This window comes from Martelella alba, assembly GCF_006516955.1.
GTDB classification, from domain to species: Bacteria; Pseudomonadota; Alphaproteobacteria; order Rhizobiales; family Rhizobiaceae; genus Martelella; species Martelella alba.
The window spans coordinates 517148-629883 of sequence record NZ_VHLG01000002.1 but is presented as its reverse complement, the minus strand read 5'-3'; the positions used below and the strand labels follow the sequence as shown (position 1 = coordinate 629883).

Annotated in this window: 108 protein-coding genes, 1 pseudogene and 1 riboswitch (2 of these 110 running past the window's edge); of the genes and pseudogenes, 72 read left to right on the top strand and 37 right to left on the bottom strand. The window is 59.6% G+C overall.

Going from position 1 to position 112736, the window contains the following annotated elements:
- Positions 1-394, bottom strand: the 5' portion of a protein-coding gene (locus tag FJU08_RS06325; protein ID WP_141148110.1) for a DMT family transporter. The gene continues 95 nt to the left of window position 1, outside the view; the window shows 394 of its 489 coding nt (coding positions 1-394); its start codon is at positions 392-394; its stop codon lies off the left edge, out of view.
- A gap of 168 nt (positions 395-562) precedes the next feature.
- On the opposite strand from FJU08_RS06325, the gene hisB reads away from it, so the two are divergent.
- The 7 genes from hisB (at position 563) to coaA (ending at position 5394) form a co-directional block, all read left to right on the top strand.
- Positions 563-1171 carry an imidazoleglycerol-phosphate dehydratase HisB gene (gene hisB / locus FJU08_RS06320; protein WP_141148109.1) on the top strand — a complete coding sequence of 203 codons (609 nt, stop codon included), beginning with the start codon at positions 563-565 and terminating at the stop codon, positions 1169-1171.
- Positions 1172-1183: 12 nt separating this feature from the next.
- Positions 1184-1657, top strand: a complete 474-nt coding sequence (locus FJU08_RS06315) for a DUF2628 domain-containing protein (RefSeq protein ID WP_181409763.1) — start codon at positions 1184-1186, stop codon at positions 1655-1657.
- Positions 1654-2307: an imidazole glycerol phosphate synthase subunit HisH gene (gene hisH, locus FJU08_RS06310; protein ID WP_141148107.1), complete on the top strand. Its 654-nt coding sequence runs from the start codon at positions 1654-1656 to the stop codon at positions 2305-2307. The genes FJU08_RS06315 and hisH overlap by 4 nt, the downstream gene beginning before the upstream one ends.
- A gap of 24 nt (positions 2308-2331) precedes the next feature.
- Complete coding sequence (gene hisA, locus FJU08_RS06305; protein WP_141148106.1) at positions 2332-3066, top strand: 1-(5-phosphoribosyl)-5-[(5-phosphoribosylamino)methylideneamino]imidazole-4-carboxamide isomerase; 735 nt, start codon at positions 2332-2334, stop codon at positions 3064-3066.
- 193 nt (positions 3067-3259) lie between these two features.
- Positions 3260-4048, top strand: coding sequence for an imidazole glycerol phosphate synthase subunit HisF (hisF, locus tag FJU08_RS06300; protein WP_141148105.1), 789 nt, complete (start codon positions 3260-3262; stop codon positions 4046-4048).
- 12 nt (positions 4049-4060) lie between these two features.
- Positions 4061-4384, top strand: coding sequence for a phosphoribosyl-ATP diphosphatase (locus FJU08_RS06295; RefSeq protein ID WP_141148104.1), 324 nt, complete (start codon positions 4061-4063; stop codon positions 4382-4384).
- Positions 4381-5394 (top strand): type I pantothenate kinase, encoded by a 1014-nt coding sequence (coaA, locus tag FJU08_RS06290; RefSeq protein WP_141148103.1) that lies wholly within the window; start codon positions 4381-4383, stop codon positions 5392-5394. Before FJU08_RS06295 ends, coaA begins: the two co-directional genes overlap by 4 nt.
- Before the next feature lie 6 nt (positions 5395-5400).
- Here coaA and FJU08_RS06285 read toward each other — a convergent pair whose 3' ends face one another.
- The 3 genes from FJU08_RS06285 to FJU08_RS06275 all read right to left on the bottom strand — a co-directional run bounded on the left by FJU08_RS06285 (position 5401) and on the right by FJU08_RS06275 (position 8205).
- Positions 5401-6021, bottom strand: a complete 621-nt coding sequence (locus tag FJU08_RS06285) for an alpha-ketoglutarate-dependent dioxygenase AlkB family protein (protein ID WP_141148102.1) — start codon at positions 6019-6021, stop codon at positions 5401-5403.
- Positions 6022-6026: 5 nt separating this feature from the next.
- Positions 6027-6464, bottom strand: a complete 438-nt coding sequence (arfB, locus tag FJU08_RS06280; RefSeq protein ID WP_141148101.1) for an alternative ribosome rescue aminoacyl-tRNA hydrolase ArfB — start codon at positions 6462-6464, stop codon at positions 6027-6029.
- 133 nt (positions 6465-6597) lie between these two features.
- The gene (locus FJU08_RS06275) at positions 6598-8205 is read right to left on the bottom strand and encodes a phosphoenolpyruvate carboxykinase (RefSeq protein WP_141148100.1); all 1608 of its coding nucleotides are present in this window, start codon (positions 8203-8205) and stop codon (positions 6598-6600) included.
- A 333-nt stretch (positions 8206-8538) separates the two neighbouring features.
- Between FJU08_RS06275 and FJU08_RS06270 the strand changes: the two genes are divergently transcribed.
- The 5 genes from FJU08_RS06270 to FJU08_RS06250 all read left to right on the top strand — a co-directional run bounded on the left by FJU08_RS06270 (position 8539) and on the right by FJU08_RS06250 (position 12435).
- The gene (locus FJU08_RS06270; RefSeq protein WP_141148099.1) at positions 8539-9258 is read left to right on the top strand and encodes a response regulator transcription factor; all 720 of its coding nucleotides are present in this window, start codon (positions 8539-8541) and stop codon (positions 9256-9258) included.
- Positions 9259-9268: 10 nt separating this feature from the next.
- Positions 9269-11044, top strand: coding sequence for a sensor histidine kinase (locus FJU08_RS06265; RefSeq protein ID WP_328592403.1), 1776 nt, complete (start codon positions 9269-9271; stop codon positions 11042-11044).
- Positions 11041-11526, top strand: a complete 486-nt coding sequence (locus FJU08_RS06260; protein ID WP_141148098.1) for an HPr kinase/phosphorylase — start codon at positions 11041-11043, stop codon at positions 11524-11526. Before FJU08_RS06265 ends, FJU08_RS06260 begins: the two co-directional genes overlap by 4 nt.
- A 219-nt stretch (positions 11527-11745) precedes the next feature.
- Positions 11746-12147, top strand: coding sequence for a PTS sugar transporter subunit IIA (locus FJU08_RS06255; RefSeq protein ID WP_141148097.1), 402 nt, complete (start codon positions 11746-11748; stop codon positions 12145-12147).
- Positions 12148-12159: 12 nt separating this feature from the next.
- The gene (locus FJU08_RS06250) at positions 12160-12435 is read left to right on the top strand and encodes an HPr family phosphocarrier protein (protein ID WP_141148096.1); all 276 of its coding nucleotides are present in this window, start codon (positions 12160-12162) and stop codon (positions 12433-12435) included.
- Positions 12436-12441: 6 nt separating this feature from the next.
- Here the strand turns inward: FJU08_RS06250 and FJU08_RS06245 are convergent, their stop codons facing one another.
- Positions 12442-12834 (bottom strand): VOC family protein, encoded by a 393-nt coding sequence (locus FJU08_RS06245; RefSeq protein WP_210245187.1) that lies wholly within the window; start codon positions 12832-12834, stop codon positions 12442-12444.
- Positions 12835-13085: 251 nt separating this feature from the next.
- Between FJU08_RS06245 and ahcY the strand changes: the two genes are divergently transcribed.
- The 3 genes and pseudogenes from ahcY to tsaE all read left to right on the top strand — a co-directional run.
- On the top strand, positions 13086-14486 hold the full coding sequence (ahcY, locus tag FJU08_RS06240; protein WP_141148094.1) for an adenosylhomocysteinase: 1401 nt from the start codon (positions 13086-13088) through the stop codon (positions 14484-14486).
- 339 nt (positions 14487-14825) lie between these two features.
- Positions 14826-17309 (top strand): PAS domain-containing sensor histidine kinase, encoded by a 2484-nt coding sequence (locus tag FJU08_RS06235; RefSeq protein ID WP_141148093.1) that lies wholly within the window; start codon positions 14826-14828, stop codon positions 17307-17309.
- Positions 17306-17761, top strand: a pseudogene (tsaE, locus tag FJU08_RS06230) (tRNA (adenosine(37)-N6)-threonylcarbamoyltransferase complex ATPase subunit type 1 TsaE); the annotation flags it as partial. The gene FJU08_RS06235 and the pseudogene tsaE, both read left to right, overlap by 4 nt.
- A 38-nt stretch (positions 17762-17799) precedes the next feature.
- Here the strand turns inward: tsaE and FJU08_RS06225 are convergent.
- Positions 17800-21378 carry a hypothetical protein gene (locus tag FJU08_RS06225; protein ID WP_141148091.1) on the bottom strand — a complete coding sequence of 1193 codons (3579 nt, stop codon included), beginning with the start codon at positions 21376-21378 and terminating at the stop codon, positions 17800-17802.
- Between the two features lie 520 nt (positions 21379-21898).
- Here FJU08_RS06225 and FJU08_RS06220 point away from each other — a divergent pair.
- Positions 21899-23206, top strand: coding sequence for a flavin monoamine oxidase family protein (locus tag FJU08_RS06220; protein ID WP_141148090.1), 1308 nt, complete (start codon positions 21899-21901; stop codon positions 23204-23206).
- 318 nt (positions 23207-23524) lie between these two features.
- On the opposite strand, the gene gmd is transcribed toward FJU08_RS06220, so the two are convergent.
- Entirely contained in the window at positions 23525-24646 is a 1122-nt protein-coding gene (gene gmd, locus FJU08_RS06215) for a GDP-mannose 4,6-dehydratase (RefSeq protein ID WP_141148089.1), read from the bottom strand.
- A gap of 237 nt (positions 24647-24883) precedes the next feature.
- Here gmd and FJU08_RS06210 point away from each other — a divergent pair, with 237 nt between their 5' ends.
- Positions 24884-27052: a malate synthase G gene (locus FJU08_RS06210; protein WP_141148088.1), complete on the top strand. Its 2169-nt coding sequence runs from the start codon at positions 24884-24886 to the stop codon at positions 27050-27052.
- Positions 27053-27108: 56 nt separating this feature from the next.
- Here FJU08_RS06210 and FJU08_RS06205 read toward each other — a convergent pair whose 3' ends face one another.
- From FJU08_RS06205 to FJU08_RS06195, 3 genes are read right to left on the bottom strand one after another with little or no spacing between them, the layout of a single operon-like run.
- Positions 27109-27747: a glutathione S-transferase family protein gene (locus tag FJU08_RS06205; RefSeq protein WP_141148087.1), complete on the bottom strand. Its 639-nt coding sequence runs from the start codon at positions 27745-27747 to the stop codon at positions 27109-27111.
- Positions 27744-28412 carry a Rieske (2Fe-2S) protein gene (locus tag FJU08_RS06200; RefSeq protein ID WP_141148086.1) on the bottom strand — a complete coding sequence of 223 codons (669 nt, stop codon included), beginning with the start codon at positions 28410-28412 and terminating at the stop codon, positions 27744-27746. Before FJU08_RS06200 ends, FJU08_RS06205 begins: the two co-directional genes overlap by 4 nt.
- 37 nt (positions 28413-28449) lie before the next feature.
- Positions 28450-28695, bottom strand: a complete 246-nt coding sequence (locus tag FJU08_RS06195) for a hypothetical protein (protein ID WP_141148085.1) — start codon at positions 28693-28695, stop codon at positions 28450-28452.
- Between the two features lie 134 nt (positions 28696-28829).
- Here FJU08_RS06195 and FJU08_RS06190 point away from each other — a divergent pair, with 134 nt between their 5' ends.
- The 12 genes from FJU08_RS06190 to FJU08_RS06135 all read left to right on the top strand — a co-directional run bounded on the left by FJU08_RS06190 (position 28830) and on the right by FJU08_RS06135 (position 42299).
- Complete coding sequence (locus FJU08_RS06190; protein WP_141148084.1) at positions 28830-29672, top strand: aromatic ring-hydroxylating oxygenase subunit alpha; 843 nt, start codon at positions 28830-28832, stop codon at positions 29670-29672.
- Positions 29673-29767: 95 nt separating this feature from the next.
- Entirely contained in the window at positions 29768-30463 is a 696-nt protein-coding gene (locus FJU08_RS06185; RefSeq protein WP_141148083.1) for a sulfate transporter family protein, read from the top strand.
- A 200-nt stretch (positions 30464-30663) separates the two neighbouring features.
- Positions 30664-31521, top strand: a complete 858-nt coding sequence (locus tag FJU08_RS06180; protein ID WP_141148082.1) for a D-amino-acid transaminase — start codon at positions 30664-30666, stop codon at positions 31519-31521.
- Between the two features lie 494 nt (positions 31522-32015).
- The gene (locus tag FJU08_RS06175) at positions 32016-33002 is read left to right on the top strand and encodes a BMP family protein (protein WP_141148081.1); all 987 of its coding nucleotides are present in this window, start codon (positions 32016-32018) and stop codon (positions 33000-33002) included.
- 8 nt (positions 33003-33010) lie between these two features.
- Complete coding sequence (locus FJU08_RS06170; RefSeq protein WP_141148080.1) at positions 33011-34408, top strand: amidase; 1398 nt, start codon at positions 33011-33013, stop codon at positions 34406-34408.
- Positions 34405-35919, top strand: coding sequence for an ABC transporter ATP-binding protein (locus tag FJU08_RS06165; protein WP_141148079.1), 1515 nt, complete (start codon positions 34405-34407; stop codon positions 35917-35919). Before FJU08_RS06170 ends, FJU08_RS06165 begins: the two co-directional genes overlap by 4 nt.
- On the top strand, positions 35909-36958 hold the full coding sequence (locus FJU08_RS06160; RefSeq protein WP_141148078.1) for an ABC transporter permease: 1050 nt from the start codon (positions 35909-35911) through the stop codon (positions 36956-36958). The genes FJU08_RS06165 and FJU08_RS06160 overlap by 11 nt, the downstream gene beginning before the upstream one ends.
- Positions 36955-37899, top strand: coding sequence for an ABC transporter permease (locus FJU08_RS06155; RefSeq protein ID WP_141148077.1), 945 nt, complete (start codon positions 36955-36957; stop codon positions 37897-37899). The genes FJU08_RS06160 and FJU08_RS06155 overlap by 4 nt, the downstream gene beginning before the upstream one ends.
- 20 nt (positions 37900-37919) lie before the next feature.
- Positions 37920-39206 carry an amidohydrolase family protein gene (locus FJU08_RS06150; RefSeq protein WP_141148076.1) on the top strand — a complete coding sequence of 429 codons (1287 nt, stop codon included), beginning with the start codon at positions 37920-37922 and terminating at the stop codon, positions 39204-39206.
- 53 nt (positions 39207-39259) lie between these two features.
- Entirely contained in the window at positions 39260-40309 is a 1050-nt protein-coding gene (locus FJU08_RS06145; protein WP_141148075.1) for a lipoate-protein ligase LplAB, read from the top strand.
- Between the two features lie 143 nt (positions 40310-40452).
- Positions 40453-41643: a PQQ-dependent sugar dehydrogenase gene (locus FJU08_RS06140; protein WP_141148074.1), complete on the top strand. Its 1191-nt coding sequence runs from the start codon at positions 40453-40455 to the stop codon at positions 41641-41643.
- 86 nt (positions 41644-41729) lie between these two features.
- Positions 41730-42299, top strand: coding sequence for a UbiX family flavin prenyltransferase (locus FJU08_RS06135; protein ID WP_141148073.1), 570 nt, complete (start codon positions 41730-41732; stop codon positions 42297-42299).
- Here FJU08_RS06135 and FJU08_RS06130 read toward each other — a convergent pair.
- The 6 genes from FJU08_RS06130 to FJU08_RS06105 all read right to left on the bottom strand — a co-directional run bounded on the left by FJU08_RS06130 (position 42296) and on the right by FJU08_RS06105 (position 47933).
- A complete protein-coding gene (locus FJU08_RS06130; protein ID WP_141148072.1) occupies positions 42296-43060 on the bottom strand; it encodes a DeoR/GlpR family DNA-binding transcription regulator in 765 nt (254 codons plus the stop codon). The genes FJU08_RS06135 and FJU08_RS06130 overlap by 4 nt on opposite strands.
- A gap of 85 nt (positions 43061-43145) precedes the next feature.
- Positions 43146-43838 (bottom strand): cysteine hydrolase family protein, encoded by a 693-nt coding sequence (locus FJU08_RS06125; protein WP_141148071.1) that lies wholly within the window; start codon positions 43836-43838, stop codon positions 43146-43148.
- Complete coding sequence (locus FJU08_RS06120; protein ID WP_141148070.1) at positions 43838-44650, bottom strand: ABC transporter permease; 813 nt, start codon at positions 44648-44650, stop codon at positions 43838-43840. Before FJU08_RS06120 ends, FJU08_RS06125 begins: the two co-directional genes overlap by 1 nt.
- A 5-nt stretch (positions 44651-44655) precedes the next feature.
- Positions 44656-45558, bottom strand: coding sequence for an ABC transporter permease (locus tag FJU08_RS06115; protein ID WP_235890591.1), 903 nt, complete (start codon positions 45556-45558; stop codon positions 44656-44658).
- A gap of 1 nt (position 45559) precedes the next feature.
- Positions 45560-46660, bottom strand: a complete 1101-nt coding sequence (locus FJU08_RS06110; protein ID WP_181409768.1) for an ABC transporter ATP-binding protein — start codon at positions 46658-46660, stop codon at positions 45560-45562.
- Between the two features lie 133 nt (positions 46661-46793).
- Complete coding sequence (locus FJU08_RS06105) at positions 46794-47933, bottom strand: ABC transporter substrate-binding protein (RefSeq protein ID WP_141148068.1); 1140 nt, start codon at positions 47931-47933, stop codon at positions 46794-46796.
- 305 nt (positions 47934-48238) lie between these two features.
- Here FJU08_RS06105 and fabG point away from each other — a divergent pair, with 305 nt between their 5' ends.
- The 7 genes from fabG (at position 48239) to FJU08_RS06070 (ending at position 53493) form a co-directional block, all read left to right on the top strand.
- Positions 48239-49003, top strand: a complete 765-nt coding sequence (fabG, locus tag FJU08_RS06100) for a 3-oxoacyl-ACP reductase FabG (RefSeq protein ID WP_141148067.1) — start codon at positions 48239-48241, stop codon at positions 49001-49003.
- 476 nt (positions 49004-49479) lie between these two features.
- Complete coding sequence (gene nifB, locus FJU08_RS06095; protein ID WP_141148066.1) at positions 49480-50958, top strand: nitrogenase cofactor biosynthesis protein NifB; 1479 nt, start codon at positions 49480-49482, stop codon at positions 50956-50958.
- 88 nt (positions 50959-51046) lie between these two features.
- The gene (locus FJU08_RS06090) at positions 51047-51250 is read left to right on the top strand and encodes a 4Fe-4S dicluster domain-containing protein (protein ID WP_141148065.1); all 204 of its coding nucleotides are present in this window, start codon (positions 51047-51049) and stop codon (positions 51248-51250) included.
- 24 nt (positions 51251-51274) lie between these two features.
- Positions 51275-52048 carry a 4Fe4S-binding leucine-rich repeat protein gene (locus tag FJU08_RS06085; RefSeq protein WP_141148064.1) on the top strand — a complete coding sequence of 258 codons (774 nt, stop codon included), beginning with the start codon at positions 51275-51277 and terminating at the stop codon, positions 52046-52048.
- A gap of 5 nt (positions 52049-52053) precedes the next feature.
- Entirely contained in the window at positions 52054-52386 is a 333-nt protein-coding gene (locus FJU08_RS06080; RefSeq protein WP_141148063.1) for a nitrogen fixation protein NifZ, read from the top strand.
- Entirely contained in the window at positions 52383-52595 is a 213-nt protein-coding gene (gene nifT / locus FJU08_RS06075; RefSeq protein WP_141148062.1) for a putative nitrogen fixation protein NifT, read from the top strand. Before FJU08_RS06080 ends, nifT begins: the two co-directional genes overlap by 4 nt.
- A 16-nt stretch (positions 52596-52611) precedes the next feature.
- Complete coding sequence (locus FJU08_RS06070; RefSeq protein ID WP_141148061.1) at positions 52612-53493, top strand: SIR2 family NAD-dependent protein deacylase; 882 nt, start codon at positions 52612-52614, stop codon at positions 53491-53493.
- A 30-nt stretch (positions 53494-53523) separates the two neighbouring features.
- Here the strand turns inward: FJU08_RS06070 and FJU08_RS06065 are convergent, their stop codons facing one another.
- Positions 53524-54282, bottom strand: coding sequence for a siderophore-interacting protein (locus FJU08_RS06065; RefSeq protein WP_141148060.1), 759 nt, complete (start codon positions 54280-54282; stop codon positions 53524-53526).
- A 491-nt stretch (positions 54283-54773) separates the two neighbouring features.
- Between FJU08_RS06065 and FJU08_RS06060 the strand changes: the two genes are divergently transcribed.
- The gene (locus tag FJU08_RS06060; RefSeq protein ID WP_235890590.1) at positions 54774-57638 is read left to right on the top strand and encodes a transporter substrate-binding domain-containing protein; all 2865 of its coding nucleotides are present in this window, start codon (positions 54774-54776) and stop codon (positions 57636-57638) included.
- Positions 57639-57688: 50 nt separating this feature from the next.
- Here the strand turns inward: FJU08_RS06060 and FJU08_RS06055 are convergent, their stop codons facing one another.
- The 3 genes from FJU08_RS06055 to FJU08_RS06045 all read right to left on the bottom strand — a co-directional run bounded on the left by FJU08_RS06055 (position 57689) and on the right by FJU08_RS06045 (position 60015).
- Positions 57689-58414 carry an NAD-dependent deacylase gene (locus tag FJU08_RS06055; protein ID WP_141148059.1) on the bottom strand — a complete coding sequence of 242 codons (726 nt, stop codon included), beginning with the start codon at positions 58412-58414 and terminating at the stop codon, positions 57689-57691.
- 71 nt (positions 58415-58485) lie between these two features.
- The gene (locus FJU08_RS06050) at positions 58486-59097 is read right to left on the bottom strand and encodes a transglutaminase-like cysteine peptidase (protein ID WP_407943681.1); all 612 of its coding nucleotides are present in this window, start codon (positions 59095-59097) and stop codon (positions 58486-58488) included.
- Between the two features lie 114 nt (positions 59098-59211).
- The gene (locus tag FJU08_RS06045) at positions 59212-60015 is read right to left on the bottom strand and encodes an alpha/beta hydrolase (protein WP_141148058.1); all 804 of its coding nucleotides are present in this window, start codon (positions 60013-60015) and stop codon (positions 59212-59214) included.
- A 189-nt stretch (positions 60016-60204) separates the two neighbouring features.
- On the opposite strand from FJU08_RS06045, the gene infC reads away from it, so the two are divergent.
- The 7 genes from infC to ubiG all read left to right on the top strand — a co-directional run bounded on the left by infC (position 60205) and on the right by ubiG (position 67456).
- A complete protein-coding gene (infC, locus tag FJU08_RS06040) occupies positions 60205-60741 on the top strand; it encodes a translation initiation factor IF-3 (RefSeq protein ID WP_141148057.1) in 537 nt (178 codons plus the stop codon).
- 205 nt (positions 60742-60946) lie between these two features.
- Positions 60947-61147, top strand: a complete 201-nt coding sequence (gene rpmI, locus FJU08_RS06035; protein WP_141148056.1) for a 50S ribosomal protein L35 — start codon at positions 60947-60949, stop codon at positions 61145-61147.
- Positions 61148-61190: 43 nt separating this feature from the next.
- Positions 61191-61595: a 50S ribosomal protein L20 gene (rplT, locus tag FJU08_RS06030; RefSeq protein ID WP_141148055.1), complete on the top strand. Its 405-nt coding sequence runs from the start codon at positions 61191-61193 to the stop codon at positions 61593-61595.
- A 155-nt stretch (positions 61596-61750) separates the two neighbouring features.
- On the top strand, positions 61751-62833 hold the full coding sequence (pheS, locus tag FJU08_RS06025) for a phenylalanine--tRNA ligase subunit alpha (RefSeq protein ID WP_141148054.1): 1083 nt from the start codon (positions 61751-61753) through the stop codon (positions 62831-62833).
- 12 nt (positions 62834-62845) lie between these two features.
- On the top strand, positions 62846-65287 hold the full coding sequence (pheT, locus tag FJU08_RS06020; RefSeq protein WP_141148053.1) for a phenylalanine--tRNA ligase subunit beta: 2442 nt from the start codon (positions 62846-62848) through the stop codon (positions 65285-65287).
- A 966-nt stretch (positions 65288-66253) separates the two neighbouring features.
- Complete coding sequence (locus FJU08_RS06015; protein WP_141148052.1) at positions 66254-66631, top strand: rhodanese-like domain-containing protein; 378 nt, start codon at positions 66254-66256, stop codon at positions 66629-66631.
- A gap of 75 nt (positions 66632-66706) precedes the next feature.
- Positions 66707-67456, top strand: coding sequence for a bifunctional 2-polyprenyl-6-hydroxyphenol methylase/3-demethylubiquinol 3-O-methyltransferase UbiG (ubiG, locus tag FJU08_RS06010; RefSeq protein ID WP_141148051.1), 750 nt, complete (start codon positions 66707-66709; stop codon positions 67454-67456).
- Positions 67457-67473: 17 nt separating this feature from the next.
- Here ubiG and FJU08_RS06005 read toward each other — a convergent pair whose 3' ends face one another.
- A complete protein-coding gene (locus tag FJU08_RS06005; RefSeq protein ID WP_141148050.1) occupies positions 67474-68013 on the bottom strand; it encodes an SH3 domain-containing protein in 540 nt (179 codons plus the stop codon).
- A 170-nt stretch (positions 68014-68183) separates the two neighbouring features.
- Here FJU08_RS06005 and FJU08_RS06000 point away from each other — a divergent pair, with 170 nt between their 5' ends.
- The gene (locus FJU08_RS06000) at positions 68184-69191 is read left to right on the top strand and encodes a 2-hydroxyacid dehydrogenase (protein ID WP_141148155.1); all 1008 of its coding nucleotides are present in this window, start codon (positions 68184-68186) and stop codon (positions 69189-69191) included.
- A gap of 98 nt (positions 69192-69289) precedes the next feature.
- A complete protein-coding gene (locus FJU08_RS05995) occupies positions 69290-69556 on the top strand; it encodes a hypothetical protein (protein WP_235890604.1) in 267 nt (88 codons plus the stop codon).
- Positions 69557-69562: 6 nt separating this feature from the next.
- On the opposite strand, the gene FJU08_RS05990 is transcribed toward FJU08_RS05995, so the two are convergent.
- Both FJU08_RS05990 and FJU08_RS05985 read right to left on the bottom strand, forming a co-directional pair.
- Positions 69563-70396 carry a glycerophosphodiester phosphodiesterase gene (locus FJU08_RS05990; RefSeq protein WP_141148048.1) on the bottom strand — a complete coding sequence of 278 codons (834 nt, stop codon included), beginning with the start codon at positions 70394-70396 and terminating at the stop codon, positions 69563-69565.
- Between the two features lie 4 nt (positions 70397-70400).
- The gene (locus tag FJU08_RS05985; protein ID WP_141148047.1) at positions 70401-71318 is read right to left on the bottom strand and encodes a polyprenyl synthetase family protein; all 918 of its coding nucleotides are present in this window, start codon (positions 71316-71318) and stop codon (positions 70401-70403) included.
- 171 nt (positions 71319-71489) lie between these two features.
- Between FJU08_RS05985 and FJU08_RS05980 the strand changes: the two genes are divergently transcribed.
- The 3 genes from FJU08_RS05980 (at position 71490) to rpmF (ending at position 73276) form a co-directional block, all read left to right on the top strand.
- Positions 71490-72185 carry a biosynthetic peptidoglycan transglycosylase gene (locus FJU08_RS05980; RefSeq protein ID WP_235890589.1) on the top strand — a complete coding sequence of 232 codons (696 nt, stop codon included), beginning with the start codon at positions 71490-71492 and terminating at the stop codon, positions 72183-72185.
- Positions 72186-72281: 96 nt separating this feature from the next.
- Positions 72282-72929 carry a glutathione S-transferase family protein gene (locus FJU08_RS05975; RefSeq protein ID WP_141148045.1) on the top strand — a complete coding sequence of 216 codons (648 nt, stop codon included), beginning with the start codon at positions 72282-72284 and terminating at the stop codon, positions 72927-72929.
- 161 nt (positions 72930-73090) lie between these two features.
- Positions 73091-73276, top strand: a complete 186-nt coding sequence (gene rpmF, locus FJU08_RS05970; RefSeq protein WP_141148044.1) for a 50S ribosomal protein L32 — start codon at positions 73091-73093, stop codon at positions 73274-73276.
- A gap of 295 nt (positions 73277-73571) precedes the next feature.
- Here the strand turns inward: rpmF and phaR are convergent, their stop codons facing one another.
- The 3 genes from phaR to FJU08_RS05955 all read right to left on the bottom strand — a co-directional run bounded on the left by phaR (position 73572) and on the right by FJU08_RS05955 (position 74795).
- Positions 73572-74123: a polyhydroxyalkanoate synthesis repressor PhaR gene (phaR, locus tag FJU08_RS05965; protein ID WP_141148043.1), complete on the bottom strand. Its 552-nt coding sequence runs from the start codon at positions 74121-74123 to the stop codon at positions 73572-73574.
- Positions 74124-74390: 267 nt separating this feature from the next.
- Positions 74391-74579 carry a YMGG-like glycine zipper-containing protein gene (locus tag FJU08_RS22700; RefSeq protein WP_181409761.1) on the bottom strand — a complete coding sequence of 63 codons (189 nt, stop codon included), beginning with the start codon at positions 74577-74579 and terminating at the stop codon, positions 74391-74393.
- Between the two features lie 60 nt (positions 74580-74639).
- A complete protein-coding gene (locus FJU08_RS05955) occupies positions 74640-74795 on the bottom strand; it encodes a DUF3309 family protein (RefSeq protein WP_141148041.1) in 156 nt (51 codons plus the stop codon).
- A gap of 690 nt (positions 74796-75485) precedes the next feature.
- Between FJU08_RS05955 and FJU08_RS05950 the strand changes: the two genes are divergently transcribed.
- The 6 genes from FJU08_RS05950 (at position 75486) to FJU08_RS05925 (ending at position 82325) form a co-directional block, all read left to right on the top strand.
- The gene (locus tag FJU08_RS05950; RefSeq protein WP_181409767.1) at positions 75486-78497 is read left to right on the top strand and encodes a helicase-related protein; all 3012 of its coding nucleotides are present in this window, start codon (positions 75486-75488) and stop codon (positions 78495-78497) included.
- 5 nt (positions 78498-78502) lie between these two features.
- Positions 78503-78922: an RNA-binding S4 domain-containing protein gene (locus tag FJU08_RS05945; RefSeq protein ID WP_141148039.1), complete on the top strand. Its 420-nt coding sequence runs from the start codon at positions 78503-78505 to the stop codon at positions 78920-78922.
- Positions 78923-79155: 233 nt separating this feature from the next.
- Entirely contained in the window at positions 79156-79494 is a 339-nt protein-coding gene (fdxA, locus tag FJU08_RS05940) for a ferredoxin FdxA (RefSeq protein WP_141148038.1), read from the top strand.
- A gap of 416 nt (positions 79495-79910) precedes the next feature.
- Positions 79911-80480: a CarD family transcriptional regulator gene (locus tag FJU08_RS05935; protein ID WP_141148037.1), complete on the top strand. Its 570-nt coding sequence runs from the start codon at positions 79911-79913 to the stop codon at positions 80478-80480.
- A gap of 259 nt (positions 80481-80739) precedes the next feature.
- Complete coding sequence (locus FJU08_RS05930) at positions 80740-81612, top strand: RNA polymerase factor sigma-32 (protein ID WP_141148036.1); 873 nt, start codon at positions 80740-80742, stop codon at positions 81610-81612.
- 119 nt (positions 81613-81731) lie between these two features.
- A complete protein-coding gene (locus tag FJU08_RS05925) occupies positions 81732-82325 on the top strand; it encodes a GNAT family N-acetyltransferase (protein ID WP_141148035.1) in 594 nt (197 codons plus the stop codon).
- On the opposite strand, the gene FJU08_RS05920 is transcribed toward FJU08_RS05925, so the two are convergent.
- The 4 genes from FJU08_RS05920 to thiB all read right to left on the bottom strand — a co-directional run bounded on the left by FJU08_RS05920 (position 82306) and on the right by thiB (position 87248).
- Positions 82306-83793 (bottom strand): M48 family metalloprotease, encoded by a 1488-nt coding sequence (locus FJU08_RS05920; protein WP_235890588.1) that lies wholly within the window; start codon positions 83791-83793, stop codon positions 82306-82308. The genes FJU08_RS05925 and FJU08_RS05920 overlap by 20 nt on opposite strands.
- 96 nt (positions 83794-83889) lie before the next feature.
- Complete coding sequence (locus FJU08_RS05915) at positions 83890-84570, bottom strand: thiamine ABC transporter ATP-binding protein (protein ID WP_141148033.1); 681 nt, start codon at positions 84568-84570, stop codon at positions 83890-83892.
- A gap of 13 nt (positions 84571-84583) precedes the next feature.
- On the bottom strand, positions 84584-86173 hold the full coding sequence (gene thiP / locus FJU08_RS05910; protein ID WP_141148032.1) for a thiamine/thiamine pyrophosphate ABC transporter permease: 1590 nt from the start codon (positions 86171-86173) through the stop codon (positions 84584-84586).
- A gap of 55 nt (positions 86174-86228) precedes the next feature.
- Positions 86229-87248, bottom strand: a complete 1020-nt coding sequence (gene thiB / locus FJU08_RS05905; RefSeq protein WP_181409760.1) for a thiamine ABC transporter substrate binding subunit — start codon at positions 87246-87248, stop codon at positions 86229-86231.
- Positions 87249-87296: 48 nt separating this feature from the next.
- Positions 87297-87412, bottom strand: a riboswitch (TPP riboswitch).
- Between the two features lie 389 nt (positions 87413-87801).
- Here thiB and FJU08_RS05900 point away from each other — a divergent pair.
- On the top strand, positions 87802-88239 hold the full coding sequence (locus FJU08_RS05900; protein ID WP_141148031.1) for an FKBP-type peptidyl-prolyl cis-trans isomerase: 438 nt from the start codon (positions 87802-87804) through the stop codon (positions 88237-88239).
- Between the two features lie 66 nt (positions 88240-88305).
- On the opposite strand, the gene FJU08_RS05895 is transcribed toward FJU08_RS05900, so the two are convergent.
- Entirely contained in the window at positions 88306-89916 is a 1611-nt protein-coding gene (locus FJU08_RS05895; protein WP_141148030.1) for an OpgD/OpgG family glucan biosynthesis protein, read from the bottom strand.
- A gap of 730 nt (positions 89917-90646) precedes the next feature.
- On the opposite strand from FJU08_RS05895, the gene FJU08_RS05890 reads away from it, so the two are divergent.
- From FJU08_RS05890 to FJU08_RS05880, 3 genes are all read left to right on the top strand, one after another.
- On the top strand, positions 90647-92275 hold the full coding sequence (locus tag FJU08_RS05890; RefSeq protein ID WP_141148029.1) for an OpgD/OpgG family glucan biosynthesis protein: 1629 nt from the start codon (positions 90647-90649) through the stop codon (positions 92273-92275).
- Positions 92276-92463: 188 nt separating this feature from the next.
- Positions 92464-94281, top strand: coding sequence for a glucans biosynthesis glucosyltransferase MdoH (gene mdoH / locus FJU08_RS05885; protein WP_141148028.1), 1818 nt, complete (start codon positions 92464-92466; stop codon positions 94279-94281).
- A gap of 4 nt (positions 94282-94285) precedes the next feature.
- Positions 94286-95524, top strand: a complete 1239-nt coding sequence (locus FJU08_RS05880; RefSeq protein WP_181409759.1) for an OpgC family protein — start codon at positions 94286-94288, stop codon at positions 95522-95524.
- Positions 95525-95533: 9 nt separating this feature from the next.
- Here the strand turns inward: FJU08_RS05880 and FJU08_RS05875 are convergent, their stop codons facing one another.
- Complete coding sequence (locus FJU08_RS05875) at positions 95534-97063, bottom strand: MDR family MFS transporter (protein ID WP_141148026.1); 1530 nt, start codon at positions 97061-97063, stop codon at positions 95534-95536.
- A 233-nt stretch (positions 97064-97296) separates the two neighbouring features.
- Between FJU08_RS05875 and FJU08_RS05870 the strand changes: the two genes are divergently transcribed.
- From FJU08_RS05870 to FJU08_RS05850, 5 genes are all read left to right on the top strand, one after another.
- Positions 97297-97836 (top strand): MarR family winged helix-turn-helix transcriptional regulator, encoded by a 540-nt coding sequence (locus tag FJU08_RS05870; protein WP_141148025.1) that lies wholly within the window; start codon positions 97297-97299, stop codon positions 97834-97836.
- 135 nt (positions 97837-97971) lie between these two features.
- Positions 97972-98631 (top strand): thiamine diphosphokinase, encoded by a 660-nt coding sequence (locus tag FJU08_RS05865; RefSeq protein WP_141148024.1) that lies wholly within the window; start codon positions 97972-97974, stop codon positions 98629-98631.
- Positions 98632-98634: 3 nt separating this feature from the next.
- On the top strand, positions 98635-100458 hold the full coding sequence (locus FJU08_RS05860; RefSeq protein WP_141148023.1) for an ABC-F family ATP-binding cassette domain-containing protein: 1824 nt from the start codon (positions 98635-98637) through the stop codon (positions 100456-100458).
- A gap of 6 nt (positions 100459-100464) precedes the next feature.
- The gene (locus FJU08_RS05855; RefSeq protein ID WP_141148022.1) at positions 100465-101013 is read left to right on the top strand and encodes a gamma-glutamylcyclotransferase family protein; all 549 of its coding nucleotides are present in this window, start codon (positions 100465-100467) and stop codon (positions 101011-101013) included.
- Between the two features lie 155 nt (positions 101014-101168).
- Positions 101169-102392, top strand: coding sequence for an AI-2E family transporter (locus tag FJU08_RS05850; protein ID WP_141148021.1), 1224 nt, complete (start codon positions 101169-101171; stop codon positions 102390-102392).
- Positions 102393-102449: 57 nt separating this feature from the next.
- On the opposite strand, the gene FJU08_RS05845 is transcribed toward FJU08_RS05850, so the two are convergent.
- A complete protein-coding gene (locus FJU08_RS05845) occupies positions 102450-103022 on the bottom strand; it encodes a L,D-transpeptidase family protein (RefSeq protein ID WP_235890587.1) in 573 nt (190 codons plus the stop codon).
- Positions 103023-103130: 108 nt separating this feature from the next.
- Between FJU08_RS05845 and FJU08_RS05840 the strand changes: the two genes are divergently transcribed.
- Together FJU08_RS05840 and FJU08_RS05835 are read left to right on the top strand one after the other, a co-directional pair.
- Positions 103131-103814, top strand: a complete 684-nt coding sequence (locus tag FJU08_RS05840) for a response regulator transcription factor (protein ID WP_141148020.1) — start codon at positions 103131-103133, stop codon at positions 103812-103814.
- 59 nt (positions 103815-103873) lie between these two features.
- A complete protein-coding gene (locus tag FJU08_RS05835; RefSeq protein ID WP_141148019.1) occupies positions 103874-104320 on the top strand; it encodes a cyclic nucleotide-binding domain-containing protein in 447 nt (148 codons plus the stop codon).
- Positions 104321-104597: 277 nt separating this feature from the next.
- On the opposite strand, the gene trhO is transcribed toward FJU08_RS05835, so the two are convergent.
- The 3 genes from trhO to FJU08_RS05820 form a co-directional block, all read right to left on the bottom strand.
- Positions 104598-105515: an oxygen-dependent tRNA uridine(34) hydroxylase TrhO gene (trhO, locus tag FJU08_RS05830; protein ID WP_141148018.1), complete on the bottom strand. Its 918-nt coding sequence runs from the start codon at positions 105513-105515 to the stop codon at positions 104598-104600.
- A 116-nt stretch (positions 105516-105631) separates the two neighbouring features.
- Entirely contained in the window at positions 105632-106531 is a 900-nt protein-coding gene (locus tag FJU08_RS05825; protein WP_141148017.1) for a CHAD domain-containing protein, read from the bottom strand.
- 1 nt (position 106532) lies between these two features.
- On the bottom strand, positions 106533-107006 hold the full coding sequence (locus FJU08_RS05820) for a CYTH domain-containing protein (protein WP_141148016.1): 474 nt from the start codon (positions 107004-107006) through the stop codon (positions 106533-106535).
- A gap of 265 nt (positions 107007-107271) precedes the next feature.
- Here FJU08_RS05820 and FJU08_RS05815 point away from each other — a divergent pair, with 265 nt between their 5' ends.
- From FJU08_RS05815 to FJU08_RS05805, 3 genes are all read left to right on the top strand, one after another.
- On the top strand, positions 107272-107913 hold the full coding sequence (locus FJU08_RS05815; protein WP_141148015.1) for a 2-dehydro-3-deoxy-phosphogluconate aldolase: 642 nt from the start codon (positions 107272-107274) through the stop codon (positions 107911-107913).
- A gap of 69 nt (positions 107914-107982) precedes the next feature.
- Complete coding sequence (locus tag FJU08_RS05810; protein WP_141148014.1) at positions 107983-108672, top strand: GNAT family N-acetyltransferase; 690 nt, start codon at positions 107983-107985, stop codon at positions 108670-108672.
- Positions 108662-108868 carry a hypothetical protein gene (locus FJU08_RS05805; RefSeq protein WP_141148013.1) on the top strand — a complete coding sequence of 69 codons (207 nt, stop codon included), beginning with the start codon at positions 108662-108664 and terminating at the stop codon, positions 108866-108868. The genes FJU08_RS05810 and FJU08_RS05805 overlap by 11 nt, the downstream gene beginning before the upstream one ends.
- Before the next feature lie 8 nt (positions 108869-108876).
- Here FJU08_RS05805 and FJU08_RS05800 read toward each other — a convergent pair whose 3' ends face one another.
- Entirely contained in the window at positions 108877-110370 is a 1494-nt protein-coding gene (locus tag FJU08_RS05800) for a UbiD family decarboxylase (RefSeq protein WP_141148012.1), read from the bottom strand.
- Between the two features lie 109 nt (positions 110371-110479).
- On the opposite strand from FJU08_RS05800, the gene ubiT reads away from it, so the two are divergent.
- The 3 genes in view from ubiT to ubiV are tightly spaced (at most 3 nt apart) and all read left to right on the top strand, a layout consistent with a single transcriptional unit that may run on beyond the window.
- Positions 110480-110986 (top strand): ubiquinone anaerobic biosynthesis accessory factor UbiT, encoded by a 507-nt coding sequence (gene ubiT / locus FJU08_RS05795; RefSeq protein WP_141148011.1) that lies wholly within the window; start codon positions 110480-110482, stop codon positions 110984-110986.
- Positions 110977-111954: a ubiquinone anaerobic biosynthesis protein UbiU gene (ubiU, locus tag FJU08_RS05790; RefSeq protein WP_141148010.1), complete on the top strand. Its 978-nt coding sequence runs from the start codon at positions 110977-110979 to the stop codon at positions 111952-111954. Before ubiT ends, ubiU begins: the two co-directional genes overlap by 10 nt.
- A gap of 3 nt (positions 111955-111957) precedes the next feature.
- Positions 111958-112736: the 5' portion of a ubiquinone anaerobic biosynthesis protein UbiV gene (gene ubiV / locus FJU08_RS05785; RefSeq protein WP_141148009.1), read on the top strand. It continues 133 nt past the right edge of the window; the window shows 779 of its 912 coding nt (coding positions 1-779); the start codon lies at positions 111958-111960; its stop codon lies beyond the right edge, outside the window.

Sequence of the window (112736 nt, the reverse complement as noted above, 5' to 3'; positions counted from 1 at the left end):
GGCCGAACAGGCCCCAGCGATCGGCCGCAAGCGAGAAGATCACCTGACCGGCAAGACCGAGTGCAATCGTGCCGGACAGCGCCAGCGGCGAATTGACCGACAGCGAAGCGAGAATGACGGTGGCGGCGCCTGAAATGCCGCCAAGATAGGCCCACCAGGGCGCTTTCAGGCGGGGGGCCGTCCCCGCAGGCCGACGCTTACCCGAAAAGGCAAAGATCAGACCGAGAAAGATGATCGCCGCAATCGTGCCAGCGCCATGGGCGACGAAGGAGGCAAACAGCGGATTGCCATAATGGGCAACCAGACCGTTCATATGGGTCATGGCAGCCAGAAGGCCGCCGGAGGCAAAGGCAGCAATGAAATAGATGAAGGCAGGGCGGGATTGTGTTGTCATGAAAATTGTCCCCTTTATGCGTCCCCTGATAATTGAGCATCCGGATTTAGACGAGAAACGGGCAAAGTAAAACTGCAAGACGATCGCCGGGCTGCCTTTTCTTTTGCGAAACAGGGATGTGCCTGTTAAGAGACGGTCATCAATCCGCAGTGAAGAAGGTTGAGGGATATGGCCGTTCAGCAGGATATGCGCCGCGCGGAAATTCAGCGCGAGACCAAGGAAACCGCAATTTCGGTGACCGTGAATGTCGATGGCACCGGTGTTGCCGATATCGCCACCGGGATCGGTTTCTTCGACCATATGCTGGATCAGCTTGCCCGCCATTCGCTGATCGACATGACGATCCGCGCCAAGGGCGATACCCATATCGATGATCACCACACGGTAGAAGATACCGGGATCGCCATCGGTCAGGCACTGGCAAAGGCGCTTGGCAGCCGTGCCGGTGTTACCCGCTATGCCTCGATCGATCTTGCCATGGACGAGACCATGACCAAGGCGGCGATTGATCTTTCGGGCCGGCCCTATCTGGTGTGGAACGTCACCTTCCCGTCGGAAAAGATCGGCACTTTCGATACCGAGCTGGTGAAGGAGTTTTTCCACGCCCTTGCCCAGAATGCCGGCATCACGCTGCATATTCTCAATCACTACGGGGCCAACAGCCACCATATTGCCGAAACCTGTTTCAAGGCGGTGGCGCGCGCCCTGCGCGCGGCGGCCGAGATCGATCCGCGCCAGGAGGGCCGCGTGCCCTCGACCAAGGGCATGCTCGCCTGATGGAGGATGATCATGGCAAGTTTTCTGGTTCTGCTGCCGCCCGGCCAAGGTGCTGAAAAAGCGCCGGAAAAGACCGTTTTCCTGCGCGACGGCTTTTCTTTCTGGGCGCTTGTCTTCGGCCCGTTCTGGCTGTTGTTCCAGCGCGTCTGGCTGGCGGGCGTCATCACGCTGATTGTCTCGGTTCTGCTCGGCATAGCCGGAGATATGGGCGGGTTTGATATTGCGTCCGGGCTGTTTTCGGTCGCGCTGAACATCTTCATCGCGCTTGAGGCGCGCGGCTTTAAGGCTCATGCCATGGAAAAGCGTGGATTTCGCCTTGATGCCGTGATCGTCGCCGATGATCTCGATGAGGCTGAAGAGCTTTATTTTGCCGGATTTGCGGGGGCAGAGACGGCCCTGCCGGATTTTGCAACAAAGGGCCCGCAACGGGCTGAACCGGCGGCGTCGGGCATCGGCCTGATGGACGCCTATGGAATGTCATCATGAGCACAGTCGCCATCATTGATTACGGCTCGGGCAATCTGCGCTCGGCCACCAAGGCTTTTGAACGCGCCGCGCGCGAATGCGGGTCCGATGCCGAAATCATCCTGACCGACAAGGCCGAGATCGTTGCCGCTGCCGACCGCATCGTGCTGCCGGGCGTTGGTGCCTACGCTGATTGCCGGGCGGGGCTGGATGCCGTGCCGGGCATGGTCGAAGCGATTATCGAGGTTGCCGAGACAAAGGCGCGCCCCTTCCTAGGCATCTGCGTCGGCATGCAGCTGATGTCGGATCGCGGGCTGGAAAAGACGGTGACGAAGGGCTTCGGCTGGATTTCCGGCGATGTCACGCTGATCAAACCGGCCGATCCGGCGTTGAAAATTCCCCAGATCGGCTGGAATACGCTGACGCTCAGGAGCGAGCATCCGCTGTTTGACGGTATCGAGACCGGCGAAGACGGGCTTCACGCCTATTTCGTCCATTCCTATCATCTGGCGGCAAAAAAGCCGGAACAGGTGATCGCCGTGACCGATTACGGCGGTCCCGTCACCGCTTTCGTTGCCAATGGCAACAAGGCCGGCTCGCAGTTTCACCCGGAAAAGAGCCAAACGCTCGGCCTGAAACTGATCGCCAATTTCCTGGAGTGGGCGCCGTAACGCGCCAGACAAGAGACGAAAACCATGATCCTTTTTCCCGCCATTGATCTCAAAGACGGCCAGTGCGTGCGCCTCAAGCTTGGCGATATGGACCAGGCGACGGTCTATAATCCCGATCCCGGCGCGCAGGCGAAAGCCTTTGAGGACCAGGGCTTTTCCTGGCTGCATGTGGTGGATCTGAACGGCGCCTTTGCCGGGCGCACCGTCAATGGCGATGCGGTGGACGCCATCCTGAAGGCGACGAACAACCCGGTACAGCTTGGCGGCGGCATCCGTTCGCTCGATCATATCGAAAACTGGCTGTCGCGCGGGCTTGCCCGCGTCATTCTCGGCACGGTCGCGGTGCGCGATCCCGATCTGGTCAAAACGGCCTGCAAGGCCTTTCCGGGCAAGGTTGCCGTCGGCATTGACGCGCGCGGCGGCAAGGTCGCCGTTGAAGGCTGGGCAGAGGCCTCCGAGCTTGAAGTGGTCGAACTGGCAAAGCGCTTCGAAGGCGCGGGCGTTGCTGCAATCATCTATACCGATATTGATCGCGACGGCGTGCTGGCCGGGATCAACTGGGCCTCGACGCTGAATCTGGCGGCGTCAGTTTCGATCCCGGTGATTGCCTCGGGCGGCCTTGCCTCGATGGATGATATTGCCCGCATGACCGAGCCGGATGCACAGATCCTCGAAGGCGCGATTTCCGGCCGTGCGCTTTATGACGGGCGGATTGATCCGGCCGCGGCGCTGGCGCTGCTGAAATCCGCCGCCGTGTGAAACCTTGTCCTTTCGCGCGTCATGCGTCCATTTTGATGCGCGATGTATTCGTCCTTTTGTTCTGGCATTGATGCGCAGGGCTTCCCGCTATAAAAGAGCGGACGAAACATGACCCGTCAGGCTGGTGCAAACAGGGCTGCCAACCCGGCTGAAATCTTACCGATCCCTGTCCCGATCGCCCGGAGACTATCCAATGACCCTGAAAGCCCGTGTCATTCCCTGCCTCGATGTCAAGGACGGCCGTGTCGTCAAGGGCGTGAATTTCGTTGATCTGATTGATGCCGGCGATCCGGTGGAAGCGGCGCGCGCCTATGATGCGGCGGGGGCCGACGAGCTCTGCTTTCTCGATATCACCGCCACGTCGGACAATCGCGAAACGATTTTCGATGTCGTCACCCGCACTGCCGAGCAGTGCTTCATGCCGCTGACGGTTGGTGGCGGCGTGCGCGAGGTTGCCGATATCCGCAAGCTGCTGCTCTGTGGCGCCGACAAGGTGTCGATCAACTCGGCCGCAGTGAAAAACCCGGATTTCGTCGCTGAAGCAGCCGACAAGTTCGGCAATCAGTGCATTGTTGTCGCCATTGATGCCAAGCGCCGGGCAACGCAGGCACCGGGCCGGGAAAACCGCAGTGCCTGGGAAATCTACACCCATGGCGGCCGTCAGCCGACCGGCATTGACGCGGTGGAATTTGCCGAAAAGGTCGTGGCCCTTGGCGCAGGCGAGATCCTGCTCACATCCATGGATCGTGACGGCACCAAGGCCGGTTATGATCTGGAGCTGACGCGCGCCATTGCCGATGCGGTTTCTGTGCCGGTGATTGCCTCTGGCGGTGTCGGCACGCTTGAACATCTGGTGGATGGCATAGCCGAGGGCCATGCCACGGCGGTGCTGGCCGCCTCGATCTTCCACTTTGGTACCTATTCCATTGGTGAAGCCAAACAGTATATGGCTGATCGCGGTATCGCGATGCGGCTGGACTGAGGGAGGAAAGCCATGACCGATTTTTCGCTTGCCGATCTGGAAGCCATCGTCGCGAAGCGCGCAGGCGCGTCACCGGATGAGAGCTGGACGGCAAAACTGGTTTCCAAGGGGCAGCGCAAGGCGGCCAAGAAGCTTGGTGAGGAAGCCACCGAAGTGGTGATCGCCGCCATTGCCGAGGATCGCGAAAACCTGACCTATGAAGCCGCTGACCTGCTCTATCATCTGCTGGTCGTACTTAAAATTGCCGATATTCCGCTGAATGATGTCATGAACGAGCTTGCACGGCGGCAAAGCCAGTCGGGCATTGCCGAAAAGGCGGGGCGGACGGGTGAATGACGACGGCGGGAACGGCCTTGGCCGACGAGATCAACGCATCGGCGATCGCGCTTGACAGTTTTGCCGCGGGGCAGGTGTCGCCCTATCGCTTTTTCACTGCGGATGAGTGGTCTCATTTCCGTGCCGATACGCCGATGACGCTGAAGGCGGAGGAAGTCCGTCAGCTCCGCTCGCTCAATGACCCGATCGATCTGGAAGAGGTGCGGCGCATCTATCTGTCGCTGTCACGGCTGCTGTCGTCGCATGTCGAAAGCTCGCAGATGCTGTTTCGCCAGCGCAAGCGGTTTTTGAATTTCCGCGAAGACGATAACAAGACCCCCTTCATCATCGGCGTTGCCGGTCCGGTGGCGGTGGGTAAATCGACCACAGCGCGCCTTTTGAAGCAATTGCTGGCCCGCTGGCCGTCAAGCCCCAAGGTTGATCTCGTGACCTCGGATGGCTTTCTCTATCCAAATGACGTTTTACAGCGTGACGGGCTGATGCGCCGCAAGGGCTTTCCCGAAAGCTTTGATACCGGCGCGATCCTCAAATTTCTCTCCGCCATCAAGGCCGGGATGCCAAATGTCCGCGCACCGCTTTATTCGCATCTGTCCTATGATGTGCTGTCGGACGGCTTTGTCACCGTCGACCGGCCGGATATCCTGATTTTCGAGGGTATCAATGTGCTGCAGTCGCGCGATTTGCCGGCCGGCGGGCGCATGGTGCCGATCGTTTCGGACTTTTTCGACTTCTCGATCTATATCGACGCGGAAGTCGAGCAGATCCGGCAATGGTATGTCGACCGTTTCCTCAAGCTGCGCCGCACCGCCTTCCAGGACCCAGCCTCCTACTTCCACCGTTATTCCGCGCTGGATGAGGCCGAAGCGCTGTCGATCGCGGAAGATCTGTGGCGCAATATCAATCTGAAGAATCTCGAAAACAACATCCTGCCGACCCGCCCGCGCGCCGATCTCATTTTGCGCAAGGGACACGATCATCTGGTGGAGACGGTGGCGCTGCGGAAATTGTGACGGGCGTCATTGGGGATTGACCCGCCTCAGTGTCAGATTGATCCGGCCCCCTTTTTTCAAAAGGGTTGATGTGCCGGGATAGATCCGCGTTACGCCGTGAAAGGCAAGCCGGCTTTTGCCGCCGAGGATGACGATATCGCCGCTTTTCAGCTTCAGTGACTGTGCCTTGTCGCTGCGTGAAAGGCCGCCGATCCTGAACAGGCAGCTGTCGCCAAGCGATATCGACAGGACCGGGGCAGAAAATTCCGCCTCATCACGATCCTGATGCAGGCCCATTTTCGCGGTCTCGTCGTAGAAATTCACCAGACAGGCCTCAGGCGGCGCGTCAAAGCCGGAAAGATCGTTCCAGAGCGCCATCAGCGCGGGCGGGATATCCGGCCAGGGTTTGCCCGTTTGCGGGTGGAGCGGCTGGTAGCGATAGCCACGCTCCTTGTCGGTCACCCAGCCGAGCGGCCCGCAATTGGTCATGCGCACGGACATGGCTTTTCCCGTGCGCGGCATGGCCGGCACATAAAGCGGAGCTTTTGCGACAACGGCGCGGATCTCGTCGAGAAGTTGCTGCTGGTCCGCGCGGTCGAGATGGTCCGGCAAATAGTCAAAGCCGTCCGGCAGTTCGGTTCCGGCCATGGCGATCAGTCCTCCCGGCCTGGCTTGCCGCGCATTTTCTTGACTTCGGAACGGCCGGATTTTTCCTTCAGCCGGCGTTCAATGGAGCCACGGGTGGGCTTGGTCTTGCGCCGTGTGGGCGGCGGCGGCAAGGCAGCTTCCAGCACCATTTCCTTCAGCCTGTCGCGCGCATCCTCGCGGTTGCGCTCCTGGCTGCGGTGGCTTCTGGCCTCAATCATCAACACGCCGTCTTTGGAGACACGCCGGCCGCCGATGCGGATCAGATTGCGGCGGATACGTTCGGAAAGGGCCGGTGAGGTGGCAACGGAGAAGAACAGCTGAACGCCGGTGGCAAGCTTGTTGACATTCTGTCCGCCGGGGCCGCCGGTCAGGATGAACTGCTCGGTCAGTTCCCAGCCGGAAATGACGATCCGGTCGTTGATGTGAAGGTCGCTTGCAGCCATGGTCCACTCCTTGGCGCCATATCACACAGGCGGCGGGTCAAGGGCAAGCATATCAGGGGGAAAATGCCCGGCGGCAGGGAAAATCCGGCCGGGCATTTTCTCTGGTGCTCCTCCCACGGAGCTTTCGTCTAAATCAGGCGCTGGTGAGCGTCTTTGGTGCCGCGGCCCGCACGCCATCGTCGACATGGGTCTCGAACTTGGCGAAATTGGCGATGAACATGTCGACAAGCCTGGCGGCCTGGCGGTCATAGGCCATCGGATCCGACCAGGTGTCACGCGGCGTCAGGATCGTCTGGTCGACGCCGTCAATGGCGAGCGGAACGGCAAAGCCGAAATTGTCGTCAATGCGGAATTCCGCCGCTTTCAGATCGCCCGACAAGGCCTGTGCCAGCATGGCGCGGGTCTGGCGGATCGGCATGCGCTTGCCGGTGCCATAGGCGCCGCCGGTCCAGCCGGTATTAACGAGCCAGCAATCGACCTCGTGAAGCGCAATCAGATCCTTCAGAAGATTGCCGTATTCCGCCGGGTGGCGCGGCATGAAGGGGGCGCCGAAACAGGTCGAGAAGGTGGCTTCCGGCTCGGTCACGCCCTTTTCGGTGCCGGCAACCTTGGCGGTGTAGCCCGAAAGGAAGTGATACATGGCCTGTTCCGGGGTCAGCTTGGCTATCGGCGGCAGCACGCCGAAAGCATCGGCCGTCAGCATGATGATCGTCTTCGGATGGCCGGCCTGGCCGGTCTTTGACGCATTGGGAATGAAGTTGAGCGGATAGGCGCAGCGGGTGTTTTCCGTCAGCGAACCATCATCGAAATCGGGCTTGCGGTCAGCATCAAGCACGACATTTTCAAGCACGGTGCCGAAGCGTTTGGTGGTGGCGAAGATTTCGGGCTCGGCTTCCGCCGAAAGCCGGATCGTCTTGGCATAGCAGCCACCTTCGAAATTGAAGACACCCTTTTTGCCCCAGCCATGTTCGTCATCGCCGATCAGCGTGCGTGTCGGATCGGCCGACAGCGTGGTCTTGCCGGTGCCCGACAGGCCGAAGAAGACGGCGGCGTCGTCCTTGGCGCCGACATTGGCCGAGCAATGCATCGGCATGACGCCGCGGGCCGGCAGCAGATAATTCAGCATGGTGAAGACTGATTTCTTGATCTCACCGGCATAGGACGTGCCGCCGATCAGCACCAGACCGTTGACGAGGTCGCAGGCGATCACCGTCTCGGTGCGGCAGCCATAACGCTGCGGATCGGCCTTGAAACTCGGCAGGTCGATGATCGTCAACCTGGCGGTGAAATCTTCCAGCTGGTCGCGATCCGGACGGATCAGCAGATTGCGGATGAACATGGCATGCCAGGCATATTCGCTGACAACACGGGTTGGCAGAGCGTTTTCGCTGTCCGCACCGCCGATCAGATCCTGGATGAAGACGTCACGGCCTTCCGCATGCGCCAGCATATCCTGCTTCAGCAGGGCAAAATGCTCCGGCGACATCTTCTTGTTGTTGTCCCACCAGATTTCGGGCTCGGTGGTCTGGTCGCAGACAACAAATTTGTCCTTGGCGGAACGGCCTGTATGCTGACCGGTGAGTGCGCGAAGCGCACCATCGGCCGTCAGGACCGCTTCGCCACGGCGCAATGATTCCTCACACAGCTGCGCCGGCAACAGATTGTAATAAACGCTCCCCAGGTTCTTCAAACCCAGCGCTGCCGCCGGAAACCCGTGATTGTAGAGCCCGAATTCCTCCATGATCCAATCCTTCATTGGCTAAACAAATTGAATTTTTTAAATTTATATTTAATCAAGTCGGGATGCGCAACCGAAAATTACATAAAATATAGCAATATCAATTATTTAATCGTTTTAAACAAAAATGTGCGCGCATGTAAGATTTAAATCCGCATGGATTGCCATATATTTAGCCGGATATGGCGGAGAACGAGAAAAAGCCGGCTTAACCGTGTCAGAGCGTCGCAAAGGCGCCATTGCCACAATTTGTTCCAGTTTTTTTCCAAGAGATGCTAAAAAGACATCGGAAGCGGTCGCCCTTAAAAAACGGCCACTCGACAGTAGGAGCCTATGATGCAGACCATCGCCCTTGTGGACGACGACCGAAACATCCTGACGTCGGTTTCGATCGCGCTCGAATCCGAGGGATATCGTGTCGATACCTATACGGATGGCGCAACCGCGCTGACCGGGCTTTTGTCCAATCCGCCACAACTGGCGATCTTCGATATCAAGATGCCGCGTATGGATGGTATGGAGCTGCTCCGCCGGCTGCGCCAGAAATCGGATGTACCGGTGATCTTTCTCACCTCCAAGGATGAGGAGATCGATGAGCTTTTCGGGTTGAAGATGGGGGCGGATGATTTCATCACCAAACCCTTCTCCCAGCGCCTTTTGGTTGAGCGGGTCCGGGCGGTCCTGCGCCGTGTTGCCGGGCGCGATGCCGCGGCATCCGGCGGTGCCAAGGCGGGTGACAGCGAGGCGAACCGTCCGCTGGAACGCGGCCAGCTGGTCATGGATCAGGAACGTCACACCTGCACCTGGAAAGGCGATCCTGTGACGCTGACTGTAACGGAATTCCTGATCTTGCAGTCGCTCGCCCAGCGGCCCGGTGTCGTCAAGAGCCGTGATGCGCTGATGGATGCGGCCTATGATGATCAGGTCTATGTCGATGACCGCACGATCGACAGCCACATCAAGCGGCTGCGCAAGAAGTTCAAGCTGGTCGATCGCGAGTTTGACATGATCGAAACCCTATACGGCGTCGGCTACCGCTTCCGCGACGCCGCCTGACAGGCATGCCGTGACGGAAGGGACCGTACAGACCGCGACATCGCGGATCAAGAAGCGCTGGCGAGGGCCCTTTCTGGTTCTGCGCCGGTTTCTCGCTGCGACGGTTTTTTCCAGCCTCAACTGGCGCATCCTGTTTTTCAACCTTCTGGCGCTGTTTTTTCTGGTTGGCGGTATTCTTTATCTCAACCAGTTCCGTGAGGGCCTGATTGACGCCCGCATGGAAAGCCTGACCACGCAAGGCGAGATGATCGCGGGCGCAATAGCGTCATCGGTTTCGGTCGAGAGCGACACGATGACGCTTGATCCGCAAAAGCTGCTTGAGCTGCAGGCCGGTGAAAGCGCAAGACCGTCTCCCAATGACGAGGATCTCAAATTCCCGATTAACCCGGAAAAGGTGGCGCCGATCCTCAGGCGGCTGATTTCGCCGACACGCACCCGTGCGCAGATTTTTGATCCGGATGCCAATTTGATCCTCGATTCACGCTATCTGTTCTCACGCGGACAGATTCTGCGCTACGATCTGCCGCCGGTGGCCGAGACGACCACAGAATCGGTCATCGACAAGCTCGGCAATTTCCTCAGCTGGGTGCTGCAGCCACATGGTGAGGCGCGTTATGAGGAAGCACCGGGTGGCGATGGTTCGATTTATCCCGAAGTCATGACGGCGCTGAACGGGCAGACCGCGCGATCGGTCAGGATCAATGATCAGGGCAAGCAGATCGTTCTGGTTGCCGTGCCGGTCCAGCGTTTCCGCGCCGTGCTCGGCGTGTTGCTTCTGTCGACCCAGGCTGGCGATATCGACAAGATCGTCCATAATGAACGTCTCGCGATCATCCGCATGTTCGTTGTCACCTCACTTGTAACCATGGTCTTGTCCTTCATGTTGTCCTCGACCATCGCCAATCCGTTGCGCCGGCTCTCCGAGGCCGCCGTCCGGGTCAGGCGCGGGGGGCCGCGCGAGCGTCAGGAGATTCCCGATTATTCCGCTCGCCAGGATGAGATTGGCCATCTCTCCACCACCTTGCGGGAAATGACGACGGCGCTTTACGACCGGATTGATGCGATTGACAGTTTTGCCGCCGATGTTGCCCATGAGCTGAAAAATCCGCTGACCTCGCTTCGCAGTGCCGTCGAAACCCTGCCGCTTGCCAGGACCGAGGACGCCAAGGCGCGGTTGACGGAGATCATCCAGCATGATGTGCGCCGCCTCGACCGTCTGATCAGCGATATTTCCGATGCCTCGCGGCTTGATGCGGAACTTGCACGCGAGGATGCCTCTGTCTTCGATGCCGAGACGCTTCTGCGCGATCTCGTCGCATTGTCGCGTGACATCGGCTCGCGCAAGCCGGTCGATATTGATCTCAATGTCGAAACGCCCCATGGCGGAAAGAACAGTTTCGATATTTTCGGCCACGATCTCAGGATCGGTCAGATCATCACCAATCTCATCGAGAATGCGCGGTCCTTTGTCTCCGAAAAGACCGGCAGGATCGATGTCAGGCTGAGGCGTGGCCGCAACCACATCATCATCACGGTGGAAGATAACGGGCCGGGGATCCGCGCCGAGGATATTGAGCGCATCTTCGAGCGGTTTTATACCGATCGCCCCGATGGCGAGGCGTTCGGACAGAATTCCGGTCTCGGCCTGTCGATTTCGCGTCAGATTGCCGAAGCCCATGGCGGTACGCTGGTGGCGGAAAATATCGTGGACAAGGACAGTGGCGATATCACAGGCGCCCGCTTCATTCTCACCCTGCCGGCCGTTTCCGGCCATCGCAACGCATGAGCGGCGGTGTAAATCTTCACGCAACAGCCGTTGTCATCGGTGTTTCCGGCATTCTGCTGGTCGGGCCGTCGGGGTCCGGAAAGAGCAGGCTGGCCCTGTCACTGCTGGCGGAAGCCGATGCGCTTGGTCTTTTCGCCCGGCTCATCGCCGACGATCAGGTCTTCATCGCACATAGTGGCGGGCGGGTGATTGCCAGTGCTCCGCCGGCCATTGCCGGAAAGATCGAAATCTATGGCAGCGGCATTGCCGTAGTGGAGCATCTGGACGCAGCGGTGATGGATTTCTGTGTCCGGCCCGTTGATGTGAAAACGGCCGAGCGCCTGCCCGAGCCGGAGCTGTCCTTCACGCTGCCGGGCGGTGAGATGCTGCCTCTGGTGCCGCTGATGCTTCAGGGCGCAGGCTCGCTTGCGCGGCTGAACGCGCTTTGCCCGGGTCTGGCGGACGGGCGCCCGGCGCGGCCGTGCATCGACGGAAATGGCTAGCGATCCTTTGACGCCCCGTGCTAGAGCATCGGGCGATGCCGATTGGTCGCATGACGCTCTCACCCGGGATCAGGCGCTTGTGCCGCAGGCACTGGGCTGGTGACATTCAGCCTTTTGGGCTTGCACTTCGCCGCCACTTCGACAAGATGGGCGAAAAGGTTGTCCGTGGTATTTCGGGGTGATTGCCGGAACTGGACATGAAAAGGGAGCGAAACCAACATGATCGGACTGGTGCTTGTAACCCATGGTAGACTGGCCGAGGAGTTCCGCCTCGCGGTTGAGCATGTGGTGGGCGCACAGGACGCCATCGAGACCATCTCGATCGGTCCCGAAGATGACATGGACCAACGGCGGGATGATATCCTCAAGGCCGTCGGCCAGGCCGATAGCGGCAATGGTGTCATTATTCTCACCGACATGTTTGGTGGCACCCCTTCCAATCTCGCCATCTCCATCATGAGCCCCGGCCGGGTGGAGGTGATTGCCGGCGTCAACCTGCCCATGCTGATCAAGCTTGTGGCGGTGCGCGGCGACAATGACATGGCCAAGGCGCTTGCCGAGGCGGAAGATGCCGGACGGCGGTATATCAATGTCGCCAGCCGTGTGCTTAACGGAAAATAGGATCGCGGCCTGATGAGCGAAGCGAGCCGTGAACTCACCATCGTCAACCGGCGCGGATTGCATGCCCGTGCCTCGGCAAAATTCGTGCAGACCGTTGAACGCTTCGACGCTCAGGTCACCGTGTCTAAGGATGGCATGAGTGTCGGCGGCACATCGATCATGGGGCTGATGATGCTGGCCGCAGGGATCGAGAGTCAGATTGTCGTCAGCGCCAGCGGCCCGGATGCCGATGAAGCGCTGGATGCGATTGCCAGCCTGGTCGAATGCCGTTTCGGCGAGGAATGCTGAAGTTTTTCAGTCCCTTGGCGGCTGCCAGAGTTCAATCTTGGTGCCGTCGGGATCAAGGACCCAGATAAAGCGGCCATTGTCATCACCGTCGTCGCGGCCGAGAATGGGCACGCCTTTCGCCTCGAGCCGGGCGATCATAAGGTCCATGTTGTCAACGATGAAGTTGATCATGAAATCGCGTGATGAGGGGGCAAGATAGTCGCTCTTTTCGCAAAAGACGCCCCAGAGCGAGGCAGATCCGGTGGGCCTGTCCTCGTCGGCAAAGCGGGCGCCGCCCCAGGTCTCAACGGCAAGTCCAAGTGTATCACGATACCAGGTGGTGAGCCTGTCGGTGCCAGCGCTCAGAACGAAAATGCCGCCAAGCCCGGTAACCCGGCCAATTGCATTGTCATCTGCCATGGATATTCTCCCCCTATGGATGTATTTTCAATTTGGATCTCGGATCGGTTGCTGTCAAAGCCTGACCGGGTTTTGTGTTATCCATAGGTCGCTTGCCATGGCGCTCTCAAGACATAAAGATTTCTTTATGTCTTTCTTGCATGGTTCCGGCAAGGCTGTTAAACCCTTGGCCTGAAACTGACGGCCCTGATTGGGCCCCGGCGGGATCGAAGGATCCGCCTTTTGCTACAGCTAGATTTTCGGAGTTTAAGATGAGCGCCACGCAGGATTATCACGTTGCCGATATCGCGCTTGCCGATTTCGGTCGCAAGGAAATCGACATTGCCGAAACAGAAATGCCCGGCCTGATGGCAGCGCGTGCGGAATTCGGTGAAAGCCAACCTCTCAAGGGCGCGCGCATTTCCGGTTCACTCCACATGACGATCCAGACCGCCGTTCTGATCGAGACCCTGAAGGCGCTCGGCGCCGATGTCCGCTGGGCATCCTGCAACATTTTCTCGACCCAGGACCACGCTGCGGCGGCAATCGCTGCCAGCGGCACGCCGGTCTATGCGGTCAAGGGCGAGACGCTTAGCGAATACTGGACCTATACGGACCAGATCTTTCAGTGGCGCGATGGCGGCCTGTCCAACATGATCCTCGATGATGGCGGCGATGCCACCATGTATATCCTGACCGGTGCACGCGCCGAAGCGGGTGAAGACGTGCTGTCGAACCCGCATTCGGAAGAAGAGGAAGTGCTGTTCGCCCAGATCAAGAAGCGCATGGCGGCAACACCGGGCTTCTTCACCAAGCAGCGCGAAGCGCTTTATGGCGTGACGGAAGAAACCACGACCGGTGTGAACCGCCTCTACCAGCTCGCCCGCGCCGGCCAGCTGCCCTTCCCGGCCATCAACGTCAATGACTCGGTCACCAAGTCGAAATTCGACAACAAATATGGCTGCAAGGAATCGCTGGTTGACGGTATCCGTCGCGCCACCGACGTCATGCTTGCCGGCAAAGTCGCCGTTGTCTGCGGCTATGGCGATGTCGGCAAGGGCTCGGCCGCTTCGCTTTCTGGGGCCGGCGCACGCGTCAAGGTGACCGAAGCAGATCCGATCTGCGCGCTCCAGGCCGCCATGGATGGCTATGAAGTCGTTGTTCTGGAAGACGTATTGTCGTCGGCTGACCTCTTCATCACCACCACCGGCAATATGGATATCATTCGCCTCGAGCATATGCGCGAGATGAAGGACATGGCAATCGTCGGCAATATCGGCCACTTCGACAATGAGATCCAGGTGGCCTCGCTGCGCAATTTCAAGTGGACCAATATCAAGCCGCAGGTCGACATGATCTCCTTCCCGAATGGCAAGCGGCTGATCCTCCTGTCGGAGGGGCGTCTTCTCAACCTTGGCAATGCCACCGGGCATCCCTCTTTCGTCATGTCGGCATCTTTCACCAATCAGGTGCTGGCACAGATGGAAATCTTCCTGCATCGCGACCAGTATGAGAAGGGTGTTCACATCCTGCCCAAGCATCTCGATGAAAAGGTTGCCCGCCTGCACCTCGACAAGCTTGGCGTCAAGCTGACCGTGCTGTCGCCCGAGCAGGCTGCCTATATCGGGGTTACGCCGGAAGGCCCGTTCAAGCCCGATCATTACCGCTATTAAGCATTCGGTAAGCATAATCTCCTAATCTGGCCGCGCCTTCAAATGACAGGCGCGGCTTTGTTTATTTGCGGCGGACTCTTTTTTCGGATTCGCCAAGCGTTTATGTTTTTTAAGGTGCGATTCGCCTGATTTTTAGGCCCGGATTCCGCTTGAACGCCGTCATTTCGGGGTTTCGGACCGTGTTCGTTTCATAAGATTGATCGGGAGACGGCGGCGGATCCGTGTCTTTCGAAAGGGCGGAATGGTGCGATGCGGCAGACGCAGCTTACCGTCAAAGACAAAAAAGCGGCGGGTTTCCGGGCTACATGTCCTGTTCCCAGCAAACGAGGAGCTTCACGTATGGCAAGCCGGACTTTACGCAGCGCCTTCATGACCGCGCTGGTTTCCGGCACAGCTATGGCCGCTTCGTCGGCCTTTGCCAGTCAGGGTTTCGATCCGGCGCTGCCGAGTGGGTTTTCGACCGGCGAAGTCATGACGCTGTCGGCGGTGTTCGGCGTTCTGGCTTCCACGCTGATTTCGACCCTGTGGTTTGTCCGCCTGCGCGGAAGAGCGGAAGCTGAAAATCGCGTGATCCGTGCTGCACTGGAACAGACCCAGGAAAGATTGCTGAGCCTGAAGGCGCTCAATGCCGAGAAGAACCGGCGGATCATTTTGTGGGAAGATCCGATGGCCGCGCCGCAATTTCTGGGGACACTTCCGGACGAGGCAGGCGCGCCGGAGGAGGACAGTGATTTCCTCTCCTTTGACGATTGGCTGACGCCGGGCAGCGTGCGCCAGCTTGTTCCGGCAATGGCGGCTCTGCGTGAAAAGGCCAAGGCCTTTGATATGCTGGCCGAAACGAAAAAGGGTTATGTGCTTGAAGTGCTTGGCCGCACCACGGGCGGAAGGGCGCATGTTCGCTTCGGCGCGCTGGAATCTGTGCGTGCCGAACTTGCGGAGCTCCGGCTCGATCACAAGCGCCTGCAAGCAAGGCTGAAGCGTTTCGAGACGCTTTTGAATGCCACTGACATGCCGGCATGGCTGCGCGACGGCGAGGGCCGTCTTGCCTGGGTCAACGACGCCTATAGGCGCGCTGTCGATGCGAAAGCTGATGAAATGACGCCGGCGACCATCCGCATGCTGCTTGGAACCGCTGCCCAGGCCCGTCTTGACGATGAGATCCGGGCCGGCAAGCGCTTTGAAGCGCGTGAGCCGATCGTGATTGACGGAAACAGGTCGCATTTCGCGATTGTCGAAGTGCCGACCGCCGATGGCTCTGCGGGGCTGGCGCGCGATGTTTCCGATCGTGAACGGCTGGAAAGCGCGCTTGAGCTGACGCTGGAAAACCACGCCGACACGCTCAACCACCTCAATACCGCCGTGGCGATTTTCGACGCTGACCGGCGTCTGCGCTTTTATAATCAGGCCTTCGAGAAGCTCTGGCGGCTCGATATGGGCTTTATGGAATCGCGCCCCGACAATGGCGAATTTTTTGAGCGGCTGCGGGCCGATGGCAAGCTGCCCGAGCCGCATAACTGGAAGGACTGGAAAGAAAAGGCGCTTTCGGTCTACCGCTCAGTCGGTCCCTATAGTGATCTGTGGTATCTGCCCTCAGGTGAAACCCTTTCGGTCTTCGCCTCGGCGCATCCACGCGGCGGCACGACCTGGGTGTTTGAAAATCACACCGAGCAGATCGCGCTCAAAACCCGCTACAACACGCTGGTGAAGGTGCAGGGCGAGACCATTGATCATCTGTCGGAAGGGGTCGCGGTGTTCGGTCCTGACGGGCGCCTGTCGCTTTCCAATCCGGCCTTCCGGGCGCTATGGGGCATCAGCGAAAAGGATGCCGCGCCGGATACCCATATCCGTCAGCTGGTCTCGCTGTGTGAGGCAAGTTATGAAGGTCCTGGCGGCTGGCGGCTGTTTGCCCGGATGATCACCAGTTTCGATGATGAGCGCCTGTCGCAGCAGGGCCGGCTCGACCTGAAATCAGGTCTGGTGCTGGATTATGCCGTGACGCCGCTGCCGAATGCCCAGACCATGCTGACCTTCGTCAACAAGACCGATTCCATTCAGGTCGAACGGGCGCTGACGGAAAAGAACGACGCCCTGCGCAAGGCGGAAGAGCTGAAGAATACCTTCCTTGAGCATGTCAGTCATGAACTGCGCACGCCGCTGACTTCGATTATGGGCTTTGCCGAACTGCTGAAATCGCCGCAGATCGGGCCGCTGAACAGCCGTCAGGGCAATTATGTCGATCACATCGCCAACTCCTCGGCCGTGCTGATGACGATTGTCAACGACATGATCGACCTGAAATCGGCCGATGCCGGCATTCTGACGCTGGATCTCGATGAAATGTCGCTCGATGATCTGATCGATTCGGTTGCCGACGACATTTCCGTGCGCCTTCAGGAGGCGGAGGTGACGCTGGAAATCACCGCCCCGCCGGAGCTTGGTGCGATCACTGCCGATTTCCAGCGGCTGAAGCAGATCCTCCTGAAAATCCTCGGCAATGCTATCAAATATGCGCCTGAGGGGTCGATCATTGCGCTGTCGTGCTGGCGGGAAACAAGCGATTTCGTCTTCACCGTCACCGATAGCGGGCCGGGTATTGAAAAGGACGCGCTGAAGACGGTGTTCTCGCGCTTTTCTGCGGGCGAAAGCGAGGCCCCCATCGCCGCAGGTGCGGGGCTCGGCCTGGCCATCGTGCAAAGCTTTGTCGGCCTGCACAAGGGCAAGGTCTTTATCGACAGCGAGCCCGGCGCCGGCACAACTGTCACCTGCCGTATTCCGGATACCGGAGAAGATCATGGCGGCGCGCATGTCGTTGCTGCCGAATGAGCGGGCCAGCGGGACGCTGTTCGATCTTTCTGGCTGATGAGGCGGCCACGATCGCATTTGGTGCGCGGCTTGCCGATCTGCTTGAAGCCGGAGACTGCCTGTTGCTCAATGGTGATCTCGGCATGGGAAAATCGACGCTCGCCCGGGCGTTGATACGGGCGCGGGCCGGTGCGCCCGATCTTGATGTGCCAAGCCCGACCTTCACGCTCGTTCAGGCCTATGAGACGGTGCCGCCGATCTTCCATTTCGATCTCTACCGCCTTGGCGATCCTTCGGAGCTGGTCGAACTCGGCCTTGATGAGGCGCTTTCTGAGGGGATCAGCCTGATCGAGTGGCCGGAGCGCGGAGGCGATGAGCTTCCGGGCGACGCTATTGCGATCACTTTCGCCGAGGAGGGTGCGGGCCGCCGTCTGGTGCTGAGCGCACCGGACGCCGTGGTGACGCGGCTTTCTCCGGCATTTTCGGATCTGGCGACGTGAACTGGCGGGCCTCACAATTGGTTCAGAAGCGCCTGCATATCGTGCTCCAGCGATCTGTCCGCGCAGGATTTCATCAGTGCGATGGCCTCTTTCAGGTCAGCCCGGGCGATATCGCGCCATTCGGGTGAGAGCCCGCCCTCGCGCTTGCGGCACAGCCAGCCAAACCGGATTTTCAGGAACCGCGCCTTGCCGGCTGCCGGCTTGAGGTCGAGCGCACGGGCGGTTTCATAGAGCGTATCTATTTCGCGCACGACTTCGTCCTCGCAGATCGGCGGCGTGATCTGGACACCGGATGTATGCCGCGCATTCCAGCTTTCCAGCCAGCGTGACAGAAGGATCAGCAGATTGAGCACGGTCTGGACATGGCTGCAATGGCAAATGCGGCTGTCGAGATAAAGTGCGCGGGCAATCGAGGCATATTGCCAGGCCTCCTCGCTTTGCCCCTGCATCAGGGCAAAACGGGCGCGGTCAATCAAAAGCGCGGACTGTTCGGCGCCGCCAAAGCGTGAAAGTCTTGCCATATTGGCTTCGATCATGCCGCCGATCCGGCGGGTGATCATATGATCTGAACGGTTGTCATGACCGGACTGAAGCGAGGGCAAGAAGCCGCGGGACATCATGATATCCAGTGCGATCCGGGCGGGCCGCCCCTCCAGAACGGATGCGCGGCCCGAACCGGATGCGCGTGCCATCGCCATTTCCCAGTCATGGATCAGATCAAGCTCGGCCATGGCGCGGTCGAGATCGCCGGTCAAATAGGTCAAATGCGCGACGCGCAGCCTCAGTCGTTGCAGGGCGCTGATCCGCCCGGCGGCGGCCGTTTCGGCTTCTACATTTGCTGGCGGCCGACCGGTGAGCGGTATGACATCGCGAAAATGCTCATTCATGAAGTGCTCAAGCGCCCGCAATGTCCGTTCATGGCCCTTTCGACCGTGGGTGTCGGGGCCGGCAGCCGCAAGCGGATGCCCGAGTGCGATGGCCATGTCGATTGTGGCGCAGAAGATCCGGGTGATCCGGTGCAGCACGAATGCGTCGGTTATCGCCCGGCCACCGGTGGCGGATTTCAGCTCTTCGGCCCGCTCAAAAGCCCATCGCACGATTTCGGGTGCCTGAACCTGAAGTGCTGACAGGGCAATTGTCTCGAGCAGGCGGAAAATTTCGGCATCGGTGAAAACGCTGCGGATCCATATTGGCAGGCATGCTGGCAGGGCCTTGGGACTGCAATCATCGGGCAGGGCAAGATGGCGCTGGCCGGGCTGAAGAAAGATCAGCAGATAGAGGTGGAGCCGCATCAGATCCTGAGCATAATTCAGCGAAAGCCGGTCGTCGCGATCGATGATGTCGAACAGGATTGTCCTGACCGCAAAGCGCAGCGCAACGGCAGGGCTGTGTTCCGGACCGCGCAGGAAAACCACTTCACGGGCATGGTGGAGAAGCGGCATGGCGGCGATATCAGCACGGTTGCGCGCCTGATCTTCAAGTGCCTGCGGGTCCAGACTGGCCAGCAATGCCTCATAGGACTGGATATCGAGAAGCATGTCGCGCCAGCGTGGCATTGCCGCGTTGACGAGGTTGCGACAGCGCCATTCCTGGGCCCGGTCAAAGCATAAAAGGGCGATCTGGCGCATGGCGTCGCGCAGGATCGCGCAATAGGGAGCGGCCCATTCGGCCTCGTCGGGATCGCCGAGCACGCTCATCAACAGCTGGCGAAGCGCCTCGAAAATTTCGAGATAGCTTTCACCTTCGGGACGAGCCTCGCCGCAGGCAGCAACGGTAATGACGCGCCGCCTCAGCAGAAAGCTGTTGGAAAGCCCCTCCAGAGCGGTCAGCGCGGTGATGATGTCTTCAGGCTTGCGCACGACGTCTCGGTTCGAGCGTTGAAGAAGGCGGGAAAGCGTGTCTGGGCGAAGGCCGTCGTCACAGGCCATGATCAGTGCGACGGCGTGGACCAGCCCGAGATGATCGAGTCGCTCCAACAAAAGCCGGGCAAGAGGACCGGTGGCAATGCCGCCGGAGGGATGCTGGTCACGGGGTTTCAGCGCTGCGACCAAAGCGATTGCGCGCTTTTCCCAAGCGGAATCCCCGCGGCAAACCTCCAGCATGGCCGCCAGAAGAATGAGCTGGTCTCCGGGGACAGCATTATTGCCGAAGCGTTCACCGGCCTCAAACAGCGCTTCGCCATAGACCGCTGGATAGGCAAGGGCTGGCAGATAGCGCCGGACATCGCGCAAGCGCGGATCGTCCAGCCTGTAGGTGCGGAATCGAGGCAGCAGCCGGCTTGCCCGTAATGTTGGCGTTTCGGTTGTGGTCAACAATATCCGGCTTTCTCCATTGCTATCATGGAGAAGGCGGATGAGCGACGTCTTGGACAGGTCGCGCAGCTGGGCGCGCGGCGTGCTCCAGCTCAGGTCATCCCAGTTTGTCAGAATGAAAAGTGCGGGATTTCTGGCATGAAGCTTTGCGATCCGCTCACGCAGATCCTTCATTCCCGATCCATCGCTATCGAGACCAAACTCCTGCCGCAGAGACTTGAACCGGGCGAGATGGTCCAGGCCCGAATGTCTCCGCTTCCCTTCATCAAGCGATGACAGGAATGCCAGGACAAGCAGCATGAGGTCGCTGCCGGAATGATCCTGTACACTCACGGTAAAGACAGGTAGAACCCGGGTTGCGGCGATATCGTCAGGCTTCAGATGAAAGCCGATTGTCGTGTTGTCCGGGTATTGCAGCCGACGCAGCAAGGCGATGACGCAACCCGACTTGCCGGCATTTTTCTTGCCTGAAATCAGCGCGATACGCTCCCGGGCATGGGAAAACTGATCAAGCACACGTTCGACAAGTTCGCTCAGCTTCTCCGGTATGCGTACGCGGGCAAGGCGGCCCGCAGGGCCGAGATAGTCAGCCAGCTTTTCCGGGATGTAATGACGGGCCGGTCCGCTTCTTGCCGCTGCTGGCGCGCCAGGGGTGCCTGACGGCAGGCGCGGTGGCCGGTAGGGGAGGTTTTCGATCCATGCCACGCGGATGACCTGAAATATTTCACCGGCCGTCTTGCAATGGGCAGCGATGATCCTGTCATAGAGCGCCGAGGCCTCTTCAAGGATTGCTGCCGTGCCTGCTGATCTGTTTTGATTGCGCAGGATCGCCTTTCGTGCAGCACAGGCGAAATGACAGAATAGCAGCCGGTCCCAGGCCGGATTGTAATATGGTGTATTGCGATTGTTTTCCGATGCGAGTTCGGCGATGGCATAGCGAAGCCGCCGTCTGCTCTCGGAATCGGCAATCCCGGCGGCGCGCAGTGTCTCGTCGGGAAAAAAGCCAAGCTCCGCCGCCTTGGCAAGATCTGCGATCCGGATAATCCTGTCGCTGAGGAAGCGGTAAATCAGATGTGTCGCCAGGATCATGACGCGAACGCCGGCATGACCGTTTTCGCCATCGCCAACCCAGAGCGGGTTTGGCCGCCTGTCGGCCGTCTTGCGAACGTCGATACGCGATCGCGAAAGCCCCGGCCAAAGGGCCTCAAGCTCGAAAATCGCGTCATCCAGTGACATCCTGTTATAGAAACGTTCGCTGTCCTTTATGCGTCCAGCCAACTTATCCCCCTAAAATTCAGCGATGCGAATCGTTTCTGATGCAGAGATGACGAATAAAAATGGAATCGAGTGTAGAATGCATGATGTTTATTTTGTCTTCATTTCATGAATAGACAATTCAATAAAAAACATACAAACACGGCATTGATGTGAAAACAAAATCGACAATTAAACTGAAAAAACAGACCGTCAATTCTTTGTGGTTTGTGGCAGGGCAGCGTGAGCCCATTGTCCTCCTGTCGGTCGCATGTGGCGGCAAAACCGAGGAGGATGGCATGAAAAATGACGGATATGGCCAATATTGGCGTCTGCGGATCTCGCGAATTTTGTGCGCATGCTTCCTGTTGGCAGAGAGGGCCCGGGACATGGTTTCCGGCCGCCGGTTTTCATTGCAGGGCCGGTTTGGGCTGCCCCGTGCGTTTTGAACGGCGTGCAGCAGTGCGAGGCCTGAAGCCTGTCTGAATGCCAGTAATGCTCGTTTCCACCTGCGACTGACACGAAACACATCGGAGACGAATGAATGGTCACATCATATGCCATTATCGGGGCAGGCATTGCCGGCCTCGCCCTTGCGCGAAAGCTCAGCCAGTCCGGCGACGCCAGGGTTACAGTCATTGAAAAATCCGACCTTGTGGGCGGACGTATCCTGTCACGGGTGCTGGATAACGGGGCCGGCATTGCCGAGCTCGGGGCCGGGCGGTTTGATGCCGTCGCCCATGAAAGGGTCAGCAGGCTGGCTTATGCGCTCGGGCTTGAGACAATACCCTTTGCCTTTGTTCTCTCGCCGCTGCAGCGCGGCCTGCACGAACAGACATGGCATTTGCTGAAGGGGTTTTGCGGTGAGCTCAGCGACTATTTCAATATGCTCTCCCCGCGCGACAGGCAGCGCATGAATCTGGAGCAGGCCGCGTTGAATTCGCTTGGACGGCGTAAATTCGACTATCTTGTCGAAATGTGCGGCTATGATCTGCTACGCAACACGGATCTGAGCTTCGAAGAAGGGTTTCAGCTGTTACGGCATCATCCCGAGACCGGCGGCCTTTTTGCCGATGAGCGGCGCAAGTGGATGTGTTTCAGAGAGGGGTTCTCCGCTCTGGCGACAGCGCTGCAGGCGGAACTCGTCCAGCGGGTGGAGTTCTGTCTCGAACATGAACTGACCCGAATTGAGATCCGGCCGGGCGGCGGCTATGAGCTCGGTTTCGAAACCCGCTCCGGCAAGAAGAGCCGATCCTTCGACAAGGTGATTTTCGCCATACCCCTTGGAAATGTGCTGCGTCTGCGTGGCATTTCGCTTTCGCCAACCCTGCGTGACGGCATCAGTGCGGTGCCGCTGACAAAAGCCTATTTCAGCTATACGGACCGGTGGTGGGACGGTATGGGGCTGGAGGGGCGTTGCTTCACCAGCGCTTCGATCTTCCGCAAGGTCTATTTTCCGCGGGAGGGGAAATTCCTGCTTGTCTATAGCGACGGGCGCAGCGCCCATGCCCTGCATGATGCCTTTGTGCATGATCGCGGCATCCACATGGCCTTTGTCGAGGCCATCCGCGACGTTCTGCCTTTTGCGCTTGGCGACGATATCATTCCCCATCCGGTTTCCGCCGAACATCAGTTCTGGCCCGAGGGGATATCCTTCTGGCGCTCGGGCATCAATCTGGTTCCGGCCGGCTTTTGGCCGATCGGTGATGACGCCGTGGTGTGTTCGGACCTGTTCACCAATTACCCGGGCTGGGTTGAGGGCGCGCTGGCCAGCGCCGAACGCGTTCTTGAACATTTGTTGCCGATGCCGGAAGGGGGGACGGCCCGGATGACGGAAGGCGTCGTGATCTGATCTGCCATCCCATGGGCGAGGCGCGACCTGCCTGCCCCGACGTAATGCATGTCCGCTACAGCATCGGCCCGAAAATCGGGTTCGATCTTCGGAAAGCACGATGCTTAGATTCAATGGGTTAGAGTGTCCTTTGTGCATCCAAATGGATGCACAGCGCTCTCAGACGTGCGTTCGTGAGGGTGCGGGCTGGTTCAGGCGTGCGCCTGATTTTCGAGCGATCGCGCGAAAGCGGAAAAACCGGGCTTCCGCGTGAAACTGCGTCAAAACAAAGTGCTGGAACAGCGCCGGCCACCACGTTCTGGCCGGAATGCTCCAGGATCAGCTTTCGATGCTGACGGGCAGTTCAAGCCCGTGTTCTTTCAGCAGCGTGTAGCGCCGGGCTGTTTTCAGGTCAGCCTCGACCATTTCCCGGCACATGTCCCGCGCGGAGATTTCCGGGGTCCAGCCAAGCTTCTCCCTGGCCTTGGTGGCATCGCCGAGCAGGGTCGCAACTTCGGCCGGGCGGAAATAGCGCGGATCAATCTGCATGATGACGTCGCCAACTTTCACATTGGGGGCGTTGTCGCCTGTCACCGCCGAGACAATGGCCTTTTCCGCGATATCGCTGCCGGTGAATTCAAGGGTGATGCCAAGGTCGGCTGCCGCCCAGGTGATGAATTCGCGGACGCTGTATTGCTGGCCGGTGGCGATGACAAAGTCTTCCGGCTGGTCCTGCTGCAGCATCAGCCACTGCATGCGCACATAATCCTTGGCATGGCCCCAGTCGCGCAGGCTGTCGATATTGCCCATATAGAGGCAGGATTCGAGGCCCATGGCGACATTGGCGAGCCCCCTGGTAATCTTGCGGGTCACGAAGGTTTCGCCACGGCGCGGGCTTTCATGGTTGAACAGGATGCCGTTGCAGGCATAAAGCCCATAGGCCTCGCGATAGTTCACCGTAATCCAGTAGGCGTAAAGCTTCGCAACGGCATAGGGCGAGCGCGGATGAAATGGCGTGGTCTCCCGCTGCGGTGTTTCCTGAACAAGGCCGTAAAGCTCCGAGGTCGATGCCTGGTAAAAGCGCGTCTTCTTCTCAAGGCCCAGAAATCGCATTGCCTCTAGCAGTCTGATCGTTCCCATTGCATCAACATCTGCGGTATATTCGGGTGCTTCAAAGGAGACGGCCACATGCGACTGGGCACCGAGATTGTAGATCTCGTCCGGTTCGATCTCGCCGATCAGCCGGGTCAGGTTGGATGTGTCCGTCAGATCCCCGTAATGAAGTTTCATCGGCACGGTCACCGCATGTGGATCTTCGTAGAGATGATCAATGCGCTGGGTGTTGATCAGCGAGGCGCGGCGTTTGATGCCGTGAACCTCATAGCCTTTTTCCAGCAGCAGCTCTGTCAGATAGGAGCCATCCTGCCCCGTCACGCCGGTGATGAGTGCTTTTTTTGTCATGCGTGCTTTTTGCCATTTTGCGTCTGGCCCGAAGACATTCGGGCGAATGGACGGTTTGCTGTCTGTCCTCCATTAGCGACAGCGGTCGCTTGCTGCAAGGAAAGACTCACCACTCCAGGCTGTCAGACGGGTTTGTTTCCATATGGTTGAAAATATTTCAAATTAATGCCGAGTTGACCTTGAAGGGTTTCACCCCCACTTTGCGGACAACCAACACTCCATCAATGAGGCACACCCATGGCCCGCATCGAAAAATACGGCCTTGCCTTCGACAAGGCGCTTTACGATTTCCTGAATGATCGCGTTCTGCCGGGAACCAACGTTGATCCCGAAGCCTATTTCGCCGGATTTTCCGAGATCGTGCATGAACTTGCGCCGAAGAACCGCGCGCTTTTGAAGACGCGCGATGCGATGCAGGAAAAGCTTGACGCCTGGTACAAGGAACATGGTGCGCCGGCTGATATGGGCGCCTATGAGGCCTATCTGCGCGAGATCGGTTATATCCTGCCGGAAGGGCCGGATTTTGCCGTTTCCACCGCCAATGTTGATCCGGAGATCACCACCATTGCCGGTCCGCAGCTGGTCGTGCCGATCATGAATGCGCGCTATGCGCTGAACGCCGCCAATGCGCGCTGGGGTTCGCTTTATGACGCGCTTTACGGCACGGATGCTATTGCCGAAAATGGCGGTGCGGAGAAGGGCAAGGGCTACAACCCGGTACGCGGCGAGAAGGTCATAGCCTGGGCCCGCAATTTTCTTGACAAGTCAGCGCCGCTGGCAGGTGAAAGCTGGAGCGTGGTCAAAGGGTTGACGGTTGAGGGCGGTGCCCTGATGGTTCAGACCGACAAGGGGATCACCGGTCTTGCCGATCCCTCGCAATTTGCCGGCTATCTTGGCGAGGCGGCAGCGCCTGGCCATATTCTTCTCAGCCATAACCACCTTCATATCGAGATTGCGATTGATGCCGATGGCATGATCGGTCGCCAGGATCCGGCGCATATCAATGACGTCGCGCTCGAATCGGCAATCACCACGATCATGGACTGCGAGGATTCTGTCGCCGCCGTAGATGCCGAGGACAAGGTTCTGGCCTATTCCAACTGGCTTGGCCTGATGAAGGGCGATCTGTCGGAAGAGGTGTCCAAGGGCGGAAAGAGCTTCACCCGGCGCCTCCATCCTGACACCGAATACAAGGACGGTGATGGCAAGCCCTTCCTGCTGCGCCGCCGCTCCTTGATGCTGATCCGCAATGTCGGCCACCTGATGACCAATCCGGCGATCCTCGATCACGACGGGCGTGAAGTACCGGAAGGCATCATGGATGCGCTGGTGACGGCGCTGATCGCGCTTTACGATATTGGCCCTGACGGCAAACATCTGAACTCGCTCAACGGCTCGATGTATGTGGTCAAGCCGAAGATGCACGGGCCGGAAGAAGTGGCTTTTGCCACCGATCTGTTCACCCGTGCCGAAAAGCTTGTCGGCATGGCGGAAAACACCATGAAGATGGGCATCATGGATGAGGAACGCCGTACCACGGTCAACCTCAAGGAATGTATCCGGGCGGCGAAGGATCGCGTTGTCTTCATCAATACCGGCTTCCTTGATCGCACCGGTGACGAGATCCATACCTCGATGGAAGCGGGGCCGATGATCCGCAAGGGCGACATGAAGGCAGCAGCCTGGATTGCCGCCTACGAAAACTGGAATGTCGATATCGGGCTGGAATGCGGTCTGGCCGGTCACGCCCAGATCGGCAAGGGCATGTGGGCCATGCCGGATCTGATGGCCGCAATGCTGGAGACCAAGATCGGCCATCCCAGGGCCGGCGCCAATACTGCCTGGGTGCCCTCTCCGACGGCGGCAACGCTGCATGCGACCCATTATCACGAGGTCGATGTCGAGAAGGTGCAGAAGAGCCTGGTCAGCCGTCAGCGCGCCTCGCTGAAGGATATTCTCTCGGTTCCGGTTGCGGTGCGGCCCAACTGGTCGAAAGACGATATTCAGGCGGAACTCGACAATAATGCGCAGGGCATTCTCGGCTATGTCGTGCGCTGGATCGATCAGGGCGTCGGCTGCTCCAAGGTGCCGGATATCAACGATATCGGCCTGATGGAAGACCGCGCGACGCTGCGCATCTCCTCCCAGCATATGGCCAACTGGCTCTATCACGGCGTCGTCACGGAAGATGAGATCGTTCAGACGATGAAGAAGATGGCAGCCGTCGTCGACCGGCAGAATGACGGTGATCCGCTCTACCGCCCGATGGCCGGGCATTTTGACAGCTCGGTTGCGTTTCAGGCCGCGCTCGACTTGGTGCTGAAGGGCCGAGAACAGCCCAATGGCTATACCGAACCGGTGCTGCATGCCCGCCGGCTGGAGCGCAAGGCAAAGGACGCCGCCTGAGCGGTGTCTGCGGAATGACAGTGAAAAGCCCGGCCAATGCGCCGGGCTTTTTCGCCTCAGTGATAGTCGGGAATGCCGGACATGGTGATGAAGCCGGGCAGGGCGCGGAAGCGGCGATACCAGCGTCTCAAGGCCGGAAATTCATCGTGATCGACGCCGAAATCGCGCGACAGGCCGAAGCTCGGGAACAGTGCGACATCGGCAAGGCTTGGCGTCATGCCGACAAACCATTCAGAGCCTTCGATCTGACGGCGTGTCATGTGGTCATCCATGATACGCAGTGCTTCGCGTGCCGCCTGGCGCAGATCATCCGACGGGCCGCCGGTCGGTGAGAACAAGGCTTCGAAACGGGCATCCACTGCAGCCTTCAGCGTGGTGACGGAAAATTCCAGCCATCCGGCGATTTCAGGGGCTTCGGCTTCGGGCCGCCACGGGCTGCCATCCGGTGTCTTGGCGGCAAGTCTGGCAAGATGGATGAGAGGGCCGATCACGCCGGGATAGGCCTTGCCGTCATCACTCAGTACCGGCAGGATTGCGGCGGGCGACAGGGCGCGCATTTCTGCGGATTGATGGGCGTTGCCGGGCACGGAATCGATCGCCACTGTCTCGTAAGGGATTCCGGCGAGCGCCATGAAAAGGCGCAGGCGATAGCAGTTTTCATCCAGCGCATGGTCATAGAGAACAAGTTTGCTCATTGTTCAGCCTCCGCAACGGGGGCCGTTTCGGCGGCAAGGCGTAAGCTTTCGGCAAAGCGCGCGGCATCAAGGCGCAATTTCACATCGGCTGCGGCGGCGATGATTATATGCAGCGCCGTGATTTTATCGTCGAAAGGCTGAACCGCGATGAAAAGCGACGTTTTGCCGATGGTCGCGCGCCAGACTGTTGCATCTGGTGCGCCGCTTGCCGTTGCATCGGCGTTTTTCAGGCAGGCCAGGATCTTTTCAGGTGATGCATCAACATAGAGCGAGCGCACCGGACTTACCGGCCCGCAAACATCCGGCAGTGTCGCCACATCGCCATCTTCATGGCCGGTCGTCCAGATGATGCCGGCATGGTCTGCGACGCTATAACGCGGCACGCGGATGGTTTTCGGCACCTCAAGTTCGGGATGGGCGGGAATATAGCGGCACTGGCCGTCGCTGGCATATTCCCAGCCATGATAGAGGCAGGCAATGTGATTGCCGCGCACGAAGCCGAGCGACAGGCGCACACCGCGATGGGGACAGCGGTCCTCCCAGGCATGGGCCGTGCCTTCATTGTCACGCCAGATGGCGATTTCCCTGCCCCGGATGCGGGTGCCGGCGGAGCTGCCGTTTTCAAGCGTTTCTGCGAGCGCTACCGGATACCAGGTCGCTGCCATGATGAATTGATGCCTTTCGGGGTCAGTTTCGGCCGGATCAGGCCGGAGATGTGGCGATGTCGAGAATCATGCAATCATAGGGGCCGAGTGACAAGGCCATTTCGAAAGCGCCGATGAGCGCTTCCGGGCCATGTACCCGAATTTCGGCCGCCCTTTCATCAAGCGTCAGAATATCGATCTGAAGCGCCAGCCGGGCGGCGCGGTTTTCGGCAAGCGCGCGAAAGCTTTGCGGGCTGAGCCTGCCGGAGAAGCGGAAGGTTGTTTTCGTGGCATTGTCGGTCAAGTTCGCGGCCTCTTGTGATTGGCGCTATCGGAAGGCGCTGGCTGATGAATGTCAAGCCACTGGACTTGCGCGTAAAAACTTCCCAAGATTATCTGGCCAGGATTGGCCGGATAAACGAAAGACGGGGCGAACAGATGGTGGAAAAGGCAGCGCTGGATCAATGGTATGTGGTCTCGGCCGAGAGCGATCTTGCCGAAGGTGAGACGCGGACCGTTTTGCTGGGTGTGCCGCTCACCCTGACACGGCGCGGCGATGTCATCGGCGTCAGCCGGGCTGAAGGCGGTTCGGTTCTGCCGGTGATCCGCCGCTATGGCTTTGTCTGGACCACGCCGGGCGAACCGGCCCGTGATCTTTTCGATCTGCCGGAAATTGCCGAGCCTGACCGCCGGGTGATCACCTGCGGGGCGATCACCGTGCGCGCCTCGGGGCTCAGGATTGTCGAGAATTTTCTCGATCTGGCTCATTTTCCGTTTGTCCATACCGATATTCTCGGTGCCGAGCCGCATACCGAGGTCAAGAGCTACAAGGTCGAGATCCGCCGCGATGTCGATGAGGTCTGGGCAACGGACTGCACCTTCAAGCAGCCGCGTGCCGCGCTTTCGGCGGAAGGCGCTGTCGATGTCGACTATAGCTATCGTGTCATGGCGCCGTTCAACACGCTGCTCTACAAGACCTGTCCCGGCGCCGCCAATCGTTTCGATGTGATTGCGCTTTTCGTGCAGCCGCTGGCGCCGGATCTCTGCCGCGCCCATCCCGGCCTCTACATGATCGATGATCAGGCCAGCGACGCGGCGATGATCCAGTTTCAGCAGGAGATTTTCCTGCAGGATCGCATCATTCTGGAAAACCAGCGTCCGGTGCTGCTGCCGATGGAGCCGCGCGCGGAAATCCCGACACGCGCCGATGCGACGTCGATCGCCTATCGCCGCTGGCTGAAGGAAAAGGGTATCACCTACGGTACGACACTGGCGGCCTGAGGTTTCCTGCGGCCTTTCGTTTGCGCGGAGGGCTTGCGCGCCGCCCGTCAACTGCCCAAATCAGGTTCTGGCCCTGATCAAGGAGATTGCCAGACATGCTGATAGAAGCCGCGCGCCGGGCCGGTGCCGATCTGATTGACCCGAAACTGCGCGGCATTTTGTGGAAGGTGCTCGGCCTGTCGCTGATCTGCCTGATCGCGCTCTGGTTTGCCGTCCGCGCGCTGTTCATGTGGCTGGCCTTCCCGTTTCTGGCGCATCTCTTTCCAACCATGCCGGACTGGGCGGGATGGATCTCCTTCGTGCTGCTGTTTTTTGCCGGTGTCGGGCTGGCGCTGACGCTCGCCATGCTGATGTCGCCGGTCTCCGCCTTTGTCGCCGGTATCTTTCTCGATGATGCGGCCGAGCATATCGAGAAGATCAACTATCCCGACGACCCGCCGGGACACGCCATGCCGGTGTTTCAGGCGCTTGCCGCGTCGCTGAAATTTCTCGGCATCGTCATTCTCGGCAACCTTATCGCGCTCGTCCTGTTGCTGGTGCCGGGGGTCAATCTCGTCGCCTTCTTCGTCGTCAATGGTTACCTGCTTGGCCGGGAATTTTTCGAATTTGCCGCCATGCGCTTTCTGGGCGTGGAGGCAGCAAGGGCCTTCCGGCGCAAACATGCCTGGCGGGTTTTCTTCGCCGGGCTGGTGATTGCCTGCTTCGTTGCGATCCCGATCGTCAATCTGGCGACGCCACTTTTTGCCGCCGCTTTAATGATTCATGTGTTCAAACGGCTCAATTCCGCCTAAACTGGACCAATAATCGTCTATCTTGCGACAAAAAAAGATAATAGCGCAAGATTCCGCTAAGAATGTCGTCTTGAATCGAATTCTTTTTGGCTGTATGTGCGATTGAGGAACGGGACAGGCGCCACTGGCGGTTCGCAGAAACACGCGGAATGGTTTCCGTCCGCCGCGCATCCGTGTCATGAGAAAAACTGGAGAGAAGAATGAGCCGTATCGTCTATCTGAACGGTGAGTGGCTGCCGGAAGAAGAAGCCAAGGTTTCGATTTTCGATCGCGGCTATCTGTTTGCCGATGCCATTTACGAAGTCACCTGCGTGCTGGATGGCAAACTTCTGGACTATGCCGGCCATTCGGCGCGGCTGAAGCGCTCCACCGCTGCCATCGACATGAAGATGCCGGTTTCCGAAGAGGAGCTGCTGGCGCTGCATCGCGAAATCGTCACGCGCAACAATATCGAACAGGGCCTGATCTATCTTCAGGTCTCGCGCGGCAATGCCGGTGACCGCGATTTCATGTTCGACAACAAGACCACGCCGACCTTCCTGATGTTCACCCAGAAGAAGAATGTCATCGACACGCCGACCGGCAAGAAGGGGATCACGGTTGCCACGGTCGAGGATCTGCGCTGGGGTCGCTGCGACATCAAGACGACGCAGCTGCTTTATCCGAGCCTTGCCAAGATGGAAGCCCATGAGAAGGGCGCTGACGATGCCTGGCTGGTGCGCGACGGCTATATCACCGAACAGTCTTCCGCCACCGCCTATATCGTCACGGCGGATGATATCGTCGTCACCCGGCCGCTGAGCCATGCAATCCTGCCCGGCATCACCCGTGCCTCGGCGCTGGAAATTGCTGCCCGAAACGGTGTCAAGGTTGAGGAGCGCGCCTTCACGGTCGAAGAGGCCAAGGCCGCCAAGGAGGCCTTTTATACCTCCGCTTCCAATTTCGTCACACCGGTCATCGCCATTGACGGCCAGCCCGTCGGCGACGGCAAGCCCGGTGCCCTGTCGCTGAAGCTGCGCGAACTCTATATCGAAAATCGCCGCGCTGGCGCGATCTGAGGTTTTCCCCGGATCGGAAATGTGAAGGCCCGTGCAGCGATGTGCGGGTCAGACTGCTGACAAACCTCGCCACCTTTTTCTGACGTCATGCCTGTGCTTGTCACAGGCATCCAGCCAACACGTCCGCGCGACGGAAGAACCCGTCTGTTCAATGCCTTATGAAACTGGATCCCCGTGGACCAAGCACGGGGATGACGACGGAGGGAGGGGCTATTCACCTCAGACATGCAATATGAATGGCTTTGTCAGCAGACGGACCCGCGCAGAGATGCGCGGGTTTTTGTATTGTGCAGTCGCAGGTGCAGCAGTGTTCATCCATCCAGACTTGCCGATTGCCAAGTTTATGATAGCGCTTGACTTTTGCCGTTGAATGGCGATTTTTGCGGGCAGATTCTGTCATGTATATGCCCGGTTTATAAGCACTTTCGTGGCTTGACACTTCTTTGGGCAGTTCATAACAATATTAACCATTTGGTCAAAGAGGGGTCCCAACCATGTCGAAATCCATCCTGCTGACACGTCGCTCGCTGCTGATCTCGAGCGCCGTGATGGCAACTGTTGCCGCCGGTCCGAAGCTGATGGCGGCGGACAAGCTGAAAGTTGCCGCCATTCACGCTTCGCCGGTCGAAAATGCCTGGAACTCGGTTATCCATCAGGCGCTGCTGGATGCCGCCGCCGAAGGCGTGATCGACTATCAGTTTTCCGAAAGCGTTTCGGGGACCGATTATCCCCGCGCCATGCGCGAATATGCCGAACAGGGCATGGATCTGATCATCGGCGAGGCCTATGCGGTGGAATCGGAAGCCCGCGAAGTAGCAGCTGACTATCCCGATACCGCTTTCGTGCTTGGTTCGTCGGGCGGCCCGGAAGGCGATAATTTCGGCGTCTTCGGCACCTGGAACCATGACGGCGCCTATCTCGCCGGCATGCTGGCGGGCAAGATGACCAAGACCAACAAGGTCGGTTCGGTCGGCGCCATGCCGATCCCGGAGGTCAATATGCTGATCAACGCCTTTGCCGAAGGCGTGAAAGCGGTCAATCCGGATGCGACCCATTCCGTCACCTTTATCGGCACCTTCTTCGATCCGCCCAAGGCCCGCGAAGCCGGTCTCGCCCAGATCGATGCCGGTGCGGATATCCTGTTCGGCGAACGTATCGGCACGGCTGATGCCGCCAAGGAACGTGGCATCAAGGCTGTCGGTTCGCTGATCGACTATACGCCGCGCTATCCCGACACGGTCTTCGCCAACGCGCTGTGGGGCTTCCGCCCGATCCTGAATGCAGCGCTTGCCGATGTTTCCGCCGGCAATGCCGTCGGTCAGGATTACACCGCTTTCGGCATGCTCAAGGAAGGCGGCAGCGATATCGCTTTCGTCGAGGGTGTGGCGCCGAAGGAAGCCGAAGAAGCCATGCTGGCCAAGCGCCAGGAAATCATCGACGGCACGTTTGAAGTGCCGCGCAACATGGACGAACCGAAGTAAGGAACGTCATGACGGCCGATGCGACCGCGCTCGCCGCTGCCATCGGCAAAGGCGAAATGACGGCGCGGCAGGTGATGGAAACGTCACTTGCCGCGGCGAAATCTCATGAGACGCTTGGTGCGCTCTGCCTAGTTGATGCTGCTGCCGGGCTGGACGCGGCGGCGCAGTTCGACAGTTTTCCGGCGGATGAGAAGCGCCGCATGCCCTTTGGCGGCGTGCCGTTGGTGGCCAAGGATCTCGGCGGCCCTTTCAAGGGCTTTCCGCTCCGCGCCGGATCAAAGGCCATGGCCCCCAATCCCGATGCCGACAGTGATCTCGCCGCCCGGTTCCGCACGGCGGGCTTTTGCATGTTTGGCCTTGCCACCTCGCCGGAATTTGGCCTGTCGCTGGCCGCTGAGCCGCTGATCGGACCCTGCGCCCGCAATCCGCTCGATCCCCGGCTTTCGCCCGGCGGCTCCTCCGGTGGTTCGGCTGCAGCCGTTGCCGCGGGCATTGTCGCCATCGCCCATGCGACCGATGCGGGCGGATCGATCCGCGTTCCGGCCGCTGCCTGCGGTCTGGTCGGGCTGAAGCCCGGTCGCGGCGCCATGCCGGCCGGTCCGGCCTATGGCAATTATCTCGGCGGCATTGCCTCGGAGCTTGCCGTCTGCCGCTCGGTGCGCGATGCGGCTCTTGCCTTTGAGACGCTCAGCGGCAATGCGCGTGGTCCTTTCCCGGATGTGCGGCCCGGCAAAGCCGAAGGCACGTTTTCCATCGGTGTTCTGGCGGAGACCGGCGACAGGACGCCAACGACACCTGAACGCGCCGCAGCCGTGCTGGATGCGATGAAAAGTCTTGAACGCAAAGGCCATCGCCTTGTTGCGCTGGAATGGGGCAGGGTCTCGGCGCTGGCGGAAGAGTGCGCCGCGCTGTTCGGCGATATTGCCGCGATCAATCTTGCGACAAATGCCCGTCGCTTCGGCCTCGATTGCACGAAACTGGAGCCGTTGACACAGGCGGTTGTCGCCCGCGGGCTTGCCATGTCCGGCACGGATGTCTGGCAGATCACCAATCGGCTCGCCTTTGTCGCACGGGATTGCTGGGCGCTGTTTGACGGCATTGATGTTCTGGCGTCGCCGATGCTTTCCGGCCCGCCACGGCCCATCGGCGCCTTTCCGGCCGATCATGGCGATACGGCAGCCCATTTTGCCCGTATGGCGGCCTTCGCGCCGCTGGCGACCCTTGCCAATATGTCCGGCTTTGCCGCGCTGACGCTGCCCGTCGGTGCTGATCATGACGGCCTGCCGCTTCCCTTGCAATTGATGGCACCTTCGGGCGCGGAAATGCGGCTTCTCGGACTTGCGCAGACGCTTGAGAATGAGGACCGTTGGCACCACCCCTTCGCGATAGCAGGATTTGGACGATGACGCCGGTTCTTCAGATCAGCAATGTCAGCAAACGCTTCGGCGATAACCTCGCCAATGATGCGATCTCGCTTTCGCTTGCCAAGGGCGAGATCGTAGCGCTTCTGGGTGAGAACGGTGCCGGCAAGACGACGCTGATGAGCATTCTCTTCGGCCATTATGTCCAGGATGAAGGCACGGTAACGGTCAAGGGCCGCGAATTGCCGCCCGGCTCGCCGCGTGCTGCCATCGCCGCCGGTATCGGCATGGTGCATCAGCATTTCTCGCTCGCCCCCAATCTCACCGTGCTGGAAAATGTCATGACCGGCACGGAAAGCCTGTGGCGGCTGTCTTCCAATGTGAGGGCAGGGCGACAGAAGCTCGCCGAGATTTCCGCCCGTTTCGGTCTTGCCGTTGATCCCGATGCCAGGCTGGGTGATCTCTCGGTCGGCGAGCAGCAGCGTGTCGAGATCCTCAAGGCGCTTTACAACGATGCTGAAATTCTGGTGCTGGATGAACCGACAGCGGTGCTGACCCAGCCGGAAGCGGAGAAACTGTTTTCGACGCTGAAGGATATGGCGGCAAAGGGCCTGTCGCTGATCTTCATCTCCCACAAGCTCGATGAGGTCATGGCGACGGCCGACCGGATCGTGGTCCTGCGCGGCGGCCGGCATGTCGCAGAGCGTGCCGTCGGCGATACCTCGAAGGCCGAACTTGCCGAACTGATGGTCGGCCATGCGGTCAAGCGTCCGCTGCGTGAGGCGTCAACGCCCGGACCGGTGGTGCTGGAAGCGGCGGCGATCACACTGCGGGAGGCTGGTGTCGACCGGCTGAAACGGGTCAGCTTCCGTCTTCATGCCGGTGAAGTGCTCGGTATTATAGGTGTTTCCGGCAATGGTCAGGCGCATCTGGCGCGGCTTTTGAGTGGAACGGCGAAACGCACGGACGGCGATCTGATGCTGTTTGGTGAAGCCGTCGGTGATCTCACCGTCGGCGATGCCATCCGGCTCGGCATTGGCCGCGTTCCGGAAGATCGCAATGGCGAAGGCGCGATCGGCGAAATGGCGATCTGGGAGAATGCGGTTCTGGAGCGGATCGAGGATTATCAGAGCCACGGTTTTGTTGACCGCAAGGCCGGCATCGCTTTCGCCCGCCAGATCATTGACGGTTTTGATGTGCGTGGCGGCACACCGACGAGCCGCACCCGGCTATTGTCGGGCGGCAATATGCAAAAGCTTATTCTCGGCCGCAATCTGATCGAAAATCCGAAGATCCTGCTGGCCGCGCAGCCGGCGCGCGGGCTGGATGAAGGGGCTGTCGCCGCCGTTCACGAGCGCATTCTCGCCGCAAAGAAGGCGGGCACCGCCGTGCTGCTGATCTCGGAAGATCTGGATGAAGTGATGGGGCTTGCCGATCGCATTCAGGCGATTGTCGGTGGCCGGCTATCGTCGCCCGTCATGGCAGAAGACGCCGACAAGACCAGGCTCGGCCTGATGATGGCCGGTGCCTTTGAGGAGACGAACCATGCGGTTTGAACGGCGCGAACACCGTTCGCTCATGCTGACCATTGCGACGCCGCTGATCGCTGTTGTCGTGGCCCTTGCCATTTCCGGTGTTCTGATCGCCGCAGCCGGTGCGCCGGTCTTCGAAGCCTACTGGAAAATTCTGGTCGGCGCTTTCGGCTCAAGGCTGTCGATTTCCGAAACGCTGACGCGTGCCACACCGCTGATCCTGACCGGGCTTGCCGCAGCCGTCGCCTTTCGCGCGCGGCTGTGGAATATCGGTGCGGAGGGGCAGTTCTATCTTGGCGCCATCGCCGTTGCCGCCGTCGGCGCGCATCTGACGGCGGGATTGCCCGGCCTGGTACAGATTCCGATCCTGCTGATTTCGGGGGCCATTGCCGGCATGGTGCTGTTGTTGGTCCCGCTCTGGCTCAGACTGCGCTTTTCCGTCGATGAGGTGGTGACGACGCTGCTGTTGAATTTCGTCGCCATCCTGTTTGTTTCGATGCTGATTGACGGCGTGCTGAAAGACCCGCTGGCCTTTGGCTGGCCGCAATCGGAAGCGGTCGACAAGATCGCCCGCCTGCCCAAGCTTCTGGCACGCTCCAGATTGCATTTCGGTCTGGTGATTGCGGTGGTGCTGGCGATCATCGTGCATTTCGTCCAGTCGCGCACTGTGTTCGGCCTGCGCTCGCGGGCCGCGGGGCTGAATCCGAAAGGGGCGGTCTTTGCCGGTGTGCCGCTGGCGCGCACGCTGGTGGTCGTGGCGATGATTTCCGGCGGGCTTGCTGGGCTTGCCGGTGCCGTCGAGGTGCTGGGCGTCAAGGGCTATGTGACGACGGACCTGTCGCCGGGCTTCGGCTATTCCGGCATCGTCGTTGCCATGCTCGCCAACCTCAATCCGCTGGGGGTTGTGCTGGCCGCGCTGTTCACCGCCACCATGTTTGTTGGCGCGGATGGCATGAGCCGCGCGCTCGGCATTCCAACTTATATTGCCGACGTCACCGTGGCGCTGTCGCTTCTGTCGATGCTGGTCGCCGTCTTCTTTGCCCAATACAGGATCCGCCGATGAACGCGCTTGTCGATATTCTCGCTTCCGCCGGGCTCTGGGCGGCCGTTCTGCGCATCGCGACACCGCTGATCCTCGGCACGCTCGGGGCGTTGCTGTCGGAACGTTCGGGTGTGCTCAATCTTGGCATTGAGGGCATCATGACCTTTGGCGCCATGATCGGCTGGCTGGCGGTCTATAATGGGGCGGATCTTTGGACCGGGCTTTTGATCGCGGCGCTGGCGGGTGCTGTCTTCGGTCTTTTGCATGCCGCGCTTACCGTCACGCTTGGCCTGTCGCAGCATGTGTCCGGCCTTGGCGTCACGCTGTTTGCCTCGAGCTTTTCCTATTATCTGTTCCGCCTTCTGGTGCCGGTTTCCGGCACGCCGCCGACAATCGAGCCGTTTCAGCCGATCAATATTCCGGGGCTTTCCGATCTGCCCTTCATCGGTCCGGCCTTCTTCACCCAGACGGCACCCACCTATCTCGCGATTGTGCTGGCGCTGGTGCTGGCCTGGTTTCTGGCGCGCACGCCGGCAGGCCTTGCGATCCGCATGACAGGCGAAAATCCGCATGCGGCCGAAGCCCAGGGGCTGAACCCGATGCTGGTGCGCTATGCCGCCATTACCGCAGGCAGCGCATTGATGGCGGTCGGCGGCGCCTTTTTGACCACCTCGGCCTTCAATTCCTTTTTCCCGACCATGGTGCAGGGGCGTGGCTGGATCTGTATTGCGCTTGTCGTCTTTGCCTCGTGGAAGCCGGAACGGGCGCTGTTCGGGGCGCTGCTGTTTGCCTTTTTCGATGGTTTCCAGCTCAGGCTGCAAACCGTGCTCAGCGGCGTTGTGCCCTATCAGCTGTTCCTGATGATCCCCTATATCCTGTCAATCGCCGCCCTTGCCGTCATGGCGCGACGCGCCCGCGTGCCGCAGGCGCTGATGCAGCCCTACCGGCGCGGCGAACGCTGATTTTGCCAAGGAGTTCCGCCATGTTTGACCTCATCATCAAAAATGCCAACCTGCCGGATGGCCGGAAGGGCGTCGACATTGCCATTGCCGATGGTCTTATCGGCGCGATGGAGCCGGGGATTACGGCGGAAGCGCGTGATGTGATCGATGCGAGCGGCCGGATGGTGAGCCCGCCCTTCGTTGATCCGCATTTCCACATGGATGCGACGCTATCGCTCGGCCTGCCGCGCATGAATGTCTCCGGCACGCTTTTGGAAGGTATTGCGCTGTGGGGCGAGCTCCGGCCGATGCTGACAAAAGAAGCGCTGATCGAACGGGCACTGGCCTATTGCGATCTTGCCGTGTCGCAGGGGCTGTTGTTCATCCGCAGCCATGTCGACACGTCCGATCCGCGTCTTGTCACCGCCGAGGCGATGCTGGAGGTGAAGGAAAAGGTCAAACCCTATATCGACCTGCAATTGGTCGCCTTCCCGCAGGATGGCTATTACCGAGCCAAGGACGGGGTGAAATCGCTGGAACGGGCGCTTGATATGGGTGTTGACGTGGTCGGCGGCATTCCGCATTTCGAGCGGACCATGGCCGATGGCGCCCGCTCGGTCGAGGCGCTCTGCCGGATTGCGGCCGAACGCGGCCTGCCGGTCGACATGCATTGCGATGAAACGGATGATCCGATGTCGCGGCATATCGAAACGCTGGCGGCCGAGACGATCCGTTTCGGGTTGCAGGGCCGGGTTGCCGGATCGCATCTGACGTCGATGCATTCGATGGACAATTATTACGTCTCCAAGCTGATCCCGCTGATGGCGGAAGCCGGGATCAACGCCATTCCCAATCCGCTGATCAACATCATGCTGCAGGGCCGCCACGATACGTTTCCCAAGCGGCGCGGGCTGACACGGGTGCGCGAACTGATGGCGGCCGGTATCAATGTCGCCTTCGGCCATGACTGCGTGATGGACCCGTGGTATTCGATGGGGTCCGGCGACATGCTTGAGGTCGCCCATATGGCGGTACATGTGGCGCAGATGTCCGGCGTTGAGGACAAGCAGAAGATCTATGAGGCGGTCACGGTGAATTCGGCCAAGGCCCTGGGGCTTGAGACCTATGGTCTGAAGGTCGGCAACCCTGCCGATCTGGTGGTGCTGCAGGCTGAAGACGTGCTGGAGGCATTGCGGCTGAAACCGGCGCGGCTGTTCGTTGTGAAACGTGGCAAGGTGATTTCGTCGATCCCGCCGAAGATTGCGACACTGGCGCTTGATGGCCGGCCGGAAAGCCTTGATCCGGGCAAAAATCCGACGGCGCGATAAGATTTGGTTGAAGAAGCGGAAAACCGCCGAAACAGGAATGGATGAGGAAAGCCATGCACGGAGAATATAAGGTTCACGGCGGCAAGCTGGTGGTTTGCGATCTTGAGGTCCGCGACGGCAAGCTTGCCGATGTGCAGATCGCCGGTGATTTCTTTCTCGAACCGGCCGAGGCGCTCACCGATATCTGCAACAGCCTGAACGGTCTGCCCGCTACGGCCTCGGTGGAGACGATTGTGGCTGCGCTTAATGCCGGGATCCGGCCTGATGCGGCGCTGATCGGCTTTTCGGTCGAGGCGATTGCCATTGCGGTCAGGCGTGCGCTTGGCGTTGCCAAGACCTGGCGCGATTATGAATGGGAGATCCTTGACGGACAGCCCTTCGTGCCGACCATGCATATGGCGCTCGAAGAAGTGCTGGCGGCCGAGGTCGGCTCCGGGCGGCGTGCGCCGACATTGCGTTTCTGGGAATGGGAACGGCCTGCCATCATCATCGGCTCGTTCCAGTCGCTGAAGAACGAGGTCGATATGGCGGCCTGCAGCGAATATGGCGTCGAGGTCGTGCGCCGCGTGACCGGTGGCGGGGCGATGTTTGTCGAACCCGGCTCGATCATCACCTATTCGCTCTATGCGCCGGCCGAGCTGGTCGCGGATATGAGCTTTGCCGATTCCTACGCCTTTCTCGACCAGTGGGTGCTGAAGGCGCTGAATGAGGTGGGCATTGCGGCTTTCTACAAGCCGCTCAACGATATTGCCTCGCCCGAGGGCAAGATCGGCGGCGCGGCGCAGAAGCGCTTCTCCAACGGCACGGTGCTGCATCACGTCACCATGGCTTATGACATGGATGCCGGCAAAATGACCAAGGTGCTGCGCATCGGCCGCGAGAAACTGTCCGACAAGGGCACGGCCAGCGCTGCCAAGCGTGTTGATCCGCTGAAGTCGCAGACCGGCCTGCCGCGCGAGGCGATCCTGAAATCGATGACCGATACCTTCATCGGCCTGAATGGCGGAAAGAAAAGCGCGCTGACAGAAGCGGAAGTCGCGGCGGCGGAAAAACTCGCCGCCGGCAAGTTCTCCTCCGATGAGTGGCTCAACCATATTCCGTGAGCCAGCTGGCTTCAGCCAATCATGCTGCCAGCCGATAAGGCTTTTCAGCCGGCAGCACTGGAACTTCGCCCGCTGCTCCCCAGTTTGAGATCATGGCCCGCTTTTTCGGGCGTGATGCGCCTTTTGGCGCCAAAGGGAGAAAGATGCGGATGAAACCCGGGATCACCACCGTCTTGACCGTTCTGGCATTGGCCACGGGCTGTGCGTCGGCCAAGGATTTCAACGCTGCCCCGCCGAATGCGCCGGATCAGCATCCGGCCTTTGCAGGGCAGACCCGCGCCCCGGTTCTTGATCAGGGCGTTGAACTGAACCGCAAGGTCATTGCCGAAGGTCTCGACAGTCCCTGGGGCATGGATCAGCTGCCGGATGGGCGCTATCTGGTGACGGAACGGCCGGGCAATCTTGTCATTGTCAGCATGGACGGTGCCGTGTCTGCTCCGGTTTCCGGCATGCCTGCCGTTGCCTATGGCGGCCAGGGCGGTCTGCTTGATGTCGTGGTGCGCGATGATTTCGATGCGACACGCCGGGTCTGGTGGTCCTATGCCGAACCGCGTGAGGGCGGGACGAATGCCACCGCCGTTGCCACCGGAACGCTATCGGCCGATGACACGGCGATGGAAAATGTCGCGGTGATCTTCCGCCAGCAACCGGCCTGGAATTCATCGGCCCATTTCGGTTCACGTCTCGTTTTCGATCGTGACGGCATGCTGTTCGTGACAACGGGCGAGCGCTCCAAGCCCGCGCCGCGCCAGCTGGCGCAGGATGTTTCAACCGATCTCGGCAAGGTGATCCGCATTGACCCCGATGGCGGGCCGGCGGCTGGCAATCCTGCCATTGCCGGCGGCCGGCCGGAGATCTGGTCCTATGGCCATCGCAATCTCCAGTCGGCAGCGCTTGGGCCTAATGGCAGGCTCTGGACCGTCGAGCATGGGCCGCGCGGCGGCGATGAGCTCAACCATCCGGAAGCGGGCAGGAATTATGGCTGGCCGGTGATCACCTATGGCATCAACTATAATGGTCAGCCGATCGGCGAGGGTCTGACGCAGCAGAACGGCATGGAACAGCCGGTCTATTACTGGGACCCGGTGATCGCGCCGAGCGGCATGGCCTTTTATGACGGTGATGTGTTTCCAGACTGGCGGGGCTCCGTGCTGATTGGCGGGCTGGCAGGCCAGGCGCTGGTGCGCCTCACGCTGGACGGTGACCGGGTGACGGGTGAGGCGCGCTACCTTCAGGGCATGGCGCGGATCCGAGATGTTGACGTGGCCCGCGATGGTACGGTCATGGTGCTGACAGACGGTGCCGGTGGCGCATTGATGCAGCTGACGCCGTGAAAGGTCTGGTCTTGCGCCAGCGCAAGGCAGATGCCGGAGCCTGCCGCTAGTCTTGCTGAAGTTCAACCGGCAGCAGAGCGAGCGGGATGGAGACAAAACGCCTCATCATTGGCATTTCGGGTGCATCCGGTGCCATTTACGGTCTGACGATGCTGGATATGGCGCGCCAGGCCGGTGTCGAAACCCATCTGGTCGTTTCCAATGCGGCATGCCGGACGCTGAAACATGAAACGGGGCTTGGGCTTGAAGAGCTTGAGAGCCGCACGGACCGGATCTATCCCTCAGATGATGTCGGGGCGGCGATTGCCAGTGGCTCCTTCAAAACGCTGGGCATGGTGGTCGCCCCCTGTTCGATCCGCTCGGCATCGGAGATGGCGACCGGCGTGACCTCCAGCCTTCTGACCCGCGCCGGCGATGTCGTGCTGAAGGAAAAGCGCCGCCTGGTGCTGATGGTGCGCGAAACACCGCTGCATCTCGGCCATTTGCGCATGCTGACCCAGCTCGCCGAAATCGGCGCGGTGATCGCCCCGCCGGTACCGGCCTTTTACGCAGCGCCTGACAGTCTCGACGCCATGGTTCGCCAGACCTGCGGCCGCATGCTGGATCTGTTCGGCGTCGAGAGCGAGATCAGCCGCTGGAACGGGCTTGAGGATTAATCCGCGATCGTCACATCGATATTGTGCTGGGTCAGTGCGCGGGCGAGGCTCCCGGTCGGTGCCATGTCAGTGACCAGCTGATCGAGCTTTTTCCAGCTGGAATAGCGGGCCGGGAAAATCCGCCCATGCTTGGAATGATCAGCGGTGACGATGGTGCGCGAGGAACGCAGCACCATGGCGGAATAGACCGAGGCACATTCGATCAGCGCATCGGTCGGCCCGTCCTCGGCAAGGCCTGAGGCGCCGAGAATGGCGGCATCGGCAAAATAGTCGTTGAGGAAGGAGACGGTGTGAACGCCGACGGTCGCCCCTTCATCGGCGTGATAGTCGCCGGGCAGCATCAGCACCTTGATGGTCGGGTTCATCGACAGCACGGTTGCAACGCCGAAAGCATGGGTCAGAACGGTGATATCGCGCATCTCCACCGCAATGCGGCGGGCGACGTGAACGGTGGTGGAGCCGGAGCCGATCATCAGGATACGGGCATCGCGGATCAGTGGGATGGTGGCCTTGGCAATGCGCTCACGCTCTGAGATGAACAGGGTGTGGCGCTCCGAGACGGCGGGCTCACTTGAGAGCGAGCGGGTGGCACCGCCATAGGTGCGGTTCAAGAGGCCCTGTTCGGTCATCTCGTCGAGATCGCGGCGGATGGTTTCGGTGGAAACGTCCATGCGGCGGGCGAGTTCTGCCACACGCAGGCTCGCCGTCCCGTTGAGTTCGGTCAGGATCTGGGCCTGGCGTTCCGATTTGGACAGTTTCATGCGCTCCCCCGGCCTCCGTCGTCGCAATGTGTGAGTTCGAACCGCTCTTGTTGCAGGTTCAACGTCTTTGGGCAAGAACGGCTGCTCATTCCGGCAGATAGGCGATCAGCTCGTCTGATGACATGACGCTGGCATAGATCATGTTCATGATCTCGATCTCGCGCTCATGCAGTTCGGCACTGCCCGCCGCGCAGGCATCTTCGGCAATGATCACGTCGAAGCTTTCATCGGCGAGGCTGCGCACGGTGGAGGCGACGCATTGATCGGTGAAGATGCCGGCGCAGACCACATGGGTTATGCCGAGATTGCCGAGCACGAGGCGCAGATTGGTGCCGGTGAGCGCGCTATCGGTGGTCTTGGTAACAACGATCTCGTCTTTTTCCGGGGCAAGCGCGTTGATGATCTGGCTGTCCCATTCATCCTTCGGCAGAAGCAGATCGTTCCAGCCGGGCTTTTTCTGCGACAGCGAACGGTCGCGGCCATCGGTTCGAAGCGCTGCAATGCGGGCATAGAGTATGTCGAGCCCGCGGGCGCGGAAGGCTTGCAGCAGTTTCTGACTGTTGGGAATGACCGTGCCATGCATGCGGTCATGAAACGGTGTCCATGCATGGTAGCGCGCCAGTTCCGCGTCCGTGAGCGTTTCGGGGTCGGGGCGTTGGAGATAGGTGTTCTGCACGTCGATGATCAGCAGCGCCACCTTGCCCTTTTCCAGCACTGGATCGGCCGGTTCCGGCGCGCCCTGATAGTAGAAGGACCGCCATTTGCTTTTCCAGCTCATCAGATGCTCTCCCTGCCGCGTTCACGGGCCTTGGCTGCCAAAAGCGCAAAGAAGCCTGCAAGCAGCAGAACGGCAGCGGCGGCGAGCGTACTCATCGTGCCGAGGGCTGTCACCATCGGCGTGTAGCCGGCGACCATTTTGGCATAGAGCCATTTCGGGATCGTCGAGTCGACGCCGGTCGTATAGAGCGACAGCGGGAAATTGCCCCAGGACAGAAGAAAGGCAAACAGCGCACCGGACCAGATGCCGGGCCACAGGATCGGCAGCGTCACCTCTTTCAGGATGGTGATATTGTCGGCGCCGAGATCGCGGGCGGCCTCCTCCAGCGTCGGGTCGAAGCCATAGACCTGAATGGCAATCACCAGTGTCACGACCGGCACGATCCAGACCAGATGCGCGACCACGGCCGTCTGCCAGCTCGGGCTGATGCCAAGCGCATTGAACCAGAGCAGCAGCGCCAGACCCAGCACCGGCTGGGGAAAGAAGACCGGCAGGAGCAGGAGCTTCTGGTAGAGCCGGCGGCCCTTCCAGTCATAGCGGGCAAAGGCGAGCGCACCGAAAAAGCCGATGACGACGGAGATGATGGTGACGATGAAGGCGATCAGCAGCGAATTGTTGAGCAGCTGATGGATCTCGAAGGAATCAAATGTCTTCTGCCACCATTCGAAGGACCATTTCTTCACCGGGAAGATGAAGTAGCGGCTCTTCGACAGGCCCGACAGGGCGCCGCAGAAAATCGGCATATAGATGAACAGCACCACGAAGGCGGTCCAGGCCCGAATGAAAAAGCGTGAGGGGGATGGTTTTTCCATGGTTCTCAACGCCTCCCGAGAATGCGGTCGAGATCGAGTTTCGACAGGATGAGGAGCGACAGGCCGCTGACGATGACAACGAGGATCAGCGCCAGTGCGGAGCCGAGCGGCCAGTTCTGGGCATAGGTGAAGGCCACTTCGATATCCTGGGCGATGGTGATGATCGACTGGCCGCCGAGGATCTTTGATTCCGTCAGCGCACCGGCCGCCAGAACGAAGGTCAAGAGCACGCCGATGAGGATGCCCGGCATGGCGAGCGGCAGTTCGATCTCACGCCAGATCATCAGCCGTCCGGCGCCGAGATCACGTGCGGCATCCACCAGATCCTTCGGCACCATGGCAAGGCCGAGCACCATCGGGAACAGCATGAAGGGCAGATAGACATAGACCATGCCGAACAGGATGATCGGCGGCGAATAGAGCACTTCCGGCGCACCGCCGAGCCCCATCCATTTTAATGCGCCATCAAGAACGCCGTTCTTGATGAAGAACAGCACCCAGCCGTAAAGCCGCACATTTTCCGAGACGAACAGCGGAAAGACGAAGAGCACGCTGACAAAGCCGGCCCATTTGCCGAAAACATGGTTGAGGCCATAGGCGATCGGATAGGCGACCAACAGCAGCAGGCCCACGGTAATCACGGCAAAGAGCAGCGACCAGCCGAAGGAGAGCCAGACCGTATTGTCGGCGGAGAAGATCTCGGCGAAATTCGCCAAGGTGAAGCTGGTGAAAACGTCAAAGCTTTTCGGTGTCGCAAAGGCGTAAGCCGCCACCGTGATCAGTGGTGCCAGAAAACCCAGGATCAGCAGGATCACCACCGGGCTGGCCGAGGCGATGCCGGCGGAAAGGGTGAGCCCCTTTTCCTTCGGCGCCGCTGATGTTGATTTTTCCATCGGGAGCGCCGTCATCTCAGCCCTCCACCACGATGGCGTCGGCCGCATCCCAGCCGATCAGCACCTTGCCGTCAGCATCGGGCGTTGTGGCGGCGCCGCGCGGCAGCTCGACCAGAAAGGTGCGTTTTTGCGCCCGCAGCTGATACTGGATGCGCGAGCCGAGCGCATATTCATTGAAAATGGTGGCGGCAAAGGCGTTATCGGCGCCGGTCTCATCGGCGATGAAACGCATGTTTTCCGGCCGGACAATCACCGTGGCGGTGCCGCTTGCCGGCTCCTTGCCGGCGGTGATGGCAACCGGTTTGGCGAGACCGTCCGACATCCATTTGCCATAGCCGTCGCGGGTGATGGCGAAGCTGTTCACCTCGCCGAAAAACTCGGCAACGAAACGGTCGGCGGGGCGGGCATAGATCTCCTCGGGCGAGCCGATCTGGACGATCTTGCCGGCGCGCATGACGCCGATCCGGTCCGACATCACCATGGCTTCTTCCAGCGAATGGGTGATGTAGACGAAGGTCTTGCCGCTTTCGCGATGCAGGTCCTTCAGCTCCTTTTCGAGGATTTTTTTCAATTTGTAATCGAGCGCGGAAAGCGGTTCATCGAAGAACAGGACATCCGGATCATAGGCAAAGGCGCGGGCCAGCGCGACACGCTGGCGCTCACCGCCCGAGCAGCGCATGACATTCTTGCCGTAATAGCTTTCCGGCAGGCGCACCATGTTGAGAAGTTCGAGCGCCCGGGCCTTGCGCTCGCCGGCAGGCACCTTCTTCACCTTCAGCGGAAATTCAATATTGTCGCCCACCGTCTTGTGCGGGAACAGCGCCAGGGACTGGAAAACCAGGCAGGTCGGCCGCTTGTTGGAGGGCACATCATTCATCAGCTCGCCGCGCAGCGAGATATAGCCTTCCGACGGGCCTTCAAGCCCTGCCAGCATGCGCAGAAGCGTGGTCTTGCCCGAGCCGGACGGGCCGACAATGGTGACGAATTCGCCTTCGCGGATATCGACGCTGATTCCGTCGACGGCGGCGAAATCACCGAACGTCTTTCTCAAGTTGACGAGCTGAAGGATCGGCTTTGCCGTGGTCTTGGAGGGGTCGGCGGTCAACGCAGCATCCATGGTCATGCTCGCTTTCGAAGAAATTTTTGAATGTTATCGGAAATTGTCACGCAAGCCGCATGCCGGGTTGGCTGGCGGCGCATGGAAAGGGAGCCGGTTTTCCGGCTCCCGCATGGGTCAGGCGAAAGGGCGATCAGCCGCCCTGGCGCTTGGCCGAGGTCATGATATCGAGCGCCTTGTCGTAATCGGGCACGATGTCATATTCGGCGCAGCGGTCCATTTCCTCTTCCAGACTGTCATACTGGATGGCGTCGAGCTCATCCTTGGTGAACAGCTTGAAGCAGTCCGGATTGCCCATCTGGGCGACCGGGTTGAAGGTGCCTTCGGCAAAGGCAACCGTGTGGGCCACTTCCGGGTCCTGGACATATTTGAGGAAATCGGTCGCCAGCGGCGAGAGCTGGGGATTGTTGACCGTGGAGGTGATTTCGATCCAGGCAACGCCGCCCTTGCCGTCGATCGGCCCCTTGAGCGGGGTCACAGCGCGCAGATTGGCGAAGCCATCGGCGCGGGCGGGCGAGACCGAATAGGTGCCGCCGGTCAACTGCAGGTCGATTTCGCCGGAAATCAGCGCCTGGTTCATGGCGGCGATATCGCCGACCAGCTTCGCGCCCTTGAAGATGCGCAGCGCGGTTTCCTCGAACTTTTTCATGTCATCATCGGAATGCTCGATGAAGGGGTTGATGCCGGCGATCAGGAAGATATCGAAGACGTTCCAGTCATCGGATTCGAGAATGCCGTAGCGGCCCTCAAGCTTCGGATCATTGAACAGGTCCCAGCCCTGCTCTTCCGCCGTGGCGCGGGAGATGACATCGGTGTTGACGACGAAGGAATAGGGTCCGAAGCGCTGGGCCATGCCGAGAAGTTCGGCGCCATCCTCGCTCATCGCCCATTTGTAAGGCGGCTTGAACTGGGGCAGCATCTTGTCGAAGAAGGGCTCGAACTCATCCTTCGGCAGCGGCTTGATCAGGCCGGCCGGATACATGACCTTGCGTGCCCAGGGATTGTTGACGTTGATCAGGTCCCAGATATTGGTCTCGCCCGCGCGCAGGCGGTTGATCATGGTCGGGTCGTTGGTCAGGCTTTCGGCGTGAACATTGGCGCTGTGGTCCTTGCGGAACGGATCAAGCACCTGAGCGGAGTTGTAACCCTCCCAGCACAGGATGTTGAGCTCGTTCTCACGGGCGGCGAAAGCCTTTCCCGCCTTCATCAGCGGGCCGGCCATGGCGGCTGCCCCCATCAGTTGCAGGACATTGCGTCTGGAAAAATTCTGCATCGCGGTTCCCCAATCTGCCTTGTTGGCATGTTCAACTTTGATGTGGGAAGTGTGTCGCAATAATGTGTTGTTTACAACATTTTTTTTCAGTGTCATGTTGCATTGCATGCCAGAGGGTTACGTTGGAACCGGTTTTTCGGTTCTGTTGGCGCATTGCCGGTGTATGTCAGTTAAACAACGGGAATAATTGTGCATTTCTTTTGTGCAGGTCGCTGAAAAAGCAAGCGGGTGATGGCGTTGAGATGTGCAGCGTCGTTGCAGGTGCAACAGAAACAACACAACAGAAACACAGAGAGGAACGAGAAATGTTGAAGTCACTACAGGGCAAGACGGTGATTGTCACCGGCGCCAGCCGCGGTATCGGCAAGGGCATTGCTAAACGCTTTGGCGAGGCGGGGCTGAATGTGCTGGTGGTGTCGCGCAATCTGGCTGATGCTGAAAAGGTGGCAGCCGAGATCGGCGCCAATGCCTCGGGCTTTGCAGCAGATGTGTCGACGGGCGAGGGCTGCGACGCGATGACCGCTGCGGCCGTTGAGCGCTATGGTGCGATCGATGTGCTTTGCGCCAATGCCGGCATTTTCCCGGCCGCGCGGCTCGGTGAGATGACGGCGGCCGATTTCGATCATGTGATTTCAACCAATCTGAAAAGCACCTTTCTTTCGGTCACAGCGGTTCTGCCGGCCATGACCAAGGCGGGCGGCGGTCGCATCGTCATCACCTCGTCGATCACCGGGCCGATCACCGGCTTTCCCGGCTGGTCGCATTACGGTGCCAGCAAGGCCGGCCAGCTCGGCTTCATGCGCACCGCTGCGATCGAGCTGGCGGCCAAGGGCATTACCGTCAATGCCGTCATGCCCGGCAATATCGCCACGGAAGGTCTCGACGGCATGGGCGAAGACTATATCGCCACAATGGAGGCCTCGATCCCGCTGAAGCGGCTCGGCACGGTCACCGATATCGCCAATGCGGCGCTGTTCTTCGCATCTGAGGAAGCCGGCTATATCACCGGTCAGCAGATCGTCGTCGATGGCGGCCAGATCCTGCCGGAATCGCTTGAAGCGCTGAACTGACCGGAGGCTTCACGATCGTGATCCCAAAAGGCGCCGCCGATCGCGGCGCCTCAGACTGTTGCCAAAGTCTAGCCCCTTCTCTAACGTCATGCCTGTGCTTGGTCCACAGGCATCCAGCCGACGCGCGTCCGCGCGGCGAAAGACTCTTATAGTCCAATGCCCAGAAGAGCCTGGATCCCCGTGACAAGCACGGGGATGACGACGGAGGCGATGGCTATTCCACCCCAAACAGACAAGCTGAATGACTTTGTCCGCAATCTGAGCCGCCGCCGATCGCGGCGCCTTTTGTTTGTCCGTCGTCAATGGGTGCGACAAACGGGCGGACAGGGATGTCGCGGACCCGACAATTGGCTCGGGATTTTCCGACAAAGAGCGACGTGAAAAATATATCTTATTGAAATAAAAAGATAAATTAGACTGGCACGGGCGTTGCACAGTTCTCTTCGAAGTTTGATGAACCGGAGAGAGAAGACCCCATGTCCAGCCCGATGATTTCGCTTGAAAGCCTTGCGTCGTCCTCCGCCATGGCGGAAATGCTCGAAAAACCGGGATCGGGCGGTTGCTCGTCCTCATCCTGCGGTTCATCCGAAAAGCCGGAAGACATGGACCCTGCCGTGTGGGAGAAGATCAAGGATCATCCCTGCTATTCGGAAGAGGCGCATCATTATTTCGCCCGCATGCATGTGGCGGTGGCGCCGGCCTGCAACATCCAGTGCAACTACTGCAATCGCAAATATGACTGTTCGAACGAAAGCCGGCCGGGTGTGGTCTCGGAAAAGCTGACCCCCGATCAGGCGCTGAGAAAGGTCGTGACGGTCGCCAATGAGGTGCCGCAGCTTTCCGTCCTCGGTATCGCAGGTCCCGGCGATGCTTGCTACGACTGGCGCAAGACGAGGCAAACCTTCGAAGCCGTGTCGAAGGAAATCCCGGATATCAAGCTCTGCATCTCGACCAATGGCCTGGCGCTGCCGGAGCATGTTGAGGAGCTCGCCGAAATGAATGTCGACCATGTGACGATCACGATCAACATGGTCGATCCGGAAATCGGCGCAAAGATCTATCCGTGGATCTTCTATAATCACAAGCGCTATACCGGCATCGAGGCAGCAACCATCCTGCATGAGCGGCAGATGATGGGGCTGGAAATGCTGACCGCCCGCGGCATTCTCACCAAGATCAATTCGGTGATGATCCCTGGCGTCAATGACGAGCACCTCATCGAGGTCAACAAATGGGTGAAGGCGCGCGGCGCCTTCCTTCACAATGTCATGCCGCTGATCTCCGATCCCGCCCACGGCACGCATTACGGGCTGACCGGCCAGCGCGGTCCGCGCGCCATGGAGCTGAAGGCGCTGCAGGACAAGCTGTCGGGCGGTGCCAAGCTGATGCGCCATTGCCGCCAGTGCCGGGCCGATGCCGTCGGTCTGCTGGGCGAGGATCGCGGTCAGGAATTTACCCTCGATCAGATCCCCGAGGCCGTGAACTATGATCCGGCGCGGCGCGAAACCTATCGCGAAGTGGTCGCGGCCGAGCGGGGGGATCGCGAGCGGGCCAAGGCCGAGGCGAAGGCCGCGATCGAGGAAACGGCTGGCGGAACGCTGCTCTTGGCGGTTGCGACCAAGGGCGGCGGCCGGATCAACGAGCATTTCGGCCATGCGCGGGAGTTTCAGGTCTATGAGGCGACGCCGGAGGGCATTTCCTTCGTTGGCCATCGAAAGGTCGAGCAATATTGCCTGGATGGCTTTGGCGAGGACGCCACGCTGGATGGCGTGATCGCAGCACTTGAGGGCATCGATGCCGTGCTCTGTGCCAAGATTGGCGATTGCCCGCGCGATCAGCTTGCCGCAGCCGGGCTGACGGCCAGCGACACTTACGGCTTTGACTATATCGAGACAGCTATCGGCGCCTATTACAGAGATGTTTTCGGTGTCGGTTTTGCTGCGGCATCGGCGTGATGCCGGACCGGTGGACAGGGGGCAGCCGCCGGCTCCTCCCTTTCCCATGACTTTGCAGATCAACCATCATCGAACAGGAGAAATGAAGATGGCTTTCAAAATCATCGCCTCCCAATGCACCCAGTGCTCGGCCTGCGAATTTGAATGTCCGACCGGCGCGATCAGGTTCAAGGGCGAAACCTATGTGATCGACGCCAAGAAATGTACCGAATGCGACGGTTATTTCGACACCCAGCAATGCGCTTCAGTCTGCCCGGTGCCGAATACCTGCGTTCCGGCCCCTGCCGTCTGAGCGAGAACTGGAGCGGGCGCAGGCATGGCCGAACCATTCTTCGACATCACCGCCGAAGGGGCAATCGACTGGCTCGGCAATCCGGTGTCCTGCAGTGACTGTCCGCATGAGGAAAACCGGGTTTCCGGGCGGTGCGACCTGGAAAAGGCCTGCGTGCGCGATATTCGCGCGCGCCGGATCGACCGGTTCTTCTCGCTGAACCCGGAGGTGGCCGACCACTATCTCGGCCATCCCTTTTTCGAGGTGCGGGCGATTGCAGCGCGCTATGCCACGCCGTTTCGGCTGGTCGGGCTGTTATCTGATCCAGAGGCCGATGTGCGCGCTGCCGCCGCCTCGCGTCTGCCGGAGGCGCGCATCTTGCCATTGCGCAGTGATCCAGACCGCCGGGTTCGCATTAGCCTGGCGCGCCGGCTTTGCGGTGAGGCGCTGAAGCCGATGCTTTTTGACGACGACTATCAGGTGCGCCTGACGGCCGCGCGATCTGCGCCGCCCGACCTGTTGCTGCTGGTGATCGGCGATACCGATCCCGAGATCCGCTGCGAGGTGGCCCGCCGGATCAGGGCAGACCACCTGCCGGGGCTGATGGGTGATCGTGAGCCGCTGGTGCGTATCGAAGTGGCGCGGCGCATGGCGCCGGAGCGGCTGCATCTGATGGCAAGGGATGAGGATTTCCGGGTCCGCTTTGCCGTCGCCGCGCGGATCGTGCCGGAGGCGCTTCAGCGCCTGGCGAATGACGAGGATGAGGCGGTTGCCGAATGCGCCAGGCTGAGACTTGAGGACATTTTGAAGAAGGAGTGAGGCTTATGGGACTTGGTCGCGAGGAAGAGGTCGAGATCCGCTCAAGACCGCTGTTTCTCCCCGGCGAAAAGGTCGAGGCGACGCGGCATGTGAAGAATGACGGGACCTATCCCGGCAAGGATATCGGTGAAAATCTCGTCCGCAAGGGCGATACCGGCTATGTCCGCGATATCGGCACCTTCCTGCAGCAATTCTACATCTATTCGGTCGAATGGGTCGAGCGCGGCACGCTGGTTGGCATGCGCGCGCGTGAATTGAAAAGCCTCGACCATCCGCAAAAATCCGTGCGCGCTGCGCGCGGTCTCAACAGCCTCCAGCGAGGGGGGGAGCGCGTATGAAAGTCATGATCCGCAAGATCGCCAGTGGCTATTCCGCCTATCTGGCCAAGAAGGACCTCGAGGAACCAATCATCGCGGCGGAGCGGGAGGCGCTTTGGGGTGGCATTGTCACGCTGAAAAACGGCTGGCGTTTCGAACTGCCCGACATGCCGGGCGATACCCGCCTGCCGGTGACAGTCAATGCCCGCAAGCTTGGTGAAGACGACTGAGGACAGGAGAGAGGCCATGAACATGAATGCGAACCAGGAAATCGTGCTGGTGGCCGAAGGGGCTGCGGCGGAAGAATGCGCCGACACGCTGCGCGAAAGGCTGATGAACGGTCAGGTTATTCCCTATCTCGGTCCCGGCCTGTTGAATTTTGACGGGGCAACAGCTGCGGTTCCGGGTGCACCGGAGGCGGTGGCTGCCGCCCTTTGCCTGCGCCAGCCCGCACCCTCGCGCATCCGCACCAATATGTGGTCGGTGGCGCAATATATCGAGCAGCGCCGCCATCGCAAGACGCTGGCCGCCTGGATGTCGGAGATCTTCGCTGAAAGAAGCACGCCGACGGCGCTGCATATGTTCCTGGCCGGGCTGAAGCTGCCGCTGATCGTTGACAGCTGGTATGACGGTGCCATGCGTGAAGCGCTGGTTTCCGCCAAAGCTGACGGCGTGGTCAATCTGCAGGGTACCAGCCGCGCGCTGGAACATCGCGATATCTGGACCAAGGCTTATGATCTTGCCGGTGACGCTGTGGACCCGGACAGTTTCGCGACAACTGTGCTTTACGAACCCCATGGCAGCCGCGCGCCGGCCGGGAATTTTCTGGTGGCCGACAGCGATTATGTCGAGGTGCTGACCGAGATCGATATTCAGACGCCGATCCCTGACGTGATCCGGCGCCTGCGCACGGAGCGGGGCTTTCTGTTCCTCGGTTGCCGTTTCGACGACCAGATGCTCAGAACCTATGCCCGCCAGATCATGAAGCGCTCGGCAGGGCCGCATTATGCGGTCATGGATCCCGATACGCTGACGCGCAATGAGCGCCGCTTTCTCGCCCAGAACGGGATTGCGGTGATCGCGCTCAAGCCCGAGGCGATAACACGGCGCTGGCTCGCGTCGGCCTGACGCATTTCAGGCCAGCGCCGCCGGACGGCCTCACATATTCTTGTCGGTGGCGTCGGCCTTGCCCTTGGTCCAGTAGCCGGATGCCTTCAGCCAGGTCAGCGGATGGCCGCGTTCTTCCACCAGATAATTGCGGATGGCGCGGGCAACAGCAGCTTCCGCTGCAATCCACACATAGGTTTCATCGGCAAGAGCGATATCGCGCAGGGCATCAAGGAAGACCGATGCATCGGTGGATGCGGCCTCGGGGCGCACCAGCCAGTAATCGTCAAGTTCGGCCCTGGTTTCGAAAGTCTGCCGGTCGTTTTCATGCGCCACGGCAACGAAGCTGGTGATGCTGGTGCCTGCCGGCGCTTCCTCGATGCGGCGGCCAATTGCCGGCAATGCGGTTTCATCACCAATCAGAATGAAGCGCTTCGGCCCCTTCAGCACGGCAGATCCGCGCGGTCCGCCGATCTCAAGCATATCGCCAATCTTTGCGCCAATGGCCCATGCCGTCACCGGCCCGGCCTCATGCAGCGCGAAATCGATCGTCAGGCGGCGCGCCTCGCTGTCATAGGCGCGCGGCGTGTAGTCGCGCATTTCCGGCTTTTCAGCACCGGTATCGATGAAGATCTTGATATGGTCGTCCGGCGCCGCTGACGTGAAATCGGCAAGATCGTCACTGGAAAAAACCAGACGCAGCATTGTGGGGGAAATCTGTTCGCGCGAAACGACGGTCAGTCGGCGGCGCTTCAATTCGTGGCGAACGCGTTCGATCACGGGAGTGGTTTCAGTTGTCGTCTCGGTCATAACATCCTCGGATTGATAGGCAGAAAGAAACGGTGCCGGAAACCGCCCTGTTAAAATATGAGTGTAATTATCTTATTAATGCATTCAATCTGGCTGGTCGCATTAAAAAGATGTAATTTCGTCGCGGTATAGCAGAAATAGCCCAATCTATACGCGTTACGGTGGTGATCCTCGTTAATGGCAACTTGCCTTCTTCCCGCGTCTTACGGTACCTATGTCAGCCTGCCGTGGGGGACGATGGCAAAAGGGACGGCTCTTCCGGCAGTGGCCGGTTTTGATCGTCCAGTCGGAGAAGTCATGGTCATGCAGACGTCGGTACCGGGGATTTGGGTCATTTCTTCGTATTCTGAGATGGTTTTCGTGAAAAGCTGCAAGGCGGGAGTGTTGATTTGACGCTGCCTGCCCTGTCTTGCTGTCGGGTTCGTCACGCGCTGGTTTTCATCTGCGCTCTCTGTGCTTTGACGTTTTTTTCACTGGCGCAGGCATATGCGGTGCCATCGGAAGCGCGGCTCAATCAGCCCGATTTTACCGATGCAGAGCGCGACTGGATTGCTGAACAGGAGGCGATCAGCATCGGCGTCGTTGCCGACAATGAGCCCTATTCCTTCTATCGCAACGGCCAGATCATGGGCTGGAGCGTTGATGTGATCAGGAAGATCGCAGAGATCTCCGGGCTGGAATTCGATATCCGCATGGGATCATGGCCGGAAATTTACCGCCAGTTCCAGCTTGGCTCGCTGGAGGCGATCGCTGATATTTCCAGGACGGAGGATCGCAGCGGCTTCATCAGGTTCACCGATCCCTATCATCTGCGGCGCACGGTTCTGTTCGAAAATGTCGATCATCCGATCAAGGATGCGCTGAACATCGAAACCCTGCGGCACAGACGTATCGGTGTGATCAAGGATATCTATTATCAGCCGGCGCTGAAGGCTGCCGGCATCATACCGGTCGAATATGCCAGCTATCGTGATCTGATGGCGGCGGTTGCTTTCGGCTGGATCGATGCGGCGCTTGCACCGGAGATGACGGCCAATTTCTTTATCCGTGAAAATGGTTTCACCAATGTCGCGGCGGGTGGCAACCTCGATATCGCCGCCGTGGCGCTGGAGGATTTTCGCCTCGGTGTGCTGAAACTGCCTGATGATGCGGATCGCAAGATGCTGTCATCCGTCCTCGACAAGTCAGTCGCGGCGCTTTCCAGTGCAGATCTGAGCGCCATTACCGAACGCTGGCTCAGCTATCGTGCCGGGCGGCCGCAACGTGCCGGTCCGCTTAAGCTTCTGCCCGAAGAACAGGCCTTCATCGAGCAGGCGCCACCGCTGAAGATTGGCTTTATCAGCGACTACGAGCCCTTCAGCTTCCTGTCGGGCGGGCGCGGTCAGGGGCTTGCGGTCGATATCGCCCAATATATTTCATCGGCGACCGGGCTAGTGTTCGAACCGGTCTATGACAACTGGGCAAAATTGCTGGCTGCTTTCCGACGTGGCGATATCGATGTGATCGCCAATATGTCCTATACGCCTGATCGGGCGGAATATACGCTTTTTTCCGATGCCTATCACGAGATCCCCAATGCCGTGTTTCTGCGTTCCGGTTCCGCGCCTTACAAGGATCTGCATGCGCTTGACGGCGAGGTGATCGGGATTGGCCGTGATATCTATTTTTCCGATCAGCTGAAGTCCGTTCATCCCGATGTCAGAAGTTTTGAAACGCAGGAGGCGCTGCTGCTGGCGCTTTCGCATGGCGAAATCGATGCGGCGATTATGTCGCTGTCCAATGGCAACGCTATCATCCGGCGGCTGGGCCTGATCAATGTCCAGATCGGGGGCGAATTCGAACTTCCCGGCGTGTCCCGGGAGGATCTGCGTTTCGGCATAAGTCCGAAATATCCTTATCTTCGCAGCATTATTGACGAGGCAATCGCAGCCATCCCCGTCTCGCGCTGGCAGGAGATGGAAGTTCGCTGGCTCGGGCCGCCGATCGCCGGCATGAGCGAGATACGCACACCGCTGACGCCGGAAGAAGAGCGGTTCCTGCAGGAAAAGGGGGTTATTCGCGTCTGTGTTGATCCGAATGCTGCTCCCTTTACAAGCATTGATTCGTCGGGGCAGTTCACCGGCATCGCCGCCGATATCATGGCGGTTCTGGCAAAACGTGGCCATTTCTCCTTCCAGGTCGTTCCGGTCAGTGATCTGGGCAGTCCGGCCGAGGATCTGGCAAAGACTGGCTGTGATATCCTTCCTTTTGCGTCTCAGCATGAGGTTTCAGCGGGTAGCTGGGACTTCACCATGTCCTATCTCGACGTTCCGACAGCCGTTGCCGGAGAGATTGCGGATCCCTTTATTGACAGCCTGCGCGATCTTTCCGGCAGGACGGTCGGCTATGTGCCCGGCCACGTGCCGGAGGAACTGTTGCAGGAGCGTTATCCCGGTGTCACGCTTGTTGCGGTGGCAAATGAAAGGGAAGGGCTGGAGCAACTGCGCGACGACAGGATTGACGCCATGCTGGGGCCGCTTGACAGTCTCGGCTTCGAGATCACGGCGATGCAGACCAATGACATCAAGATCTCCGGCCGCATAGCCGAAGCCTATGAGGCGGCGATTGCCACGCGCAGTGATCAGCCGCAGCTGGGGGAGATCTTCTCCAAGCTGCTGGGCAGCCTTGATCGCACCGAACTTGAAACAATCGTCAATGCTCAGCGACTTTCGCCCTTCCGTCGTGTGGTGGACTTCCGGCTGCTGATTGCCGTCGCCTGCGGCGTTGTGCTGGCGCTGCTGATATTCTTTCTGTGGAACCGCAAACTCAAAAGTCTCAATGAGGCGCTGAACGAGGCCAATCAAAAACTGCAGAAAATCAATGTTACCGATGGCCTGACAGGGCTGTTCAATCGGGCGCATTTCGACGAGCAGGGGGAGCGTGATTTTGTCCTCTGCCGCGGCAAGGGAGCGGCTTTTGCGCTCGCGATGATTGATGTCGACCATTTCAAGCCAGTCAATGACCGGCTCGGCCATCTCGCCGGTGACCAGTGCCTGCAGCAGCTGGCCGGGCTGATGCAGGCCCATCTGGGCGGCAACGGCACATTCGTTGCCCGCTACGGCGGCGAGGAGTTCGTCGCCTATTGCCCTGGCGCGCATGATGGGGAATTTGAAGCGCTGGTGGATGAGTTGCGGGTACTCATTGCCGAAACGGCGATCCAGCTCGACAATGGAAAGCTGCACATGACCATTTCTGCCGGCTGCTATTGTTCGGTTCCCGGTGAAGGTGATGATCTCGGTGGTTTCATCCGTCGGGCAGACCTGCGCCTTTATGCGGCAAAGGCGGGCGGGCGCAACCGGGTGGTCCGTGCGGACTGATACCCGCCTGTCTTGGGCCGAAAATGAGGCGGGATGCGCCTGCGCCTGCTTCAGACCGAGCCGCCCCGGTCTGCCTCTGACAGCAGGCTATGGACAAAGGCTGGCAGGGTTTGGGTGGCATCGCCGCTGATATGGCGGTCAAACAGCGGATTGTGGGTGTCTTCCAGATTGATTTCGACGGTTTTTGCACCTTGCTCCTTGGCATAGGCAACAAAGCCAGCGGCAGGATAGACGGTGCCGGAGGTCCCGACAGAAAGGAACAGGCCTGCCTGTTCAAGGGCCGCGCCGATCTCCTCCATGTGATAAGGCATTTCGCCGAACCAGACGATATCAGGTCTGAGCGCCGGCCGGCCGCAATGGGGGCAGGGGATATGGCTGTCGGTATCGTCATGCCATTCGCTTCGTCTTCCGCAGGCAAGGCAGAGCACCGAATTAAGGCTGCCATGCATATGGATCAGCCGCCTTGATCCCGCTTTTTCATGCAGGTCGTCGACATTTTGCGTGACCAGCAGAAACGGTCCCTCCCAGGAAGATTCCAGGGCAGCAAGCGCCCGGTGTGCAGCATTGGGCAGGGCGTTGGCGCTTTCGCAGCGGCGCATATTGTAGAAATCATGAACCAGTTCGGGGTCGCGTTGAAAGCCTTCGGGTGTTGCGACTTCATTGATGTCGTGGCCTGCCCACAGGCCGCCGGAGCCACGGAAGGTCGCAAGGCCCGAGCCCGCAGAAATGCCAGCCCCGGTAAGGACGATGAGAGGTGCCGTTTTCGGGATTTTCATGCATTCTCCTCCGCCGCGATCGGCGGTATCGCGCGTCCGGGCCAGAAGAGCCGGGTTCCATCGCAGCCGGCTTACTTCAGCGCGGCGACCGGCAGGTCGGTGCTGTTTTCGATCCTGACCCAGCGACCGGTGTCAAAGGAGGCCTGACGCTTCAGGAACGTGTAGGGCGTAGCATACCAGAGTGTGATGGCATTGTTCAGATTATCAAGCACATAATCGCCGCCGGTGGTGCGCAGCGTCAAAACCGCATGGCCCTCGCCATTGGGCTTGCGCACGACGGTAATCAGAAGGTCAGTCACCGGAATGCCGGCCTTGATCAAAAGGCGGCGCTTTTCGAGCACATAGTCCTCGCAGTCACCAGCGCCATGGGTCGGGTAGGCCCAGACCTCATCACGGCCATAGAGTTCCTGATCCGTGACCGGCGCAACCGTCTCATTGACCTGAAGATTGATCTTCTGAATCGTTGCCCAGCCATGCCGGGTCAGATCTGCGGGTGCTGTGTTGCTGGATTTGATCGCACATTCGACGCGATGCAGCTGGCAGAATTCATAATGGCCGATCGGCTGCGACGTGATGCCACCCGTCGGCATGGCCGGGGTCGATGCGGCAAAGGCAGAAAACGCGATGCCGGCGAAAGCCGGAACAGCTGAGACCAAAACCGCTATGTGTTTGAAACTAAACACGTGAATACCCACACGACCCGTAATTCTTAACAAAGAGTTAAGGGTTTTTGCCGCCGCAAGTCAATCAGCATGTGAAAGCTGCGGCAGCGAAATGCGGGAAATGGTTAATTTCCGTTAAGGCTTTCCGGTCGCGGCAATGAGGCGGGAAAGTGCGTCAAGCATGCGGTCGATATCCTCCGGGCGTGACAGACGATGGTCGCCGTCATTGACGAGAGTGAGAACCACATTGTCGGCGGGCAGATGCGTCATCAGTCTCAGCGCATGGCTATAGGGGACATCCGGATCCTGCCGCCCCTGAATGATGGTGACGGGGCAGCCGGTCTCGATGATGCCGTCGAGAACGCGGTTTTTGCGTCCGTCCTCAATCAGCGCGGCGGTGTAGATGGTCGGTTCGGGACCATAGATCGAGTGTTCCTCGAAATAACCGCGTTCAGCAAGCTCCGCCTTTTCCCGTGGTCCCAGATCCGGTTCGATAAGCTCTGAGGTGAAATCCGGCGCAGGCGCCAGGAGCAGCAGGCCTTTCGGCACGGTCTGCAGTTTACGCCTTTTCATCTCCTGCAGGGCCCTGAGCGCCAGCCATCCACCCATGGAGGAACCGATCAGGATCGCCTCTTTCGGGCCGGTTTCGGTGATCACCGCCAAAGCATCTTCGAGCCAGGATGAGATGGTACCATCGGCAAAGGCGCCTTCTGATTCACCGTGTCCGGCATAATCAAAGCGGATCAGGCCAAGCCCGTTTTCGGCGGCATAAAGATCAAGCGCTTCGGCCTTGGTGCCGAGCATGTCCGAACCGTAGCCGGAAAACCAGATCAGAACCGGCGTGTCTGTCGTCGTTGCCCGACGCAGCCGCATGGCCAGCTTCAAGGGCTTGTCATCGCGCTCAACCGTGAGGAATGTGAGGGCAGTTTCATCGGTCATAATCGCCTCCTTGCGTGCGTTTTGGTGCCTTTGTGCGCTTTTGGTCCATGATCGGCAGGTGATTTTCTTTTTTTTCTGTGTTATTGACGTTGCCCATTCAGAACAACTATCTCCCATGGCGAAGAATGAAACATTTTTCGCAAGGGAACGTTATAACCCTGATTGTCAATTTTTTAGGAGACAACGACCATTCGCAGACCTCACAGAGCCGCCCCCCCGACCAAAGAAGGCCCCCGCGCCAATCGCGACATTCGCGTGCGCGAGGTGCAGTTGATCACTGAAGACGGGGAAAACAAGGGTGTGGTACCGACCGACGAAGCCCTGAGAATGGCCGAGGAGGCCGGGCTTGATCTGGTGGAAATCGCGCCGAACTCTGCACCACCCGTGGTGAAGATCCTCGATCTCGGAAAGCTGAAATATGCCAACCAGAAGCGCGCTGCAGAGGCTCGCAAGAAGCAGAAAGTCGTCGAGGTCAAAGAGATCAAGATGCGCCCCAACATCGACAGCCACGATTACGAGGTGAAGATGAAGGCGATGAGCCGCTTTTTCGAAGGTGGCGACAAGGTCAAGGTGACACTTCGTTTCCGTGGCCGTGAAATGGCGCACCAGGAACTTGGCATGAAGCTTCTATCGCAGGTTAAGGAAGACACGGCGGAATACGCCAAGGTCGAAGCCGAGCCGAAGCTTGAGGGCCGTCAGATGCTGATGGTTCTGGCGCCGAAGTAATTCCGATCCGACATTCGCGAGCGAAACATACGCCGCCCGATGGTTCATCGCGGGCGGCGAAAGCTTTTTCTCAAGCGGTTGCGTTTCGAAAACAAAACGCGTATAAGCGCGCCGTCCGAACAGGCCGGCAGGGCATGCCGTGTCTGTTCAAAATGCTGGAACGGGGTCGTCTCCCGTTTCGATCAAACAATAATGGAGTAGCAAAATGCCCAAGATGAAGACGAAATCGTCGGTCAAGAAGCGGTTCAAGATCACCGCGACCGGCAAGGTCAAGGTCGCTGCCGCTGGCAAGCGCCATGGCATGATCAAGCGTTCCAACAAGTTCATTCGCGATGCGCGCGGCACGATGGTTCTGTCGGAAGCCGATGCCAAGATCGTCAAGCAGTTCATGCCTTACGGCAAGTAATCGCTGCGTTTGAACCGAAAAAGAATTCTAAGGAGATCATGATATGGCACGTGTAAAACGCGGCGTTACCGCCCATGCCAAGCACAAGAAGGTTCTGAAGCAGGCCAAGGGTTTCTACGGCCGTCGCAAGAACACCATCCGCACCGCCAAGGCAGCTGTCGACAAGTCGAAGCAGTACGCCTATCGCGACCGCAAGGTTAACAAGCGCAATTTCCGTGCGCTGTGGATCCAGCGTATCAACGCTGCCGTTCGCGAATATGGCCTTTCCTATGGCCGTTTCATCGATGGTCTGAACAAGGCTGGCATCGAAGTTGACCGCAAGGTTCTCTCCGACATGGCGATCCATGAGCCGCAGGCATTCGAAGCGCTGGTTGCTGCTTCCAAGAAGGGCCTGGAATACCTCAAGGAAGAAGGTACGGCCAACGAGTTTGAAAGCGCTGTAGCCTAAAGCCAGCGCTTCCCAAGCTTTACTTCCTTTCATATTTTGGGAAACCCGCGCTGGCACGGCCTGTCGCGGGTTTTTCACGTTTCCGTCAGGAAAACGGAATAAACGATCATTCACGAGGGTGGGGGCAAGGGCCCTTCCGGCAAGCGAGAGGCAAGATGTCCGATCTTGAAGATCTGAAGGCGAAGCTCACGGCAGAGATCGCCGGGGCTGAAGACGAGGCGGCGATTGAGGCGGTCAGGGTTGCCGCCATCGGCAAGAAGGGCTCGGTCTCCGAGCTGTTGAAGACGCTTGGCAAGATGACCCCGGACGAGCGCAAGTCGCGTGGTGCGGCCATTAATGCGCTGAAAACGGACGTGACCGAGCTGATTGCTGCACGCAAGGCAGAACTGAAGCAGCTTGCCATTGCCGCCCGGCTGAAGGCCGAAACGGTGGATGTGACGCTGCCGGTCAGGCCGTCGCCGTCGCAGGCCGGCCGGGTCCATCCGGTCAGCCAGATCGTTGACGAGATCACCGCGATTTTCGGCGACATGGGCTTTGCCATTGCCGAAGGGCCGGATATCGAAAGCGATTATTACAATTTCACCGCGCTGAACTTCCCCGAAGGCCATCCCGCGCGAGAAATGCACGATACCTTCTTCTTCCAGCCGGACGAGAAAGGCGAGCGCAAGGTTCTGCGCACCCACACCTCGCCGGTGCAGATCCGCACGATGAAAGCGCAGGAGCCGCCGATCCGCATCGTTGCGCCCGGCAAGACCTATCGTCAGGATTCCGACGCCACCCATTCGCCGATGTTCCATCAGGTCGAAGGGCTCGTGATCGACAAGGTGACCCATGTCGGCCATCTGCGCTGGACGCTGGAAGAATTCTGCAAGGCTTTTTTCGAGGTCGACAGCGTGACGATGCGTTTCCGCCCGTCCTTCTTCCCCTTTACCGAACCCTCCTTCGAGGTGGATATCCAGTGCGACCGTTCCGGTCCGCAGGTGAAGTTCGGCGAAGGCAATGACTGGATGGAAATCCTCGGCTGCGGCATGGTTCATCCGAATGTTTTGAAGAATTGCGGGCTTGATCCCGATGTCTATCAGGGCTTTGCCTGGGGTATGGGTCTCGACCGTATCGCCATGCTGAAATACGGCATGCCGGACTTGCGCGATTTCTTCGCCGCCGATCAGCGCTGGACCAATCACTACGGCTTCCGCCCGCTCGACATTCCGACGCTGTTTGCCGGGTTGAGCGCTTAAGGGAGAAAGATCATGAAATTCACACTCTCCTGGCTGAAGGATCATCTGGATACCGATGCCACGCTTGAAGACATCTGCGAAAGGCTGACGACGATCGGGCTTGAGGTCGAAGATGTTGACGACAAGGCGGCCTATAAGCCCTTTACCATCGCCATGGTCATCGACGCCAGGCCGCATCCCGATGCCGACCGGCTGCGGGTGCTGACCGTTGATGCCGGGCCGTCCGTCAATGGCGGCAAGCCGCTGCAGATCGTCTGCGGCGCGCCCAATGCGCGGACCGGCCTTGTCGGCGCGCTGGCGCTGCCGGGGACCTATGTGCCGGGTATCGATGTCACACTTTCGGTCGGCAAGATCCGCGGTATCGAGAGCCAGGGCATGATGTGCTCGGAAAAAGAGCTGGACATGTCGGATGACCATAACGGCATCATCGATCTGCCCGAGGATGCGCCGGTGGGCGCGTCCTTTGCCGCCTATGCGGGGCTTGACGATCCGGTCATCGAGATCAATCTGACGCCGAACCGTCCCGATTGCACCAGCATTTACGGTATCGCCCGGGATCTGGCAGCCTCCGGTCTCGGCACGCTCAAGGCGCCGAAGGCTCCTTCCTTTGCCACGGACGGCAAGACGCCGGTGTCGCTGACGCTCGATTTTGCCGAAGACGACGCCTATCTCTGCCCCGGTTTTGCGCTGCGCCTCGTCAGCGGCGTCAAGAATGGCCCGAGCCCGAAATGGATGCAACAGCGCCTGATCGCCATCGGCCTTCGGCCGATCAATGCGCTGGTCGACATCACCAATTACATGACCTTTGATCAGGGCCGGCCGATGCATGTCTTCGACGCTGCCAAGGTCAAGGGTTCGCTGACCGTGCGCCGCGCAAAAGCCGGGGAGACGATCCTGGCGCTCGACGAGCGTGAATACAAGCTCACCGAAAACAATGTCGTGATTGCCGATGACAATGGCGTTGAATCGATCGGCGGCATCATGGGTGGCGAGCATTCCGGCTGCGATGAGAACACGACCGATGTGCTGATTGAATCGGCATTGTGGGACGCGATGAACATCGCCCGTTCGGGCCGCGATCTCGGCATCATCACCGATGCGCGCTATCGTTTCGAGCGCGGTGTTGACCCCGAATATATGGTTCCGGGGCTGGAGCGCACCACCGAACTGGTGCTGGAACTGTGCGGCGGCACGGCGAGCGAAAAAACCGTGGTTGGCTACAAGGGGTACGAGGCAAAGATCATCTCCTTCCCGTTCTCGGAAGTGAAGCGCCTGACCGGCCTTGACGTTCCCTCGGCAGAAGCGCGCGCGATCCTCACCCATCTCGGCTTCGGCGTTGCAGGGGATGGCGAGACGGTGTCGGTCTCGGTGCCCTCCTGGCGGCCGGATGTCGATGGCAAGGCCGATCTGGTGGAAGAGGTGATGCGCATTCATGGCGTGGATGAGATCCGCCCGGAACCGCTGCCGCATGCAGGCGCGGTGAATGAGAAGATCCTGACGGTGCTGCAGATCCGCTCGCGGCTGGCGCGGCGCGAGCTTGCCGCCCGTTCGATGCTGGAAGCCGTTACCTGGTCCTTCATTTCGCAAGAACAGGCGAAGCTTTTCGGCGGTGGCGATCCGTCGCTCAAGCTTGCCAATCCGATTGCTGCCGATATGTCGGATATGCGCCCCTCGCTGCTGCCGGGCCTGTTGATGGCTGCCCAGCGCAATGCCGATCAGGGCTATGGCGACGTGGCATTGTTTGAAGTTTCCGGCACCTATGAGAACGATACGCCGGAAGGCCAGCGTCGCGTGGCTGGCGGTATCCGTCGCGGCACCGCAAGCCTTGCCGGTGCGGGCCGGATGTGGTCGAACGGTGAAACGGGCGCCGGCCGCGCCGTCGGCGTGTTTGACGCAAAGGCCGATGCACTGGCTGTGCTGGAGGCCTGCGGCCTGCCGATGGGCAATGTGCAGATCGTTGCCGGCGGGCCGGACTGGTATCATCCGGGCCGTTCTGCCACCATCAAGATGGGGCCGAAGATCGTGCTTGGCCATTTCGGCGAGTTTCACCCGAATGTGCTGGAAGCGCTGGATGTGACGGGCAAGCTCTGCGGCTTCGAGATCTTCATTGATGCGATGCCTGATCCGAAGAAGAAGGCGACCCGGACCAAGCCGGCGCTGATGCTGTCTGCCTTCCAGGCTGTTGCCCGCGACTTCGCCTTTGTCGTCGATCACAGCGTTGAAGCCGCAGCCATCGAGCGTGCTGTGTCATCGGCCGATCGCAAATTGATCACCAGTGTCACGGTCTTCGATATTTTCGAAGGTGCTTCGCTGGGCGAGGGCAAGAAATCGGTTGCGGTCGAGGTGAAGATCCAGCCAAGTGAGCGGACCCTGGCTGACGAGGACTTCGAAGCGCTGACGAAGAAGATCGTCGCCAATGTCGAAAAATCGACCGGTGGCGTGATCCGCGGCTGACTTCAGCCTGCGATGACGCTTGCAAGGCTTCTTTACCGTGGCGATCGATAGCCTTTAGGATCGGCGGAGCCAATGGTTCCGCCGAACATGTTTTTGGCAAGCAGCGAACACTGCGCTGTTTTGGCATGCCTTGCAGGTTTTGCCTCAACGACTTGCCGTCAGGCTTGCTGCAAATGTGGGGCTAACAGCAAATGGCGCAGCCGGACGGTAGTCCCTCCGGGCTGCGACCTCATCCGTTTGGTTCCCGTGTCTGTTCCCGGCGGTCATCCGCACTTGGGTTGCATTGTGAAGTCGTGCCGGGAAGATAAAATTTGCCGTCTGGCGATACCTTGGTGCCACCCGGGCATCCTGGCATGTTCGCTGTACCATTCCCGCCATCGTGACCGTTTTGCTTGCCATCTTGGCTGGTGTCTTGCTCTGAACACGACGTGGCCAAAAAAGCGCATAGAGCAACGGCGCCATAAAATTTGAACCCGAAACGGGCACCTCGGGTTTTGTCACGATAAAACAAAACGGCATCCTCCATTCAAAAAAAAGGCAGTCGATACAAATAATACAAAGATTCCAATAATATAAAAAATATAAAATTTTCAAAATTATTTGATAGTTGTTTATTTATATTCAAGTTGAAAACTAATATATTTTTTCATCTATAACTGTATTAGCGAAACATCTAATTTTTATGTAAGAAAAATACAGGAGTATGAGGGTATTCAGGAAATATTTGTTTTCTTCGCGGGGAAATTCAAGCGAGTATTCAGTTCGCCGTTGGAGCCTGATCCGACGGGAGCGATGCGCGGCTCGACAGGGTCATGATGCGAAAACAATGAGGTAGGGCGCCGAACTGGTTCATTCAGGTCGAAATGCACTCCCGGTGAGTGGAGAAGATTTAATTTATACGTAGATACGCATAATAGAAGGCGCTAAACTTGCGTGAAGACGGTTTGCTGAGCGCGGGAGAAAGCGATGAAGAGTGAAGAGCTGAATAACGGAATTATCGAGACCTGGACGCCGGAAGAGGTGGCCGCGGCGCTCGATGCCGGCGAGATCGTGCTGATCGATGTGCGCACACCGGCCGAATACGCCTTTGAGCATATCGAGGGCTCGCTGCTGTCGCCGATGGCCTTTACCGATCCGAAAAACTTTCCGACCCAGGATGGCAAGCGGATCGTGCTGCATTGCGGTTCCGGCATCCGTTCGGGCCGGGTTGCCGATATGTGCCTTGGTGCGGGCTTTGGCCGTATTGCCCATATGGAAGGCGGGTTCGGGGCCTGGAAGGTGGCGAAACTACCCTATATCGCCACCGATATGGCAACCGGCGCGCCGAAACGGATGGTGCCTTAAAGACAAAGCTTCGCCTTGCCGCGCGCGATCCCGGCTTCTATATCTGAGGTCGAAGCAGCAATGGAGACAGTTCCGATGAGCGAAGCGGCCAGGACGACAATCGACGAATCCCAGGTCGAATGGTTTTCGAAGATCGCCGCCGAGTGGTGGGATCCGCATGGCAAGTTCAAGCCGCTACACAAGTTCAATCCGGTGCGTATCGGCTATATCCGCGAAAAGGCCTGTGGTCATTTTGGCCTTGACGAGACATCAGCGCGGCCGCTCGCAGGTCTTCGCATTCTCGATATCGGCTGCGGCGGCGGGCTGTTGTCTGAACCGCTGGCACGCATGGGTGCCAGTGTTACCGGCATTGATCCTTCGGAAAAGAATATCGGCATTGCCGTAACCCACGCCGGTGAGACCGGTATCGAGATCGATTACCGCGCCACCACTGCCGAAGCGCTGGCTGAAGCGGGCGAACAATTCGATATCGTCCTGAATATGGAGGTTGTGGAACATGTCGCCGACGTCGATTTCTTCCTCACCACCTCGGCCTCACTGGTCCGGCCGGGCGGGATGATGTTCGTCGCCACGATCAACCGTACGCTGAAGGCTGCGGCGCTGGCGATTTTTGCCGCCGAACGGGTTTTGCGCTGGCTGCCGCCCGGCACCCATCAATATGAAAAACTGGTCAAGCCTGAAGAGATCGAGACGCCGCTCAAGGCGGCGGGGCTTTCCATCATCGAGCGTCAGGGCGTGTTCTTCAACCTGGCGGCCAATAGCTGGAACCGCTCGCGCGATACGGATGTCAACTATATGATTCTCGCGGAAAAGCCCGCCATCTGAGGCGGGCCAAAGGGGGCTCAGTGGAAGACTTCGCCCGGATAGGCGCCCCAGAGGTCGTTCTGGTGCATATAGCCCTTGATCCCTTGCTTGGCGATCTCGCACCATGTGCCATCACAGCTTTCCAGGCTGACGATGACGCCGGCCTCAAGCGAGGCGACGTTGCGGGCATTGTCGTTATTGCTGGCCTTGACGTCGAGAAACTGCTTGTCGGCGCTGCCGCGCAGCCACGGGGTAACCATGGCATTGCGCTTGGAGGAGAGAACCGAGACATGCATCCAGCCCTCGGTGCCGTCCGCATCGCGGATCTGCCGCCAGGTGGAATATTCCTCGATAATCTCGACGGGAAGACCGGGCTTGGTATAGATCCACTTGGTGGCGTAGTTGAAGCCGGGGCCAACGCGCATGCGTGCACGATCGGGCTTGATCACGACAAAACGCGGCAGGGGTTCACCAGATGCACCGCGCCTTTCGCTTGTCTGGGCCTGAGCCGGTGTGAGCGTTACAGCAAGAATAAGCGCGCACAGAAGTGCTCCAATGAGACGGGATATCGCTTTCATGTCTCAGCCCGAAGCCATCCTTCCTGTCATTTCGCACCCGGTCGAAGACTTGCTGTTCCGCGCAACCTGCCGGACAGAAGCGGCCGTTTTGGCCCGCAAGTGGAAAATAATTCTGAACGGGTGCATTATCGCCCGACATGTTTAACGAGCTGTTAATGACACGTGACGCCATGACCAACCGCAAGAAGCCGACTGTCTTTGTCACGCGCAAGCTGCCCGATGCCGTGGAAGCGAGAATGCGCGAATTGTTTGACACGACGCTCAACGAAGCGGACAAGCCACTGACCCATGATGAGCTGGTGGCGGCAGTGAAGCGTTACGACGTGCTCGTGCCCACGGTAACAGACCGGATCGATGAGGCGCTGATCGCCGAGGCTGGCCCGCAGTTGAAGCTGATTGCGAGTTTTTCCAATGGCTTCGACCATATCAATGTCGATGCGGCCGCGCGCAAGGGCATCACGGTCACCAATACGCCCAATGTGCTGACGGAAGATACCGCCGACATGACCATGGCGCTGATCCTGTCCGTGCCGCGCCGGCTGGCTGAAGGCGCAAGCCTGATTGCCAACGGCAATCCCGGCGACTGGCCCGGCTGGTCGCCGACCTGGATGCTTGGCCGGCGGATTTGGGGTAAGCGGATCGGCATTGTCGGCATGGGGCGCATCGGTACGGCGGTGGCACGGCGCGCCCGCGCTTTCGGGCTATCGGTCCATTATTCCAATCGTGGCCGCATCAATCCGGCAACCGAGGCCGAGCTGGAAGCGACCTATTGGGACAGCCTCGACCAGATGCTGGCCCGCGTCGATATCGTGTCGGTCAATTGCCCGGCGACACCGGCAACCTTTCACCTTTTATCCGCAAGGCGGCTGGCGCTGTTGAAGCCGGAAGCCTATGTGGTCAACACGGCGCGCGGTGATGTGATCGATGAAGACGCGCTGATCCGCTTTATTGAAGAGGGCAAGATTGCCGGTGCGGGACTTGATGTGTTCGAAAACGAACCGGCGATCAATCCGCGGCTGATTGCGCTTGCCAGGGCCGGCAAGGTGGTACTGCTGCCGCATCTTGGCTCCGCCACGATCGAAAGCCGTATCGATATGGGCGACCGCGTCATCATCAATATCCGCGCCTATTATGACGGTCACCGCCCGCCAAACCGGGTTCTGCCGGGGCGAACGTAAGCTGAGGACGCCGCGGTTGGGGTGGCCATCAAAGGGCATGTAAAACGGGCATGTAAAAATGCATTGGCTTGGCGTGCCGGACGTATTAGCCTTTGCCGATGAACCGTTTCCTGCCGCTTGCTTTTGTCTTCAGCCTGCTGCTGCCCGCCAGCCTATCGGCGGAACCGGCCTTTTTCACGCCGATCCCGAATGATCTTGTTCATCTGGCTGCGGGTTGGTCCTGCAAGATGGCGACAAGCTGCGCTGATGCGGTTCGCCATTGGTGCGGGGGCTATAGCCGTGGTGATGGCGATGGTATTCCGTGCGAAAATGTCTGTTCTTCGCTGTCCGAGGTCCGGCGCATCCGCAGTCAGATTGGTTGCTGATGCTGCTCAGCCAAAGGCGGCAAACAGTCCGTCGGCATCGTCGGTGGTGATCTGATCTGCCTTCAGTTCGAGAAGGCGGGCGATTTTCGAACGCGTTGACTCGTTCACCGTGTGGATGGTCCAGGCGTCAACAGTCTTGTCCGCTGCATGGAAGGCACCGATCATATCGAAGCCCGTGCGGTCGGCTTCAAGGATCAGATCGACATGCAGATAGATCATGCTGGCCCAGGGCGCGGCTTTCAGCGCATCATCGACGAAGCCGGAAAAATTACCGCTTTCCAGAACCCGTTCCATGGCGCCATAGAGGCAGGGATCGTAGCCGATGGCGAGATCCGGCAGGCCTGTGGAGAGTGTTTTGACCGCATCGGCATCGCCGCCTGAGAGGATCATATGGCGCGCAACGGGGCCAACGGCCCTGGTGAAGGCATCGACCGTGTTATCGTGGAAATCGGCAAGCCTGTCCTTGAAATCAAGCTGCAGCAATGCCGTCCTGCCAATGGGGCGGCTTGCGATCAGCTGTGTCAGCCGGTCAAGCAGCATCACCGCTTCGCCGCTGTCAGCGCCGTCTTTGGTCTTGAGGTTGACGCCTGCAAAACCTGCCGAAGGGGTTGCAGCAACCGGCCCAACTCCGGTGGTCGATTGCTCCAGCAACGGGTCATGCAGAACGACCATGCCGCCCTCGCCATGGATTTGAAGGTCGATCTCGACGCTTGCGCCTGCGGTCATGCCCTGAAGAATGCGGCTGCCGGCAAAGGGCGTGTCGGTGAGATTGCGCCTGCCACGGTGCCATTTCAGCAGTGTCACATGGCCATCGGTTTCAAGGACGATGGGAAGGGGCATCGGATCAATTCCTGCGATTGGCGACGAAGCGGGCGGCCTCGACCAGGCATTCGGCCTCATGGCCAAAGGGGGCGAGCAGCGTTTCGGCTTCTGCAATCAATTGGTTGAGGCGGGCGGTTGCCCAGTTCTGTCCGTGAAGTGAGACCAGCGTTCCCTTGCCATGTGCGGCGTCCTTCTGCGTTGCCTTGCCCATGGTCTCGGCATCCGCTGTCAGGTCGAGCAAGTCATCGGCCAGCTGGAAGGCCAGACCGATCACGGCGCCATAGCGGGCAAGGGCTGCGCGTTTTGTTTCATCGGCGCCGGCAATGATGGCGCCAGCCTCTGCGGCAAAGCGGATCAGCGCTCCGGTCTTCATCGCCTGAAGCGTGATGATCCCTGTCTCGTCAGGACTTTTCTTTTCCGCAGCGAGGTCCAGCGCCTGTCCGCCGGCCATGCCGCCAAGGCCTGCGGCCTGAGCCAGCTTTTTCACCAGCAGCAGACGGGCTTGCGCTGCAAGCAGCGTCGCATCATCGGCGATGATATCGAAGGCGAGCGTCAAAAGGCTGTCGCCGGCCAGAATGGCGGTTGCCTCGTCAAAGGCCTTGTGCACGGTCGGCCGGCCGCGCCTGAGATCATCATCATCCATGGCTGGCAGATCGTCATGGATCAGAGAATAACAATGGATGCATTCAAGGGCCGCCGCTACCCGTGTGGCAGCGTCCGGATCACCGCCGCAAAGCCTTGTCGTTTCGATGACGAGAAAGGGGCGAAAACGCTTGCCGCCATTCAGCACGCCATGGCGCATGGCGGCCAGCAGGTCAGCCGGCCGTGCGGTTTCGCCGTCCGGCGGGTCGGCGCGAAGAAGCGCGTCGAGGCTTTTCTCGACGGCAATGCGGGCCTCTGTCAGACGGGCAGAGAAAAAGTCTTCGGCGGGCTTTGTCATGCCCGTCTCTTGGCATGGTGGCCCGTCATATTCAACAGGATTTGGCGCCGGTCGAAGAATTGTCGCATGCGGCTTTTAACGGCTGGTATTTCGGGCTAAACAGAGAGGCAGCTATTTCAGGTACAAGCTGCGGCGATGGCCGGGTCTCAGGCAGAGGAAACGCAACCGACCATGACTTCACGAAAGAGCCGGCCGCAGCGTCTCCTGCGACGCCTCGTTCTGTTGCTGATATTGTTGCTGCTCCTGCCCTATGTTCTGCTGCCGCTCTATCTGCCTGCCTTTGTGCATCCGGTATCGACGCCGATGCTGGCGCGGCTGGTGACTTTTCAGGGATATGACCGGCAATGGGTTGCCTTTGACGATATCGCGCCGGTTCTGGTGCAATCGGTGATGATGTCGGAGGATGGCCAGTTCTGTAACCACCATGGTGTAGACTGGCGGGAATATCGTGCGGTTATCGATCAGGCCCTTGCGGGTGAGGAGACGCGCGGCGCCAGCACCATTCCGATGCAGACGGTCAAGAATCTCTATCTGTGGAATGGCCGGTCCTATCTGCGCAAGGGGCTGGAACTGCCGCTGGCGCTGGCCGCCGATGCTGTCTGGTCGAAGAAGCGGCTCATGGAAATCTATCTCAACATTGCCGAATGGGGCCCGGGCGTCTACGGCATCGAGGCGGCTGCACAAAACCAGTTTGGCATACCGGCTTCGAAACTGTCGCGTCGGCAGGCGGCATTACTGGCTGTCTCCCTGCCCGATCCGGATGGCCGTCAGGCTGCAGCGCCGTCAGCGCACATGAATGCACTTGCCGACCGGGTGGAGCGGCTGGGGCGTAAATCCGGAAGCTATATCACCTGCCTTTATGACTGATATAACCTGTTTCAATTTGTGTTTGGCTGCAAAACCCTGTATGCGCGCAAAGGTTGATTATGTGCGGAGGGGCGCAGGCTGAAAGGACAATAATTCATGAGCGATCTGACCCTTTATATCGGCAACAAGAACTATTCCTCCTGGTCGCTGAGACCCTGGATCGCGATGGAAGCGACCGGCATCGCTTTCAAGGAAAAGCTGATCCCCTTTGATTTTCCTGCGGGCAATCCGCGTTTCTTTGAGATCTCCCCGGTCGGCCGCGTTCCTGCTCTCCATCATGCTTCGCTTATCATTCATGAATCGCTGGCAATCATCGAATATGTGGCCGAGCTTTTTCCCGAGGCCGGGCTGTGGCCGGAAGACCGCGCCGAACGCGCGCAGGCGCGGGCGATCGCGGCGGAAATGCATGCCGGTTTCACCGCCCTTCGCGGCGCCTGCCCGATGAATTTCCGTCGCAGGCCGGAGGCGATTGCCGTTTCGGATGCCGTGAAGCGCGACGTGAAGCGGATCGAGACGATCTGGCGCGAGGCGATCAAGCGTTCCGGCGGTCCATTCCTGTTTTCGACCTTCACTGCCGCCGACGCCATGTTCGCGCCGGTGGTCAACCGGTTCGAGGTCTTCGATCTGGTCACCGACGAGACAACGCTTGCCTATATGTCGACCATGCGTTCGCTGCCGGCCTATCAGCGCTGGCGCGATGGCGCGCTGGCGGAGAGTTGGATTGTGCCGGAGGATGAGGTATAAATATCGGCGAGCGGCCGTTCTTTTAAAAAAACATCGAAAGGACTGGTCAAAAGGCTTCTGGCCCTGTATAAGCGCGCCAAATTTTCAAGTTTGTGAGAGATGGATCTTGCGGTTGGATGTTTCCGACGGTGACCATGTCTTGCCGCAAGTGGAGTAGTACAATGGCTGTACCGAAAAGTAAAAAGTCCCCGTCCAAGCGCGGCATGCGCCGTTCGGCCGACGCTCTCAGCGCCCCGACCTATGTTGAGGACAAGAATTCGGGCGAGCTTCGCCGTCCGCATCACATCGATCTGAAGACCGGCATGTATCGTGGCCGCCAGGTTCTGGCACCGAAGGAAAACGCCTGATCTTGAAAGCCTGCAGCATCGGCCCGAAAATCGGTATCGATTTTCGGGCCGATGCTGTAGATTCAATGGGTTAGAGCGTCCTTTGTGCCTCTGAATGGATGCACGGTGCTCTAGCGGCTTTATGATCGTCAAATTGAAACAGCGGTCCGGCATGTGCCGGGCCGCTGTCTTTTGTTGTCTGGTGATGTGAAGTCAGGTCGTTACCCGATCGCATGCGAAGAAAACGCTGCCCATCCCGCGCGTCCGGGGCATTGACGGCGACGGGACGGGAAATGCATGCTGGCGGTTTCGGCGGTCACATGTTTTCGAGGCGTTCCTGAAGCACTTGAAGCTGTTTCTTCAGATCATCCAGCGCATGGGTGGTCTCCGCCTTGCCGTTAGCGTCTTCTGTTTCACGCCGGGCGCTGGCCACCAGTGGCTGGTAGCGGCCGATTGGGCGTTCGTCGCTCTCGCTTTGATAGAGATGGCGCTTTAGCGGGTTTTCATAGAGTGCGCGGTCCATCTGGTCGCGCATATGCTGCTGCTGCTCACTGAAAGCCTTCATGGCGTGATCAAGAAAGCCTGGCAGCATGGCCTGCATCTGATCGCCGTAATAGCTGATCAGCTCGCGCAGGAAGGAAACCGGCAGCAGTGCCTGGCCGGAACGGCATTCCTGGTCAAAAATGATCTGGGTGAGCACCATATGAGTGATGTCATCGCCGGTCTTGGCGTCGCGAACGGTGAAATCCTCGCCTTTTTTCACCATTGTTGCCAGATCGTCGAGCGTCACATAGCTGCTTGTACCGGTATTGTACAAACGGCGGTTCGCGTATTTTTTGATGACAGTGTTACTTTCGCTTCCGGGCATATTTGCCTCCTCCCCGCGATTTATTCGTTTATTCCTCTTCCCGTCGATGATGTAACCGCAAAAATGGCTCGGTTACAATCACTTTGTCTTGTTGCGACTGCGTAAAAGGTAAATGTCAGGGCTGTCTCAGCCTGAAGTTGAAGATTCTGGCCGTCGCCCTTGTAAGAAAGCGCTGCAAGGAAAAAGCGTCACGCATTCCTTAAGGGCTGCATGACGCTTGGTGATTGCAGTGCCGCAGACGCTCACACGGCGTTGCGGCTGAATGTATCAGCGGGAAACGGCTGCGCCGACTGCGCCGCCCGCGAGACCGCCAATGGCCGCGCCGCCCCAGCTGTTGGTGGCAACGCCGCCAATCGCAGCACCTGTGGCGGCGCCGATCGTGGTGTTGCGTTGCGTGGTCGTGCAGGCGGCGGTCAGGGGCAGGACGAGCAGTGCTGCAAGAAGGGCTTTTTTCATGGCGTGTTTCCTTTGGCTGTTGTCGCCGGCTGTTTTCCGCGCCGAACCAGCCTGATTTTATCATAGATAGCCCAAAAGTAAGAGCACAATGATGATCAGCACCAGCAGGCCGGCACCACCCGACGGGCCGTAACCCCAGCTTCGCGAATAGCCCCAGCTTGGCAGTGCGCCGATCAGGAGCAGGATAAGGACAATGAGAAGTATGGTTCCGAGCATCTGGAAGCTCCTTTGATTTCACTTGAAATGAAGAATTCACAAATGCCGCTTCCGGTTCCCGAAAATTATCAAATGCCCTGGCGCAAAAGGTTAACAAAACCGGGTTCGAATGGGGGCTCTATCGAGTGCTCCAGAGAAATATATGGTTAAAAAACAGTAAATTACGCTATATGTAGCGGTGAACAAAAAGGGAAAATAGCGCTGTCTGTGATTCGTCGCCGATATGTTCCGGCTTTGGCCCGAACGTTAATTTTGGCTGCTTTCGCGATGTCGGACATGTCACCTCGCCGGACAGGCCGCAGGCGCGAAAATGTTAAGCTTTTGGCAGGAAAGATTAACAGCGCTGCGCCGTTCTGCCGCCGGTGAACGCGCTCTGCTGTTCTCTCGGTCGATATATCGTGGCCGTGATGCTCTGATCCTCTAGATCTAGCCGTGAACAAAGCGGGAAGCCGATGAGGTGAGCGATTCGTCGCCTTTTCGTTCGCATTTGTTCCAATTCTTAACGTCTACGGGCCTGAAACGGGAAAAACTGCACGCCTCCTTGCTTGCAGGCAGGCCAAGAGCCATCTATACAGAGATGCGCTGGCGCTCATCGGGAGGATGGCGCCGCAATTGAAGACGACACTGTTGGGGGCAGGTCCCTTGGCCCCAGCAAAAAGGATCGGGACCGGGACATTGAATGCTAAGGCCATGATCTTGAGCGGACGCGGTGTGACTGCGATGCTCGGACCGACCAATACCGGCAAGACCCATTTTGCAATCGAGCGTATGGTGGCGCATTCGAGCGGCGTGATCGGACTGCCGCTGCGGCTGCTTGCGCGCGAAGTTTACGGACGCGTCGTTGAAAAGGTTGGCGTCAATAATGTCGCGCTGATTACCGGCGAAGAGAAGATCAGCCCACCCAAAGCGCGTTTCCAGGTCTGCACCGTCGAGGCCATGCCGCGCGACGCCGATGTTGCCTTTGTTGCAATCGACGAGGTTCAGCTGGCCGGCGACATGGAGCGCGGCCATATCTTCACCGACCGGATCTTGCATTTGCGCGGCCGCGAGGAAACGCTGCTTCTCGGCGCGGCCACCATGAAGCCCATCCTGAAAAGCCTGCTTCCGGGCATTTCCGTGATCGAGCGGCCACGCATGTCGCATCTGCTTTATGCCGGCCAGAAGAAGATCACACGCCTGCCGCGCCGTTCCGCCGTTGTCGCCTTTTCCTCCGACGAGGTCTATGCCATTGCCGAACTGATCCGCCGTCAGCGCGGCGGTGCAGCGGTTGTGCTGGGCGCCCTGTCGCCACGCACCCGCAATGCGCAGGTCGAACTCTATCAGAACGGCGACGTCGAATATCTGGTCGCGACGGACGCCATCGGCATGGGGCTGAACCTTGATGTCGATCATGTGGCCTTTGCCCAGGATCGGAAATTTGATGGCTTTCAGTACCGTCCGCTCAATCCCGGCGAGCTTGCCCAGGTGGCCGGCCGTGCCGGCAGGCATACAAGCGACGGCACTTTCGGCGTGACGGGCAGGGTTGCGCCCTTTGATGATGAACTGGTGGAGCGCATCGAGGCGCATGAATTCGATCCGGTGAAGGTGCTGCAATGGCGCTCGAAAGCGCTGGATTTTGCCTCGCTTGCAGCCCTCAGAAACAGCCTCGATCAGGTGCCGACTGTATCGGGTCTGACGCGGGCATTGCCGGCGGTGGATCAGCGTGCACTGGAATTTCTGACCCGCAATCCCGATATCGTCGCGCGGGCCGATCGCCCGGCGCGGATCGAAAGCCTGTGGGATGCCTGCTCGCTGCCGGATTATCGCCGGATTGCCCCGGCACAGCATGCTGATCTGATTGCTTCGCTTTATCGTGACCTGGTTGATCGCGGGCACGTGGACGAGGATTTTCTGGCGAGCCAGGTCCGCCATGCGGACCGGACGGATGGCGAAATCGACACGCTTTCCGCGCGGATCGCCCAGATCAGAACATGGACTTATGTATCAAATCGACCGGGTTGGCTTGCCGATCCGACACACTGGCAGGAAAAGACACGGAAAATCGAGGATCGGCTGTCGGATGCACTGCATGAAAGGTTGACGAAACGCTTCGTTGACCGCAGGACATCTGTGCTGATGAAGCGCCTGAGAGAGAATGCGATGCTGGAAGCAGAAATAAGCGTAAATGGCGATGTCTTCGTGGAAGGACATCATGTGGGGGAATTGGCGGGATTTCGCTTCAAGGCCGTTTCCGGCGCTGAGGGACCTGACGCCAAGGCTATTGAGGCGGCGGCGCAAAAGGCGCTGGCGCTGGAATTCGAAGCGCGGGCCGCAAGGCTGCATGCCTCGGGCAATGCGGATCTGGCGATTGACGCGTCAGGCAGCCTGCGCTGGCTTGGCGATCCGGTGGCCCGTCTCGTTGCTGGCGATGATATCCTGCGCCCGCGGGTCATTCTGCTGGCGGATGAACAATTGTCGGGGCCTGCCCGTGATCATGCGGTTGCGCGCATCGAGCGCTTCGTCGCTCATCACATCCAGACGGTTCTGAAGCCGCTCGACGAATTGTCCCGGGCGGAAGATATTCAGGGCCTGGCGCGCGGCCTTGCCTTTCAGCTCGTCGAAAATCTCGGTGTCCTGTTCCGTCGCGATGTCGCCAATGAGGTGAAATCGCTGGATCAGGATGCGCGTGCTTCGATGCGGCATTACGGTGTTCGCTTCGGCGCTTATCACGTTTTCATTCCAGCCCTGTTGAAGCCGGCTCCGGCCGAGCTCATCACGCTGCTTTGGGCGCTGAAGAATGACGGTATGGAAAAGCCTGGCTATGGCGAACTTATCCCGGTTCTGGCGGCCGGACGCACCTCCGTCGTCACCGAGCCGTCTTATGAACGCATGTTCTACAAGCTTGCCGGCTTCCGTTTCCTCGGCAAGCGCGCCGTGCGCATTGATATTCTCGAGCGTCTGGCCGACCTCATTCGTCCGCTGACCCAGTGGAAGGCGAGCGATGCCTTGCCGCCGGAAGGTGCTTTTGACGGGCGTCGCTTCGTGACGACACCGGCCATGATGTCGATCCTCGGGGCAACGCCTGACGATATGGAGGAAATCCTCAAGGGGCTTGGCTATCGCGCGGATGTGGCAAATCCGGAAGAGGTCGAAAAGCTGGCGGCGATCCAGGCGGAGCGCGAGGCTGAGACCCAGCAGGCAAAGCCGGCCGGCGTCGCCGTTGAGACCGTCACCAAGCGCCATGCTGCACCGGCTGAAGCGGCGGAAGCCCCCGTAAAGGAAGCCCAGGCTGCTCAGGCCGAGGTTGAGGCAAGCCCCGCCGCTGCAGAAAATGCCGCGCCTGCCGAAACGGCAGAGGCGGATGAGCCTGTGGCTGCAACTGAAACCGCACCGGCAACCGAGGAAAAGCCTGCTGAAGAGCCCAAGCCGGTTCTCTTGTGGCGTCCGGGCGGCGGGCGTTCGCAGAACGAACGCGGCAACCGCCCCGAGCGTGGCCGTGGCCAGCGGCCGCAGGGCCGCAAGGGTGGCCAGCGCGATGGCGAAGCACGCGGCGAGGGCGAGCAGGGTTCGCGTGGCCAGCGTCACGGCAAGGGGCCGAAGCGCGAGCGCCGGGATGATGACCGTCCGCAGCGCAATGAGCGGCCGCAGCGGCGCGAAAAGCCGGTCGATCCGGATTCGCCCTTTGCCAAGCTCGCCGCGCTGAAGGCGCAGATGAAACGCTGACGCGGATGGCGCGGGCAGAGAAGACAGAAATCGAGCGTGCTGGCGGCGAACGCCAGCGCATCGACAAATGGCTGTTTTTCACCCGCATGGTGAAGTCACGCTCGCTGGCGCAAAAGCTGATCGATAGCGGACATGTCAAAGTGAACGGGCAGAAAATTGCCCGTTCCAGTATCGAGATTTCGCCGGGTGACCGTGTCGGGCTGACGCTGGAGCGTCGTGATGTCGTGCTCGTCGTGGTCGCGCCCGGCAACCGGCGCGGCCCCTATGAGGAAGCGCAGCGGCTTTACGAGGACCACAGCCCGCCAGTTCCGAAGCGTGAAAGCCTGACGCCTTTTGAGCAGGCCCAGCGTGTTGCCGGCTCCGGCCGGCCGACGAAGAAGGAGCGGCGTGCGCTCGACCGCCTGACCGGCGAAGATGATCTTTGAGCGGATTTCGCTTTGCCGGCAGCGTCTCCGGCACGGAAAAGGAAAATTCCTGCCCGCGATCGGCCAATCTGTGGAACGAAATGTTCTTGCGGTAGCGCGTCAAAGCCGGTACCTCAGGCCTTGAAGGCAAAGTGTTCCGCCGGTTCTGTCCGGCGCGGAGACGCTTTGCGATTGTGTTGTGGGCGGATGGTCTGTGGAACTGTCCGTCGGGAATTTCTGATCTGGAGCCTTTCATGACGTATGTCGTGACCGACAATTGCATTCGCTGCAAATATACGGATTGTGTCGAAGTCTGCCCGGTGGACTGTTTTTACGAGGGAGAGAACTTCCTCGTCATCAATCCCGATGAATGTATCGATTGCGGCGTCTGTGAACCGGAATGCCCTGCCGAGGCAATCCGGCCGGATACCGAGCCGGGCCTCGATGACTGGCTGAAGCTCAACGCCGAATATTCGACGCAATGGCCGAATATCACCATCAAGCGCGAACCGATGGATGAGGCCACCGAAATGGACGGCGTCGAAAACAAGTTCGAGAAGTTTTTCTCGGACAAGCCCGGCAAGGGCGACTGATAACGGCATCATTCACGTCCTGGCCGAGGGGCGCTGTTTTTTTGGTGCTGATCAGCATTTTGGGGCTTGGCGAATGGCCGCAAATTGGTTAGGTCTCGGCCGATATCGTTATTTTCACCCGTGGCTGCGGTCGCGGGTGCATGTTTCATTGATTCTGCGCCAATCTTGTGCTATACATTTGGAACTGATCCAAAAAACGGCAAATTTTGCCATCCTAGCCAAGAAAGCAATCAAATAAACGTCGATCATTTCCCCCCGGATTATGTGCGGAACGGCTTCTGGCCTGAACACGCGACGCTTTATTATGCACGTTTGGTGGATACAGCAGGCGAGTGACATGACTTGCTCGCCACTGTCGGGTGATTCCGCCCGGCGCCGGCGCCCGCCGGATGCGTAACAGGGAGTTTTTGAAGCATATGACAGTACAACAGAACAAGTCTTCGGGTCGTCACGGTTTCAAGACTGGTGAAGCGATTGTCTACCCGGCCCACGGCGTAGGCACGATCACTGCGATTGAGGAACAGGAAGTGGCGGGCATGAAGCTCGAACTCTTCGTTATCGATTTCGACAAGGACAAGATGCGACTGAAAGTTCCGGTCGCAAAAGCGATGAGCATCGGCATGCGCAAGCTGTCGGAGACGGATTTCGTCGAACGCGCACTGAAGGTTGTGCAGGGCAAGGCCCGCATCAAGCGCACCATGTGGTCGCGCCGCGCCCAGGAATATGATGCCAAGATCAATTCCGGCGATCTGATCTCGATTGCGGAAGTTGTCCGTGACCTTTATCGGGCCGACAATCAGCCTGAGCAGTCCTATTCCGAGCGTCAGCTCTATGAAGCCGCTCTTGATCGCATGGCGCGCGAAATCGCTGCCGTCAACAAGATGTCGGAAACAGAGGCGGTCCGTCTGGTCGAAACGCATCTTGCCAAGTCTCCCAAGCGCGGCAAGGTCAGTGAAGACGATGACGCCCATGAGGAAGCCGCCTGAGCGGTTTCCATTGCATGATCAGTTGTCAAAACCGGCCCTTGCGGCCGGTTTTTTCATGTCCATCTGTCCGATGGCTCCGTCTGTCAAAAAAATACCGTCAGCAGGTGAACCGAATAGCTGTTTTGCGCGTTCTTATTCTCAGGCGATCCACATGCTCAGGACCGCTCACTCAAAATTGAGCATCATCAGGGCGATTTCGATTGCGATGTGGACAAAATGTCGCATGCTGAAAGCAGGGTGGGGAGAAAGGCGGGAAGTTATGGCTAAAAATCAGGATGATCGCAGCCTCGTCGATGCCGCTATGGCGGCACCCTATCTGACACGCGAACAGGAGCAGGATCTGGCGGAACGCTGGCGCAATGACAGTGACCGCGCCGCCCGCAACGATATCGCAATGGCGCATTTGCGCCTCGTCGTTTCCATGGCTGGCCGGTTTCGTGGCTTTGGCCTGCCAAAATCCGATCTTGTCCAGGAAGGTTATGTCGGATTGCTGGAAGCCGTCTCACGTTTCGAACCGGATCGGGGGGTGCGGTTTTCGACCTATGCCACCTGGTGGATCCGCGCGGCGATGCAGGACTATGTGCTGCGCAACTGGTCGATCGTGCGTGGCGGCACCTCTTCGGCGCAGAAAGCGCTGTTCTTCAAGCTCAGGCGGCTGAGAGCCAAGATTGCCGAGCAGAACCGGTCTTTGACCTCTCAGGAAATATATAACGAGATCGCAACGCGTCTCGGCGTCAAGGCTGGTGATGTGCAGAGCATGGATGCGCGGCTGTCGGCGAGCGATTCTTCGCTCCACGCCCCCGTCAACGGCGAGGACGGGGCGAGTGAACGGATGGACTTTCTGGTCTGTTCGGCGCCGCTGCCGGAAGAGCAGGTGGCGGTGATGATTGACGGCGAGCGGATGAGCAGCCGGCTGAAGATCGCCCTGCGGCGGCTTTCTGCGCGTGAGGACCGCATCATCCGGGCGCGAAGGCTGTCTGAAGAGGCAACCACGCTGGAAGCGCTCGGCAGTGAGCTTGGCATTTCCAAGGAGCGGGTGCGCCAGATCGAAACAAGGGCGATCGAGAAGCTGCGCGATGCAATGACCGGCGAGGAGGCCAATATCATGCGTGCCCCGGCTGGTCATGCCTGACCTTGCGGGGCATGACCTTGCGGGGCTGACTGATTTCTGTCAGTTTTGGTGGCGTTGTCTGGTCTGAGGATGGCGTGTCGCACGGGGAGGTGCGACGGCACTATTGGGAGGAGAAGGCGATGTTGCCGCTGGCATGCGCCCATCAAACGCGACGGCTTGTGCTGAGGCGTCCGTCACATGACGATCTGTTTTTTGCGCAGGCGCTTTACGCACGGCCGGAAATGAGGCCGGGCGCCGACGATCTTAATGCCGAGCCGCCGGCGCGGATCGCACGGCGCTTCAGGGGCGAGATCCGGCACTGGCAGGATTACGGTTTCGGCCGTTATCTGCTTGAGCGCGATCATATTCCGGTCGGCTTTGCCGGGCTCACACTGAACGGGCCTGTCGGCGGGCTCAACCTGTCCTATCATCTTCATCCGGATCACTGGGGGCTCGGTCTGGCGCATGAGGCCGTCAGCGCCATTCTTGATGCCGCCGGGGATATTCATGGTGATACACCGGTCGTGGCGGTGGTTCATCCTGAAAATCAGGCATCACTGGGTGTGCTGCGCAAGACAGGTTTCCGCGCCTGCGGAACCGTGCGGCTTGGTGACGCCGACTGGCGCCGCCACATCCGCGGCGACGCATCACAGATGCCATGGCCGGGCATGCCACCGGGTGCGATTGCCGCAAGCGGCCGGGATCGATCCGGGGTTATTCCGAGACGATCTTGACCTTCTGGCCGACCGAAAGCGTGGCCCCGGAGGGCAATGCGTTCAGCACTTTGAAGAGGTCGAGTTTGCGTTCGGTGCCCATCATCATACCGGCGACGGTCTGGACATTATCGCCCGGCTTGACCGTATAGATGCGAATGCGCAGTGGTTTCAGCGCTGCCACTTCCTGTGAACTCAATTTGTGGAAGCTTGTCCTGACGGCATTGGCCGCCGGTTCAAGGGCAGTGCTGTTCTTCGGCGCTGCGGTCAGCAACCGGTAGATATCGGACCCGGAGCGGATGACGGTTACGTCGAACTGCCAGTCGCCGGCAACCGCTTTTGCATTGGCAGCCGGCATGCCGTCGACGGAGGTTGCGGTGACCGAACCGGGCACAAGCCCGGTGACCCAGCCGCTTTTGATATAGTCGGTCAGATCTTCCCGAGAAGGTGCGTTCACGCCGTCAAAACGGATGGCGACATCATTTGGCCCCATGGCGACAACCGCATTGGACTTGTCGACCATGGAAAAACCATCCGGCACCTCGAAGCTGATCCTCAGCTTGGGATGATAGAAGGTCCGGTCGCGGATATAGCCGTCTTCCGGATTGCTGCCGAACAGCATACCGTCGATACCGTCAAGATAGTAGTCTTGGCCCTTTTCGAAATTGCCGGTGGCGGCATAATCGCGGGCATGGCTTTCCGCAAGGTCGATGCGGCGCGGCGTGCTCGGGTGGCTGGACAGAAAGTCGACCTGCGGACCATTATCGTTATGGTCGGCCTCATAGTTGGAAAAGGCCTCCATGGAGCGCAGGAAGCGGGCTGCAGCGAAGGGATCGTAACCGGCTTCGGCCAGCATGCGAATGCCGATGGCATCGGCTTCGAGCTCCTGCTGACGGGAGAAGGCGGCAAGCCGCAGCTTGCCACGCGCCAGCACATCCTCATTCTTCGGATCATTCGGCAGAACTTCGGAGACAACGCGGTTGGCAATCGCCTCGGCCTCCTCACGGCGCTGCCGTTCAATACCGTGATTGGCGGTAACATGGGCCATTTCATGTGACAGCACGGCGGCCAGTTCCGAGGCGTCATTGGCAAGCGCCAGCAGGCCGCGAGTGACATAAAGATAGCCACCGGGCAGTGCAAAGGCATTGATCGTTGGCGAATTCAGGATCGTGATGCGATAGGTCTGCTGCGGATTTTCCGAAACTGCTGTCAGACCGCCGGCGATCCGCGCAACCAGGCGCTCGACCTTCGCATCGCGATATTCACCGCCATAGGTTTCGAGAATGTGAGGATGCTGACGCGCGCCCATGGCCGCGTTCGGATCCTTGCGTGACAAGGCTTCCACGGTCTGGCTGCTGGCGCCATTCGGGCCAGCTAGGATGAAGTGGCTGCTATCGGTCTGACAGGCGGCCAGCGTCAGAGCCGAGGCTATCGCCACAGCCGCGCGCCAATGACGCCGCATTTTGCCTGCGAATACTCTCCGGAGCATGGAACTCCCTGTCTCAATCATCCAATGTGCCCGCTGACGCTGAACCCTTTGAACGGAACGCTGGTGTTGCCGCAACGTTCCCGATTTTGGTTTCGCTCAAGATTCCTTGCTGAAATGGGTTGAGGATTTCTCAACACCGGCGAGAAAACGACCATTTTCAACAATGATGCGGCTTTCAGCAATCGCATTCATCTCGTCAGGTTCATGGGAAACCATGATCACGGTATTGCCGGTTTCTTGGTGGAGTTCAAGTAGCAGCCTTACCATTTCTGCGCGCATTTCGGGGTCAAGCGCTGCAAAAGGCTCATCCAGCAGAAGAATTGGCCGTTGGCGTACCAATGCCCGGGCAAAGGCAACGCGCTGGCGTTCGCCACCCGAAAGCGTGGCAGGCATGCGCTTGGCGAAGCCGTCAAGCCCAACCCGGACAAGCGCTTTTGCGATGCGCTGCCGGTCTTCGGGCAAGAGCCGCATTGTTGCCGAAATGCCAAGCGCGACATTGGTAAAGATGTCGAGATGGCTGAAGAGATTGTTTTCCTGAAAGACCAGGGTGAGCGGACGTTTCGAGACATGAAGACCTGTTATGTCCTGCCCGCCGATCATCACTTTTCCGGCATCGGGCATGGCAAAACCGGCAATCAGGTTGATCAGCGTCGACTTTCCGGCGCCGGACCGGCCGGTAACGGCGGTGATGGTGCCGGCATTGATGGTTCCGTCAAAATGGAACCGCGCCGCGCCAAGGGAAAGCTCAACGCCATCAAGCGTGAGATTTGCGTCCATGTCCTGTCTCCCCTCAGTGTGGATGCGTTTCGCCGCGCCGCGTGCCAAAGCTCATCAGCAGCAGGCAGATGAGGCCGAGAATAAGCGCAAGCCCTGCCGCATCTGCCGTGCGGTAGCTGCCAAGCCGGCTATAAAGCAGATAGGGCAATGTCGTAAGTCCGTTGCCCCCGAAAAGCGCTATCGCGCCGAGATCGCCAAGCGACAGCGCCATGGCAAAGGCTGTTGCCGTTGCAGCGCTGCGTGAGAGGCCCGGCCAGTCGACGATGCGCAGCCGGGCAAAACCGGTCAGGCCAAGACTTGCGGCAAGGCGGGCCGTGCGCATCCTGTGGGTTCTGACGGCCGGTGACAGAACGCGCAGCACGAAGGGAAGCGCCATCAGAACATTGATGGCGACGACGATCACAGGGGCTGCGAAATCCGTCAGGCCGAAGGGGCGCAGAACGAGAAACCAGCCGGTGCCGAGGACGACGGGCGGCACCAGCAGCACCAGCGAGCCGGTGGATGATGCGAGAGCTGATAACAGCCGGGCGGCGGGACCGGGCTTTTGATGTTCGCAAACAGCCCCCTGAAGCGTGATGAAAGCAAGGGCCAGCATGAGGCAGAGGAAGGCGGCGGAAAAGGAAATGGCGAGGCTTGTCGAAAGCGCCTTCCAGAAGATCGGCTCACGGATGATGCGGAAAAGGTCGGCCTGAAGTCCGTTGATGATGATCATGGCCAGCGGCAGCAGCAGGAAAGCGGAAAACAGGATGATCAGTGCGCTGTCGGCCTGCTTCAGGTGCCGGTTGTCGCCATCGGGCCGAAAGCTTTTATGGCCCGCCGTGGCGCCGGGATCGCCGGCCCGGGGCAGGCTTGCAAGCGCAAGCAGGACGCCGCCGGTCACCAGGATCTGCAGCCCCGACAGGGCAACGGCGCGGGCAGGATCGAAATCGAAGCGCAGCGCCTGGTAGATTGCCACTTCCAGCGTGGTTGCCGCCGGGCCGCCGCCGAGAATCAGCACCAGCGTGAACGAGGTGGCGCAGAGCATGAAGATCAGTCCGGCAATGCCGGGAATGAGCGGGCGGATAACAGGCCATTCGATGAAGCGAAAGACGGAGCGGCCGGGCATATCCAGCATGGCGGCCTGCTTGAAATATTCCGGCGGGATCCGTTCCAGCCCGGCGAGAAACAATCGCGCCGCCAGCGGCAGGTTGAAATAGACATGCGCCAGCAAGATGCCGAAAAGGCCATAAATGCCAAGCGGGCGGCCAAGGCCGGCCCAGTCGGCAATGTCGTTGAAAAGCCCCTGCCTGCCCCAGATCCCGATCAGTCCCAGCGCGCCGATCAATACCGGAAGTCCGAGCGGCACGGCCATCAGCCGTATCACCCAGAGCCTGCCGGGAAAGGATGGGCGGCGCGCAAGCGCGCGCGCCAGCGGGATCGCCAGCATGACTGAGAACAGCGTTGAAAGGCTTGCCTGCCAAAGCGTGAAGCGCAGGATGCGCCAGACATAGGCATCGGCGAAAATACGCCTCGCCGCATCCGAAGCGCCAAACCCCGCCAGGGCAAGGACAGCGACCGCGATGAAACCGGCAACGGCCAGAAAGGCCAGAAGACCGGTTGTCATCGCGCTGCGATATTCGCCTTTTGTAAGAAAGCCGTTCAGTGTGGCCGTCCTTTGCTTATCTGGCGCTCATGGCGTCGAGCCATTCATCGATCCAGGCCTTGCGCTTGTCGGCAACCGTTTCCGGCGGGAAGGACAGTGTTTTATCCGGTGTCACGACATTGCCGAAGGCCGCCGGCAATGGCGTCGAGGTCGTGGCAGCGGGCAGCATCCAGTTGGTGGTCGGGATGACATCCTGAAAGGCCGGTGAGATCATGAAGGCGAGAAAATCCTTTGCCAGTTCCGGATCATGGGCCATGGCGGTGCGGGCTGCCACCTCAACCTGGATGTAAAGACCGTCGCTGATATTGGCGGCCTTGTAGCGCTCGGAACTTTCCTCGATTTCGTGATAGGTCGGCGAGGTGGTGTAGGAAAGCACCATGGGGGCCTCACCGCCGGTAAACAGCCCGTAGGCCTCCGACCAGCCGGGCGTGACCGTCAACACGCGATCCTTCATGGTCTTCCAGGCATCGCTGGCACCGTCGCCATAGACCGATTTGAACCAGAGCAGCATGCCAAGACCGGGCGTCGAGGTGCGCGGATCCTCGATGACGATCTTCTGGCTCTTGTCGCCATGGACGAGATCATCAAGGCTTTTCGGCGGTTCGGACATGGCTTCGCTGTCATAGACGACATCGAAATAGCCGTAATCGAAGGGCACAAAAGTGTCGTCAGAAAAGCCTCCGGGAATATTGACGGCGCCGGTGTCGATGTCAGCCGGGGCGAACAGGCCGGTGGCGCGGGCTTCGGCAATCAGATTATTGTCGAGGCCGAGCACGATATCGGCGGGGCTCGACTTGCCCTCCAGCTTCAGCTTGTTCAAAAGCGCGACGCCGTCCTCGGCACTGACGAATTTCAGCGTGCAGCCGCATGTCGATTCAAAGGCTTTCTTGATTTCCGGGCCCGGGCCCCATTCGCTATTGAAGCTTTCATAGGTATAGACAGTCAGTACCTTGTCAGCGGCAAAGCCGGTGCTGGCCGCAGAAAAGGCGGCAAGGGCTGACAGGGTTGCAAGACTTATCGAAATCATTTTCGGCATGACGCCATCTCCTCTTGATTCTGTGTTGGAAGGGGAAAAGGGCGTCTGTTGCGACACGCGTCTAATCCCTCCGCCGGTCTTAACCGGATCAGGTTCCTCGGGTTGGCGCAAAAGCCTCTCAGCAGCAGGATGGATCTCCATCCGCAGCACCCCGTTAGAGCAGGCTCAGGAGTATCCCGGTCATTTCGCTATTGCAAGGGGGCTTTCATGACGAGAAGATTTGAAACATCGGGCCGAAATGACTACGTTCAGGCCTCACCGCGCAAAATGATGCGGTGAACCCGCCGTCGCATCGTTCGGCAAGGCCGTTTCAGGCTTTCAGCGATGCGCGATATTTGAGGAAAGAGGAATACCGCGCCAGAGCTGAAGGAGCCACGGGCGGTGTTCAGGTCGTCATGCGCAGGATGTGTGTCGGCTCGTCCTAGAGCGCCCGGTGTCTGACATTGCGAGACCGAAGCGCTGTGACACTCTTTATTTGCGCGATCGTTCCAGCGGCGGGGCTTGCAACGCCCGCCTGTCGATGCGTGAGTGACCAACAGGAAGGAGCACATCAATGGCAGAAGCAAAGAGCGGGGATACGGTGCGTATCCATTATGTCGGAACGCTGAATGACGGTTCGACCTTTGATTCATCGGAAGGTCGCGAGCCGCTTGAATTCACCATCGGGGCCGGTCAGATCATTCCGGGGCTTGACCGGGAAATCTCCGGCATGGTTGTCGGCGACAGCCGCACGGTGACGGTCGTCTCGGTTGAGGCCTATGGCCCGCATGATCCGGCCAAGGTTCAGTCGGTGCCGCGTTCGGCCATGCCGGAAGGCGTTCCGGTCGAGCCGGGCCTCAGGCTCCAGGCCCGCACGCCGAATGGCGAAATGCTGCCGCTGGTCGTCACCGCCGTCGATGCCGAACAGGTCACGGTTGACGCCAACCATCCGCTTGCCGGCCAGGATCTGACCTTCAAGGTCGATCTGGTGGAAATCGTCAAGGCTGCCTAAGGGGCTGCCTGAGGGGCTGCCCGGCATCATGTCAAAAGGGCGTCGCGATTGCGACGCCCTTTTGGTTTACGTTGCTGAAAGGCCGAGTGAGCGTGAGAACTGGTAGATCCATGTCTCGGTCAGCGGCTGATCGTCCATCGACAGGAAGACCCTGAGTTCGCTCAGCTGATCTGGCGGCAGTTCGAGATCGAAGATTGCTCGCCAGATATTGCCATCTGGCACCGGTTCGCAAAAAGCGCGGATGACCGTGCCGGCGCTGGTGGTGACATTGACCTTTGGAAAAACGCCATAGGGAATGGTTTGCATCACGGATGGCCGGTCGAAGGACAGCGCGAAGCGATAGACATTTTCCGGGCGCGGCTTGCCGGGTTCGCCACCAAGGCCGATGCGGGTGGAAATCGTCTGGGCGATGTTTTCCGCCGGATAGGGTTCATTGTTCTGCCAGAAGAGCCGGTAATGCAGCTGGTAGCTATTGCCGCGTCGTGCCGGTTCATCCGGGACCCAGAAGGCACCGATATTGTCGTGGATCTCGTCATCGGTTGGTATTTCGAGCAGTTGTACTGCGCCCTTGCCGAGTGGCGCCAGCGGTTCGACCCACAGGCTCGGACGGCGGTCATACATGACACCATCCTGGTAATGGTCGAAATTGCGGTCGCGTTGCAAAAGGCCGAAGCCGCGCGGATTGTCATCTGAAAAGGCCGAGACACGCAATTCCGGCGGGTTGTTGAGCGGCCGCCACAGACGCTCGCCGGCGCCGGTCCACATGGCAAGGCCATCGGAATCATGGACCTCCGGGCGCCAGTCGCGCATGCGCTCGCGGCCATATTCGCCATACCAGAACATCGAGGTCAGCGGCATGAGGCCGAGCCGCTCGATATCCTCGCGCAGAAACAGCGTGGCCTCGATCTCCATGTCGACGCCTTTGGTGCGATCAGTGCCGCGGCGAATGGAAAAACGGTAGGCGCCGGTAATGCTCGGACCATCCAGAAGGGCGCAAATCGTCACGGGCTGGTCGGGATCCGTGGTTTCGGCGATGTAGAATTCGGTAAAGTCGGGAAATTCTTCCGCCTTGTCTGGCACGGCGGCATTGATGACAACGCCGCGGGCGGAAAGCCCATATTGTCCGTCAGCACCGATGGCGCGGAAATAGGATGCGCCAAGAAAGGCGATCCAGTCCTGCCTTCGCCAGTCATCTGCGCCCTTCCATTCCTGCAGGCGGAAACCGGCATAGCCGCTGTCGGCGGGCAGCTTGCGCGCCGGGCTGTCATCCGGCATGTCGAACATGGACGGGTCATAGCTAACCTCAGATGCAACACCGTCCTCGACGAGAAACATCTTTACGCTCTTGGTGAAATAGCGTCCCAGGTGAAAGAATTCCAAGGGATAGGCGCCGTCAGGGCCGGTGTTGGCCTGACCGGAAAAGGGCGCCCTGTCGGTCTTGAACCTGATCTTGCCATGCTGCTCATAATCAATGGCCTGAACGACGTCGGGCATGGGCTGGTAGGGCGGCACATAGGAAGCGTTGGCAAGCGCGCGGGCCCGCTCAATCAGGAGTTGGTAGGAAAAGGCCTGCTGGCGCAGCTGATCTGCACGTGCTGCGCGCAGAGATGCGGGCAGAAGTGCGAATCCGGTCAGAAGAGCGGTATTTTTCAGCAGGTTACGGCGCCGGATGGACATGTGCCAGGACTTTCCTTTGTGCGTGCGCGGTGTCGATATCGGCGCTGCCTATATACCTTTCATTGGCCGAAACAAGAGCAATTCTGGGGTGAAATCGCGATCAGGACCGTGATTTCCGGCGATGACGTTGGTGGCGCGTGCGCTGCGCATTTCCAGCCGTGAAAAAAATCTGTCAGAAACTTCATTTTTGATTATTGCACCTTTGCTTTGGTGCATATGAGGCCGATTGCGGTGAAGCTTCACATCTTGTGCCGGCCTGTCTGAACGCGAATATGCTGCCGGCGGGCCAATGACTGGGGTGGCGCGAATTCTGGTGATTTACGAGTCAGTTAGCCTTGTGTTGCAATGCCGAAAAGCCAATACCAGATTTTGTCAACGAATCAGCTGGTATCGGAAATTTTGCCATTGTTTCGCCGAAAGTTTCCATTTTGTTAATGAGGATGATCGGGCGCGCCGGCCGGTCGTTTCACGCGCCGGTCTGCGGCGAAAGATTTTGGGTGCTATTCGAACGGAATAGTTGAAAAAAAAAGGGTTTCAAATAAAACGTAGGAACCTTGTTCAGTCAGTAGCGTTTAGCGAATGAATGAGATGGTTTGCCATCGGTGCTGGAAGCGTGCCTGTCCGTGAAAAAATACGGGTGGCAACGGCATGACAACCGGTGAAAACGATCATTTGCCACGCAGCGAGCGTTCAGCAAGGCCTTCACTTTATTGATTGTTCCGGATTGTAGATGAAAAGAAGAACTTTCCTCGCCCAGACGGCAATGGGTGCCCTCGCCGTGTCTTCTCTGGCCGGCCCGGTCCTGGCCGACGGCGATCAGGCAGCTGTTGAGGCGTCTCAGCCGGTCGCGCAGCCAAAGCCGGCCATGCCGACGCTTTCGGATAATGCTACCCCCTTTTCCTTCGACGGCCTGACACAGTTGATGAAGGAAAAGGCAGGGGAACCCTATGTCGAACCGAAGCAGACGAGTGCCGGTCCCTTCGACGATCTGAGCTATGACGAGTTCCGCGCCATCCGCTACGATCCGAACAAGGCAATCTGGCGGGATCGGTCCGATTTTCAGATGAATGTCTTTCCGCTGGGTTGGCTCTACAAGAACCCTGTCGGTCTTTATGAGATTGCCGGCGGCAAGGCGCGGCAATTTGAGTTTACAGCCGATGACTTTATCTATCAGCCGCCGCTGGACGCTTCGCGTTTTGCCGGTGCCGAGCTTCCCGGTGTTGCCGGTTTTCGCCTGAATTATCCGCTCAATCGCAAGGATGTCAGCGATGAACTGATTTCCTTTCTCGGGGCTTCCTATTTCCGTGCACTTGGCAAGGGTTCTCTCTACGGTCTTTCGGCGCGTGGTCTTGCGGTCAATACCGCGACGAATGCCGGTGAAGAATTCCCGATGTTCACGGATTTCTACATTCAGCGGCCGCAGCCGGATGACGAATCGATCACGGTGTTTGCGGCACTCGATTCCAAGAGTGTCACGGGAGCCTATCGTTTTGTCATCACGCCCGGCATGAATACGCGGATGGAGGTGTCCGCGCGGCTGTTCTTCCGCGCCGACATCAATCGGCTCGGAATTGCGCCGATGACGTCGATGTATCTGTTCGGGCCGGCCAATCATCATGCCTTTGATGATTATCGCGAACGGGTTCATGACAGCGAAGGGCTGAAGATCATCCGTTCCGACCGGACAGAGGTCTGGCGCAGCCTGGAAAATCCGAAGAAGCTGGCCAATTCCTATCTCGGCGAGACGAGCCCGCGGGCTTTCGGGCTTTATCAGCGTCACCGTAGTTTCGATGACTATCAGGATGCCGAAGCCCATTACGAGCGCCGGCCCTCGCTCTTGGTCGAACCCCTGAGTGACTGGGGCGACGGCACCGTGTCGCTGGTGGAAATTCCCACCGCGCTTGAGATCAACGATAATATTGTCTGTTTCTGGCAACCAAAGGCGCCGGCAAAGGCCGGTGGCTCGGCCAGCTACGACTATCGCCTGACCTGGGGCTCAATCGAGGAAGATCAGACAAGGCTTGCCCGTGTCGTCGAGCTGCGCAGCGGCGAAGGCGGTGTCTCGGGCAATGAAAATGACGACGGCACGCGTAAGTTTGTCGTCGATTTTGCCGGAGGCTCGCTTGCCGACCTGCCGGCGGGGACCGAAGTCAAGGCGCATGTCACAGCCACCAATGCCGAAATTGTGCACAGCACGGTGTCGCAGGTCAACGGGCAGGGTGTCTGGCGGCTGGCGATCGACTTGAAGCCTGACGGTGACAAGCCGGTCGAGCTTGTCGGTTCGCTGAATGACGGCGCGCAGGATCTGAGTGAAATTTGGCTCTACCAGTGGAGAGTTGGCGATGAAAAACCGAATTGACAGTGAAACCGGGCTTGGCGGGATGAGCCGCTTTTTGCCGTCTGCAGCGCCGTTGCCGATGCCTGAGCAGGTTTTGGAACGTTCTCGCCGTCAGCGCGTTTCCGTCCTGTCTTTTTTGTTCCCCTTGTTTGGTGCGTCGCGGCGGCGGTCAATCTGACCGTCGCTGATCGCCGGACCGGAGTACGCGCATGCTCGCCACGCGACGTATAGTATCTATCGGCTTTGCCATCGCCGCCGCGCTGATTGCGACGCGACTGGCTGTTGATGTGTTCTTTGCCGATGGAATGGACTGGGTGGATTTCGTGCGGATTTTCCTGTCCACCGCAACTTCAGCCTGGATCGCCTGGGGGGCGGCACTTGGCATTGGCGGACTCATTCCCGGATGGAAGCGCAAGATTGCGCGCGCTGAGCTTTCAGAAAGCGGCATGGGCGCGCGCACGGCGATATTGGTGCCGGTCTACCATGAGGACGCTAGGGCAACCTTCTCTGCCGTGGCGGCAATGGCCGAAAGCCTGAGGGCAACGGGACATGGCGGTCTTTTTGATTTCGTCGTCCTGTCCGATAGCCGCAACCCGGAAATTGTCGCCGATGAGGAAGGCTGGTTCCTGACGCTGCAACAGGAGGTCGGTGAGCCGATCGGCGTCTATTATCGCCGCCGCAGCGACAATTCCGGCAAGAAGGCCGGTAATATCGGCGAGTTCGTTCGCCATTATGGCGCTGGCTATAGCTATCTTCTGATCCTTGATGCCGACAGCCTGATGGAAGGGCAGACGGTGGTGGAAATGCTCCGCCGCATGGAAGCCGAACCTCGGCTCGGCCTGTTGCAGAGCCTGCCCAAGGTGATTGGCGCAGAGAGCTGGTTTGCGCGCGCGCTGCAGTTCTCTGCCGGACTGTTCTCGCCGATCTATACCCGTGGCCTTGCCGGGCTGCAGGGAACCGAAGGCCCATTCTGGGGCCATAATGCGCTGGTGCGGACTGAAGCTTTTGCCGAGAGCTGCGGCCTGCCGGAACTGCGCGGCGCGGCGCCCTTTGGTGGCCATATTCTCAGCCATGATTATGTCGAGGCCGCTCTTCTGGCCCGGCGCGACTGGATTGTCCGGGTTGATCCCGATCTTGCCGGTTCCTATGAGCAGGGGCCGCAGAATGTGATCGATTTCGCCAAGCGTGACCGGCGCTGGTGCCAGGGCAATCTGCAGCATATCAAGCTGATCGGTGCGCCGGGGCTGAAGGGCTGGAACCGTTTCACCTTCCTGCAGGGCATCATGGCCTATCTGACCTCGCCGCTATGGATGCTGTTCATCATCGCCTGCATCGTTGCGCCGCTGTTCGCGCCGGAGCCGGATTATTTCCCGACGCCCTATCTTCATGCGATTTTTCCGCGTGCCGAAACCGCGCTGGCGGTCACGATGATGGTAGGGGTCGGCGGTCTCCTGATCGGGCCGAAACTTTTGATCGCGCTCAGAAGCGGGCTGACCGGTGAGGCGCGTGCCTCGGGTGGATTCTTTGCCGTGTTCTGGTCGACGCTGGTCGAGATCATATGGTCGTCGCTGCTGGCGCCGATCACGCTGATGTATCAGAGCCGCTCGGTGGTTCAGGTTCTGCTCGGCATGGATGGCGGCTGGCCAGCCTCCAACCGCGAAGGGCAGACGCTTTCTGTCTCCGATGCCTTTCATGCCAGCTGGTGGATCGTGGCGACCGGGCTGTTGCTGCTGATCGGCTCGAACATGCTGGCGCCGGATCTGTTTTACTGGCTGATGCCGATCGCCGTACCGCAGATCCTCGCTCCTTTCATGATTGCCTTTACCTCATCGAAGCGTTCCGGGGTGATCGCCGCCAGGCTTGGCCTGTTCAAAACGGTAGAGGAGCGTCAGCCGACTTCCGTCATTCTCAGCCAGCGCACGATCCAGTCGCGCTGGGAGGCTGAGGCGGACGAAATGCCCGAACTTGCACGGGATGATTTGAAGCAGGCAAATGAGCCTGTCAGCGTTCAGGCGCTGCACGGATAGAGCAATGAACACAATTGATGGCAAGGTACAGAACGGGCTTTTCCCTCAGAAGAAAAGCCTGCGGGACGCGCGCATCGACGTTTTGCGCGGTCTGGCGCTGATCATGATTTTCATTGATCATGTGCCGGGGAATTTCTTTTCCAATTACACGATCCGCATGTTCGGCTTTTCCGACGCGGCGGAAGGCTTCGTGCTGATTGCCGGTGTTTCCGCCGGTCTTGCCTATTCGCGCGGTTACTATCAGGGCTGCTATGGCGAGACGACGGCCAATATCTTTCAGCGGATGAAAACGATCTACGGCGTCCACATTCTATCAAGCCTTGCCGGCATCATCGTGGTCCTGCTTGCGGCATCCTTCTTTCCGTTAACCGGTTATGTCGGCTCGCTCGGCATCACCAAGGTCATCACCGCACCCTTCGAGACGCTGACCGGATTGTTTCTGCTGACCTATCAGATCGCCTATTTCAACATCCTGCCGCTTTACCTGGTGCTGTTCTTGTTTCTGCCGGCGCTGATGTGGCTGGGAACACGCAGCCTCATGCTGATGCTTGCGGTGTCGGCCGGCATTTTCGTGCTTGGCCGCATCGTGCCGCTTCACATGTTTAACTGGCCGCAGGGTGGCGGCTGGTATTTCAATCCGTTTTGCTGGCAGTTCCTCTTTGCCATCGGGCTTGCCGGTGGCATGTCGGCCAAGCGCGGGGAACGCTGGATCCCCTTCTCGCCGGCATTGTTTCTGGTGTCGCTGGCCATCGTCCTGTTTGCCGCCTACTGGCAGTTCATCGTGCGCGATGCGTTTCCCTGGCCGGATGAAACGCCGCGCTTCATCGCCGATCAGCGCAAGGACATGCTGGCGCTGATCAGGCTCGCCAATGTGCTGGCTCTGGCCTATGTGCTGACCTCGATCCCGGCATTCTCGGTGCTGGCGCGATCATCGGTCATGCGGCCGGTCGAGGTTCTCGGGCGGGCAAGCCTTGTAACCTTTGCCACGGGATCGGTCATTGCGATGATGTTGCAGACCCTGCGCGCGGTTGTCGATACGAGCCTGCTGCAAGATTGCGCGCTGCTTCTGGCGGGCTTTGCCGGCCAATATTGGGCGGCACGCTGGTCTCTGGAGCGGCGTCAGCGCCTGCGGGAGGCAGGCCGTCGCCGCCGGGTCATTGCCTTCGTACCGGCCCCGCTTGGCAATGATGATGTAACCGAACAGCCCGGTTTGTCGCCGGATCCGGATTTGCGCCGCCAGTGAGCTGCGCGCTCACGCGGTTGCGACAACAGGCTTTCTCACCGGTGCCGGCTGGTGTTCCCCAAGCCGGATCCGCTTCAGGCAGAGCGATGCGCAAAGGCCGATCAGCGCCAGTGTGACAGAGAACATGAACAGGTTGGCAAAGGCGTCGGAATAGCCGGCTATTGCGGCGGTGTGGGCCTGGCCCGTCAGAGCCGAAAGCGCGGTCGGTGTCAATTCTGCAAGACTGCCAGCGCCAGGGATCGTACCGGCATGGTCAAGGCCTTCCGCGAGAATGGCGCCATAGACCGAGATGGCTGTGGCTGCTCCAATCATACGCGACAGCGTCACGGTGCCGGTGGCCGCCCCAATATCACCGCCGCGGGCGGCATTTTGCACACCGAGCACCGGAACCTGCTGGCCAAAGCCGATCCCCATGCCCTGAAGCGCCATCAGGATGGCAATCAGCCAGAGCGGTGACACCGGCGCAAACAGCATTAGCAGGATGAAGGCGGTACCCGACAGGCACATGCTGGCGACGGCATAACGCTTGTAATAGCCGGTCTTTGCGATCAGCCGGCCGGTGGTGAGCGAGCCGAAGACGATGCCGAGCGTCACCGGAATGAAGAACAGACCGGCTTTGGCCGGGGCAAGGCCGTGAACGGTCTGCAGATAAAGGGCAAAATAATTGACCATGCCAAGGGCGATGCCACCGCTTGCCACCGAAAGAATGATCAGCAGCGCGACAGTGGGGTTTTTCAGCAGTGACAGCGGGATGATCGGCTCTGGCGCGCGCCGTTCGACCAGGACCCAGGCAATGGCGAACAGGATGGCCAGAGCGATGACCATGAGGCTTTGCCGGGCAATCATCGAGCCGAAGATTTCGCTTGAATCGCTCCACAGCACGATACCGGTCACACTTGCCGCCAGCAGCAGGGCGCCGGCCAGATCGATTTTCGGCTTGCGGTCGGGCTTGCGGTTCGGCACCAGAAGCGCAAGCCCGGCAAGCACGATCAGGCCAAGCGGCAGATTGATCAGAAAGATCGAACGCCAGCCAAAGGCTGCCGTCATCGTGCCGCCAAGCATCGGGCCGAAGGCACCGGAGGTCATGATCACCAGCGAGGTGTAGCTTTGATAGCGCGCGCGCTCGCGGCCGGGAAACAGATCGGCATTCAGCGCGAAGATCGACACCATCAACCCGCCGCCGCCGAAGCCCTGCAGCACGCGGGCGGCAATCAGCGTGTTCATGGAAACGGCGAGGCCACAGGTCAGCGAGCCGATCAGGAAGATCGTCACCGCTGTCATCAGTACATATTTGCGGCCGATCAGATCACCGAGCTTGCCATAGACCGGCATGACGGCACAGGTTGCCAGAAGGTAGGCGGAGGCGACCCAGCCAAAGCGTTCCATATGACCGAAATCGCCGACAATCGTCGGCAGCGCGGTTGAGACGATCTGGTTGTCCAGCGTTGCCAGAAACATCGCCATCAGCAGAAACAGAAAGACGATGATGCGCAGCCGCGGATTTTCGACGAGGGAAACGAAATTGCCTTGCTGGTTCATTAAGGGCGGATCCGGCGTTTAAGGGGTTTCGATCGGCTTTGTGCCATGCAAGGGGGGAAGAGCCCTGGGCGGAGCCTCGGTATGGATGCGAATACATGTGTTTGCGCATCCTGAAATGATGTTTCATGGACTGAAGTTGACGGAATATGTGCGAAAGTCATGTATTTGTCAATGTCATGCGCGTGCCAAGGTCATATTTCCACGTGCGCGATTTCCTGCTAAAGCATTGATGCATGAATCATGAACAGGACAAGCACGCCTCGCAACAGGCCTCACCGGACGCGATCGAACGGATTTCAGCCGCAATGACCCGCAATCGTCTGATGACGCGGCGGCGTATCATCGGCAGGCTGGCGATTGCAAAAGTGGCGCCTGCGCTCGAAGTTTCACACCTTGATGTGCTTGACGCGGTGCGCCGCGCCAGCACCAAGGGCGATGCGACCATTGGCATTGTTGCCGAAAGCATGCGTATCGACCCGTCGCGCGCCAGCCGGATTGTTGCCGAGATGGTGAGCGAGGGCGTGCTGGAGCGTCGCGTGTGCCAGAGCGATGCCCGGCGCACGGTGCTGGTCATGACGGAGCGTGGAGGTGAACTGGTTCAGGAGATCCGCAAGGTAAAGCGGGAGCTTCTGCACTCCATCACGGACAGCTGGCCAAAGGAAGATGTCGAGGTCTTCGCCAGGCTTTACGAGCGCTTCATCGCCGGGCTGGAACAGCGAACCGGCGAATATTCAGCGCAGCAGACCGGCGCCAAGAGTGATGACAGCGCCTGAGCGATGAAAAGGGCGGCAGCCGTTCTGACATATTGAATCTGCACATCACGCCTTGCGAAAATCGGACCTGATTTTCGGGTCGATGCACCAGATGGGACTTTCGCTTGGCGCGGGCTTTCGCTATTGCCTTTTCCCATGACACAGACGGATTTCACCATATTGCTCGGCGGTGCGCTCAAGGTTGATGAGCGCCTCAGCGCATTTGTGGCCGGAAGTCGTTTCATCGCGGCCGATGGCGGCATGGTGCATGCCGCAGCCCTTGGTGTTACGCCCGAGCTCTGGGTTGGCGATTTCGATTCCAGCGATGCGGCGCTTTCCGCGCGGTTTCACACGGTCGCGCGCAAGACTTTTCCGCCTGCCAAGGCGGAGACGGATGGTGCGCTTGCGGTGCGTGAGGCCATTGCGCGTGGCGCCAGACGCATCATCATGGCCGGCGCGCTTTCCGGCGCGCGCTCCGACCATGCGATGATGAACATGCTGTTTGCCGTCAGCCTGGCTGAAGACGGGATCGAGATCATGCTGACCTCCGGCGAAGAGGAGGCCTATCCGTTGCTTGCAGGGACGCTTGAGATTGATCTTCCGTCGGGCGCGCTGTTTTCCGTGCTCGGCTTTTCCGATCTCACCGGGCTTTCGATCGAAAATGCCGGCTATCCGCTGCAAGGCTTTTCGGTTGCCTTCGGTTCACCCAGAACCGTTTCCAATATTGCCGGGCGCACCGGTGGTCCGGTCCGGCTGTCGCTTGATGCAGGCCGGGCGATCGTGCTGGCGCGGCCCCATGACTTTACGGGAGTTTGACTGATGGCACCGCCGATCCTGAAACTCGACGATATTCACCTAAGCTTCGGCGGCACGCCGCTTCTGGACGGCGCCGGACTGCAGGTCGAGCCGGGCGACCGGATCTGCCTTGTCGGGCGCAATGGCTCGGGCAAGTCGACGCTTTTGAAAATCGCCGCCGGTCTCGTCGAGGCGCAGTCGGGCGAGGTGTTCCGTCATCCCGGCTCCACCATTCGCTATCTCGAACAGGCGCCGGATTTCTCCGGTTTTGATACGGCAGAGGCCTATGTGGTTGCCGGTCTGGCGCCGGGTGATGATCACTATCGCGCCACCTATCTGATGGAACATCTGGGCGTTGACCCGGCAGCCGACCCGAAAACGCTTTCGGGTGGTGAGGCGCGCCGCGCCGCTTTGGCGCGCGTTCTGGCGCCTGAACCGGACATCCTGCTTCTGGACGAGCCGACCAACCATCTCGATCTCACCACGATCGAATGGCTGGAAGAAGAGCTGAAGGGCACGCGTTCGGCGCTGGTGCTGATCTCGCATGACCGGCGCTTTTTGGAAAATGTTTCCAGCGCCACGGTCTGGCTCGATCGTGGCACGGCACGGCGTCTGAATGAGGGCTTTGCCGGTTTTGAGGCCTGGCGCGACAAGGTGCTGGAGGAAGAAGAGGCCGAACAGCACAAGCTCGGCCGCGCCATCGTGCGCGAGGAACACTGGCTGCGCTATGGCGTGACGGCCAGGCGCAAGCGCAATATGCGCCGCCTTGGCGAGCTGCATGACATGCGCGCGCGCCATCGTGCCCATCAGGGGCCGCAGGGCACGGTCAAGGCCAGCGTGGCAGATAGCCGGGAATCCGGCAAACTGGTGATCGAGGCGGAAAACATCACCAAGTCCTTTGGTGATAAACAGGTGGTCAAGCCCTTTTCGATCCGCGTCCAGCGTGGCGATCGCATCGGTCTCGTTGGCCCCAATGGCGCGGGCAAGACGACACTTCTGAAGCTGCTCACCGGCCAGCTGGCACCCGATGAAGGTTTTGTCCGTCTCGGCGTCAATCTGGAGATCGCGACGATTGACCAGAAGCGCGAGGAGCTGAACCCCGACGATACGCTGGCGCATTATCTGACCGACGGGCGCGGCGAAAACCTGCTGGTCAATGGCGAGCAGCGTCATGTTTCCGGCTATATGAAGGATTTTCTGTTCCAGCCGGAACAGGCGCGCACGCCGATCCGCAATCTTTCCGGCGGTGAGCGGGCGCGGCTGATGCTGGCGCGCATTCTGGCCCGTCCGGCCAATCTTCTGATCCTCGACGAGCCGACCAACGACCTTGATATCGAGACGCTGGATCTGCTGCAGGAAATCGTTGCCGGTTTTTCAGGCAGCGTCATTCTCGTTTCGCATGACCGTGATTTTCTCGACCGCACCGTGACGACCACGATTGCGTCGAAAGTACCGCTTTCGCCCGATGGCGAATGGCTGGAATATGCCGGCGGCTATTCCGACATGCAGGCCCAGCGCAAGGGCGCGGCCGATGAGGCACGCCGGGCGGAAAAGGCGAAGAAGGAACGCCAGCAGGTCAGCGAGGCCAGTGCCGCGCCGCCGAAAAAACAGGGCAAGCTGTCCTTCAAGCAGAAATTCGCGCTCGAAAACCTGCCGAAAGAGATGGAAAAGCTCACCGCCGAGGTGGAAAAGCTGGAGGCGAAAATGGCCGATCCTGCCTTTTTCTCGCGCGATCCCGATGGTTTTTCCAAGGTTGCAAACGAGATCGCCAAGCTTCGCGACAGCCTCGCCGCCAAGGAGGAGGAATGGCTGGAGCTGGAAATGCTGCGCGAGGAACTGGAGGGCTGAGAGACCATGCCGGCGCTTGTCTATTTCGCCTATGGATCGAATATGCTCGGAGAAAGGCTCAGGCGGCGCTGCCCCACGGCCCGGTCGCTGGGCCTTGCGCGGCTCGATCATTTCAGTCTTGCCTTTGACAAGGCAGGGCGGGACCGCTCGGGCAAGGCAACCATCCTGCCCCAGGCAGAGACAGCTGTTTTCGGCGTTCTCTTCACCCTCGATCTGACCGAGCGCGCAGCGCTGGATGCGGCGGAAGGGCTCGGCCGGGGCTATGACCGCATCGACGAAATCACCGTTACGCGTCGCAATGACGGGCAGCGTCTTGCAGCAATGACCTATATTGCGCCACCTGCGCATCGCGACGCAAAGCTGAAATCCTTCGACTGGTATCGCGGGCTTGTGCTTGCCGGGGCCCACCAAAACGAATTGCCGGAGGACTACCGTGCCTGGCTTGCCGCCGCCGCCGCAATGGCGGATCCTGATCCGTCACGGCCGGGCCGGCTGGAGGCGCTTCAGGTTCTTGCCGCTGCCGGATATGCGCCGGATGGCAGCTTTCTCGGTTGAGGCGTGTTTCCGACTTGAAACTGACACAGGGTCTTTCGTAAATAGGGCGCGACGAGAATCCGGAAACGTCGCTTGTGTCGTCGGGAGAGAGGTTTTCCGGGCGGACGCCATACGCTGCGCCTTTCGGGGCACACCCGGATTGAAACGGGAATGAAATGTCAGATCATCACGGCGAGCCGTCAGAACACAGAAAGCAACGCTGGATCGGAACCTCTGCGGGGTCGTCCCGCCTGCCGCTGATCCCAGCTGTCTCGGCGGCGCGCTGGCTGCTGCTGCTGGTTATTCTGGCGGCGATCTATTTCTTTCATGGCTTCATCGTGCCGGTTCTCGCCGCGCTGATCATCGCCTTTGCCTCCGACCCGCTGTTTGAGGATCTGAAGCGCCGGCTTGGCAATCGCCGGCCGCTGGCGGCGGCAATTGCCATTCTGCTGATCCTCGCCTTCATCATCGTGCCGCTGGTCTTTGCCGTCTCCTATGTGCTGCGTGAGGCCGAAAGCTGGATCATCTGGGCAACCCAGGCCAATCGTTTCGGGGCGCCGCCACCCGAATGGATCACCACGCTGCCAGTGATTGGCGACTGGATCGCCGGCAAATGGCATGATTATCTCGGCAAGCCCGGCGATATCGGTCAGTTGATCCAGGCGGTCAGCGGAGAAAACATTGGCAGCATTTACCGCACGGCGCTGGCGCTTGGCGGCAAGTTCTTCAATCTCGTTCTCGCGCTGCTGTTCATGCTGATTGCGCTGTTCTTCATCTATAAGGACGGGCATAAATTCGCCGGCCAGCTTGACATGCTCGGCGAGCGGCTGTTTCCCGAGCGCTGGCAGCGCATCTCACGCGTGGTTCCGGCAACCATTTCGTCCACCGTTACCGGCATGACGCTGATCGCCATTGGCGAGGGGCTGGTGCTGGGCACCGCCTACTGGCTGGCCGGCGTGCCGAATTTCATCACTTTCGGCCTGATCACCGCCGTCATGGCGCTGATTCCCGGCGGCGCGCCTTTGACCTTCACGCTGATTTCCATCTATCTGATCGCCCGCGGCACGCCGGTCCACGGTCTCGGTCTTTTGACCTGGGGTACGATCGAATTGTTCATCGTCGACAAGACTTTGCGCCCGCGCCTTGTCGGCGGTCCGATCAAGCTGCCCTTCCTGCCGACCTTTTTCGGTCTGGTTGGCGGCGTCAAGACCATGGGACTTGTCGGGCTTTTCGTCGGGCCGGTGCTGATGGCGCTGATTGTGGCGATCTGGCGCGAATGGGTGCTGGAGGCTGCCAGCAGCGAGCAGGCCGCCGCAGCGGCCCGCCATGCCGATGATGATGCGGAAGTGGTGACGCCCATTTCTGCACCGCCTGAGCGACCGGTCACATCGGGCGATTGACCGGGAAACGCGGCTTTCATCAAACCCGCTCGAGCGCCGTGCGTCTTTTTGGACGCACTAGGGAAGGATCGTGATTTTCGTTCTGCGCGAAAGATGCGGCAGGAGCACGCGCATGGCATGGCGGGAGATGGCGACACAGCCTTGCGTACCGGAAAAGTCCGGTCGCGCCAGATGCAGGAAGATTGCCGAACCTGCATGGCGCTTTCGCGCCGTCACATTCCAGTCGAGTACCCCGATCACATCATAAAGGCCGTCATCACGCAGCAGCTGTTCATGGCTCGGCGCGAAGGGCAGGCGGACCGGCCGGTTATAGCTGGCATTTTCAGGTGCGTCGCACCAGCCATTGCGGCCGGAAATCGGCTGGCGCTTCATTTGGCCTGCGGGAAAGCGGCAAGCGCGCGGGCGCTCCATGAGATCCAGAAGTGCCATGCTGGCAAGCGGCGTCTTGCCATCGCCTTCCCGCTTGCGGCTGCTGATGCCGTTCACGCCGATGGCGGCCGGAAAGCAGAGCTGTCCGAAGCGCAGAACCGCCCGATGCGGTGCGCCGGGCAGGCGGCTGACGACAATGCGAGCCTGCTGCGGTATTATGGTATTCTGTCGTGGATAGTGGCGGGAATTGCTGTGGGTCACGGATTTTTGCTTTGTCTGTGAAAACGGACTAACGTCATAGCAATAAGCTCCGGACAATAATGGTGCAATGGCAGGTGTTCAGGCCTGCCGAACAGGGAAGGATGGCGTATGACGGCAAGGACGATCCTGCTTGTGGACGATGATGAGGATCTGCGTGACACGCTTGTGGAGCAGCTTGAGCTCTATGATGAATTTGTCATTCATGCAGCAGGCACTGCCGCCCAGTCGATCAAGCTTGCCCGTGAAGGCCAGATCGATGTGCTGATCATGGATGTCGGGCTTCCGGACATGGATGGCCGCGAAGCGGTGAAGCTTTTGCGCAAGAACGGCTTCAAGGCGCCAATCATCATGCTGACCGGCCATGATACGGACAGCGACACCATTTTAGGCCTTGAGGCGGGTGCCAATGATTATGTGGCAAAACCGTTTCGCTTTGCCGTGCTTCTGGCGCGTATCCGCGCGCAATTGCGCCAGCATGAACAGAGTGAGGATGCCACTTTCAAGGTCGGTCCCTACACGTTCAAGCCGGGGCAGAAGGTGTTTACCGATCTTGCCGGCAAAAAAATCCGCCTGACCGAGAAAGAGGCGGCCATCGTGCGCTATCTCTATCGCGCCGGTCAGAAGGTTGTCACGCGCGACATGCTGCTGGAGGAGGTCTGGGGCTATAATTCGGGCGTTACCACCCATACGCTGGAAACCCATGTCTATCGCTTGCGGCAGAAGATCGAGGAAGATCCGTCTAATGCGCGCATTCTTGTCACGGAAAACGGCGGTTACAAGCTGGTACCCTGACCAGTCATGGCCTATAGGGGAGTCATTGCCAGCGGTTAAGACGAAGAGGGAGACTGGGGATGGCACTTTCCCGCGACATTGAGGTTCTGCGCCGAACCGATCTCTTCTCCGGCTTTACCGGCGATCAGCTGCTGCTTGTCGCCTTCACCGCGCGGCAGATCCGGCTGGAGCCCGGTGAAGTCCTGCTCAGGGAAAATGATATCAGCGAAGGTGCCTATGTGGTGGCCGAGGGCAAGCTGTCGCTGGAAGCGGGCGGCAGTTCCTGTGGTATTGCAGGTCCTGGCAGCGTGCTGGCCGAGGTGGCGCTGGTCAGCCCCATCGCGCACCGGCTGACAGCAATGGCGGATCTCAGATCAGAGATTTTCTTCATCGGCCGAGAGGCCTTCATCAAGCTTGTCGGGGAATATCCCGATATCGGTGAAGCCATGGACCGGCGGTTGCGCCAGGGCTTTGCCGAAATGGTCAGCGCGCTTGATTCGGTGCGCACAAGGCTGTCCGATTTCTGATCGATCCAGACTGTTGACAAAGTCATTCAGCTTGTCTGTTTTTTTGGCCCCCCCTCCGTCGTCATCCCCGTGCTTGTCACGGGGATCCATATTCTTAAGGCTTTGAATACGCTCAGTCTTTCGCCGCGCGAACGCGCGCCGGCTGGATGCCTGTGGACCACGCACCGGCATGACGTCAGAAAAGGTGGCGAGGTTTGTCGGCAGTCTGAATGCCCCGCAGCGCGGGGCATCGTCCTATCAACGGCTCCCAAGCGCCGCCGCTTTCCCAGGACATGCCTCAGGCGCCGAGATGGCGTTCGCCGCGTCGCTTCGAAAGGGCGATCTGGTGCTGGCGCTCGCGGAAGCGGGCCCGGTCCTCAGCGCCATAGAGCGTTTCGCAATGGGGACATGAGACGCCTTCTTCGTAGGAGGGCATGGCCTGTTCTTCCGGCGTGACCGGATGGCCGCAGGCGTGGCAGAGAATATGTCCGCCCTCTTTCAGGCCGTGGGTCAGCGAGACGCGCTCGTCAAAGACAAAGCAGGCGCCTTCCCACAGGCTTTCATCTTCCGGCACCTCTTCGAGATATTTCAAAATCCCGCCCTTGAGGTGATAGACCTCGTCAAAGCCTTGTTCCTTCATATAGGCGGAGGCCTTTTCGCAGCGAATGCCGCCGGTGCAGTACATGGCGATCTTCGGCTTGTTGTGCAGGCCGGCATTGGCCTTTACCCAGGAGGGGAATTCGCGAAAGGTCTTGGTCTTCGGGTCGACAGCGTTCTTGAACAGGCCGATAGCGGTCTCATAGTCATTACGGGTGTCGATCACCACGGTTTCGGGATCGGAAATCAGCGCATTCCAGTCCTTCGGCTCGATATAGGTGCCGACGATCTTCAGGGGATCGATATCCTCGACGCCCATGGTGACGATTTCCTTCTTCAGCCGCACCTTCATGCGGTTGAAGGGCATTTCCGAGGCCTGGCTTTCCTTGTGCACGAGACCGGCAAATTCCGGCCTGGCGCGAATGAAATCCAATATCGCGGCAATGCCTTCCGGGCTGCCGGCAATCGTGCCGTTAATGCCCTCATGGGCCAGAAGCAGCGTGCCGCGAATGCCTTCTGCTTCAGCCTTTTCAAGGAGCGGGGCGCGGAAATCGCGGAAATCGGGGAAGCGCGCGAAGTGATAGAGTGCTGCGACCAGAAAGGGTCCGTGCTCAGCCATGGCCGTGTCCTGCCGTTCTTGATGTTTTTCAAGTCCTGTCATGGCGCGGGTCAATACACCCTTCGCCCCGTGTTTGGCAAATCAAACCTGCCTGAAGTGCCCGGATGAAAGGGGTTTCAGCCCCGCCAGAGCCGTTCGATCACCTGTGCCTCGCGGTCGGGATCGTCGGAATAAAGGGGGCGTGCCAGCTTGATGGCTGTCTTGCGCAGACAGGCCCGTTCCGCAAGGGCTGCCTTGACGACGGTTCCAGCCTGCCCATCGCTGATGGCGAGGCCTGCTGTTGAGCCGAGAAGCGCCAGCAGCACGCTCAGATCATGCTCATGGCCGAGAAGATCGGCAAGTCGCTTGGCCCGCTCGCGTCTGGCGGAAAAGCCCGATGGCCAGATCAGCACGGCAAGGCTGGAAAACATCCAGTAGTCCTGGCTGCGTTTGCGCAATTCGTGGAAATCCTCATCGGTGCCACCGGCGCGCGCTGACATCAGCGCCACCTGGGCAGCGCTCAGCATCCTGTACCAGCCTGTGGCAATGCGGCTGGCCGCCGTCTTGCGGCCGGGGGCAAATTCATGGGCTTTGATCGCGTCCATCGCTGCCTTGCAGGTACCAATGGCGACGGTGACCTTGCGTTCCAGCGCGCCATCACTCATGGCAATGTCATCACGGCGGACCGTCAGCGCGCGTTCCAGTGCATAAAGCGCCATATCAGTGCTGCCATCGGGACCGAGGCCACGCAGATAACCGACGGTCTCGATCAGCGCGGTCGCATCGCGTTCGGCCGAAAGTGAGGCAGACATTTCGCGGATGCGGGCATTCTCCCGCCGGGCAAACCCCTTGGCATCGGCGCGGGCGAAGCGGTAAAGCCCGCGCAGCCGCTTGAAACGCTTGCGCGCGGCATGCACTGCCTCGTGCAGCCCGTCAGGCCGCTCCGTCAAAAGCGTGATCGCCTTTGTCAGCTCCTCGGTCGCAACGGCGCGGAAAGCCTCGTTGAACGGCTTGTCGGGATCGATCTCGAAAGCCATTTCAGATTTCCTCCGGCAGTCCGGCGCGTTTGGACAGTGACTGGTTGAGATAGCGGCGGTCGCCCGTCACCTCGCGGCCGAGCCAGTCGGGCAGCGGCGGCTCGGCATTTTCGTCCGGCAGTTCCACCTCGGCGACGATCAGGCCATCATGATCACCGTGAAAAACATCAATTTCATAAGTAAAAGCGCCGCGCTCGACCTTGTAGCGGGTCTTGTCGATGACGATCCCGGTTGCATGGGTGAGCATCTGGCGGGCATCATCCAGCGGCACGTCATATTCGAATTCGTCGCGCGCAAAGGTGCCGCCGCCGAATTTCAGCGTGAGCCTGGCCGCTTTGCCGTCGAAAAGGCGGATCCGCACGGATCGGTCGCGGCCCCCGGCCAGATAGGCCTGGGTGAGTCGCACGCCGTCATCCGCTTCCTTTTCCCAATCCGCATTGCGAATAAGGAATTTGCGCTCAATTTCCCTGGCCATTTCCACTCCCTGCCATCAAACCGGCATACTGCTTGTGATTAATCGAGATCAAACTGGCATAACAAAAACAAGATACAAGTGCCGTGATGTCGCTTAAGGCTCGACTTGATTGAAGCGGCACGTTATTCCACGAGGTGAGGCATTGCCGCGTTGCTCCCAGACCGGCGCTTGCCACGCCCCATTCTCGCTTGTTTCCGGCGGGCAGGCCGAATGTTCTGTCACCGGAAGCAGTTGCGTCTAACCGGTTAATGAGGACTGACCGACCATGGAAGCAAAAACCCAATCCCTCCTCTCCGTTCTGACGGCACAGCCGGTGGTCCCGGTCCTGATCGTCGAAGAGGTCGCTCATGCGGTGCCGCTGGCCCGCGCGCTCGTCGAAGGCGGGCTGAAGGCGCTGGAAATCACCCTGCGCACGCCGGCTGCCCTTGATGTCATCAAGGCGATGTCGGAAGAGATCGAAGGTGCCGTCATCGGTGCCGGCACCATCCTTTCGGCCAAGGATTATGAAGCCGCCGTCAAGGCCGGCTCCAAATTCATCGTGTCGCCCGGCGTCAACGGCGAGATCCTGGACGCTGCCGATGACAGCGAAATCCCGCTTCTTCCCGGCACGGCAACGGCCAGCGAAATGCTGACGCTGCGCGAAGAAGGCTATCGTCTGATGAAGTTCTTCCCCGCCGAACAGGCTGGCGGCGCTCCCTATCTCAAGGCCCTGTCGTCGCCGCTCGCGGATCTGAAATTCTGCCCGACCGGCGGTGTTTCGCCGCAGAATGCCATGGACTATCTGAAGCTGCCCAACGTCATCTGCGTCGGCGGTTCCTGGGTGGCTCCTAAGGATCTGGTGGCCAAGGGCGACTGGGACGGCATCAAGGCGCTGGCCAAGGAAGCCTGCGACACGCTGAAGAAGTAAGTGGTTTTCGATGCGGGCGCCCGTTGTGGCGCCCGCATTGTCTTTTGATGGCTGAAGCGAGGACTGGTGATGACGGATCTGAAGGATTTTGCCCCGCGGCTGCGACCGCAGCCGATCACCCAGCGCGGCCTTCACGTGACGCTGACGCCTTGGCATGGGCCGGATCATGCCGAGGGTCTGTGGCAGGCGCTGGGCGGCTCGCCCGAGGCCGTCAACACGCTGCTGCGCTATTTTCCCGCCCATGATTTTCGCAATGCCAGTGATTTCCATGACTGGCTTGACGGCCACAACAGTGCCGGAGACTGGATCACCCGCGTCTTCAAGCGCGCCGGCAGCGAAGAAATTGTCGGCATGGCGAGCTATATGCGCATCGATCCCAAAAATGGTTCGATCGAGGTCGGTTCCGTCGCCCATGGTCTGGCGATGAAGCGCAGCGCCATGGCGACCGAAGCCCATTATCTGATGGCGCATCACATTTTCGATGATCTCGGCTATCGCCGTTATGAGTGGAAATGTCACAATGAGAACCAGCCGAGCAGCGCGGCAGCGAAAAGGCTTGGCTTTTCCTTTGAGGGCGTGTTTCGCCAGCACATGATTTCGCGCGGTGAAAACCGTGACACGGCCTGGTTCTCGATCATCGACAGCGAATGGCCGGCGCGGCGCTCAGCCTTTGAAGCCTGGCTCAATCCGGATAATTTCGACGCGACCGGCCAGCAAAAGCGTGATCTTGTGGCATTGCGGGGCGGGGATGGCGCATAAGGACACCCAGCGCTCCAGCCTGGTTGCCGCCGGTATCATTCTCACCGTCATGGTGATCGGCGGCCTGTTCCTGCCGGAAGTGGTCAATTTCCTCGGTGGGATCTCGCCCTTTTTAGGCTTTGGCTTTGGCGTGCTTTTCGTTCTGGCGCTGTTCATCATTTTCTGGCTCAGGGCCCGCTACCAGCGGCGCCACTGAGCCCGTATTCAAAGACCGAGATCCTGCCAGAGCGCATCGACGCGGTCTTTCACATCCCCGCTCATGGCAATCACCCGGCCCCATTCGCGCTCCGTCTCGGTGCCAATCTTGATGGTGGCATCAAGGCCGATCTTGCCGCCAAGGCCAGCCTTTGGCGAGGCGAAGTCGAGATAGTCGATCGGCGTATTGTCGATCAGCATCGTATCGCGCGAAGCGTCATAGCGGGTCACCAGCGCCCAGATCACATCCTTCCAGTCACGGATATCGATATCCGGATCGACGACGATGATCAGCTTGGTCATGTTGAACTGCGACAGCATCGACCATAGCGCCATCATCACGCGGCGTGCCTGGCCGGGATAACGCTTGTCGATGGACACGACGATGGCGCGATAAGAGCAGGCCTCGGCCGGCAGGTGAATATCGAGGATTTCCGGCACCTGCTGTTTGACCAGCGGCACGAAAAGCTCGTTCATCGCCTCGCCCAGCACGGAAGGCTCATCCGGCGGCCGGCCGGTATAGGTCGAAAGATAGACCGGTTTCTTGCGCATGGTGATCGCCGAAACGGTAAAGATCGGGAAGCGCTCGATGGCGTTATAATAGCCGGTATGGTCGCCATAGGGACCTTCATCGGCCTCCTCCGTCACCGAAACCGTACCCTCCAGCACGATCTCGGCATTGGCCGGCACGATCTGCGGCTGCGAGATCGCACGGGCGATACGTGCCTTGCGGCCTGACAGAACGCCGGAAAAATCAAGCTCGCTCATCTCTTCCGGCAATGGCATGACGGCTGACAATATCGTCGCGGGATCCGCGCCGATCGCGACCGTGACCGGCATGTCCTGGCCCGCCTTCTGCCAGGAGCGGAAATGCTTGGCGCCGCCGCGCTGGGAAAGCCAACGCATGATCAGCCGGTTTTTGCCGAGCTTCTGCATGCGGTAGACGCCGACATTGATATCGTCCGGATCGTCATGATCGCTGGTGATCACCAGCGGCCAACTGACAAGCGGTGCCGGTTCACCCGGCCAGCACCACTGGATCGGCAGCCGCGAAAGATCGACGGCATCCCCCGTCAGCACCACCTCCTGGCAGGGCGGTCGGTTGTCCTGCTTCACGCCCAGCGCCAGAGCCGAGCGGATCAGCGGCAGGCTGTCAAAGGCTTCGCGCATCGAGGCGGGCGGCTGCGGTGCGCGCAATTGTCTGAGAAGCGTGGCGAGATCGCCGATATGACCGCTGGCGAGGCCAAAACCCCATTCAATCCGCTCTCGTGTGGCAAACAGATTGGTGATGACGGGAATCGCCGAAACATTGCCGTCAGCATCAACCGGCTGCTCGAAGAAGAGGGCCGGGCCGCCTGCGTGAAGGACGCGGCGGCTGATTTCGGTGATCTCGTGAACCAGGGAAACGGGTCTGGCGATACGCTTCAGCCGGCCCCGTTTCTCAAGCGTTGCAAGAAAGTCCTGAAGGCTGTCATAGCGGCGGGGCGGGGCGTCGTTTTTCATGGCCAAGCCTTGGCGTGCACAAAAGGGCAAGTCTTTGCGCTAGCTCAAATCGCAAGGCCACGGCTGCCGATAGTTTGCGGCTATGGAAGTTTAGCGAAAGACAAGAACGATGAGATTACCGCCTGCTATTGCTATCCCGTTCGATCTCGTGCCCATCGCCCTGGCGGAGCGGACGGCAAATATGCTGCTGCACCGGCTGATGCGCAAGCATCCGGCCCTGTTTGAACGCCTTGGTGAACACAAGGCCAAGGCCTATGCCTTCCGGCCGGTCGACCTGCCCTTCACATTTGTGATTTCCCCTGCGGCGGAAGAGGTAACGGTGCTTCGATCGGACGCCGATATCCACGCCGATGCCACGGTCGAAGGCCCCTTCTTCATTCTGCTGGCGCTGATGGAAGGCCGGCTGGATGGCGATGCGCTGTTTTTCTCGCGCGATCTTTCCGTTTCGGGCGATATGGAAGCGACGCTGGCGCTCAGAAACGCGCTTGATGATTGCGAAATCGATCTGCCGAGCGATCTGGCACCGCTTGCCGGTCCGTTTGCGCCGCTCGTCGCCCACACCGCTGCACGGATTCGCGGCAAGGTTCTGTTTGAGGAGCCGCACGCATGGAACTGATCTGCCCGGCCGGCACGCCGTCGGCTTTCCGCGCCGCCGTGGAGGCTGGCGCGGATGCGGTCTATTGCGGCTTTCGCGACGAGACCAATGCCCGCAACTTCCCCGGCCTCAATTTCTCCCGCGAGGAGCTGAAAGAGGCGATTGCCTACGCCCACAAGAACAATGTGAAGGTGCTGGTGGCACTGAACACCTTCATGCGTGCCGGTGATGAGGAGATCTGGTATCGCGGCGCCGCCGATGCAGTGGCCGCCGGCGCTGATGCGCTGATTCTCGCCGATTTCGGCCTGATGGCCCATGTTGCGGAAAAATACCCTGAACAGCGCCTGCATGTTTCCGTGCAGGCATCGGCCTCCAACCCGGATGCGATCAATTTCCTTGTCGATGCCTTCAATGCCCAGCGTGTCGTGCTGCCGCGCACACTGACGATTGCCGATATTGCCCGGATCGGCAAGGCGGTGGAATGCGAGATTGAGGTCTTCGTTTTCGGCGGCCTCTGCGTCATGGCGGAAGGGCGCTGCGCGCTTTCTTCCTATGCGACTGGAAAATCGCCGAACATGAACGGCGTCTGCTCGCCTGCAAGCCATGTGCGCTACCGCCGCGAAGGCAATGACATGGTCTCCGAGCTTGGCGGCTACACGATCAACCGTTTCGGCGATGGCGAGGCTGCTGGCTATCCGACGCTGTGCAAGGGCCGTTTCGATATTGGTGAAGCCTGCGGCTATGCGTTTGAGGATCCGGTGTCACTTGATGTTATGAGCGAGATCGATGCGCTCAGGGCCGCCGGGGTTTCGGCGCTGAAGATCGAGGGGCGTCAGCGCGGCAAGGCCTATGTGGCCGAGGTGGTCTCGACGCTGAAAAAGGCACTCGATGCCGAACCTGAAGCACGGGCAGCCCTTCTGTCCCGGCTGAAGGGGCTTTCCGAAGGGGGCAAGACGACCTCCGGCGCTTACGAGAAAAAGTGGAGGTAACCCATGGCTGATGCAAAACTGACGCTGGGACCGGTCTATGCGCTGTGGGACGGGCCCAAGTGGCGGGACTTCTATTTCCGCATTGCCGATGAAGCGCCGGTCGACCGTGTCGTCGTCGGCGAGACGGTCTGCTCCAAGCGCCAGCACTTCACCGAGCCGCATCTGGCCGAGGTGATCGAGCGGCTGGAGGCTGCCGGCAAGGAGGTGATCATCTCCACCTATGCGCTGGTGACGCTGCCGCGCGAGATCAAGCAGGTGCGTGAAACGGCGGAAGGCTCGCCTTATCCCGTCGAGGCCAATGATCTGTCGGCGCTCAATTTTCTTAAAGACCGTCCGCATACCGTCGGGCCGCTGGTCAATGTCTATAATGCGCCGACAGCACGTGTGCTGAAATCGCGTGGTGCCACAGCGATCTGTCTGCCGCCGGAACTGCCGCTGACATCTATCGAAGCGATCGCTACGGGTAATCCTGGTGTTGAGCTTGAGGTCTTTGCCTTCGGCCGCATGCCGCTGGCGATTTCGGCCCGCTGCGCCCATGCCCGCTCCAAGGGCAAGATCAAGGATAATTGCCAGTTCGTCTGTGGTGATGACCCCGACGGGCTGGCGGTGAAAACCCTCGATCATCAACCTTTTCTGGTGCTGAACGGTGTGCAGACCGTGTCCCACACCTGCCAGTCGCTGGTCGGAGAACTCGGCGCGCTTCAGACGGCCGGCATTTCCCGCTTCCGTCTGTCGCCGCAGGATTGCGACATGGTGGCGGTGGCGCTGACCTATCGTGCCGT

Bases quoted from the DNA above. Each gene is read 5' to 3' on its own strand.
- FJU08_RS05900 (WP_141148031.1), top strand. From the start codon at position 87,802: ATGGCAGAAGCAAAGAGCGGGGATACGGTGCGTATCCATTATGTCGGA.
- FJU08_RS05895 (WP_141148030.1), bottom strand. From the start codon at position 89,916: ATGTCCATCCGGCGCCGTAACCTGCTGAAAAATACCGCTCTTCTGACC.
- nifB (WP_141148066.1), top strand. From the start codon at position 49,480: ATGTCCAGCCCGATGATTTCGCTTGAAAGCCTTGCGTCGTCCTCCGCC.
- FJU08_RS06200 (WP_141148086.1), bottom strand. From the start codon at position 28,412: ATGGCAGCGACCTGGTATCCGGTAGCGCTCGCAGAAACGCTTGAAAAC.
- FJU08_RS05935 (WP_141148037.1), top strand. From the start codon at position 79,911: ATGACAGTACAACAGAACAAGTCTTCGGGTCGTCACGGTTTCAAGACT.
- FJU08_RS06110 (WP_181409768.1), bottom strand. From the start codon at position 46,660: ATGGATGCTGCGTTGACCGCCGACCCCTCCAAGACCACGGCAAAGCCG.
- FJU08_RS06005 (WP_141148050.1), bottom strand. From the start codon at position 68,013: ATGAAAGCGATATCCCGTCTCATTGGAGCACTTCTGTGCGCGCTTATT.
- FJU08_RS06185 (WP_141148083.1), top strand. From the start codon at position 29,768: ATGCTGATAGAAGCCGCGCGCCGGGCCGGTGCCGATCTGATTGACCCG.
- FJU08_RS06235 (WP_141148093.1), top strand. From the start codon at position 14,826: ATGGCAAGCCGGACTTTACGCAGCGCCTTCATGACCGCGCTGGTTTCC.
- FJU08_RS06190 (WP_141148084.1), top strand. From the start codon at position 28,830: ATGGTGGAAAAGGCAGCGCTGGATCAATGGTATGTGGTCTCGGCCGAG.
- ubiU (WP_141148010.1), top strand. From the start codon at position 110,977: ATGGAACTGATCTGCCCGGCCGGCACGCCGTCGGCTTTCCGCGCCGCC.
- FJU08_RS06165 (WP_141148079.1), top strand. From the start codon at position 34,405: ATGACGCCGGTTCTTCAGATCAGCAATGTCAGCAAACGCTTCGGCGAT.
- ubiG (WP_141148051.1), top strand. From the start codon at position 66,707: ATGAGCGAAGCGGCCAGGACGACAATCGACGAATCCCAGGTCGAATGG.
- FJU08_RS06155 (WP_141148077.1), top strand. From the start codon at position 36,955: ATGAACGCGCTTGTCGATATTCTCGCTTCCGCCGGGCTCTGGGCGGCC.
- FJU08_RS06015 (WP_141148052.1), top strand. From the start codon at position 66,254: ATGAAGAGTGAAGAGCTGAATAACGGAATTATCGAGACCTGGACGCCG.
- FJU08_RS06140 (WP_141148074.1), top strand. From the start codon at position 40,453: ATGCGGATGAAACCCGGGATCACCACCGTCTTGACCGTTCTGGCATTG.
- FJU08_RS06255 (WP_141148097.1), top strand. From the start codon at position 11,746: ATGATCGGACTGGTGCTTGTAACCCATGGTAGACTGGCCGAGGAGTTC.
- FJU08_RS06250 (WP_141148096.1), top strand. From the start codon at position 12,160: ATGAGCGAAGCGAGCCGTGAACTCACCATCGTCAACCGGCGCGGATTG.
- coaA (WP_141148103.1), top strand. From the start codon at position 4,381: ATGACGACGGCGGGAACGGCCTTGGCCGACGAGATCAACGCATCGGCG.
- FJU08_RS06210 (WP_141148088.1), top strand. From the start codon at position 24,884: ATGGCCCGCATCGAAAAATACGGCCTTGCCTTCGACAAGGCGCTTTAC.
- FJU08_RS05955 (WP_141148041.1), bottom strand. From the start codon at position 74,795: ATGCTCGGAACCATACTTCTCATTGTCCTTATCCTGCTCCTGATCGGC.
- FJU08_RS06315 (WP_181409763.1), top strand. From the start codon at position 1,184: ATGGCAAGTTTTCTGGTTCTGCTGCCGCCCGGCCAAGGTGCTGAAAAA.
- FJU08_RS06275 (WP_141148100.1), bottom strand. From the start codon at position 8,205: ATGGAGGAATTCGGGCTCTACAATCACGGGTTTCCGGCGGCAGCGCTG.
- FJU08_RS05870 (WP_141148025.1), top strand. From the start codon at position 97,297: ATGAATCATGAACAGGACAAGCACGCCTCGCAACAGGCCTCACCGGAC.
- FJU08_RS05890 (WP_141148029.1), top strand. From the start codon at position 90,647: ATGAAAAGAAGAACTTTCCTCGCCCAGACGGCAATGGGTGCCCTCGCC.
- pheT (WP_141148053.1), top strand. From the start codon at position 62,846: ATGAAATTCACACTCTCCTGGCTGAAGGATCATCTGGATACCGATGCC.
- FJU08_RS05835 (WP_141148019.1), top strand. From the start codon at position 103,874: ATGGCACTTTCCCGCGACATTGAGGTTCTGCGCCGAACCGATCTCTTC.
- FJU08_RS05800 (WP_141148012.1), bottom strand. From the start codon at position 110,370: ATGAAAAACGACGCCCCGCCCCGCCGCTATGACAGCCTTCAGGACTTT.
- FJU08_RS05915 (WP_141148033.1), bottom strand. From the start codon at position 84,570: ATGGACGCAAATCTCACGCTTGATGGCGTTGAGCTTTCCCTTGGCGCG.
- FJU08_RS06070 (WP_141148061.1), top strand. From the start codon at position 52,612: ATGAACATGAATGCGAACCAGGAAATCGTGCTGGTGGCCGAAGGGGCT.
- FJU08_RS06160 (WP_141148078.1), top strand. From the start codon at position 35,909: ATGCGGTTTGAACGGCGCGAACACCGTTCGCTCATGCTGACCATTGCG.
- thiB (WP_181409760.1), bottom strand. From the start codon at position 87,248: ATGCCGAAAATGATTTCGATAAGTCTTGCAACCCTGTCAGCCCTTGCC.
- FJU08_RS05820 (WP_141148016.1), bottom strand. From the start codon at position 107,006: ATGGCCAGGGAAATTGAGCGCAAATTCCTTATTCGCAATGCGGATTGG.
- FJU08_RS06175 (WP_141148081.1), top strand. From the start codon at position 32,016: ATGTCGAAATCCATCCTGCTGACACGTCGCTCGCTGCTGATCTCGAGC.
- FJU08_RS05990 (WP_141148048.1), bottom strand. From the start codon at position 70,396: ATGCCCCTTCCCATCGTCCTTGAAACCGATGGCCATGTGACACTGCTG.
- FJU08_RS05925 (WP_141148035.1), top strand. From the start codon at position 81,732: ATGTTGCCGCTGGCATGCGCCCATCAAACGCGACGGCTTGTGCTGAGG.
- FJU08_RS05810 (WP_141148014.1), top strand. From the start codon at position 107,983: ATGACGGATCTGAAGGATTTTGCCCCGCGGCTGCGACCGCAGCCGATC.
- hisB (WP_141148109.1), top strand. From the start codon at position 563: ATGGCCGTTCAGCAGGATATGCGCCGCGCGGAAATTCAGCGCGAGACC.
- FJU08_RS06285 (WP_141148102.1), bottom strand. From the start codon at position 6,021: ATGGCCGGAACCGAACTGCCGGACGGCTTTGACTATTTGCCGGACCAT.
- FJU08_RS06150 (WP_141148076.1), top strand. From the start codon at position 37,920: ATGTTTGACCTCATCATCAAAAATGCCAACCTGCCGGATGGCCGGAAG.
- hisF (WP_141148105.1), top strand. From the start codon at position 3,260: ATGACCCTGAAAGCCCGTGTCATTCCCTGCCTCGATGTCAAGGACGGC.
- rpmI (WP_141148056.1), top strand. From the start codon at position 60,947: ATGCCCAAGATGAAGACGAAATCGTCGGTCAAGAAGCGGTTCAAGATC.
- FJU08_RS05840 (WP_141148020.1), top strand. From the start codon at position 103,131: ATGACGGCAAGGACGATCCTGCTTGTGGACGATGATGAGGATCTGCGT.
- trhO (WP_141148018.1), bottom strand. From the start codon at position 105,515: ATGGCTGAGCACGGACCCTTTCTGGTCGCAGCACTCTATCACTTCGCG.
- ubiT (WP_141148011.1), top strand. From the start codon at position 110,480: ATGAGATTACCGCCTGCTATTGCTATCCCGTTCGATCTCGTGCCCATC.
- hisH (WP_141148107.1), top strand. From the start codon at position 1,654: ATGAGCACAGTCGCCATCATTGATTACGGCTCGGGCAATCTGCGCTCG.
- fdxA (WP_141148038.1), top strand. From the start codon at position 79,156: ATGACGTATGTCGTGACCGACAATTGCATTCGCTGCAAATATACGGAT.
- FJU08_RS05945 (WP_141148039.1), top strand. From the start codon at position 78,503: ATGGCGCGGGCAGAGAAGACAGAAATCGAGCGTGCTGGCGGCGAACGC.
- FJU08_RS05860 (WP_141148023.1), top strand. From the start codon at position 98,635: ATGGCACCGCCGATCCTGAAACTCGACGATATTCACCTAAGCTTCGGC.
- FJU08_RS06090 (WP_141148065.1), top strand. From the start codon at position 51,047: ATGGCTTTCAAAATCATCGCCTCCCAATGCACCCAGTGCTCGGCCTGC.
- FJU08_RS05865 (WP_141148024.1), top strand. From the start codon at position 97,972: ATGACACAGACGGATTTCACCATATTGCTCGGCGGTGCGCTCAAGGTT.
- FJU08_RS06260 (WP_141148098.1), top strand. From the start codon at position 11,041: ATGAGCGGCGGTGTAAATCTTCACGCAACAGCCGTTGTCATCGGTGTT.
- gmd (WP_141148089.1), bottom strand. From the start codon at position 24,646: ATGACAAAAAAAGCACTCATCACCGGCGTGACGGGGCAGGATGGCTCC.
- FJU08_RS05985 (WP_141148047.1), bottom strand. From the start codon at position 71,318: ATGACAAAGCCCGCCGAAGACTTTTTCTCTGCCCGTCTGACAGAGGCC.
- FJU08_RS06080 (WP_141148063.1), top strand. From the start codon at position 52,054: ATGGGACTTGGTCGCGAGGAAGAGGTCGAGATCCGCTCAAGACCGCTG.
- FJU08_RS06205 (WP_141148087.1), bottom strand. From the start codon at position 27,747: ATGAGCAAACTTGTTCTCTATGACCATGCGCTGGATGAAAACTGCTAT.
- FJU08_RS06065 (WP_141148060.1), bottom strand. From the start codon at position 54,282: ATGACCGAGACGACAACTGAAACCACTCCCGTGATCGAACGCGTTCGC.
- phaR (WP_141148043.1), bottom strand. From the start codon at position 74,123: ATGCCCGGAAGCGAAAGTAACACTGTCATCAAAAAATACGCGAACCGC.
- FJU08_RS06045 (WP_141148058.1), bottom strand. From the start codon at position 60,015: ATGACCGATGAAACTGCCCTCACATTCCTCACGGTTGAGCGCGATGAC.
- FJU08_RS06000 (WP_141148155.1), top strand. From the start codon at position 68,184: ATGACCAACCGCAAGAAGCCGACTGTCTTTGTCACGCGCAAGCTGCCC.
- FJU08_RS05930 (WP_141148036.1), top strand. From the start codon at position 80,740: ATGGCTAAAAATCAGGATGATCGCAGCCTCGTCGATGCCGCTATGGCG.
- FJU08_RS06170 (WP_141148080.1), top strand. From the start codon at position 33,011: ATGACGGCCGATGCGACCGCGCTCGCCGCTGCCATCGGCAAAGGCGAA.
- hisA (WP_141148106.1), top strand. From the start codon at position 2,332: ATGATCCTTTTTCCCGCCATTGATCTCAAAGACGGCCAGTGCGTGCGC.
- FJU08_RS06125 (WP_141148071.1), bottom strand. From the start codon at position 43,838: ATGAGCTGGAAAAGCAAATGGCGGTCCTTCTACTATCAGGGCGCGCCG.
- fabG (WP_141148067.1), top strand. From the start codon at position 48,239: ATGTTGAAGTCACTACAGGGCAAGACGGTGATTGTCACCGGCGCCAGC.
- nifT (WP_141148062.1), top strand. From the start codon at position 52,383: ATGAAAGTCATGATCCGCAAGATCGCCAGTGGCTATTCCGCCTATCTG.
- FJU08_RS05825 (WP_141148017.1), bottom strand. From the start codon at position 106,531: ATGGCTTTCGAGATCGATCCCGACAAGCCGTTCAACGAGGCTTTCCGC.
- FJU08_RS05975 (WP_141148045.1), top strand. From the start codon at position 72,282: ATGAGCGATCTGACCCTTTATATCGGCAACAAGAACTATTCCTCCTGG.
- FJU08_RS05815 (WP_141148015.1), top strand. From the start codon at position 107,272: ATGGAAGCAAAAACCCAATCCCTCCTCTCCGTTCTGACGGCACAGCCG.
- thiP (WP_141148032.1), bottom strand. From the start codon at position 86,173: ATGACAACCGGTCTTCTGGCCTTTCTGGCCGTTGCCGGTTTCATCGCG.
- FJU08_RS05875 (WP_141148026.1), bottom strand. From the start codon at position 97,063: ATGAACCAGCAAGGCAATTTCGTTTCCCTCGTCGAAAATCCGCGGCTG.
- arfB (WP_141148101.1), bottom strand. From the start codon at position 6,464: ATGGCTGCAAGCGACCTTCACATCAACGACCGGATCGTCATTTCCGGC.
- mdoH (WP_141148028.1), top strand. From the start codon at position 92,464: ATGCTCGCCACGCGACGTATAGTATCTATCGGCTTTGCCATCGCCGCC.
- FJU08_RS06130 (WP_141148072.1), bottom strand. From the start codon at position 43,060: ATGAAACTGTCCAAATCGGAACGCCAGGCCCAGATCCTGACCGAACTC.
- FJU08_RS06135 (WP_141148073.1), top strand. From the start codon at position 41,730: ATGGAGACAAAACGCCTCATCATTGGCATTTCGGGTGCATCCGGTGCC.
- FJU08_RS05805 (WP_141148013.1), top strand. From the start codon at position 108,662: ATGGCGCATAAGGACACCCAGCGCTCCAGCCTGGTTGCCGCCGGTATC.
- FJU08_RS06120 (WP_141148070.1), bottom strand. From the start codon at position 44,650: ATGGAAAAACCATCCCCCTCACGCTTTTTCATTCGGGCCTGGACCGCC.
- FJU08_RS06105 (WP_141148068.1), bottom strand. From the start codon at position 47,933: ATGCAGAATTTTTCCAGACGCAATGTCCTGCAACTGATGGGGGCAGCC.
- pheS (WP_141148054.1), top strand. From the start codon at position 61,751: ATGTCCGATCTTGAAGATCTGAAGGCGAAGCTCACGGCAGAGATCGCC.
- FJU08_RS05950 (WP_181409767.1), top strand. From the start codon at position 75,486: ATGATCTTGAGCGGACGCGGTGTGACTGCGATGCTCGGACCGACCAAT.
- rplT (WP_141148055.1), top strand. From the start codon at position 61,191: ATGGCACGTGTAAAACGCGGCGTTACCGCCCATGCCAAGCACAAGAAG.
- ahcY (WP_141148094.1), top strand. From the start codon at position 13,086: ATGAGCGCCACGCAGGATTATCACGTTGCCGATATCGCGCTTGCCGAT.
- FJU08_RS22700 (WP_181409761.1), bottom strand. From the start codon at position 74,579: ATGAAAAAAGCCCTTCTTGCAGCACTGCTCGTCCTGCCCCTGACCGCC.
- FJU08_RS06245 (WP_210245187.1), bottom strand. From the start codon at position 12,834: ATGGCAGATGACAATGCAATTGGCCGGGTTACCGGGCTTGGCGGCATT.
- FJU08_RS06055 (WP_141148059.1), bottom strand. From the start codon at position 58,414: ATGAAAATCCCGAAAACGGCACCTCTCATCGTCCTTACCGGGGCTGGC.
- FJU08_RS06270 (WP_141148099.1), top strand. From the start codon at position 8,539: ATGCAGACCATCGCCCTTGTGGACGACGACCGAAACATCCTGACGTCG.
- rpmF (WP_141148044.1), top strand. From the start codon at position 73,091: ATGGCTGTACCGAAAAGTAAAAAGTCCCCGTCCAAGCGCGGCATGCGC.
- FJU08_RS05920 (WP_235890588.1), bottom strand. From the start codon at position 83,793: ATGCTCCGGAGAGTATTCGCAGGCAAAATGCGGCGTCATTGGCGCGCG.
- FJU08_RS05850 (WP_141148021.1), top strand. From the start codon at position 101,169: ATGTCAGATCATCACGGCGAGCCGTCAGAACACAGAAAGCAACGCTGG.
- FJU08_RS05880 (WP_181409759.1), top strand. From the start codon at position 94,286: ATGAACACAATTGATGGCAAGGTACAGAACGGGCTTTTCCCTCAGAAG.
- FJU08_RS06085 (WP_141148064.1), top strand. From the start codon at position 51,275: ATGGCCGAACCATTCTTCGACATCACCGCCGAAGGGGCAATCGACTGG.
- FJU08_RS05855 (WP_141148022.1), top strand. From the start codon at position 100,465: ATGCCGGCGCTTGTCTATTTCGCCTATGGATCGAATATGCTCGGAGAA.
- FJU08_RS06115 (WP_235890591.1), bottom strand. From the start codon at position 45,558: ATGACGGCGCTCCCGATGGAAAAATCAACATCAGCGGCGCCGAAGGAA.
- FJU08_RS06220 (WP_141148090.1), top strand. From the start codon at position 21,899: ATGGTCACATCATATGCCATTATCGGGGCAGGCATTGCCGGCCTCGCC.
- FJU08_RS05995 (WP_235890604.1), top strand. From the start codon at position 69,290: ATGAACCGTTTCCTGCCGCTTGCTTTTGTCTTCAGCCTGCTGCTGCCC.
- FJU08_RS06145 (WP_141148075.1), top strand. From the start codon at position 39,260: ATGCACGGAGAATATAAGGTTCACGGCGGCAAGCTGGTGGTTTGCGAT.
- FJU08_RS06180 (WP_141148082.1), top strand. From the start codon at position 30,664: ATGAGCCGTATCGTCTATCTGAACGGTGAGTGGCTGCCGGAAGAAGAA.
- FJU08_RS06295 (WP_141148104.1), top strand. From the start codon at position 4,061: ATGACCGATTTTTCGCTTGCCGATCTGGAAGCCATCGTCGCGAAGCGC.
- FJU08_RS05980 (WP_235890589.1), top strand. From the start codon at position 71,490: ATGACTTCACGAAAGAGCCGGCCGCAGCGTCTCCTGCGACGCCTCGTT.